This window comes from Streptomyces sp. NPDC017246 (assembly GCF_044331325.1).
Classification (GTDB): domain Bacteria; phylum Actinomycetota; class Actinomycetes; order Streptomycetales; family Streptomycetaceae; genus Streptomyces.
The window spans coordinates 1-112,543 of the sequence record NZ_JBIRMW010000009.1 but is presented as its reverse complement, the minus strand read 5'-3'; the positions used below and the strand labels follow the sequence as shown (position 1 = coordinate 112,543).

At 72.8% G+C, this 112,543-nt stretch carries 97 protein-coding genes, 1 rRNA gene and 1 pseudogene (1 of these 99 cut by a window edge); 34 read left to right on the top strand and 65 right to left on the bottom strand.

Going from position 1 to position 112,543, the window contains the following annotated elements; all coding sequences use genetic code 11:
* The 4 genes from ACH4MY_RS21960 to ACH4MY_RS21945 form a co-directional block, all read right to left on the bottom strand.
* Positions 1-3,418 carry the 5' portion of a ricin-type beta-trefoil lectin domain protein gene (locus tag ACH4MY_RS21960; protein ID WP_398005405.1) on the bottom strand. 1,493 nt of this gene lie to the left of the window's left edge, so only the first 3,418 of its 4,911 coding nucleotides appear in the window; it begins with the start codon at positions 3,416-3,418; its stop codon lies off the left edge, out of view.
* 441 nt (positions 3,419-3,859) lie between these two features.
* Entirely contained in the window at positions 3,860-5,164 is a 1,305-nt protein-coding gene (locus tag ACH4MY_RS21955) for a hypothetical protein (RefSeq protein WP_398005404.1), read from the bottom strand.
* Positions 5,161-5,991 (bottom strand): hypothetical protein, encoded by an 831-nt coding sequence (locus ACH4MY_RS21950; RefSeq protein WP_398005591.1) that lies wholly within the window; start codon positions 5,989-5,991, stop codon positions 5,161-5,163. The genes ACH4MY_RS21955 and ACH4MY_RS21950 overlap by 4 nt, the downstream gene beginning before the upstream one ends.
* Positions 5,992-6,281: 290 nt before the next feature.
* On the bottom strand, positions 6,282-8,480 hold the full coding sequence (locus tag ACH4MY_RS21945; protein ID WP_398005403.1) for a right-handed parallel beta-helix repeat-containing protein: 2,199 nt from the start codon (positions 8,478-8,480) through the stop codon (positions 6,282-6,284).
* Positions 8,481-8,632: 152 nt separating this feature from the next.
* Here ACH4MY_RS21945 and hmgA point away from each other — a divergent pair, with 152 nt between their 5' ends.
* From hmgA to ACH4MY_RS21930, 3 genes are all read left to right on the top strand, one after another.
* The gene (gene hmgA / locus ACH4MY_RS21940; protein ID WP_398005402.1) at positions 8,633-9,946 is read left to right on the top strand and encodes a homogentisate 1,2-dioxygenase; all 1,314 of its coding nucleotides are present in this window, start codon (positions 8,633-8,635) and stop codon (positions 9,944-9,946) included.
* A gap of 40 nt (positions 9,947-9,986) precedes the next feature.
* Positions 9,987-10,736, top strand: a complete 750-nt coding sequence (locus ACH4MY_RS21935) for a GntR family transcriptional regulator (RefSeq protein ID WP_398005401.1) — start codon at positions 9,987-9,989, stop codon at positions 10,734-10,736.
* Positions 10,737-10,854: 118 nt separating this feature from the next.
* A complete protein-coding gene (locus ACH4MY_RS21930) occupies positions 10,855-12,114 on the top strand; it encodes a type ISP restriction/modification enzyme (protein ID WP_398005400.1) in 1,260 nt (419 codons plus the stop codon).
* Here the strand turns inward: ACH4MY_RS21930 and ACH4MY_RS21925 are convergent.
* Complete coding sequence (locus tag ACH4MY_RS21925; RefSeq protein WP_398005399.1) at positions 12,101-12,838, bottom strand: TetR/AcrR family transcriptional regulator; 738 nt, start codon at positions 12,836-12,838, stop codon at positions 12,101-12,103. The two genes, ACH4MY_RS21930 and ACH4MY_RS21925, sit on opposite strands and share 14 nt — an antisense overlap.
* A gap of 63 nt (positions 12,839-12,901) precedes the next feature.
* Between ACH4MY_RS21925 and ACH4MY_RS21920 the strand changes: the two genes are divergently transcribed.
* The 3 genes from ACH4MY_RS21920 to ACH4MY_RS21910 all read left to right on the top strand — a co-directional run bounded on the left by ACH4MY_RS21920 (position 12,902) and on the right by ACH4MY_RS21910 (position 15,887).
* The gene (locus ACH4MY_RS21920) at positions 12,902-13,840 is read left to right on the top strand and encodes an ATP-binding cassette domain-containing protein (protein ID WP_398005398.1); all 939 of its coding nucleotides are present in this window, start codon (positions 12,902-12,904) and stop codon (positions 13,838-13,840) included.
* Positions 13,837-14,616, top strand: a complete 780-nt coding sequence (locus tag ACH4MY_RS21915; protein ID WP_398005397.1) for an ABC transporter permease — start codon at positions 13,837-13,839, stop codon at positions 14,614-14,616. Before ACH4MY_RS21920 ends, ACH4MY_RS21915 begins: the two co-directional genes overlap by 4 nt.
* A 74-nt stretch (positions 14,617-14,690) precedes the next feature.
* Positions 14,691-15,887, top strand: a complete 1,197-nt coding sequence (locus ACH4MY_RS21910) for a CaiB/BaiF CoA transferase family protein (protein ID WP_398005396.1) — start codon at positions 14,691-14,693, stop codon at positions 15,885-15,887.
* Positions 15,888-16,053: 166 nt separating this feature from the next.
* Here the strand turns inward: ACH4MY_RS21910 and ACH4MY_RS21905 are convergent, their stop codons facing one another.
* Positions 16,054-16,326 (bottom strand): hypothetical protein, encoded by a 273-nt coding sequence (locus ACH4MY_RS21905; protein WP_398005395.1) that lies wholly within the window; start codon positions 16,324-16,326, stop codon positions 16,054-16,056.
* A gap of 312 nt (positions 16,327-16,638) precedes the next feature.
* On the opposite strand from ACH4MY_RS21905, the gene ACH4MY_RS21900 reads away from it, so the two are divergent.
* Positions 16,639-17,685: a protein kinase gene (locus tag ACH4MY_RS21900; protein WP_398005394.1), complete on the top strand. Its 1,047-nt coding sequence runs from the start codon at positions 16,639-16,641 to the stop codon at positions 17,683-17,685.
* Here ACH4MY_RS21900 and ACH4MY_RS21895 read toward each other — a convergent pair.
* Positions 17,669-18,475: an SGNH/GDSL hydrolase family protein gene (locus tag ACH4MY_RS21895; protein WP_398005393.1), complete on the bottom strand. Its 807-nt coding sequence runs from the start codon at positions 18,473-18,475 to the stop codon at positions 17,669-17,671. The genes ACH4MY_RS21900 and ACH4MY_RS21895 overlap by 17 nt on opposite strands.
* A 637-nt stretch (positions 18,476-19,112) precedes the next feature.
* On the opposite strand from ACH4MY_RS21895, the gene ACH4MY_RS21890 reads away from it, so the two are divergent.
* The 4 genes from ACH4MY_RS21890 (at position 19,113) to ACH4MY_RS21875 (ending at position 22,990) form a co-directional block, all read left to right on the top strand.
* Complete coding sequence (locus ACH4MY_RS21890; RefSeq protein ID WP_398005392.1) at positions 19,113-19,943, top strand: glycosyltransferase family 2 protein; 831 nt, start codon at positions 19,113-19,115, stop codon at positions 19,941-19,943.
* Positions 19,940-20,995 (top strand): glycosyltransferase family 2 protein, encoded by a 1,056-nt coding sequence (locus ACH4MY_RS21885; protein WP_398005391.1) that lies wholly within the window; start codon positions 19,940-19,942, stop codon positions 20,993-20,995. Before ACH4MY_RS21890 ends, ACH4MY_RS21885 begins: the two co-directional genes overlap by 4 nt.
* Positions 20,992-21,786: a polysaccharide deacetylase family protein gene (locus ACH4MY_RS21880; protein WP_398005390.1), complete on the top strand. Its 795-nt coding sequence runs from the start codon at positions 20,992-20,994 to the stop codon at positions 21,784-21,786. The genes ACH4MY_RS21885 and ACH4MY_RS21880 overlap by 4 nt, the downstream gene beginning before the upstream one ends.
* Before the next feature lie 85 nt (positions 21,787-21,871).
* Complete coding sequence (locus ACH4MY_RS21875; protein WP_398005389.1) at positions 21,872-22,990, top strand: DUF5925 domain-containing protein; 1,119 nt, start codon at positions 21,872-21,874, stop codon at positions 22,988-22,990.
* Between the two features lie 17 nt (positions 22,991-23,007).
* Here the strand turns inward: ACH4MY_RS21875 and ACH4MY_RS21870 are convergent, their stop codons facing one another.
* The gene (locus ACH4MY_RS21870) at positions 23,008-23,382 is read right to left on the bottom strand and encodes a GntR family transcriptional regulator (RefSeq protein ID WP_189833367.1); all 375 of its coding nucleotides are present in this window, start codon (positions 23,380-23,382) and stop codon (positions 23,008-23,010) included.
* A 74-nt stretch (positions 23,383-23,456) separates the two neighbouring features.
* Here ACH4MY_RS21870 and ACH4MY_RS21865 point away from each other — a divergent pair, with 74 nt between their 5' ends.
* Positions 23,457-24,380 carry a GNAT family N-acetyltransferase gene (locus ACH4MY_RS21865; RefSeq protein ID WP_398005388.1) on the top strand — a complete coding sequence of 308 codons (924 nt, stop codon included), beginning with the start codon at positions 23,457-23,459 and terminating at the stop codon, positions 24,378-24,380.
* Positions 24,361-24,840 (top strand): DUF402 domain-containing protein, encoded by a 480-nt coding sequence (locus tag ACH4MY_RS21860; protein WP_398005387.1) that lies wholly within the window; start codon positions 24,361-24,363, stop codon positions 24,838-24,840. Before ACH4MY_RS21865 ends, ACH4MY_RS21860 begins: the two co-directional genes overlap by 20 nt.
* Here ACH4MY_RS21860 and ACH4MY_RS21855 read toward each other — a convergent pair.
* From ACH4MY_RS21855 to ACH4MY_RS21835, 5 genes are all read right to left on the bottom strand, one after another.
* Positions 24,837-25,250 carry a DUF6299 family protein gene (locus ACH4MY_RS21855; RefSeq protein WP_398005386.1) on the bottom strand — a complete coding sequence of 138 codons (414 nt, stop codon included), beginning with the start codon at positions 25,248-25,250 and terminating at the stop codon, positions 24,837-24,839. The two genes, ACH4MY_RS21860 and ACH4MY_RS21855, sit on opposite strands and share 4 nt — an antisense overlap.
* Positions 25,251-25,326: 76 nt before the next feature.
* On the bottom strand, positions 25,327-25,788 hold the full coding sequence (locus ACH4MY_RS21850; protein ID WP_398005385.1) for a GNAT family N-acetyltransferase: 462 nt from the start codon (positions 25,786-25,788) through the stop codon (positions 25,327-25,329).
* The gene (locus ACH4MY_RS21845; RefSeq protein ID WP_398005384.1) at positions 25,785-27,281 is read right to left on the bottom strand and encodes a tripartite tricarboxylate transporter permease; all 1,497 of its coding nucleotides are present in this window, start codon (positions 27,279-27,281) and stop codon (positions 25,785-25,787) included. The genes ACH4MY_RS21850 and ACH4MY_RS21845 overlap by 4 nt, the downstream gene beginning before the upstream one ends.
* A gap of 3 nt (positions 27,282-27,284) precedes the next feature.
* Entirely contained in the window at positions 27,285-27,815 is a 531-nt protein-coding gene (locus tag ACH4MY_RS21840) for a tripartite tricarboxylate transporter TctB family protein (RefSeq protein ID WP_398005383.1), read from the bottom strand.
* Complete coding sequence (locus ACH4MY_RS21835) at positions 27,812-28,795, bottom strand: Bug family tripartite tricarboxylate transporter substrate binding protein (RefSeq protein ID WP_398005382.1); 984 nt, start codon at positions 28,793-28,795, stop codon at positions 27,812-27,814. Before ACH4MY_RS21835 ends, ACH4MY_RS21840 begins: the two co-directional genes overlap by 4 nt.
* 135 nt (positions 28,796-28,930) lie before the next feature.
* Here ACH4MY_RS21835 and ACH4MY_RS21830 point away from each other — a divergent pair, with 135 nt between their 5' ends.
* Positions 28,931-29,599 carry a response regulator gene (locus ACH4MY_RS21830; RefSeq protein WP_398005381.1) on the top strand — a complete coding sequence of 223 codons (669 nt, stop codon included), beginning with the start codon at positions 28,931-28,933 and terminating at the stop codon, positions 29,597-29,599.
* Between the two features lie 146 nt (positions 29,600-29,745).
* The gene (locus ACH4MY_RS21825) at positions 29,746-30,762 is read left to right on the top strand and encodes a lytic polysaccharide monooxygenase (RefSeq protein WP_398005380.1); all 1,017 of its coding nucleotides are present in this window, start codon (positions 29,746-29,748) and stop codon (positions 30,760-30,762) included.
* Between the two features lie 46 nt (positions 30,763-30,808).
* Here the strand turns inward: ACH4MY_RS21825 and ACH4MY_RS21820 are convergent, their stop codons facing one another.
* From ACH4MY_RS21820 to ACH4MY_RS21810, 3 genes are all read right to left on the bottom strand, one after another.
* Positions 30,809-31,678 carry an esterase/lipase family protein gene (locus ACH4MY_RS21820; protein WP_398005379.1) on the bottom strand — a complete coding sequence of 290 codons (870 nt, stop codon included), beginning with the start codon at positions 31,676-31,678 and terminating at the stop codon, positions 30,809-30,811.
* A gap of 181 nt (positions 31,679-31,859) precedes the next feature.
* Positions 31,860-32,855: a DNA polymerase thumb domain-containing protein gene (locus tag ACH4MY_RS21815; RefSeq protein ID WP_398005378.1), complete on the bottom strand. Its 996-nt coding sequence runs from the start codon at positions 32,853-32,855 to the stop codon at positions 31,860-31,862.
* Complete coding sequence (locus ACH4MY_RS21810) at positions 32,852-36,409, bottom strand: DNA polymerase III subunit alpha (protein WP_398005377.1); 3,558 nt, start codon at positions 36,407-36,409, stop codon at positions 32,852-32,854. The genes ACH4MY_RS21815 and ACH4MY_RS21810 overlap by 4 nt, the downstream gene beginning before the upstream one ends.
* A 170-nt stretch (positions 36,410-36,579) precedes the next feature.
* Here ACH4MY_RS21810 and ACH4MY_RS21805 point away from each other — a divergent pair, with 170 nt between their 5' ends.
* Both ACH4MY_RS21805 and ACH4MY_RS21800 read left to right on the top strand, forming a co-directional pair.
* Positions 36,580-37,629 carry a DUF3533 domain-containing protein gene (locus ACH4MY_RS21805; RefSeq protein WP_398005376.1) on the top strand — a complete coding sequence of 350 codons (1,050 nt, stop codon included), beginning with the start codon at positions 36,580-36,582 and terminating at the stop codon, positions 37,627-37,629.
* 93 nt (positions 37,630-37,722) lie between these two features.
* Entirely contained in the window at positions 37,723-38,664 is a 942-nt protein-coding gene (locus ACH4MY_RS21800) for a GNAT family N-acetyltransferase (protein WP_398005375.1), read from the top strand.
* A gap of 154 nt (positions 38,665-38,818) precedes the next feature.
* Here ACH4MY_RS21800 and ACH4MY_RS21795 read toward each other — a convergent pair whose 3' ends face one another.
* The 9 genes from ACH4MY_RS21795 to ACH4MY_RS21755 all read right to left on the bottom strand — a co-directional run bounded on the left by ACH4MY_RS21795 (position 38,819) and on the right by ACH4MY_RS21755 (position 48,727).
* A complete protein-coding gene (locus tag ACH4MY_RS21795; protein WP_398005374.1) occupies positions 38,819-39,718 on the bottom strand; it encodes a S1 family peptidase in 900 nt (299 codons plus the stop codon).
* Between the two features lie 172 nt (positions 39,719-39,890).
* Complete coding sequence (locus ACH4MY_RS21790) at positions 39,891-40,715, bottom strand: DUF1684 domain-containing protein (RefSeq protein ID WP_398005373.1); 825 nt, start codon at positions 40,713-40,715, stop codon at positions 39,891-39,893.
* A 5-nt stretch (positions 40,716-40,720) separates the two neighbouring features.
* Positions 40,721-42,028, bottom strand: coding sequence for an NtaA/DmoA family FMN-dependent monooxygenase (locus ACH4MY_RS21785; RefSeq protein WP_398005372.1), 1,308 nt, complete (start codon positions 42,026-42,028; stop codon positions 40,721-40,723).
* A complete protein-coding gene (locus tag ACH4MY_RS21780; protein ID WP_398005371.1) occupies positions 42,025-43,095 on the bottom strand; it encodes an LLM class flavin-dependent oxidoreductase in 1,071 nt (356 codons plus the stop codon). The genes ACH4MY_RS21785 and ACH4MY_RS21780 overlap by 4 nt, the downstream gene beginning before the upstream one ends.
* 205 nt (positions 43,096-43,300) lie before the next feature.
* Positions 43,301-44,278, bottom strand: coding sequence for an ABC transporter substrate-binding protein (locus tag ACH4MY_RS21775; RefSeq protein WP_398005370.1), 978 nt, complete (start codon positions 44,276-44,278; stop codon positions 43,301-43,303).
* A gap of 30 nt (positions 44,279-44,308) precedes the next feature.
* Positions 44,309-45,118, bottom strand: a complete 810-nt coding sequence (locus tag ACH4MY_RS21770; protein WP_398005369.1) for an amino acid ABC transporter ATP-binding protein — start codon at positions 45,116-45,118, stop codon at positions 44,309-44,311.
* Positions 45,115-46,020: an amino acid ABC transporter permease gene (locus ACH4MY_RS21765; protein WP_398005368.1), complete on the bottom strand. Its 906-nt coding sequence runs from the start codon at positions 46,018-46,020 to the stop codon at positions 45,115-45,117. Before ACH4MY_RS21765 ends, ACH4MY_RS21770 begins: the two co-directional genes overlap by 4 nt.
* A 47-nt stretch (positions 46,021-46,067) precedes the next feature.
* Complete coding sequence (locus tag ACH4MY_RS21760; protein ID WP_398005367.1) at positions 46,068-47,873, bottom strand: FAD/NAD(P)-binding protein; 1,806 nt, start codon at positions 47,871-47,873, stop codon at positions 46,068-46,070.
* Positions 47,870-48,727: an amino acid ABC transporter permease gene (locus ACH4MY_RS21755; RefSeq protein WP_398005366.1), complete on the bottom strand. Its 858-nt coding sequence runs from the start codon at positions 48,725-48,727 to the stop codon at positions 47,870-47,872. Before ACH4MY_RS21755 ends, ACH4MY_RS21760 begins: the two co-directional genes overlap by 4 nt.
* A gap of 591 nt (positions 48,728-49,318) precedes the next feature.
* Here ACH4MY_RS21755 and ACH4MY_RS21750 point away from each other — a divergent pair.
* Positions 49,319-49,816, top strand: a complete 498-nt coding sequence (locus ACH4MY_RS21750; protein WP_398005365.1) for a GNAT family N-acetyltransferase — start codon at positions 49,319-49,321, stop codon at positions 49,814-49,816.
* Positions 49,813-50,790, top strand: a complete 978-nt coding sequence (locus ACH4MY_RS21745; RefSeq protein ID WP_398005364.1) for an ABC transporter substrate-binding protein — start codon at positions 49,813-49,815, stop codon at positions 50,788-50,790. Before ACH4MY_RS21750 ends, ACH4MY_RS21745 begins: the two co-directional genes overlap by 4 nt.
* Before the next feature lie 97 nt (positions 50,791-50,887).
* Here the strand turns inward: ACH4MY_RS21745 and ACH4MY_RS21740 are convergent, their stop codons facing one another.
* A complete protein-coding gene (locus tag ACH4MY_RS21740; protein WP_398005363.1) occupies positions 50,888-52,165 on the bottom strand; it encodes a DUF5685 family protein in 1,278 nt (425 codons plus the stop codon).
* Between the two features lie 323 nt (positions 52,166-52,488).
* On the opposite strand from ACH4MY_RS21740, the gene ACH4MY_RS21735 reads away from it, so the two are divergent.
* On the top strand, positions 52,489-52,923 hold the full coding sequence (locus ACH4MY_RS21735; RefSeq protein WP_398005362.1) for a cell division protein SepF: 435 nt from the start codon (positions 52,489-52,491) through the stop codon (positions 52,921-52,923).
* A 42-nt stretch (positions 52,924-52,965) separates the two neighbouring features.
* Here ACH4MY_RS21735 and ACH4MY_RS21730 read toward each other — a convergent pair whose 3' ends face one another.
* On the bottom strand, positions 52,966-54,750 hold the full coding sequence (locus ACH4MY_RS21730) for an MFS transporter (RefSeq protein ID WP_398005361.1): 1,785 nt from the start codon (positions 54,748-54,750) through the stop codon (positions 52,966-52,968).
* Positions 54,751-55,221: 471 nt separating this feature from the next.
* Here ACH4MY_RS21730 and ACH4MY_RS21725 point away from each other — a divergent pair, with 471 nt between their 5' ends.
* On the top strand, positions 55,222-56,037 hold the full coding sequence (locus ACH4MY_RS21725) for a phosphatase PAP2 family protein (protein WP_398005360.1): 816 nt from the start codon (positions 55,222-55,224) through the stop codon (positions 56,035-56,037).
* A gap of 141 nt (positions 56,038-56,178) precedes the next feature.
* On the opposite strand, the gene ACH4MY_RS21720 is transcribed toward ACH4MY_RS21725, so the two are convergent.
* Positions 56,179-56,394 carry an I78 family peptidase inhibitor gene (locus ACH4MY_RS21720; protein ID WP_398005359.1) on the bottom strand — a complete coding sequence of 72 codons (216 nt, stop codon included), beginning with the start codon at positions 56,392-56,394 and terminating at the stop codon, positions 56,179-56,181.
* 311 nt (positions 56,395-56,705) lie between these two features.
* On the opposite strand from ACH4MY_RS21720, the gene ctaD reads away from it, so the two are divergent.
* Complete coding sequence (ctaD, locus tag ACH4MY_RS21715) at positions 56,706-58,418, top strand: cytochrome c oxidase subunit I (protein WP_398005358.1); 1,713 nt, start codon at positions 56,706-56,708, stop codon at positions 58,416-58,418.
* On the opposite strand, the gene ACH4MY_RS21710 is transcribed toward ctaD, so the two are convergent.
* The 4 genes from ACH4MY_RS21710 to ACH4MY_RS21695 all read right to left on the bottom strand — a co-directional run bounded on the left by ACH4MY_RS21710 (position 58,357) and on the right by ACH4MY_RS21695 (position 62,588).
* On the bottom strand, positions 58,357-59,343 hold the full coding sequence (locus tag ACH4MY_RS21710; RefSeq protein WP_398005357.1) for a helix-turn-helix transcriptional regulator: 987 nt from the start codon (positions 59,341-59,343) through the stop codon (positions 58,357-58,359). The genes ctaD and ACH4MY_RS21710 overlap by 62 nt on opposite strands.
* Positions 59,344-59,424: 81 nt before the next feature.
* A complete protein-coding gene (locus ACH4MY_RS21705) occupies positions 59,425-60,699 on the bottom strand; it encodes a glycosyltransferase family 4 protein (protein WP_398005356.1) in 1,275 nt (424 codons plus the stop codon).
* Positions 60,700-60,790: 91 nt separating this feature from the next.
* On the bottom strand, positions 60,791-62,083 hold the full coding sequence (locus tag ACH4MY_RS21700; RefSeq protein ID WP_398005355.1) for an ABC transporter substrate-binding protein: 1,293 nt from the start codon (positions 62,081-62,083) through the stop codon (positions 60,791-60,793).
* The gene (locus ACH4MY_RS21695; RefSeq protein WP_398005590.1) at positions 62,061-62,588 is read right to left on the bottom strand and encodes a hypothetical protein; all 528 of its coding nucleotides are present in this window, start codon (positions 62,586-62,588) and stop codon (positions 62,061-62,063) included. The genes ACH4MY_RS21700 and ACH4MY_RS21695 overlap by 23 nt, the downstream gene beginning before the upstream one ends.
* A 130-nt stretch (positions 62,589-62,718) precedes the next feature.
* Here ACH4MY_RS21695 and ACH4MY_RS21690 point away from each other — a divergent pair, with 130 nt between their 5' ends.
* Genes ACH4MY_RS21690 through ACH4MY_RS21680 form a run of 3 tightly spaced genes read left to right on the top strand, consistent with a single transcriptional unit; the run spans position 62,719 to position 66,682 of the window.
* Complete coding sequence (locus ACH4MY_RS21690; RefSeq protein WP_398005354.1) at positions 62,719-63,135, top strand: hypothetical protein; 417 nt, start codon at positions 62,719-62,721, stop codon at positions 63,133-63,135.
* Positions 63,135-65,927 carry an ATP-binding cassette domain-containing protein gene (locus ACH4MY_RS21685; RefSeq protein WP_398005353.1) on the top strand — a complete coding sequence of 931 codons (2,793 nt, stop codon included), beginning with the start codon at positions 63,135-63,137 and terminating at the stop codon, positions 65,925-65,927. Before ACH4MY_RS21690 ends, ACH4MY_RS21685 begins: the two co-directional genes overlap by 1 nt.
* Positions 65,924-66,682 carry an ATP-binding cassette domain-containing protein gene (locus tag ACH4MY_RS21680; RefSeq protein ID WP_398005352.1) on the top strand — a complete coding sequence of 253 codons (759 nt, stop codon included), beginning with the start codon at positions 65,924-65,926 and terminating at the stop codon, positions 66,680-66,682. Before ACH4MY_RS21685 ends, ACH4MY_RS21680 begins: the two co-directional genes overlap by 4 nt.
* A gap of 21 nt (positions 66,683-66,703) precedes the next feature.
* Here the strand turns inward: ACH4MY_RS21680 and ACH4MY_RS21675 are convergent, their stop codons facing one another.
* Positions 66,704-67,306, bottom strand: a complete 603-nt coding sequence (locus tag ACH4MY_RS21675) for a transglycosylase family protein (RefSeq protein WP_398005351.1) — start codon at positions 67,304-67,306, stop codon at positions 66,704-66,706.
* A gap of 216 nt (positions 67,307-67,522) precedes the next feature.
* Here ACH4MY_RS21675 and ACH4MY_RS21670 point away from each other — a divergent pair, with 216 nt between their 5' ends.
* The gene (locus tag ACH4MY_RS21670) at positions 67,523-68,305 is read left to right on the top strand and encodes a hypothetical protein (protein WP_398005350.1); all 783 of its coding nucleotides are present in this window, start codon (positions 67,523-67,525) and stop codon (positions 68,303-68,305) included.
* 609 nt (positions 68,306-68,914) lie between these two features.
* On the opposite strand, the gene der is transcribed toward ACH4MY_RS21670, so the two are convergent.
* The 5 genes from der to aroH all read right to left on the bottom strand — a co-directional run bounded on the left by der (position 68,915) and on the right by aroH (position 73,392).
* Positions 68,915-70,363, bottom strand: coding sequence for a ribosome biogenesis GTPase Der (der, locus tag ACH4MY_RS21665; RefSeq protein ID WP_398005349.1), 1,449 nt, complete (start codon positions 70,361-70,363; stop codon positions 68,915-68,917).
* A gap of 70 nt (positions 70,364-70,433) precedes the next feature.
* On the bottom strand, positions 70,434-71,021 hold the full coding sequence (locus ACH4MY_RS21660) for a lysophospholipid acyltransferase family protein (protein WP_398005589.1): 588 nt from the start codon (positions 71,019-71,021) through the stop codon (positions 70,434-70,436).
* Positions 71,022-71,074: 53 nt separating this feature from the next.
* On the bottom strand, positions 71,075-71,740 hold the full coding sequence (cmk, locus tag ACH4MY_RS21655) for a (d)CMP kinase (RefSeq protein WP_398005588.1): 666 nt from the start codon (positions 71,738-71,740) through the stop codon (positions 71,075-71,077).
* A 204-nt stretch (positions 71,741-71,944) separates the two neighbouring features.
* Positions 71,945-73,033 carry a prephenate dehydrogenase gene (locus tag ACH4MY_RS21650; RefSeq protein WP_398005348.1) on the bottom strand — a complete coding sequence of 363 codons (1,089 nt, stop codon included), beginning with the start codon at positions 73,031-73,033 and terminating at the stop codon, positions 71,945-71,947.
* Positions 73,030-73,392 (bottom strand): chorismate mutase, encoded by a 363-nt coding sequence (gene aroH / locus ACH4MY_RS21645; RefSeq protein ID WP_398005347.1) that lies wholly within the window; start codon positions 73,390-73,392, stop codon positions 73,030-73,032. Before aroH ends, ACH4MY_RS21650 begins: the two co-directional genes overlap by 4 nt.
* A 347-nt stretch (positions 73,393-73,739) precedes the next feature.
* On the opposite strand from aroH, the gene ACH4MY_RS21640 reads away from it, so the two are divergent.
* The 3 genes from ACH4MY_RS21640 to ACH4MY_RS21630 are packed head-to-tail and all read left to right on the top strand — an operon-like array spanning position 73,740 to position 75,305.
* The gene (locus tag ACH4MY_RS21640; RefSeq protein WP_398005346.1) at positions 73,740-74,075 is read left to right on the top strand and encodes a DUF952 domain-containing protein; all 336 of its coding nucleotides are present in this window, start codon (positions 73,740-73,742) and stop codon (positions 74,073-74,075) included.
* Positions 74,076-74,119: 44 nt separating this feature from the next.
* Positions 74,120-74,605 carry a Rieske 2Fe-2S domain-containing protein gene (locus ACH4MY_RS21635; protein ID WP_398005345.1) on the top strand — a complete coding sequence of 162 codons (486 nt, stop codon included), beginning with the start codon at positions 74,120-74,122 and terminating at the stop codon, positions 74,603-74,605.
* Between the two features lie 10 nt (positions 74,606-74,615).
* Positions 74,616-75,305, top strand: a complete 690-nt coding sequence (locus ACH4MY_RS21630) for a DNA polymerase beta superfamily protein (RefSeq protein WP_398005344.1) — start codon at positions 74,616-74,618, stop codon at positions 75,303-75,305.
* Positions 75,306-75,382: 77 nt separating this feature from the next.
* Here the strand turns inward: ACH4MY_RS21630 and ACH4MY_RS21625 are convergent, their stop codons facing one another.
* The 14 genes from ACH4MY_RS21625 to ACH4MY_RS21560 all read right to left on the bottom strand — a co-directional run bounded on the left by ACH4MY_RS21625 (position 75,383) and on the right by ACH4MY_RS21560 (position 91,555).
* A complete protein-coding gene (locus ACH4MY_RS21625; RefSeq protein ID WP_398005343.1) occupies positions 75,383-76,171 on the bottom strand; it encodes a DNA polymerase beta superfamily protein in 789 nt (262 codons plus the stop codon).
* A 3-nt stretch (positions 76,172-76,174) separates the two neighbouring features.
* Positions 76,175-77,206 carry an ADP-ribosylglycohydrolase family protein gene (locus ACH4MY_RS21620; RefSeq protein ID WP_398005342.1) on the bottom strand — a complete coding sequence of 344 codons (1,032 nt, stop codon included), beginning with the start codon at positions 77,204-77,206 and terminating at the stop codon, positions 76,175-76,177.
* On the bottom strand, positions 77,203-77,940 hold the full coding sequence (locus tag ACH4MY_RS21615; RefSeq protein WP_398005341.1) for an NUDIX hydrolase: 738 nt from the start codon (positions 77,938-77,940) through the stop codon (positions 77,203-77,205). The genes ACH4MY_RS21620 and ACH4MY_RS21615 overlap by 4 nt, the downstream gene beginning before the upstream one ends.
* The gene (locus ACH4MY_RS21610; RefSeq protein WP_398005340.1) at positions 77,937-79,016 is read right to left on the bottom strand and encodes an AAA family ATPase; all 1,080 of its coding nucleotides are present in this window, start codon (positions 79,014-79,016) and stop codon (positions 77,937-77,939) included. Before ACH4MY_RS21610 ends, ACH4MY_RS21615 begins: the two co-directional genes overlap by 4 nt.
* Entirely contained in the window at positions 79,013-79,666 is a 654-nt protein-coding gene (pnuC, locus tag ACH4MY_RS21605) for a nicotinamide riboside transporter PnuC (RefSeq protein WP_398005339.1), read from the bottom strand. The genes ACH4MY_RS21610 and pnuC overlap by 4 nt, the downstream gene beginning before the upstream one ends.
* 151 nt (positions 79,667-79,817) lie before the next feature.
* Positions 79,818-81,176 carry a pseudouridine synthase gene (locus ACH4MY_RS21600; protein WP_398005338.1) on the bottom strand — a complete coding sequence of 453 codons (1,359 nt, stop codon included), beginning with the start codon at positions 81,174-81,176 and terminating at the stop codon, positions 79,818-79,820.
* Entirely contained in the window at positions 81,176-81,781 is a 606-nt protein-coding gene (scpB, locus tag ACH4MY_RS21595) for an SMC-Scp complex subunit ScpB (RefSeq protein WP_398005337.1), read from the bottom strand. Before scpB ends, ACH4MY_RS21600 begins: the two co-directional genes overlap by 1 nt.
* Entirely contained in the window at positions 81,778-83,079 is a 1,302-nt protein-coding gene (locus ACH4MY_RS21590) for a segregation/condensation protein A (RefSeq protein ID WP_398005336.1), read from the bottom strand. The genes scpB and ACH4MY_RS21590 overlap by 4 nt, the downstream gene beginning before the upstream one ends.
* 46 nt (positions 83,080-83,125) lie before the next feature.
* Positions 83,126-83,629 (bottom strand): hypothetical protein, encoded by a 504-nt coding sequence (locus ACH4MY_RS21585; protein ID WP_398005335.1) that lies wholly within the window; start codon positions 83,627-83,629, stop codon positions 83,126-83,128.
* Entirely contained in the window at positions 83,614-84,639 is a 1,026-nt protein-coding gene (locus tag ACH4MY_RS21580; RefSeq protein ID WP_037637819.1) for a ParA family protein, read from the bottom strand. Before ACH4MY_RS21580 ends, ACH4MY_RS21585 begins: the two co-directional genes overlap by 16 nt.
* Positions 84,640-85,088: 449 nt before the next feature.
* Complete coding sequence (gene ald / locus ACH4MY_RS21575) at positions 85,089-86,204, bottom strand: alanine dehydrogenase (protein ID WP_398005334.1); 1,116 nt, start codon at positions 86,202-86,204, stop codon at positions 85,089-85,091.
* Positions 86,205-86,351: 147 nt separating this feature from the next.
* The gene (locus ACH4MY_RS21570) at positions 86,352-88,337 is read right to left on the bottom strand and encodes a tetratricopeptide repeat protein (protein ID WP_398005333.1); all 1,986 of its coding nucleotides are present in this window, start codon (positions 88,335-88,337) and stop codon (positions 86,352-86,354) included.
* A gap of 815 nt (positions 88,338-89,152) precedes the next feature.
* Entirely contained in the window at positions 89,153-89,779 is a 627-nt protein-coding gene (locus ACH4MY_RS21565; RefSeq protein WP_398005332.1) for an NUDIX domain-containing protein, read from the bottom strand.
* Between the two features lie 117 nt (positions 89,780-89,896).
* On the bottom strand, positions 89,897-91,555 hold the full coding sequence (locus ACH4MY_RS21560; protein WP_398005331.1) for a CTP synthase: 1,659 nt from the start codon (positions 91,553-91,555) through the stop codon (positions 89,897-89,899).
* 632 nt (positions 91,556-92,187) lie between these two features.
* Between ACH4MY_RS21560 and ACH4MY_RS21555 the strand changes: the two genes are divergently transcribed.
* Together ACH4MY_RS21555 and ACH4MY_RS21550 are read left to right on the top strand one after the other, a co-directional pair.
* Entirely contained in the window at positions 92,188-93,990 is a 1,803-nt protein-coding gene (locus tag ACH4MY_RS21555) for a glycoside hydrolase family 15 protein (protein ID WP_398005330.1), read from the top strand.
* Between the two features lie 95 nt (positions 93,991-94,085).
* Positions 94,086-95,471, top strand: coding sequence for an FAD-binding oxidoreductase (locus tag ACH4MY_RS21550; RefSeq protein WP_398005329.1), 1,386 nt, complete (start codon positions 94,086-94,088; stop codon positions 95,469-95,471).
* Between the two features lie 85 nt (positions 95,472-95,556).
* Here the strand turns inward: ACH4MY_RS21550 and ACH4MY_RS21545 are convergent, their stop codons facing one another.
* Positions 95,557-97,209: a flavin monoamine oxidase family protein gene (locus ACH4MY_RS21545; RefSeq protein WP_398005328.1), complete on the bottom strand. Its 1,653-nt coding sequence runs from the start codon at positions 97,207-97,209 to the stop codon at positions 95,557-95,559.
* Positions 97,210-97,238: 29 nt separating this feature from the next.
* A complete protein-coding gene (locus ACH4MY_RS21540) occupies positions 97,239-98,750 on the bottom strand; it encodes an APC family permease (protein ID WP_398005327.1) in 1,512 nt (503 codons plus the stop codon).
* 161 nt (positions 98,751-98,911) lie between these two features.
* On the opposite strand from ACH4MY_RS21540, the gene ACH4MY_RS21535 reads away from it, so the two are divergent.
* Positions 98,912-100,540: a PucR family transcriptional regulator gene (locus ACH4MY_RS21535; RefSeq protein WP_398005326.1), complete on the top strand. Its 1,629-nt coding sequence runs from the start codon at positions 98,912-98,914 to the stop codon at positions 100,538-100,540.
* Between the two features lie 80 nt (positions 100,541-100,620).
* Here ACH4MY_RS21535 and ACH4MY_RS21530 read toward each other — a convergent pair whose 3' ends face one another.
* The 6 genes from ACH4MY_RS21530 to ACH4MY_RS21505 all read right to left on the bottom strand — a co-directional run bounded on the left by ACH4MY_RS21530 (position 100,621) and on the right by ACH4MY_RS21505 (position 106,442).
* Positions 100,621-101,715, bottom strand: a complete 1,095-nt coding sequence (locus ACH4MY_RS21530; RefSeq protein WP_398005325.1) for a glycosyltransferase family 4 protein — start codon at positions 101,713-101,715, stop codon at positions 100,621-100,623.
* A gap of 109 nt (positions 101,716-101,824) precedes the next feature.
* Positions 101,825-102,508: a hypothetical protein gene (locus ACH4MY_RS21525; protein WP_398005324.1), complete on the bottom strand. Its 684-nt coding sequence runs from the start codon at positions 102,506-102,508 to the stop codon at positions 101,825-101,827.
* Positions 102,509-102,540: 32 nt separating this feature from the next.
* Positions 102,541-104,283, bottom strand: a complete 1,743-nt coding sequence (gene recN / locus ACH4MY_RS21520) for a DNA repair protein RecN (protein ID WP_398005323.1) — start codon at positions 104,281-104,283, stop codon at positions 102,541-102,543.
* Positions 104,284-104,429: 146 nt separating this feature from the next.
* A complete protein-coding gene (locus ACH4MY_RS21515) occupies positions 104,430-105,353 on the bottom strand; it encodes an NAD kinase (RefSeq protein ID WP_398005322.1) in 924 nt (307 codons plus the stop codon).
* Positions 105,350-106,165: a TlyA family RNA methyltransferase gene (locus ACH4MY_RS21510; protein ID WP_398005321.1), complete on the bottom strand. Its 816-nt coding sequence runs from the start codon at positions 106,163-106,165 to the stop codon at positions 105,350-105,352. Before ACH4MY_RS21510 ends, ACH4MY_RS21515 begins: the two co-directional genes overlap by 4 nt.
* A gap of 7 nt (positions 106,166-106,172) precedes the next feature.
* Positions 106,173-106,442: a hypothetical protein gene (locus ACH4MY_RS21505; protein ID WP_398005320.1), complete on the bottom strand. Its 270-nt coding sequence runs from the start codon at positions 106,440-106,442 to the stop codon at positions 106,173-106,175.
* A gap of 43 nt (positions 106,443-106,485) precedes the next feature.
* On the opposite strand from ACH4MY_RS21505, the gene ACH4MY_RS21500 reads away from it, so the two are divergent.
* Positions 106,486-106,833, top strand: coding sequence for an SCP2 sterol-binding domain-containing protein (locus ACH4MY_RS21500; RefSeq protein ID WP_398005319.1), 348 nt, complete (start codon positions 106,486-106,488; stop codon positions 106,831-106,833).
* A 3-nt stretch (positions 106,834-106,836) separates the two neighbouring features.
* Here ACH4MY_RS21500 and ACH4MY_RS21495 read toward each other — a convergent pair whose 3' ends face one another.
* Both ACH4MY_RS21495 and ACH4MY_RS21490 read right to left on the bottom strand, forming a co-directional pair.
* On the bottom strand, positions 106,837-107,679 hold the full coding sequence (locus ACH4MY_RS21495; RefSeq protein ID WP_398005318.1) for an ABC transporter ATP-binding protein: 843 nt from the start codon (positions 107,677-107,679) through the stop codon (positions 106,837-106,839).
* Between the two features lie 53 nt (positions 107,680-107,732).
* Complete coding sequence (locus ACH4MY_RS21490; RefSeq protein WP_398005317.1) at positions 107,733-108,830, bottom strand: HAD hydrolase-like protein; 1,098 nt, start codon at positions 108,828-108,830, stop codon at positions 107,733-107,735.
* An 82-nt stretch (positions 108,831-108,912) separates the two neighbouring features.
* On the opposite strand from ACH4MY_RS21490, the gene ACH4MY_RS21485 reads away from it, so the two are divergent.
* Entirely contained in the window at positions 108,913-110,205 is a 1,293-nt protein-coding gene (locus ACH4MY_RS21485; protein WP_398005316.1) for a DUF1015 domain-containing protein, read from the top strand.
* Positions 110,206-110,284: 79 nt separating this feature from the next.
* On the opposite strand, the gene ACH4MY_RS21480 is transcribed toward ACH4MY_RS21485, so the two are convergent.
* The 3 genes and pseudogenes from ACH4MY_RS21480 to rrf form a co-directional block, all read right to left on the bottom strand.
* Complete coding sequence (locus ACH4MY_RS21480) at positions 110,285-111,064, bottom strand: hypothetical protein (protein ID WP_398005587.1); 780 nt, start codon at positions 111,062-111,064, stop codon at positions 110,285-110,287.
* Between the two features lie 165 nt (positions 111,065-111,229).
* Positions 111,230-112,312, bottom strand: a pseudogene (locus tag ACH4MY_RS21475) (hypothetical protein); the annotation flags it as partial.
* A gap of 138 nt (positions 112,313-112,450) precedes the next feature.
* Positions 112,451-112,543, bottom strand: a 5S ribosomal RNA gene (rrf, locus tag ACH4MY_RS21470); the annotation flags it as partial.

The window sequence follows — 112,543 nt, the reverse complement described above, 5'->3', positions numbered from 1 at the left end:
GGGCGGCGGACTCGGCCGCGTCCTGCGCCTCCTTGGCGTACCTCAGCGCGTCCTTGGCAGCTTCCTCCGCCACGGTCGCGGCGGCGGCGGCACGGTCGGCCGCCGCACGGGCGTCCTTGGCGGACTGCTCGGCCGCGGCCGCCGCGTCACGGGCGCCCTGGGCGTCCTGGGCGGCCTGGTCGGCGGAGTCGCGAGCGGCCTTGGCGTGCCCCTCGGCGCGCCCCGCGGCCTTGTCGGCCGCGGCGGCGTCCTCGCCGGCCTGACGGTCGTACTCGACCGTACGGGACAGGGACTCGGCCGCCTTGGCCGCGGCCCGGGCGGCGTCGGCCGCGTAACCGAGGGCCTCCTTGGCGTAGGTGCGCGCGTCGGCCGCGTACCCGGCGGCGTTGGCGGCGTGCACGTACGCCTGCTTGGCCTCGCCGGTGGCCGCGTCCGCGATGACCTTGGCGGCGGCCGCCTCGTCCTTCGCGTTCTTGGCGTGGGCGTCGGCGACGGCCTTCTGCTGTTCGGCGATGGTCTTCGACGCCTGGCCGGTCAGGACGACCAGGCCGGCGGCGGAGTCCCTCGTGACATAGGGGGAGCCGAGCTGGATCGCGTCGTTGGCGGGCCGGGCGACCTGCGAGGCGGAGTTCCCCGCGTCCACCGCGGCCTGGGCCGTGACATGGGCGAAGCCCGCGGCCTTGGCCGCGGCGGCCAGCGCCTTGGCGGCCTCCTTGTTCGCCTCGTCCGCGTGGGTCTTGGCCTCCTTGGCCCTGACCTCCGCCTCGTCGGCGAGCTCCACCGCGGTCTTCGCCGCGTCGGCGGCGCGCTTGGAGGCCACCAGGGCGTCGGCCACGGCGCTGGTCGCGGTCTTCACCGCGGCCTCGGCCTTGAGCTTGGCGGCCTGGGCGGCGTCCGAGTCGGCACGGGCCCGGCTCGCGGCGGCCTCGGCGCGGGTGGCGGCGGCGTCCGCCTCGGCGGCGGCCGCCGTCGCGGCGTCGGCCTCGCCCCGGGCCCGGCCCGCGGCGGCCTCGGCGTTGTCCGCGTGGGTGTCCGCGGCGTCCGCGGCCTCACGGGACTCCTTGGCACGGGCGTCGGACTCGTGGGCCTGGGCGAAGGCTTCCTTCGCGTCGGCCTTGGCGCGGGCGACGTCCGCCTTCTGCTCGGCCGCCCAGGCGTCGTCCCGCAGTTCGCGGGCCTTGTCCTTGGCCTTCACCGCGTCGTTCTTCTTCTGGACGGCGGTGCCCTCGGCGGACTCGGCGAGCTTTCTGGCGTCCTCCGCCTTCACCGCCTCGGCCTCGGCGTTCCGGCGGTGCTGTGCCGCCTCGCCCTGCTTGGCGGCGGCGGTCAGCTTCTCCTTCTCCGCCGTCTTCTCCTCGGCCTCCGCCGACAGCCTGCGGGCACGGGCCTCGGCGGCGGCGGCCTTGGCGTCCGCCTCCGCCTGCACGGCGACGGCGAGCTTGGCCTCGGCGTTCTCCTTCTCCTTCTTGGCGGTGTCGCGCTGGAACTTGGCACCCTCCGCAGCGGCCTTCGCCTGCCACTCGGCGGCGCGGGCCGCCTCCTTGCGGAACTCGGCCTTGGACAGGGCGGCCTGGGCGAGCGCGCGCTGCGTGATCGTCTCGCTGTCCGCGGCGGCCGCCCGGGTGGCGGCCTCGGCGGTCTCGCCGGCCTTCACCATCGCGTCGAGCGCGGCGGCGACACCCTTGGTGACCTGTGCCTTCTGAAGACCCACCAGGAGTCCGCGGCCACGCGGAGCGCCGTTCGCGTCGGCGATGGCGTAGGCGGCCTGCTCGGCGGCGTCGGAGGCGGCCACGGCCGTCCTGGCCGCGACGGCCTGCTGCTTGATGACGGCGAGCTGCGCCTTGGCGCCCGCGCGGGCGTCCGCGATGCCCTTGGCCGCCTGGTCGAAGTGGGCCTTGGGCTGCACCTCGCCGGTCTGGCCGGACGGCTTGACGGTGACCTGCTGGGAGCCGGTGACGGCGCAGGTGGCGAGCAGGGCGTCCCTGCCGAGGTCGTACGTCGGGAAGTTCAGGCACTTGCCTGAGCCGACGCCCTTGAGCTGCGTGGTGGCTCGGGGCGTGTACTCCCAGGTCTGCGCCGGGGAGCTGTTGCACGTGTAGAGCTGGATCTTCGAGCCGACGGCCGTGCCGTTGTTGGCGACGTCGAGGCACAGCATGGACTTGACGTTGCGCAGGTGCAGACCGTGGTCGTCACCTTCCATCCGCCACTGCTGACCGGCCGAGCCGTTGCAGGTGTAGACCTGCACGGGAGTGCCGTTGACGGTTCCGCCGCCCTGGGCGTCCAGGCACTTGCCCGCCGCGCCCTTCAGCTGGATCGTGGACGCGGCGTCGCCGATCCAGCCGACGCCGCCCGCGGACCAGAAGTCCTGCCAGCGGGTGAGACGGTCGGCGACCCATGAGTGGCCGAGCATCTGGCCGAGCGCTTTGGAGCCGGCCGCGAGCGCCTTGGTGGCGTCCTCGCTCGCGTCCACGACCCGGTTGCGCTGGGTGGTCTGGGAGGCGATCTCCTGCTGCCACTCGACGGCCGCGGTGTCGGCGACGGAGCCCATGACCTTGCTCGGGTCGATGGGGTCGCGCCAGGCGCAGGTGGAGAACCGCGTCTTCAGGTCCTCGACCGCGATGCGGTACTCCGGGCTGCCCGGGGCGGGGGCGGTGCGGGGGAAGCCGCCGTGGGCGAGGAAGAGGCGGGCGTTGTCCGCTCCGGTGGGCTCGAAGGTGGCTTCCTTCAGCCACTCGAAGCCCGCGTGCTCGGCGCCGTCGCGGTACCAGTCGGTGCTGGTCGCCGGGTCGGGGGCCTTGCCGTAGAGGGGGGTGCCCAGATCGGTGACGGCCTTGCGGGTCTGCTCGTCGGCCTTCGGGGTGGAGTCGACGTAGAAGTCGCCCTCGCTCTTCCAGTACTGGTCCGCGATCCACTTGGTCAGGCCGGTCTGGGTGTGGAAGTCCTCGCCGTCCCTGACGCCGGGGGGCCAGTGGAAGGTCGAGTCGTTGATGCCGGCCACGGTCCGCAGCCCGTAGACCGGCTTCTGCCAGCTCTCCCGGAGGGCGTAGATGTCCGCCAGCTCCTTGTCTGCGGCGGTCCGGTCCTTGTCGAACGCCGTGGCGAGCGGAGTGGTCTCCCAGTACTTGCGGTTGGCGGCCGTGTGCAGGCCCTCGGGCGGCTGGTCGAGCCCGCCCTGGGCGACGCCGGCCATGGCCGGCCCGCCCACCCGCAGTACCTCGGCCATGAGGCACTGGTCCTGCCGCAGCTGCTCCGCGGCGGTGTCCGTGTACCAGTCGTAGTCGTTGCCGACCGTGCCCATGCGCGGGGCGCCGTCCTGGCCGACGGGGCCGGGCTGGAGGGAGAGCCCACCGAGCAGGGAGAGGCCGACGACGGAGGTGGTGAGGGGGGTGAGGACCGCGGAGAACCGCGATCCGGACATGAACATCCTTGGTCTGGAACGCAAGAGTGCATCCTTCGTGCGATACGAGGACGGTGGGGGGTGTCCTTGAGGAGGAACTCCGGTGCGCGCGTTAAGCGGGCACGCCGGCCCGAAGGCGGAGCCGGCCCGCGAGGGCCTGGCTCGGGGCACGACGAAGCGACTGTCGCGGCATGGTGGTACGTCCCTCCCCGTGGCGGCACAGTTCCCCCGGCCGCCGGTGATGTGCGCGCCGCCCTGGAGGCTGGTCAGGCCTCGCTAGACGCGCGGGGATCACCATAGTCACAGGCCAACCCCCTTGTTCAAGAGGAATATTGGAAGGCTTCCGGCCGTGACGATCGGAGGGCGGGAGTCCGATTCGGCCGGGGCCGGCCGGGCGGATCGGCGGGCCGATGCCACCGGGGCGAGCGGGAGGACCGGCAGGCCGCTGCCGCCCGGGGCCGGTCAGGCGATCAGCAGGCCGATGCCGCCGAGGGTGTACGCGATCATCAGCGCGAACAGGGGAAGTTGGCCGGCGACGGCGCGGGCGGGCGGGAAGAGGCGCACGGACCGGTCGTGGGCCGCGACGACACCGAGGACGTGACCGGTGACGATCGCGGCGACCTGAAGCGTCGCGAGACCGGCGGGGCCCAGGAGGGGAGCGGGCGCGGAGGCGTTGTCAGTGCCCCCTGCCATGATGACTGTACGTGGTCCTTCGGTGACGAAGAGCGAGAAGTAGTGGGCGACGAGATAGCCGAGGGCGATGGGCAGGAGTGAGTGCGCGAAGGAGGTGAGCGGGGTGGTGAGCGAGCGGTTCATCAGGCGCAGGGCGCCCGCGCAGAGTCCGTAGCAGGCGGCGGCGAGGGCGACGGCGGCGAGGAGGCCGAGCGTGGCGGTGGGGGTGGGGCCGAGGGACGAGGTCTGGAGGATGGTGATCCAGCGGGGGTTGTCGGAGAGGCCGTCGTAGGCGGTGGAGCCGAGGAGGACGCAGACGGCGGCGACGAGTCCGGGGGTCTGCGGGGTGGCGTCGAGGCCGTGGAAGGGGGAGCGCAGGACGAGCCGGCCGTCGGCGCGACGGCCGAGCGGGGAGAGCCGGGCGAGCAGGGAGGAGTACACCTCGAAGGGGTCGGCGTGGGCGAACCACCGGTCGCCGTAGCGGGCGGCACCGATGAGCTGCACGCCGGAGTGGACGGCGAGGGCGATCAGGAGGGTGGCGGAGGAGGTGTTCTCGGGGGCGACGAGTTCGAGCCAGGTGAAGGCGAGGAGTCCGGCGGCGGCCGGCCGGATGCCGACCGCGGCGGGCAGGGGGCGGGGGTTCCGCGGTGGGCGCAGGGCGTGGAGGGCGCGCAGGGGGTTGAGGAGGCGCCAGACGGGGCCGAGGAGGAGGGAGGCGGGGACGAGTCCGACCCAGAGCAGGACGTAGAGGGCGCCGGGTGCGGGGTTGCGGTCCGGGTCGTCCGGGCCGAGCAGGAGGTGGAGAAGGACGACGAGGCCGGCGGCGGCACCGAGGAGACGGAGCGCGGTGCGGGTCGCCGGGGCGTCGGCCGCGCGCTGGAGGGCGGCGGGGAGCGGGCGTCCCGACCGGTCGCCGCGGAAACGGGAGGAGGACCAGAGCAGTCCGAGGGCGAGGAAGGAGATGAGGAGCGCGGCGAAGGCGCCCGCGTAGGCGTAGAAGGGCGAGAGGGGGAGGTCGTGCCGGGAGCCCACGCCGTGGGCGAGCGGAAGTCCGAGCTCGGCGGCGTGGGCGGCGGGGGCGTGGATGCCGTTCATCGGACGACGAGTTGGGTCAGCAGGAGTCCCGACTCATGGGTCTCGACCTCGAAGAGGCCGGTGCGGTCCGCGACGAGGGTGAGGGTCGCGGTCGTGCCGGGAGAGAGCGGCAGTTCGCGGTCGTAGCCGTGGACATGGAGGGTGTCGGCGCGGTCGCCGGTGACCCGGAGGGTGAGGCGTTCGCCCTTCTTCAACTCGATGCGGGAAGGGGGTGGCGAGACGGTCCTGCCGCTGATGGTGAGGGTGACGGTCCGGCCGGGGTCGGATGTCCGGGAGACGGTCGGCCGGGGGCTCGTGGGCGGCGAAGCGGGGGGCGCGGACGAGGCGGAGGCGGAGGCGGGCGGGGCGGAGGCGGTGGGGGTGGTGTCCAGGCGGACGGTGGTCTGGACGGGGGCTCCGGCGGTGGCCCAGACCGTGTGGTCGTCCGCGTGGAGCCGGACGGTCAGGGTGTGGGCGCCCGCCGGTACGTACCCCCAGGGGCCGTAGAGCCGGGCGGTCTCCCGCCCGTCGACCAGGAGCCGGGCGTGCCCCCGACCCGGGAGGGCCGCGCCGCCGGTGCTCTCGGGGGTGAACCGGAACCTCTCCACCGTGAGGTGGACGTTCCAGCCGCCCTCGCTGTCGGGGCGGGCCTCGGCCCTGACGGCGGGCGCCTCCGCCGCCGGGAGCTCCCGGAGCCGGTGCCCGCCCTCGTCACGGGCCGCGAGCAGGGTGCCGCTGCTCCCGGTGGCCTCCTGGTGGCTTGTGCCGGGTTTGTGATGGGTGGTGGCCCGGCCGCCGCAGCCCGCGAGGGCCAGCACGGCGGCCAGGACGAGCACCAGGGTCGCCATGGAGGCCCGGGGGGCCCGGGTCGCCACGGTCGTGGGGGGGGGGGGGGGGGGGGGGGGGGGGCGGCCGCGGCCCCCCCCCCCCCCCCCCCCCCCCCCCCCCCACCAGGGCCCCGGCGCCGCCGCTGATGCCCAGGATCCCCGCGCTACCCGGGACGCCCAGGGGGCCCGGGTCGCCCCGGACGCCGCTGGTGACCCGGTCTCCCCGGTCTCCCCGGTCTCCCGGGTCTGCCGGGTCTGCCGGGTCTGCCGGGTCTCCCGGGAAGACGGGAGGTGGGACTCGTGCGGGTGCGTCATGCCGTTCCCTCCCCGTGCGGTCCCGCCTCGGCCTGCCCGGAGTCGGGCTCCAGGCCCGACCTGGACCGCGGCACCGTGCCGGACGCCGTGCCGGACGCCGCGCCCGACGCCGCGCCCGGCTCGGGCTCCGGCTCCGGTTCGTGTCCGGACCCGGGCTCCGAGCCCGGTTCACGTTCCGCTCGCACGGCGTGCGGGTCGCGGGCTCCCGCCGCGACCACGGCCCACAGGACCCAGACGACGCCGAGCAGGAGGCGGAGCCAGGCGGGGCTCACGGGAATGCCGGGGACCATCAGGACGGCCTTGTCGAAGGCGTCGAGGAGGGTGAGGGCTCCGAGGGCCACCGTGGTCCAGGCGAGGACGGGGCGGGCAGGGCGCAGGGCGAGGCCGAGGAGGGTCCACCACAGGCCGGTGAGCAGCAGTGCGAGCGCCGGGACGGCGGTCGGGGTGAGGGCGAGGGTCGAGCCGGCCACGTCGAGGGCCAGGCCGGCGAAGCCGATGAGGGTGGCGGCGCCGGCGAGCCGGTTGCCGCGCAGTCGGCGCCACCAGAGGGCGAAGCCGGCCAGGGCGAGGACGAGTGAGCTGCCGAGGGCGAGTTGGGTCTCGACGCGCTGGAGGCCGCGGGCGCCGTACCAGTCGCAGCCGGCCGGGAGGCGGCGTGCCTGGACGTTGTAGTCGGCGCAGACGAGGAGTTGGGCGAGTTTGACGGGTTCGCCGACGAGCCGGTCGGTGTTCCCCGAGACGTCGCCGCGGCGTGCCCCGCAGCCGGGGAGGGCGCCGGGGCTGGCGGCGCCGGTGTCGGTCTGCCAGCAGTTGCCGCTGCCCTGGCCGTCCCACCAGACGTCGCTGCGGTTGGGGCGGGCGGTGCCGGCCCTGTCGACGCCGAGGTGGTTGCCGGCGTAGCGGTTGTGGTGGGAGGTGTCGGTCTGCTTGCCCCAGTCGGACTCGCCGCGGATGAAGGCGGGGACGGCGCTGAGGTAGAAGGCGGCGCGCTGGTGTCCGTAGATCCAGTTGTTCTCGTAGAGGTTCCAGTTGCCGCCGGCGGTGATGATGCCGGTGCCGGGGGGCATGGAGATCTGGGGGCAGACGACGCCCTGTTCGTAGCCGCGTTCGACGGGCGGTTTGGCGCAGGTGCCGTCGGCGACGTGCGGGTAGTAGTTCTGGTTGTTGTCGTGGATCAGGTTGCGTTCGAAGCGGGCGTGGTTCTGCGGCAGTCCGGGGTGGCCGGGGAAGGCGGAGTCCATGGAGGCTCCGCCCATGTTGTGGTCGAACTCGTTGTCGTGGACGAAGACGGAGTCGCCCGCGGTGCCGGAGTAGCCGACCATGTTGTGGTGGCTGCGGCAGCCGGTGATCTCGATGGAGTAGCGGGGGACGTCGTAGCCGCGGCCGTCGTTGATGTTCGAGGCCGAGCCGGGGTAGATGCCGGAGTCGCCGTTGCCGTAGGACTCGCAGTTCTTGTAGAGGCCGTGGTCGGAGGCGAAGGTGAGGAAGCCGTACTCGTCGTTCCAGCGGGTGAGGACGTCGTCGATGACGAAGCCGTCGGCGGCGAGCACGTACAGGGAGTTGAAGGTGGTGCGCTGGGCGGTGAAGTTGCGGAAGTAGACGCCGTCGGAGCCGTCGGCGCGCAGTGCGTTGAGTTTCTGGTACTTGGCGTCGACGACGACGTCGAGGCGGGAGGCGCCGGTGCCTTCGATCTGGAGGTTCTTCTTGCCGAGGATGGCGACGAGGTTCTGGTTGTGGGGGCACTGCCGCTGCTGTTCGTAGCTGAGGATCTGGTAGCCGAGCGCGGACCTGGGGGCCTTGAGCGTGGCGCAGGCTCCGGTGGGCGGGGGCAGTGAGGGCTCCTCCTCGTAGAGGCCGGGGAGGATCGCGATGGTGAGGCCGGGCCGGTCGACGGCGTCGACGGCCTGCTGGAGGTGGCGGTAGCCGTCGCGGGCGCAGCGCTCGTGGAGGGCGAGGTTCCGGGCCTTGAGGGTGGCCGGGAAGCCGGATATCCGGCGCTCGAAGTCGGTGCGGTCGGTCTTGCAGACGAGGAGGTCGGGTTCTCCGGTGCGGAGCTTCGGCACGCTGCCGGAGCCGTCCGGGAGGGTGATGGGCCGCTCCTCGTGGGCCTGGGCCCCGGGTGCGGTGAACAGGGCTGCGGCGAGCGCCGCGAGCACGACCGAGAGCGCGAGGAGGAACCTTCGGGTCCAGGACATGCGCGTGAGAGTAGAGCATTGTTCATCTTTTTTGACCCCCTCGCGCACCGACCGGTTCCGACGCCCGTCCCCGGTGCCCCGTTGACGGGAGGCGCGCGGAATCCTACGGTCATCCATAGGATTCCCATGTGGGCTCAGGACAGGAGCGGGCGATGACCACGGAGCAGGCCAGGAAGACGGCCGAGGCGCTCGACTACAGCACCGGTTTCGGCAACGAGCACAGCTCGGAGGCGATCCCCGGCGCACTGCCGCACGGCCGCAACTCACCGCAGCGCGCACCCCTCGGTCTCTACGCCGAGCAGCTCAGCGGCAGCGCCTTCACCGAGCCGCGGGCCCACAACCGCCGCTCCTGGCTCTACCGGATCCGCCCCTCGGCCGCGCACCCGCCGTTCACCCGGATCGACAACGGCGCGCTGCGCGGTGCACCCTTCACCGAGACCGTGCCCGACCCCAACCGGCTGCGCTGGAACCCGCTGCCCGACCCGGCCCCCGGCACCGACTGGCTGGCCGGTCTGTGGACCCTCGGCGGCAACGGCGACGCGACCCAGCGCACCGGTATGGCCGTGCACCTCTACCACGCCAACGCCTCCATGGAGCGGGTCTTCGGCGACGCCGACGGCGAGCTGCTGATCGTCCCGGAGCGCGGCGGCCTCCTCCTCCGCACCGAGCTGGGCCTGCTCGCCGCCCACCCCGGCGAGGTCGCCCTGATCCCGCGCGGGGTCCGCTTCCGCGTGGAGCTCCTGGACGAGACCGCCCGCGGCTACGTCTGCGAGAACTACGGGGCTCCGTTCCAGCTCCCCGACCTCGGCCCGATCGGCGCCAACGGTCTCGCCAACGCCCGTGACTTCCGGGCCCCGGTCGCCGCCTACGAGGACGTCGAGGGTCCGGTCGAGGTGGTCAACAAGTACTGCGGCAACCTCTGGTCGGCGACGTACGGCCACTCGCCGCTGGACGTCGTCGCCTGGCACGGCAACCACACCCCGTACGTCTACGACCTGCACCGTTTCAATGTCATCGGGACGATCTCGTACGACCACCCCGACCCGTCGATCTTCACGGTCCTCACCTCGCCCTCCGACACCCCGGGGCTGGCGAGCGTGGACTTCGTGGTCTTCGCCCCGCGCTGGCTGGTGGGCGAGGACACCTTCCGGCCGCCGTACTTCCACCGCAATGTGATGAGCGAGTACATGGGCCTCGTCGAGGGCGCGTACGACGCCAAGGCCGAGGGCTTCGTCCCGGGCGGCGGCTCGCTGCACAACATGATGTCCGCGCACGGCCCCGACCGGGATACCTTCGACCGGGCCAGCGCCGCCGAGCTCCGGCCGCAGAAGATCGACGACGGCCTCGCCTTCATGTTCGAGACCCGCTGGCCGGTGACGGCGACCCCGCAGGCCGCTGACGCCGACCACCTGCAGAAGGGGTACGACGACGTATGGCAGGGTCTTGAGCGCCACTTTCGGCCGTAGTGTCTCGGCCGTAAGCCCGTAGCCTTCGTACGGAGAACCTGTGACCGCCTTCGCTCCCGACTCGCTGGTCCTGAACCGCAAGCTGCCGCTCTGGTATCAGGTCTCGCAGTCGCTGCGCGCCTCGATACTGGGCCGCGCGCCCGACGCCTCGCTGCGGCTGCCCACCGAGGAGCAGCTCGCGGCGCACTACGGCGTCAGCGTGCTCACGATGCGCCAGGCCCTCAAGGAACTCGAGGAGGAGGGGCTGATCAGCCGGCACCGGCGGCGCGGCACCTTCATCGAGCCGGGCGCCCGGCGCTCCACCCCGCGCCGGCTGCTCGGCTCGATCGACGCGATCGTGGCCCAGCAGTCGGGCGAGCGGACGACGGTCCTCGGGCACGGCACCGCACCGGTGCCGGGCGAGCTCGCGGAGTACTTCCCGGACGTGACGGAGGTCGTGGCGTACCGGCGGCTGCGCCGCGACGGGGAGAGCGGTGAGCCGACCAACTGGGCGGAGAACGCGGTGCTTCCCGAGCTCGCCGCCACGATCGACCCGGCCGATCTGGAGCGCTGGCCGATGACGAAGGTGCTGCGGGACGTCGTCGGGGTGCGGATCAGCCGCATCACGGACACGGTCGAGGCCCGTCTCGCCGACCCGGAGACGGCGGCGCTGCTCCAGGTCCCGCTGCTGTCGCCGATCCTCCACTACACCGGCGTGACCTACGACCAGGGGGGAAGGGTCGTCGACGTGGCACGCATCCGCTACCGCGGCGACCGCTTCTCCTTCACCGTGACGGTGGAGGCCCAGTAGGGGCATCGGCCGGCCTCCTTTCACGGCGACGGCGGAGGCCCGGCCAAGGCCCCCGTACGCCCCTGCGCGAGGGCCCGGGCGCTCCGACGGTGGTAGCCCACGGACGGCGGTCGTTAGCATGCGGGGCGTGACGGAAGCCCCCGGAGCGAACGACGCCGACCCGCCCCTCCTCGACGACCTCATGCCGTGGTCCGTCGCGCCGCTGCGCTTCGGCCGCTCGTGGATCGTGGCGCCGGACGCGCGGACACTCCGGTCCCGCTGGGACCGTCTGGTGGCCGCCGAGGGTGCCGAGCGGGACGCCCTGTTCCGGCCCAGCCGGGCGCGGACCCCGGTGAGCGCGGTGCCCGCGCTGCCGGGTCAACGGACCGGGACCGCGCGCTGGGCCCGCGAGCCGGGCCCCTGCCCGGAGCCCGTACGGGTCGCGCGCGGGCCGTTCGACGAGCAGTGGCTGCTGCCCGACCACCGGCTGATCGACATCGCCCGCCCGGAGCTGTGGCGGGTCGCCGGGGAGCCTCAGCTCTTCGCCGTCGAGCAGGGGTACGTGCCGGGGGCGACGGGCCCCGCCCTTCTGGTGACGGCCGCGCTGCCCGAGGGCCGCTCCCCCGCGGGCCGGCCGGGGCGCATCCGGCCGTTGTTCCGGCGCCCCGGGGGCCACGAACCCAACCTCGCCCCCGGGCTCCTCGACTTCCTCGGGGAGCGGTACGGGCGCGAGGTCGACGCGCTGGAGTGGCTCGCGTGGACGGTGGCGGCGGCCCGGCCCTCCCCCGCCGGGTGCCGTGTCCCGCTCCCGGCGGACCCGGGGGTCTGGGAGGCGGGCGTGGCGCTCGGCCGGGAGCTGGTCGACGTGCAGGTACGCGGTGCGCTGAGCGGGACGAAGCCGCGGCTGCCGGGCGGGCGCCGGCCCTATGTGCGGGCCGCGGTCCCGGCGCGGCCGGGGGCGCTGACGTACGACGCGGGGGACGAGGCCCTGTGCCTCGGCGAGGGCCGCGTCTCGCCCGTACCGGTGGAGGCGTGGGAGTTCTGCGTCGGCGGGACGCGGGTCCTTGAGCAGTGGTTCGCGCATCGGACCGCTCCGGCGGAGCCGGGCTCGCTGGACGCGATCGGCCCCGCGGTCTGGCCGCAGGAGTGGACCTCGGAGCTGCTCGACCTGGTCACGGTGCTCGCGCTGCTCGGGGCGCGGGAGGCGGAGCGGACCGCCTTCGCCGCCGAAGCGGAGGCGAACGCGGAGGCGGGGGCGGAGGCGGAGGCGGAAGGCTCCACAGCTCTGGAGGAGCTACGGGCGGCGGGGGTCCTGCCCCCGCCGGCCCGGGCCCGCCGCCCGGCGTCCGTGCTGGACCATCAGGAGGAGGGACCCGAGGGCCAGTTCATGCTGCTGTGACGGGGCCTTCCGGCGGCGCGAAGGAGTCGAGGAGGCGGGCGATGGTCAGGGCGAAGATCTCGTCAGGGTCGACGGGGGCGGCGGGGGCCGCGGCGAGCAGCCCGGCCAGGTGCGGATACCGCCCGGTCGCCACCTGCCCCATGAGGTAGGCGCCGCGCACCGCCTGCTCCTCCGCCTCGGACCAGGGCAGTCCGCGGGCCCGCTCGGCGACGGCCTGCTCGTTGGCGACGGTCGCCATGACCGTGCCGTTGACCATGGCGATCAGCTGCATCTTCAGCCCCGGGGGCACGTCCAGGGGGACGAGGCAGCCCAGGCACCACTCCAGGAAGCGCAGGGCGTTGGGGCTGAATCCGTAGGCCGTGGTCATCACCCGGGCCAGCCAGGGGTGCCGGTACATGATCGCGCGGCCCTGGTGGGCGATCGCGGTCATGTCGGCCCGCCAGTCGCCGCTGGGCTCCTCGGGGAGCTCGTACTCGCCGCTGACCGCGTCGACCATCAGCTCGTACAGGTCCTCCTTGCGGGGGACGTAGTTGTAGAGCGACATGGTGCCGCAGCCGAGTTCGGCGGCGACGCGGCGCATGGAGACCGCGTCGATGCCGTCCGTGTCGGCGACGCGCACGGCGGCGTCGACGATGTCCCGCCGGTTGTACGCCGGTTTCGGGCCCCGCCCCGCACGCTCGGGGCGCGCCCAGATCACTTCCGGTTCGGCCGCTCGGCCCGCCATGGATCATCACCTCGCCTCCCATCGTAGTTACGTACACCGTACGCAGTGGGGTATGGTCACGTCATGACAACTACGTACGCTGTACTTAGTGAAGGTCTGCAGAAGCGATACGGCGAGGTCCACGCCCTCCGCGGACTCGACCTCGCCGTCACCGAGGGCTCCGTCTGCGGCATCCTCGGCCCCAACGGCGCCGGAAAGACCACCGCCGTCCGCGTTCTCACCACCCTCGTCGCGCCCGACGCGGGGAGCGCACGGGTCGCGGGGCACGACGTGGTGCGGGACCCCGCGGGAGTACGGAAGCGGATCGCGGTCACCGGGCAGTACGCCTCGGTCGACGGCGACCTCACCGGCGCCGAGAACCTGCGGCTCTTCGCCCGGCTGCTGCGCGCCCCGCGCGCCCGCGCCGACGAGCTCCTGGAGCAGTTCGGGCTCGCCGCGGCCGCCGGACGCGCCGCCCGCACGTACTCCGGCGGCATGCGGCGCCGGCTCGACCTGGCGGCGAGCCTGCTCGTACCGCCGCGGGTCCTCTTCCTCGACGAGCCGACGACCGGGCTCGACCCGCACAGCCGCAACGGGATCTGGGACGCCGTACGGGGGTTGGCGTCCGAGGGCACGACCGTGCTGCTGACCACGCAGTACCTGGAGGAGGCCGACCAGCTCGCCGACGACATCGTCCTGGTCGACGAGGGACGCGCCGCCGAGCGCGGCACCCCGGCCGAACTCAAGGCGCTCGTCGGCAGCTACGCCGAGGTCGTCGTCGCCGACCCCTCCTTCCTCGACGCGGCCGCCGCCGTCCTCGACCGGCTGACCGGTTCGGCCCCGGTCCTGGACGCCGAGCGCCGCACGGCCGGCGCGGTGACCACGGACACCACGCTCACCCTCCCCCGTATCGTCCGCGAGATCGACGCGGCCGGGGTCCTGATCGTCGACGCGTCGCTGCGTCCGCCCACCCTCGACGAGGTGTTCCTGCGCCTCACCGACCGGAAGGAGCTCGTCGCGTGAGCACCGCCCTCGTCCACGACGGAACGGCCGTCCTCGGCCGCCACCTCCAGCGCATCCGGCACGCGCCCGCGATCACCGTGATGACGCAGACGATGCCGATCGTGTTCCTGCTGTTCTTCGGATACGTCTTCGGCAGCGCGCTCGCCATGCCGGGCGCCGAGTACCGCTCCCAGCTGGTCCCCGGCCTGCTGGTGGCGACAGCGGCCGGTGGCCTCATGACCGGCATGTTCCAGGCCGCCCAGGACTCCCACCGCGGCGTCATGGACCGCTTCCGGACCATGCCCGTGAGCCGCTCCGCCGTGCCCCTCGGCCAGGCCCTCGCCGACCTGGTGGCCAGCGCCGTGGGCACGGTCCCGCTGATCCTGGTGGGGCTCGCCATGGGCTGGCGGATCGAGGGGACGGCGGCGGAGGCCCTGGGCGCCTTCGGCCTGCTGCTGCTCTTCCGCTTCGCGACGACCTGGGTGGGCATCCTGCTCGGTCTCGCCTCGAAGAGCGAGGAGGCCGCCGGTCAGCTCGGCAGCGCCACGTTCATGCTGCCGCTGCTGTCCAACGCGTACATCCCGACCGACAACATGCCGGACTGGCTGCGGACGGTCGCCGAGTGGAATCCCATCTCGGCGGTCACCACGGCGGTACGGGTCCTCTTCGGCAACGCGCCCGTACCGGCGGACGCGGCCTGGCCGGTGGCGCACCCGGTCGCCGGGACACTGCTCTGGTCGCTGGGCCTGATCGCCCTCTTCGCCCCGCTCGCGGTCCGCCGCTACGCCCGGGGCTGACGGCCCTCGTGCCGCACCGGGGGTGACGTACCCCCTGATGACAAGACCGGCCCCGCAGGGTAGGCAGGGCTTCCATGAGCACTCAGCCACTCCCCCTCGACGGAATCACGGTCGTCGCCGTCGAGCAGGCCGTCGCCGCCCCCTTCGCCACCCGGCAGCTCGCCGACCTCGGCGCCCGTGTCATCAAGATCGAGCGCCCCGACGGCGGGGACTTCGCCCGGGGGTACGACACCGCCGCCCGGGGCCTCGCCTCCCACTTCGTGTGGTGCAACCGCGGCAAGGAGTCCGTGGCGGTCGACCTCAAGGACCCCCGGGGCCTCGCCCTGGTCCGCAGGCTGGTGGCCGGTGCGGACGTGTTCGTGCAGAACCTGGCCCAGGGGGCGGCGGCCCGGCTCGGTCTCGACGCCGCCGGCCTGTGCGCCGCGCACCCGCGGCTGATCGCCGTGGACGTCTCGGGGTACGGGGCGGAGGGGCCGTACGCGCACAGGCGGGCGTACGACATGCTCGTCCAGTGCGAGGCCGGTCTGGTGTCGGTGACCGGCACCCCGGAACGGCCGGTCAAGTCCGGGATCCCGGCCGCGGACATCGCGGCCGGGATGTACGCCTTCTCGGGTGTCCTCGCCGCGCTCGTGCGGCGTGGCACGACCGGCCGGGGCGGACCGGTGGAGGTCTCCCTGTTCGATTCGCTGACGGAGTGGATGGGGCATCCGCTGCACCACGGGTTGCACGGGAGCACGGCCCCGGCGCGAACGGGGCTCGCGCACGCGGTGATCGCGCCGTACGACGCCTATCCGACGGCGGACGGGGGCCTGGTGCTGCTCTCCGTGCAGAACGACCGGGAGTGGCGACGGCTCGCCGAGCAGGTCGTCGGCCGCCCGGAGCTGGCCGGGGACCCGGCCTTCGCGACGAACACGGCGCGGGTGGCCGGGCGCACGGCGACGGACGCGGTGGTCGCGGAGGCACTGGCCCCGCTGACGACGGCGGAGGCGCTGGCCCGGCTGGACGCGGCGGGCATCGCGTGCGCCCGCCTCAACTCGGTCGCGGAGCTCGCGGACCATCCCCAGCTGACGGCCCGTGACCGCTGGCGGGAGGTGGAGTCCCCGGTCGGACCGCTGCGTTCGCCGCTGCCGCCGATCGTCTTCCCGGACGGTCCGGAACCGCGCATGGAACGGATCCCGGCCCTCGGGCAGGACACGGACGAGGTGCTCGCCGGGCTCGGGGTGCCCGAGGGCGAGGTGAGGGAGCTGCGGGAGGCGGGGGTGATCGCCTGAGATCACCGCGGCCTGAGATCACCGCAGGTCGCGGGCTTGCTCCGGGTACGACTGAGCGCCGGACGGGCGGGGACACGTCCGGCGGTGTCGCAGTCGGAGTCGTACGGGGCTACCGGGCGGAAGCGGGCGGGAACCTCGGGGTTGCGCGACCCGGCGCACCCGACTCCTAGCGGCGCGTTCCGAAGAGGGAGCGGCGCAGTCGGCGGAGCGGGGCGAAGAGCGAGACCCGCGCGCTGCGGCTGCGATGACCGTGCACCGGAGTCTCGGGCGTACGTGTCGTCAGCTCCCGCATCAGCAGCGTCGCCTCGGCCACCTCACGCTGGGGCACGGCGGGTCCGCCGAGCACCGCGAGATGACGGTCGAGCCGCGAACTCGTCGCGCTGCTCCCGCAGGTGATGGCAGGCACTCGCGGCCTGCTGCGCATTGCTATCTGTTCCATGTCACTCCCCACCCGTACAAGGGCACCCGACCCAGGGCAGGTTAACCCTATCGCCCCGCGGTGACACCCGTGTATCCCGGCGACGGGATTGACGGCACTCGTACGGGGGTTGACGGTCACCATCCGAATCCATCTGATTCCAGGGCGAGTTGGACAGGATTCGAACACCTGCCGAACCGTCACGAACCATCCTGCCCTCCGGACCTCCACACCCGCACATCCGGAGCGGTGTGATCTCCGCCACCAAGATCGTCCGAACCGTCCCGCCGACGGACCGGGGCGAGGAGGACACCCCTCGGCTACCGTGGATCCATGACGGTGATCGCGGGTCGGTACCGGCTTCTGGACGTCCTCGCCGAGGGGGCGACGGGCACCGTCTGGCGCGCCCTCGACGAGACGAACCGCCACGAGGTGGCCCTCAAGGAGTTCCGCGCCCCGGCCGGACTCCCGGCGGACGAGGTGCCCCTGCTGTACGCGCGCCGCGAGCGCGAGGCGCGGGCCGCCGCCCGGATCTCCCATCCCGCCGCCGTGCGGGTGCTCGGGGTGGCCACCGACGACGGCCGCCCCTGGGTCGTGACGGAGCTCGTCCGCGGCCTCACCCTCGCCGAGACGCTGGAGGCGGCCGGTCCGCTGCCGCCGCGCGAGGCCGCCCGTGTCGGCGCCGAGGTGCTCGGCTCGCTCCGGGCGGCGCGGGAGGCCGGTGCCCCGCACCGGGGCGTGGAGTCGCGGCACGTCCTGCTCGCCAACGACGGGCGGATCGTGGTGACCGGCTTCGGTACGGCGCCGGGGGACGACCCGGGGCCGGAGGCGGACCTCAGATCGGTGGGAGCGCTTCTCGACACGGCGGCGTCGGCGCCGCAGCCGTCCCTGTCTCCGGCGGACGCCTGGTCCGGAGCGCTCCGCGCCGTGGTCGACGGGCTGCTGCGCGAGGACCCGGACCACCCGGACCACCCCCTGACGGCGGACGGGGCCGAACGGGAGCTGCGGCGGGTGGCGACGGGCGGGACGCGGGCGGCGGCCGCCACGCGGGGGGAGCCGGCCGCGGCCGCGCGGAGTGGACCCGTCGCCCCGGCGGGAGGCGCATCCGAGCGAAGCGGAGAGGGCGGCGACGGTAACCACCGCACGACGAGCGGGAGTTCGGGCCCGGAGTCACGCGGTGCGAGGCCGCCCCGCCGGACCCATGTCCTGCTCGCCGGGGCGATCGGCGCGCTGCTGATCGCGGGAGCCCTGACGTATCACCTGGTCCGGGACGACGCACGAGGCGCCGGGCCCGGGCCGGGCGGTGTCACGAGCACCGCTCCGGCCGGCCCCGGCGCCACGGACGGCGCGGACGGCGGTCCGGTCAGACCGCGTTCCTGAAGCTGGGCAGGTATCCGCCGGACTGTCCGGCGGCCGTCGGGTGGTAGGACTCCCCGATGTTGAGCCAGTTGACGCTGTGCAGCCAGGAGGAGCTGGAGCAGATCTCGTGCCCGGTGAAGGCCGGGACGACGCTGGAGTAGGTGTAGCCGTGGTCGGCCGCCCGCTTGGCGACGGCCGCGTTGAGGTAGTCGGAGGCTCCGTTGATGGCCGTGCGCTCGTTCTCGCTGAGGCCGGCGATGCAGCTGCCGCCCAGCTGGTAGAAGCGCGGGTAGCCGAGGACGACCACGCGGGCGGCGGGCGCCTTGTTCCTGATCGCCGTGTAGACGGAGTCGAGCTTGCCGGGCAGCGTCGAGTCCACGTAGCTCTTGGCCTGATTCACGCGGCTGATGCACGTGGCCTCGGACTGCAGCACACAGGTGGTCATGACGTCGGCGAATCCGGCGTCATTTCCCCCGATCGTGATGGAGACCAGGTCGGTGGCGGCCGAGAGCGGTCCGAGCTGATTCGCGGTCACATCACCCGTTCGGGCGCCGGAGCAGGCGGTGAACGCGAAGGAGGAGGGGGCGTTCGCGTTCTTCCACAGCACCGGGTAGGCCTTCGTGGAGCGCTTGCAGTCGCCGCTGGCGCTGTCGTAACTCCCGGAGCCGACACCGGAGGAGTACGAGTCCCCCAGGGCCACGTAGTCGAGTGCGGCGGTCTCGGCGGCCTGGGCGGCGCCCGCCCCGGTGAGGGCGAGGACGGCGCCGAGCAGCAGCGAGGACGAAAGGGCGGTGAATCGGGACAGTCTCATGGAACCTCCCTGTAGCAGGATCTCTGCGCTACCAGGTAGTAGCATCGGATCCGCCCGACCGGAAGTGTTCATGTCAAAACTGGGGGTGAACGTCCCCTGATCCTCCGTCACTGACCATCGAAAACCAGCCACTCCAGGAAGCGGAGGTTCCGGTCCCGCCGCACGATCGAACGGGATCGCGACACATTCGCACAGCAATGCACAGGAGAGTGATCCCGTATCACTGTTCCCTGCGCGCAAACGGATTGAGCGAATCCGATCGGGACGGTTGCACATCTGACCGCCGAAGCTTCGCCAAACTACGGAAAAGCGGGCCACAGATCAGGGACTTGCCATACAGTCCCATTCATCAATACCGTCGTACATCTCACCCGCACCGGTCCATCACGCAAGCGGCTCAGGGGAGGGCTCTAGCGTCGCTGATGGTCCCGGAGCGGGGCGCGGTAGGGGGGTGCCGTGCTCGGTGTTCGAACGTGCGCCGAGTCGCGGGTACCGCGCGGCCAGACATGCCAACTCGCCGATCCCGCAAGGAGATCGTTTCTGTGCGGGCGGGGCGAGAACCCCCCTTTCGAACCGGACACACCATCGGACCGCCCAAGGGGTGGGCGGCCCACCGGACGAGAGGGAAACCAGACCCATGAGCTCGTTCCTGCGCCCATCCATCACGGGCCACGAAATAACCGAGCCGAGTCGAATAGCCGCCCAGTACCGGGCCATCACCTCACATCTGGCGATCACTCCGCCGGTGAGTGTTGTCATTCCCGCGATGAACGAAGCCGAAAATCTTCCGTATGTGTTCAAGACACTGCCGGAATGGATTCACGAAGTCGTCCTCGTCGACGGAAATTCCACCGACAACACGGTGGACGTCGCCCGTGAACTCTGGCCCGACGTCAAGGTCGTCAAGCAGGTCGGAAAGGGCAAGGGCGACGCGCTGATCAGCGGCTTCGCCGCCTGCACCGGCGACATCATCGTCATGGTCGACGCGGACGGCTCGGCCGACGGCCAGGAGATCGTCTCCTATGTCTCCGCCCTCGTCGGCGGCGCGGACTTCGCCAAGGGCTCCCGTTTCGCCAACGGCGGCGGCACCGACGACATGACGACCATTCGCAGACTGGGCAACTGGGCCCTCTGCTCGCTCGTCAACCGCAAGTTCGGCGCCCGGTACACCGACCTCTGCTACGGCTACAACGCCTTCTGGCGTCACTGCCTCGACAAGATCACCCTCGACTGCACCGGTTTCGAGATCGAGACCCTCATCAACATCCGGGTCGTCAAGGCCGGCCTCAAGGTGCAGGAGGTCCCGAGCCACGAGTACAACCGCATTCACGGCGTCAGCAACCTCAACGCCGTACGGGACGGCATCCGGGTCCTGAAGGTCATCCTCAAGGAGAAGTCCGTCAGCAGGGCGGCCCGCCGTCGGCCCGCCCCGTTCTCGGTCAACATCCCCCGGGGAGAGGTGTCTTGAACCACCGCACGTCCCCGCACGGCTTCTCGGTGGTGATCTGCGTCTACACGGAGGAGCGGTGGGAGGACATCCTCGCCGCCGTCGACTCCGTGCGGAAGCAGTCGCTGCCGCCGCTGGAGACGCTGCTCGTGGTCGACCACAACGAGCGGCTCCTCTCCCGGCTCACCGAGGAGTACGCGGAACAGCGGCTCCACGAGGAGGTGCGGGTGCTCGCCAACGCGGGCCCCCGCGGCCTCTCCGCCGGCCGCAACACCGGAATCGCCGCCGCCCGCGGCGAGTTCGTGGCCTTCCTCGACGACGACGCCGTCGCCGAGCGGGACTGGCTCCACCACTTCGCCGCCGCCTACGACGACCCGCGCGTCATGGCCGTCGGCGGCCGGACCCTGCCCGCCTGGGCCTCCGGCCGCCGCCCGGCCTGGTTCCCGGAGGAGTTCGACTGGGTCGTCGGGTGCACGTACCGGGGCCTGCCCCCGGGCCGCGTCCCGGTGCGCAACGTCCTCGGCGGCAACGCCTCCTTCCGTCGCACGGCCTTCGACGCGGCGGGCGGCTTCGCCACCGGCATCGGCCGGGACGGCGACCGGCGGCCCCTCGGCGGCGAGGAGACCGAGCTCTGCATCCGGCTCTCCAAGGCGCTCCCCGAGGCGATCCTGCTCATCGACGACCGGGCCGTCATCCACCACAAGGTGCCCGCCGTCCGGGAGCGCTTCGGCTACTTCCGCACCCGCGTCTACGCCGAGGGCCTCTCCAAGGCGCTCGTCGCCCGGAGCGTCGGCGCGCAGAAGGGCCTGGAGTCCGAGCGGCGCTACACCACCCGGGTGCTGCCCTCCGGTGTCCTGCGCGGGATGCGCGACGCGCTCCTCGGCCGCTCCGGCGGCGCGGGCCGGGCCGGGGCCATCGTGACCGGAGTGACGGTCGCGGCCGGCGGCTACGCACTGGGGTCGCTGCGGGCCCGCAGGAACGGGACGACGTTCTCCTGGGGGCCGATCGAGCCCGCCGGGACCGGTGAGACGCCCCGGCCCGACGCCGGGACTCCCGAGGGAGCGGCCTCATGACCGGGACCACCGCCGTACCCGTCCTCATGTACCACGCCGTCGACACGGATCCGGCCCCCGCGACCCTGGGGCTCTCCGTCACCCCCGAGGCGTTCGCCGCGCAGATGGACACGGTCGCCGAGCGGGGGTTCACCCCGCTGACCACCGCCGGGCTCGCCGCCGCCTGGCGCTCCGGCGGTCCGCTGCCCGCACGCCCGCTCCTCGTCACCTTCGACGACGGGTACGAGGGCGTGCACCGGTACGCGCTGCCGGTGCTCGCCAAGCACTCCTTCGCGAGCACCGTCTTCGTCACCACCGGCTGGCTCCGCGGGAAGCACGAGACGGGCGGAGCGCTCGACACGATGCTCGACTGGGCGCAGGTGCGGGAACTCGCCGAGGCGGGCACCGAGATCGGCGGACACAGCCACACCCATCCGCAGCTCGACCAGCTCGACGAGCGGCGGCTCCGGTTCGAGACGCTGCGCTGCCGGGAGATCGTCGGCGAGGAGCTCGGGACGGCGCCGGTCTCCTTCGCCTACCCGTACGGGTACTCCAGCCGGCGGGTCCGCCGCACGGTCCGGGAGGCCGGCTTCACACAGGCGCTCGCCGTCGGAAACGCGCTGGCCAGGCGCCGTCAGGGACCGTACGCCCTGGAGCGGGTGACCGTGCGCCGCTCCACCGACGCCGCGGAGTTCGCCCGGCTCGTGGAGGGCCGGGCGCTCGCACGGAACTTCGCGGCGGACCGGGCCATGACGAAGGGGTACGCGCTCGCGCGGCGCGCCCGGGGCGCGGTGCGGGGCCACTGGATCTGAGCGCCCTGGTCCGGGCCCGGAGGACGGCCGTACGCGGTGGCGTCCCGTTCAAAACCCGGTGCACGGAATGCCCGGTTGCCGGATCATGGACGCCATGGCTGACACCCCACCGGTACCGTCCGAGCCGCAGCGGTCGCTTCCGATCCGGCTCAACCTCGACGACAGCGACTCGCCCGCGGACGTCGTGGACGCGCTGTTCCTCGGCCGCTTCGCGACCGGGGAGCAGCCCCATTCGCACAGCACCACCCTGGACCGGGTCAAGCCCGAGGCGACGCTCCTCCCGGCGGGGGCCACGGTGCTGCGGGCCGCGAAGGACGACGACCGCAGCGCCGTGCTCGCCGAGGGCGAGGGCTGGACGCTGCTGATCTCCCGCTGGAACCGGGGCGCCGACGTCACCGTCACGGCCGCCGACGCGGACCTCGCCGAGCGGGTCCTGAAGGAGGCCACCGACGGGGCGAAGGACGAGCCGGAGCCGCAGCCGGAGAACGTGACGATGGGGTTCTGGTACGTCTCCCCCAGGCGCGGCCCGCACCGGACGACCCGGCAGATCAGCGCGGGGACGTGGGAGGAGGTCCGGCCCAACTACTCGGCGCCGGTGGCCGAGTCCATGGACCGGCTGATGAAGGTGACGCCCGAGTCGATCGCGGGCCGGCTCCTGCTGCTGCACGGCCCGCCGGGGACCGGCAAGACGTCCGCCCTGCGGACCCTCGCACGGTCCTGGCGGGAGTGGTGCCAGGTGGACTGCGTACTCGATCCGGAGCGGCTCTTCAACGACGTCGGCTATCTGATGGACATCGCCATCGGGGAGGACGAGGGCACGGCGAAGGGCCGCTGGCGGCTGCTGCTCCTGGAGGACTGCGACGAGCTGATCCGGGGCGAGGCCAAGCACACGGCGGGTCAGGCCCTGTCCCGGCTGCTCAACCTGACGGACGGTCTGCTCGGCCAGGGGCGCAACGTCCTGGTCGGCGTGACCACCAACGAGGACCTGGAGCGGCTCCACCCGGCCGTGGTCCGGCCGGGCCGCTGCCTGGCCCGGATCGAGGTCGGGCCGCTGAGCCGGGCCGAGTCGGTGGAGTGGCTCGGGCGCACGGAGGACGTGCCGCGCGAGGGCGCGACGCTGGCGGAGCTGTTCGCCCTGCGCCGCGGCACGCCCCCGGCGGAGCTCCCGGAACCCCGTACGGCGGGGGCGGGCCTGTATCTCTGAGGGGTACGCGGGTCGGGTCAGCTGTCGTAGGCCGCGCGCAGGGCCTCGTTCAGCGCCGCCTCCGCGGCCTCGCGGCTGAGGCCGAGACGGCGGGCCTCCTCGGCGTACTGGGCGGCGGCGGTGGCGGCCCGGCGAGTCGCCGCGTCCCCGGCGGCCGCGACGAAGGTGCCGTGACGTCCGCGCGTCTCGATCACCCCGTCCGCCTCCAGTGCCTTGTACGCCTTGGCGACCGTGTTCGCGGCCAGGCCCAGCTGCTCCGCGAGCCCTCGTACCGTCGGCAGCTTGTAGCCGACCGGCAGTCTGCCCGACCGGGCCCGCTCCGAGATCTGGGCACGCAGCTGTTCGTACGGAGCGGTGGTGGATTCGTGGTCCACGGCGATGGTGAGTGTCACCCCGCCGATTCTGCCCCCACCGCACCGGAAAATGGGAGGCGGCGGCGTACCTCCGGCCCGTAGCGTGCGGCCACATGACTGTGATCGTCCGTGATGTACAGGCGGAGGACGCCGAGGGTTTCGCCCGGGTGCGCCGGGCCGCGCTTCCCTTCATGCTCGCCACCGCCGAGCAGCTCGTCTTCGACTGGGCGCATGCCCATCCCGACAGCCACAACCGGCCGCTCGTCGCCGTGACGGAGGACGGGGTGATCATCGGGACCGCGCAGGTGGGGATCGCCCATGAGTCCCCGGAGCCCGGCATCGGGAACGTGAACGTGTACGTGGATCCCGCGCATCCGGGGCAGGGCGCCGGGACGCTGCTGCTGCGCGCCGCCGAGGAGCACCTCGCCGAGCACGGGGCGCGGACCCTGTACAGCTGGGTGCTGGACGCGCCGGAGAACCTCGCCTGGGCCGGGCGCCGTGGCTACACGTCCAGCCGTTCCGCCTACTTCCTCCGGCTCGACCTGGCCACGGGCGAGCTGCCTCCGCTCCAGGCGCCGCCGGCCGGTGTCGAGCTGCTGACGGCCGAGGACTTCGTGGCCGATCCCCGGCCGCTCTTCGCGCTGGACGCCCTGACGACGGCCGACGAGCCGGGCGACGTGGGGGCGGAGCTGGACGACTTCGCGCACTGGCGGGCCACCACCTGGGAGCACCCGCTCTTCGACCGGGCGCTGACGACGGTCGCGGTGGTGGACGGTGTGCCGGCCGCGTTCAGCGCGGCGCAGACGGACGGCCTGGGCCGTTACAACTCGGGGATGACGGGCACCGCGCCCGCGTTCCGGGGACGCGGGCTCGCCAAGCTCGCCAAGAACACCTCGCTGCACCGGGCCCGCGCGGCGGGCTGCACGGAGGCCTTCACCGGGAACGACACCGGGAACGGGCCGATGCTGGCGATCAACAAGTGGTTCGGTTACGAGGTCGGCGCACAGGAGGTACGGCATGTCCGGACGATCGGTTGAGGTCACCCTGACGAAGGCCGGCCGGACGAAGATCCGCTATCCGGCCGAGGTGCTCACGGAGGACGGCGCCCGGCTCTCGGTGCGCGCCCCGTGGGCGGCGGAGGGGGTACGGGACTTCGGCTTCGTACGGTTCGAGCCGGGCGATGTCTTCGTGGAGCACTTCTGGAGCGACCGCTGGTTCACGGTCAAGGAGGTGTGGTCCGCCGACGGCGCCCTCAAGGGCTGGTACTGCGACATCACCCGGCCGGCCGTGATCGACGGTTCCGCCGTGGTGGTCGAGGACCTGGATCTGGACCTGTGGGTGTCGGCGGACGGCAGCGAGGTGCTGCGGCTCGACGAGGACGAGTTCGCGGCGAGCGGGCTCGCCGCCTCCGATCCGGCGGCGGCGGCGAGTGCCGTGGTCGCCCTCGACGAGCTGGAGGTCCTGGGCCGTGAGGGCCTGATCGAGCTGCTGCGCTAGCGCAGTTCGACAGCCGACTCCTCGACGGCGAGGAAGTCGGGCGTCGGCAGGCCCTCCTCGCCGGCCGTGAGCTGCATGAGGGTGGCCTGCACCCTGGCCGTGCCCGGCCGGTAGGCGGGGTCCTTCACGACGGCGGTGTTGAACCACTCGTGGAGGTGCCCGTCGCAGACGGCGCGGGTGCCGCCGATGCCGGCGGAGTGGTCGCCCTGGACGAGGGTGGAGCTGACGAAGACGGCGCCTGCGCTGTCGTCGAGGCAGCGGTAGGTGCCGGAGAGGGTGACCGTGCTGTCGTCGGCGACGGTTCCGTAACCGTAGACGGAGAGGCCGTCGACCCCTTCCGCGTGGGCGAGGGGGGCGACGGCGGCGGAGGCGAGCAGGACGCCTGAGGCGAGGGCGAGTCGGACGCGCATGAGCGGGGTCCCTTCGGGGTGGGGGGATGGTGCTGCCCGCCAGGGATATCGGATCCGGCCGCCAAGTGGCCGAGACTCACCCTATTGGGGGCGAGTTGAGGACCTTCCGATAGTGAATACGGTCGTACGGTCCGTCCAGACGACGCTCGACGACCTCGTAGCCGTACCGCTCGTACAGCTTCTGGTTCTCCCACATCATCGCGTTGGTCAGCAGCCTGACCTCGGGAAGCCCCAGCTCGCGCGCCCGGGACTCCACGAAGCCGAGCAGCAGGCCGCCCAGCCCGGTGCCCTGGGCGTCGGGGTGGACGGCGATGCTGTCGAGATGGAGATGGTCGGCCTCGGTCCTGAGGACCACGAGGCCGACCACCGGATCACCGGCGACGAACACCCTCCCGGCGGCCACGTCCGCCGCGTGGTCCGCCTCCATCGGCACCGGCACGAGGCCGATGCGCGCGATGTAGTGGTGGTAGGCCGCGTCGGTCACGGCCTTCACCCCCGGGACGTCGAGGCCGGTCGCACGGCGGATCTCCGTTGTCATACCGACACGTTACGACGCCGGACGATCACCTTCCTCAGCAGCGGCCAGGCGAGCAGGACCACGACGACCGCGTACACGGTGACCGAGAACGGGGTGTTCACCAGGCCCGTCACCGAGCCGTCGCTGATCTGCAGGGCGCGGCGCAGCTGCTGCTCGGCGGCCGGGCCGAGGATGACCCCGATGACGGCCGGCAGGACCGGCAGTCCGTACCGCCGCATGCCCAGCCCGATCAGACCGATGACCAACAGGATGACCAGGTCCAGCGCCTCACCGCCCACCGCGTACGCGCCGACGGCGGCGAAGAAGAGGATGCCCGCGTAGAGGTACGGACGCGGGATGCGCAGCAGCTTCGCCCAGACGGGCGCGAGCGGCAGATTGAGCGCGAGCAGCAGCACCATGCCGACGAACAGCGAGGCGATGAGCCCCCACACCAGCTCCGGCTCCCGCTCGAACAGCAGCGGACCCGGCTGGATGCCGTACTGCTGGAACGCGGCCAGCATCACGGCGGCGACGGCCGTCGTCGGCAGCCCCAGGGTCAGCATGGCCACGAGCGTCCCGGCCGCCGAGGCCGAGGCCGCCGACTCGGGCCCCGCCACACCCTCGATGGCGCCCTTGCCGAACTGCTCCTTGTGCTTCGAGAGACGCTTCTCCGTCACGTACGAGAGGAAGGTCGGGATCTCCGCACCGCCGGCCGGGATCGCGCCGAACGGGAAGCCGATGAGGGGACCGCGCAGCCAGGACTTCCAGGTGCGCCTCACATCGTCCCTGCCCAGCCAGGGGCGCCCGACGGGAATGGCCTTCCCCGCCGTGCGGCGCAGATGCGCCGCGACCCACAGGGCCTCGCCGATGGCGAAGAGACCGACCGCGACGATGACGACGTCGACGCCGTCGGCGAGCTGGAGCGAACCGAAGGTGAGGCGCTGCTGCCCGGTCATCTGGTCCAGGCCGACCAGACCGATCGTGAGACCGATGAGCAGCGAGGCGAGCCCCCGGATGCGGGAGGAGCCGAGGACCGAGGTCACCGCGATGAAGGCGAGGACCATCAGGGCGAGATAGTCGGGGGCGCCGATGTCGACGGCGAGCGCGGCGACCGTCGGCGCCAGCACCACGAGCAGGATCGTGCCGATCATGCCGCCGGCGAAGTGACCGACGGCAGCGGCGGCGAGGGCCTGGGCACCACGGCCCGACTTGGCCATTGGATTGCCCTCGATGGCGGCGACGACGGCCGCGCTCTCCCCGGGGGTGTTGAGGAGGATCGAGGTGGTGGAGCCGCCGAACATGGCGCCGTAGTAGATACCGGCGAACATGATGAACGCGCCCGTCGGCTCCAGTCCGTAGGTCACCGGGAGCAGCAGGGCCACGGCCATGGCGGGGCCGATGCCGGGCAGGACACCGATCGCCGTGCCGAGAAGCACGCCGATGGCCGCCCACAGCAGATTCATCGGGGTGAGCGCGGTCCCGAAGCCGTCGATGAGGGAGTTCAGGGAATCCATGGGTCAGATCACTCCCATCAGCGGACCGCCGGGCAGCGGTACACCGAGCAGCGTGTCGAAGACGACGTAGGTGAGGAGCGAGAGGGCGGCCGCGATCAGCGGGTCACGGTGGAGGTGACGGCTGCCGAGGGCGTAGGCCGCGCCCCAGAAGAGAAGCGCTCCGGCGACGGGGAAGCCGACCGGGCCGATGAGGACGGCGAAGCCGAGGAAGACACCGGTGAGGAGCAGCACCGTGCGCCAGTCGGCGGGCTCGGTCAGATCGACGTCCTCGCCGGCCTCGGCCTCGCCGCGGCCGCCGCGCAGGACGTCGACGGAGAGGAGCACGGCGACGAGGAGCAGGCCGCAGCCGACGACGAGGGGGACGGTGGCGGGACCGACGGGGCCGCGGCCCGCGAGGTCGGCGTCGAGGGTGAGGGCGTCGGTGAGCACCAGCACGCCCAGGGCGAACAGCAGCACGCCGACGCCGAGTTCGGACCGCTCGCGCAGCCAGGAGGCGCGGTTCTCCTTCTTGGTGCTCGCGGATGTGGCGCTCACAGGCCGAGCTCCTTCAGTACGGAGCCGACGCGCCGGTCCTGCTCGGCGAGGAAGGAGCCGAACTCCTCACCGGGCAGGAAGGCGTCGGTCCAGCCGTGGGTCTTCAGCGACTCGCGCCACTGCGGGGAGTCGTGCAGTTCGGTCACCAGCGTGACGAGCTTCTGGCGCTCGGCGTCGGAGAGGCCGGGCGGGGCGACGACGCCGCGCCAGTTGGTGAACTCGGTGTCGAGGCCGGCCTCGCGGAGGGTCGGGGCGTCGAGCCCGGGCACCCGCTCGGGGCCGGTGACGGCGAGGAGGCGCAGCTCGCCCGCCTTGATCTGGTCGAGGTACTCGCCGACGCCGGAGACACCGAAGGCGACCTTGTTGCCGAGGATGGAGGCGAGGAGCTCGCCGCCGCCGTCGAAGGGGACGTAGTTGACGTCCTTGGGGGCGATCCCGGCGGCCTGGGCCATCAGCATCGGGGCGAGGTGGTCGGGACCGCCGGGCGAGGAGCCGCCGCCGACGGGCAGCTTGCCGGGATTCTTCTTCCAGGCGGCGAGCAGCTCCTCGATCGTCCTGTAGGGGGAGTCCTTGCCGACCACGACGATGTCCTGCTCCTCGGTGAGCCGGGCGATCGGGGTGGTGTCGGCGAGGGTCCTGGGGGTCTCGTTGGTGTGGACGGCGCCGACGACGCCGAGGCCCATGGACATGGCGAGACGGCCGTTGCCGCGTTCGCCGACGAGCCGGGTGAGGCCGACGGTGCCGCCGGCGCCGGGCAGGTTGAAGACCTCGATGTCGCCGGTGAGACCCGCCTCCTCGGCGTTCTTGGCGGCGGTGCGGGCGGTGATGTCGTATCCGCCGCCGGGAGTGTTGGGGACCATGAATCGCAGGCCGGGTATCTGCGTGCCGGTGTCGGAACCGCTGCCCGGACTGAGCAGCGGCGGACCCACCAGGACGAGCAGAGCGGCCCCGAGGAGGGCGAAGGGAGTGCGCAACCGCACGTGTGCCGCCTCTCAGGCAGAAGGGAAATGGGGGTGTGAGGTGGCCCACATGTTGCCCTCGCGTTAAGAAGCTGTCTCTCTTCCGCAACCAACGGACGTTGTGGTCGTTGTGGTCGGGACCTAGCGTGGGTCGGCGTGACGAACGTGCTGGTGGTGGACGACGACTTCATGGTCGCCAAGCTGCACTGCCGCTATGTGTCGGCGGTGGCGGGCTTCACGGTGTCCGGGGTCGCGCACAACGGCGCCGAGGCGCTGCGGGCGGCCGAACGGCTCAGACCGGACCTGGTGCTGCTCGACGTCTTCCTGCCGGACATGGACGGCATCCAGGTACTGCGGGAGCTGCGCGCGGCGGGCCTCGGCATGGACGCGCTCTTCATCACGGCGGCTCGGGACGTGGGCACGATCCGCGAGGCGCTGCGGGCGGGGGCGCTGCACTACCTGATCAAACCGTTCAGCCAGGCGGCACTGCACGAACAGCTCCGCCACGTGGCCTCGCTCCGCAGCCGCCTCGACGAACTCGACGAGGCCCGCCAGGAGGACGTCGACCAGATCTTCGGCACCCGCCCCCGCGGCTCCCGAGAACTCCCGAAGGGCCTCGCCGCCCACACGGCCGACCTGGTCGACTCCGTCCTCCGCGCCCACCCGGACGGCCTCTCGGCCACGGAATGCGCCGAAGCGGGCTCCCTGTCCCGGGTGAGCGCCCGCCGCTACCTGGAGTACTTCGCACAGACGGGCCGAGCGGAGATCACCCTGCGATACGGCGGAACGGGCCGCCCGGAACGACGCTACCGACGGCTGGGCTGAGCCCCTCTCTCAGCCGCTGCTTAGCGGTTCCTTAAAGGGGTCCTAAGGATCGCCGTCTCCCCCTCTCCACCGGCTTTTTCGCGGATTCGGGCGGCTAGTTTGCTGAGCAACCCCCCACACCACCCTCGTGAAGGAGCTGTCCCCCCATGACTTCTCGCCGTACCGCCGCCGTCACCGCCACCGCGGTTCTGGTCCTTTCCGGGATCTCATCGGCGCCCGCTTTCGCGCACGGGTCGATGACCGATCCCGTGAGCCGGGTCTCGGCCTGTTACGCGGAGGGGCCCGAGTCGCCCAGGTCGGCGGCGTGCAAGGCGGCCGTGGCGGCGAGTGGGACGCAGGCGTTCTACGACTGGAACGCGGTGAACATCGCCAACGCCGCCGGGAAGCACCGTGAGCTGATCCCGGACGGCAAGCTGTGCAGTGCGGGGAACGACAAGTACCGGGGGCTCGATCTGGCGCGGGCCGACTGGCCGGCGAGTCCGATGGCCTCCGGGGCGCACACCTTCCGTTACAAGGGGACCGCGCCGCACCGGGGCTCGTTCGCGCTGTACGTGACGAAGGACGGGTACGACCCGTCGAAGCCGCTGAAGTGGTCGGACCTGGAGGAGAAGCCGTTCGCGACGGTGACCGATCCGCGGATGGAGAGCGGTGACTACGTCTTCCGGGGCACGGTGCCGAAGAAGTCCGGCCGGCACCTGATCTACTCGGTCTGGCAGCGCTCCGACTCCCCCGAGGCCTTCTACACCTGCTCGGACGTGGTGTTCGGGAAGGACAGCGGCGGTACGGCCCCGGCGCCGACCGCTTCCGCGCCGAGCGACCAGCAGATCGAGGACGGTCAGGACGAGTCCTCGGTGGAGCACGGTGGGCACGGGGACGGCGACCACGCCACGGGAGCCGGGGCGACGGCCGCGGCCCCCGGGACGAGCGGGCAGCCGGCGCGGGAGACGTCGTCCGGCCCGTCGGCGGAGCCCGAGGCGGACGGCGCCTCCTCCGCCGCTCCCAACGCCCCGGCTCCCGCAGCCGGTTCGGGCTCCGGTGAGGTGCTCGCCGAGACCGGTGGCGACGCCACGACCCCGTATCTCGCGGTCGGTGGCGCCGCCGTGCTCGCGCTCGGTGCGGCCGTGCTCTTCGGGTCGGCCCGGCGTCGCCGTACCCAGGGCTAGGGAGAGTCGGGACCGCCCGGCCCCGGGGCCTGGCGGTCCCGGAGGGTCAGCCGATCACCGAGAGGCAGGTGGTCGGGGTCGCGTGGGCCGGGTCGAGGGCGTTGGCCACCTCGTGGAAGGTGACCCGGTCCACCGTGCCGATCGCCACGTGTTCGGACAGGTCGAGCGCGCACTTGTCCTGGATGAGGACGTTGGTGACGTTCGGGCCGCTCAGGAACTGCGTGCGGTACGGGGTCACCACCTCGTCGTACTGGCTCGCGATGACGTGGTAGCGGACCCCGGGCACGGTGTCGCCGCCCTCGTTGAGCTTGGTGATGAAGGGCGAGCCGGCGATCTGGTCGGCGAGGCCGGGGGTGTTGGCCTTGATCAGGTCCTCCGCGCCGGGGAAGTACGGCAGGAGTCCGGTGAGGCCGAGCAGGGTGGTGCCGTGGTTGTCAGGGGCGATCCCGACGAGCGTGTTCACCTTCTCGGCCCCGCCGAGGAACTTGAGGTACCAGCGGGGCATCATGCCGCCCTGGGAGTGTCCGACGATGTCCGCCTCGGGGGCTCCGGTGGCGGCGAGGACCCGGTCGACGTACGTGTCGAGCTGTCCGGCGGACGCGGCGATCGGCCCGAGTCCGTGGAAGAACGGCACGTTCGGCAGCTGGCCGTAGTCGAGCGAGAAGACGCAGTAACCGCGGTTGACCAGGTACGGCGCGAGGACGAGCCAGTTGTCGACGGAGTTCCCGAGGGTTCCGTGGACGAGGACGACGGGCCGCGGGTGTGCGGCGGAGGGCTTGCAGGAGTAGTCGTTCCAGCCCCGGCTCGCGGTGGCGGTCTCGGCCTGGGCCGAGGCGGCGGCGGTCGGGGCGAGTGTGGCGGCGGCGGTCAGCAGCAGGACGGACAGCGCTCTGACGGTGTGCTTCCAGGGCAGCATCGGGCGATCTCCTTGCGGCTCAAGGGGATGGTGGGGGTGCTGTGCCCTGCGGTCCGGACCACAAGTGGGGATGCGCGGTGGGGATGCGCTTCAGCCAAAGCTACGCACGGGTAGCCTTGGCTGGGAAGTTACGCGTCGGTAAAAAGTGATGTGTCGTCATGATCGTGCCGATGGCGGGCGATTACGCCGCCACCGAGCCGGGCCTTCCGTCCGTCGGCGACCCCGCCAGCGAGCCCGGCAGCACCGCCCGCGGACCGAATTTCGCCCGTGCCTTGTCGGCCACCGCCTCGATCCGCCGGGCCTTCTCGTCCGTCGGGTCCAGGGACAGCTGGTACGTCGCCCCCTCCGCGCCCGCCAGGCCCTCGGCGCGCAGGGCGATGCCCCGCACCCGGGCCCGCTGGAGGCCGAGGGAGTCGTGGACGGCGTACGCGAGGGTGGCGAGCGCCGCGGAGTGGGCGGTGGGTTCGGGCAGGGTGCGGCTCCGGGTGGTCGTGGTCCGGTCCGCGTACCGCACGGTGACGGCGAGCCCCCGGCACACCTGTCCCTCCGTCCGCAGCCGGGAACCCAGCTCCTCGGCGAGCGAGAGGAGGGCCCGGCGCTGTTCCGTCCGGTCGGTCTCGTCGCGCGGGAAGGCGCGTTCGGCCGCGACCGACCGGGAGGCGGCGTGCGGGACGACGGGGGTGCGGTCGATGCCCCGGGCCCGTTCCCACAGCTCGCGGCCGGCCTTCGCGCCGACGAGCCGCTGGAGCACGGCAAGCGGTGCGTCCGCGACGCGGCCGACGGAGTCGAGTCCGTAGCCGCAGAGGGTGCGGGCGGTGGCGCGGCCGACGCCGTCGAGGGCGACGACCGGCCGGTCGCGCAGGAAGGCCGCGGGGTCGTCGACGACCAGGGTGACGCCGGGCCGGGCCTCGCCGGCCGCCATCCGGGCCAGCATCGGGTTGGGCCCGGCGCCGATGACGCAGTCGACGCCGTACAGGGCCAGCGCCCTGACCCGGATCACCGAGGCGAGTTCGGCCGGGCTCCGGTCGAAGTAGCGCAGCGCGCCGCGCACGTCGGCGAGCGCCTCGCCGGGCGGGGCCGCCTCGACGACGGGGGTGAACTCGCCGAGCAGGTCGACCAGTTGGGGAAGCAGGGCTTCGTACATCGGCTCCAGCCGGAACCGTACACAGAGGATCATCCCGCGCTCCCCGGACTGCTGTGCCACAGCTTCCTTCCGCTCGGGACCCCTTCGCCGGCCGGCTTGAGGTCGGCCCAGGGGTTCATCTCGTAACCGGTGGACATCGTGATGCGACGGCCGGAGTCGCCGTCGGCCCTGGCGGGTGCGGGGTCGCCGTCGGCCCTGGCGCGCGCGGGGTCGCCGTCGCCGCCGGACGGGGCGGGTTCGGCGAGCCGCTCCCCCACCGCGTCCAGCCCTCCGGACGCCCGCAGTTCGACGAGTTCGGCAAGGTTCCAGGCGGCGGCGCCGACCACGCTGACGCTGCGGGGGCCGCGTCGCTGGACCACGCCCCGGACCAGGAGCAGCCAGGAGTGGAAGACGGTGTGGGCGCAGCGCTCGTGGGCGTCGTCGAAGAAGGCGAGGTCGACCAGGCCGGCGCCGTCGTCGAGGGTGGTGAAGATGACCCGCTTGCCGGAGCGGATCGGCGGGGTCTGGGTGGCGGCCTTGGCGCCCGCGACGAGGACGGTCCGGCCGTGCGGGGTCTCGCGGAGGCGCTGGGCGGAGACGACGCCGAGTTCGCGGAGGAAGGCGTGGTGGTCGCTCATGAGGTGGCGGGAGGCGTCCATGCCGAGGATGCCGAGTTCGGCGCTGAGGCGTTCCGTCTCGTCGAGGTCGGGCAGGCCGACGGGGGCGGTCTTCCCGCCCTGGGCGAGCGGGAGCTGGCCGCCGTGGGAGGCGGCTCCCCGCTGGACGCGCCGGAGTTCGGTGAGGTGGAGGAGGAGGTCGCGGCGGTTGGCACCGAAGGCGTCCAGCGCGCCGACCTGGGCGAGGCGTTCGGCGACGGGGGTGCGGGGGCGGGCCCGTTCCCAGAAGTCGAGGAGGGAGGCGTACGGCTGTCCGGCTTCGATGCGGGCGCTCTCGGCCTCGCCGATGCCGTGGACGTCGGTGAGGCCCAGCCGGAGTCCCCATCGCGCCGCGGGCTCCCCGGATTCAGACACCAGTTCGATACGGTGGGCGACCGCCGACCGGTTCACATCCAGCGGCAGCACCGGCACCCCGCGCCGCCGCGCGTCCGCGAGCAGCAGCCGCTTCGGGTACATGCCGGGGTCGTGGGTGAGCAGCCCGGCGTAGAAGGCCGCCGGGTGGTGCGCCTTGAGCCAGGCCGACTGGTACGTCGGCACGGCGAAGGCCACCGCGTGCGCCTTGCAGAAGCCGTACGAGCCGAAGGCCGCCACGATCTCCCAGGTACGGGCGACGACCTCGTCCTCGTAACCGCGCGCCGAGGCCCGCCGGGCGAACCAGAGCGCGATCCGGCCCTGCGACTCGGGGTCCGAGAGCCCGCGCCGCACCTGGTCGGCCTCGTCGCGGCCGCAGCCGGTCATGATCCGTACGATCTCGATGATCTGCTCGTGGAAGACGACCACGCCGTACGTCTCCTTCAGCGCCTCCTCCAGGTCGGGGTGCGGACAGCGGACGGGGGCGCGGCCGTGCCGGGCCTCGATGAAGGGGCGGACCATGTCGGCGGCGACCGGGCCGGGCCGGAAGAGCGAGATGTCGACGACCAGGTCGTGGAAGGTCGCGGGCTGGAGCCGGCCGACCAGGTCGCGCTGGCCCGGCGACTCGATCTGGAAGCAGCCGAGGGTCTCGGTGGAACGGATGAGCCGGTACGTCTCGGGGTCGCCCTCCGGGATCGCGTCGATGTCCGGGCGGGTGCCGGTGGCCCGTCCGATCTCGGCGACGGCATGGGCCATCGCGGACTGCATCCGCACCCCGAGGACGTCGAGCTTGAGCAGCCCGAGGTCCTCCACGTCCTCCTTGTCGAACTGGGACATGGGGAAGCCCTCCCCGCTGGTGGGCACCACGGGGGTGCGGGCGAGCAGCGAGGCGTCCGAGAGCAGGACCCCGCAGGGGTGCATGGCGGTGCCGCGCGGCAGCGCGTCGAGCGCCTCGACCAACTCCCAGAGCCGCCCGAACTTCTGCCGTTCGCCCGCGAGTTCGCGCAGTTCGGGCAGTTCGTCGAGGGCGGCGAGGGCGTCCCGGGCACGGATGTGCGGGAAGGCCTTGGCGATCCGGTCGATCTCGGCGGGGTCCATGGAGAGGGCCGCGCCCACGTCCCGTACCGCGTGGCGGACCCGGTAGGTCTCGGGCATGGAGACGGTGGCGACGCGCGCGGTGCCGAAGCGGCCGATGATCGCCCGGTAGACCTCCAGGCGGCGGGCGGACTCCACGTCGATGTCGATGTCGGGCAGGGCGGTGCGGCGCTTGGAGAGGAAGCGTTCCATCAGCAGGCCGTGCTCGACCGGGTCGGCGTGGGCGATGCCGAGGAGGTGGTTGACGAGGGAGCCGGCGCCGGAGCCCCGGGCCGCGACCCGGATCCCCATGCCCCGGACGTCGTCGACGACCTGGGCGACCGTCAGGAAGTAGGTGGCGAAGTGGTGGTGGGCGATGATGTCGAGCTCGCGGTGCATCCGGTCCCAGTAGGCGCCCCGCTTCTCGTATCCCTTCAGGATCATGCCGGCGGCGGCCCGGGAGGCGAGGACCCGCTGGGCGGTGCGGTGCCCGGCGCCGACGAGGTGCGGTTCGGGGAAGTGCGCGGAGCCGATGCCGAGGTCGTCCTCGGGGTCGACCAGGCAGGCGGCGGCGACCGCTCCGGTCTGTTCGAGGAGCCGGTGGGCGGTGTCCCGGCGGAAGCCCGCGGCCTCGACGATCCGCTCGGCGGCGGCGAGCATGTCGTCGGCGCCCTTGAGCCAGGCCTCGCCGCTGTCGAGCTCCTTGCGGGGGTCGACGGGGACCAGGCGGCGGGCGGAGTCGAGGACGTCGGCCACCGGGCCCTGGCCGGGGTCGGCGTAGCGGACGGCGTTGCCGATGACGGGCCGGACGCCCTGCTCGGCGGCGAAGCCGACGGTACGGGCGGCGAGCCGCAGGGAGCCGGGCCCGGTGCCGGTGCGGCCGTGGTCGACGGCCGTCAGACGCAGCGCGTCGCCGTACCGCTCGCGCCAGGGGGCGAGCAGCCGGACGGCCCGGTCGGGGCGGCCGGCGGCGAGGGCGTGGCCGACGTCGGACGCGGGGCCGAGGAGGACGAAGACGTCGTCGCGCAGGGCGGACCAGGGCAGCAGGGGGTGTTCCCCGCCTCCGGCGTGGGCGGCGGTGACCATCGCGCAGAGCGAGGCCCAGCCGGTACGGGAGCGGGCGAGGAAGAGGGCGCGGGGCGCGGACTCGTCGACGAAGGCGCCACCGCGGACGGGGACCCGCCGTACGTCCCGCACGCTCTCGGACCCCGGCCCTCGGCCGCGGCCCCGTCCCGGTCCACGCCCCCCGCCCGCTCCCGGCGCCTGTCCCGGACCCGGTCCCGGTGTCGTCGCCTCGTACGCGAGGTCCACGCCGAACAGGGGGCGGACGCCCTCCTTGGCGCACGCCTTGGCGAAGCGGATGGTGCCCGCGAGGGTGTCGCGGTCGGTCAGGGCGAGCGCGTCCATGCCGCGCTCGGCGGCGCGTGCGGCCAGTCGTTCGGGGTGGGTGGCGCCGTAGCGCAGGGAGTAGCCCGACGCGGTGTGCAGATGCGTGAATCCCGGCATGGCGCGCCTCCCGGCTCCCGCATCGAATTCGTGCGTACGTTCCCACCCCCTCGTTCCTCACCTTAACCCATTTCGAACGCCAGTACGATAAGCCGAACGGGTCGACCTCCTGTCCACCATTCGGGCGCTTCCCACCTGCGGAAACATCCCTCGCCCCGGAGCGTGAGGGCATGAGCCTCGTCGACGAACTGAAAAGCGCCGTCACCCCCCGAGCCGCCCTCCTTGTCGTCGGCGTCTTCGCCCTCCAGCTCCTCTTCATCACCTCGTACGTCGGGGCCCTGCACCACCCCCAGCCGAAGGACGTCCCTTTCGGCGTCGTCGCGCCCCCCAGGGTCTCCGCCCAGCTCGTCGAGCAGCTGGACCGGCTCCCCGGCGCCCCGCTCGACCCCCGTACGGTCGCCGACGAGGCCACGGCACGGGACCAGATCCTGAACCGGGACATCGACGGCGCCCTGATCGTCGACCCGACCGGCCGCACCGACACCCTGCTCGTCGCCTCCGGCGGCGGCACCGTGCTCTCCTCGGCCCTGGAGACGATCCTCACCCGGGTGGAGGCGACCCGGCAGCGCACCGTGCGGACGGTCGACGTGGCACCCGCGTCACCGGAGGACTTCGACGGGCTCTCCGCCTTCTACCTCGTCGTCGGCTGGTGCGTCGGCGGCTACATCTGCGCCGCGATCCTGGCGATCAGCGCGGGCTCCCGGCCCGCGAACCGCGAACGCGCGATCATCCGCCTCGGGGTCCTCGCGGTCTACTCGGTCCTCGGCGGCCTCGGCGGCGCGGTCATCGTCGGCCCGATCCTGGGCGCCCTGCCCGGCAGCGTCGTCGCGCTGTGGGGCCTGGGCACCCTGGTCGTCTTCGCCGTCGGCGCCGCCACCCTCGCCCTGCAGTCGGTCTTCGGGATCGTCGGCATCGGCCTGGCGATCCTGCTCATCGTGGTCGCCGGCAACCCCAGCGCGGGCGGCGCCTTCCCGCTGCCGATGCTGCCCCCGTTCTGGAAGGCGATCGGCCCCGCCCTGCCACCCGGCGCGGGCACCTGGTCGGCGCGCTCGATCGCGTACTTCAAGGGCAACGACATGACCGCCTCGATGCTGGTCCTCTCGGCCTGGGCGGTCGTCGGCACGGTGGTCACCCTGGTGATGTCCTCGCTGAAGCGCAAGCCCGAGGCGGAGCCGATCGCCGAGGAACTCGGCACCGCGGACGGCGCTCCCTCCCGCTGAGCAGCGGAGATCCAAAACCCCTGGCCCGCCCGCCCACGGACCGTTACATTCGCGGGGCATCACCGACCCGGCCCCGAAATGACAAGGCTCTCCGTGACATTCGTCCGCCCCGCCCGTCCCGACGAACTCCCCGCCCTGGTCGAGCACCCCTCCGACCCGGAGCGCAACGCCGCCACCCGCGCGTACCTCACCCAGCTCCTCGACAACCGGTGCACCCGGCCGGAGTGGTGCCTGGTCGCCGAGGACGGCGAAGGACGCCTCACCGGCAGCGTGGTGCTGTGGACGATGCCGGGCCACGAGGTCCCGCTGGCCGTCGTGCTGTTCGAGGCGCCGGAGGACTCGCCGGAGACGGCGGCGGCGCTGCTCGACGCGGCGGCCGCCAGGGCCGGGGAGCTGGGCGCGAAGGAGCTGGAGCACGTCGTCGACTCCCCCGCCCAGGCCCCGCAGTTCCAGCGGAACCCGGAGCGCAGGGGCGAGCTGCTGCGCCGGTCCGGGTACGAGGTGATCCGCGACGGCCGCCGGTTCGGTCTCCGCATGCCCGCCGCGCCGGACGGGCTGCCCGCCGACGACCCCCGTCTGACCTTCCGCTCGCTCGCCGAGCTCGGCCCCGAGCCCTTCGTCGCGGTCCTCGCCGAGCTGCTCGCGGACACCGCCGACGCCCGGCTCACGGCCGATGTACGGGAGCACGGCGCGCGGCGCGCGGCCGAGCTGCTCTTCGAGGAGACGGCCGAGCTGAAGCACGAGCCCGAGTGGTGGGAGCTCGGTTTCGACGCGGACGGCACGGTCGCCGTGATCAGTCTGCCCGCCGAGAACCCCAGTGTTCCGGTGATCGGTTTCGTCGGGGTCGCCCCCGCTCACCGCGGCAAGGGGTACGCCACCTCGGTCGTGATCCGGGGTACGCGCGTCCTGGCCGCCGCCGGGGCCGCGGAGATCCGCGGTGACTGCGACGCCGCGAACGTGGCGATGGCCAGGGCCTTCGAGCGGGCCGGGTACGAGAACTTCGCCGACCGGCTGGAGTTCGCCCGCACCGTCTGAGCCGTCTGAGCCGTCTGAGCCGTCTGTACGGCATACGGCACAGGACCGCCCCTGCCGCGCCCGGTCTCCTCGGAGAAGGGCCTGGAGGGAGGGGCCGGAAGTCCTCTTGTGAATTCATTCGCAAGAGGACTTCCGGCCCGTTTCCGGGGGTCGTCTAGTAGACGCTGACCCCGTACGCGCTCAGCGCCTCCGTCACGGGCTGGAAGAAGGTCGTCCCGCCCGAGGAGCAGTTGCCGCTGCCGCCCGAGGTGAGTCCGACGGCCCGGCTGCCCGAGTAGAGCGGGCCGCCGGAGTCGCCGGGCTCGGCGCAGACGTTCGTACGGATGAGACCCGAGACGATGTCACCGCCGCCGTAGTTCACGGTGGCGTTGAGTCCCGTCACGGAGCCGCTGTGGATGCCGGTGGTGGAGCCGCGGCGGGTGACGGACATGCCGACCGTGGCGTTGACGGCGCTCGTGATGTCCACGCTGCCGACCGTGCCGGACTTGGTGACGGAGGTGTTGGTGTAGCGCACCAGGCCGTAGTCGTTGCCCGGGAAGCTGGACCCCGCGGTGGTCCCGAGGACGGTGGTCCGGGCCGAGTTGGAGTACCAGCTTCCCGCGCCGTCGGTGCAGTGGCCGGCGGTCAGGAAGTAGTAGTTGCCCGCGCCGTCCCGGACGTTGAAGCCGAGCGAGCAGCGCCAGCTGTCGGCGTAGATCGCGTCGCCGCCGGAGATCAGCTTGTTGAACGTGCCGGGGGTGCGCTCGACCCGGATGGCGTCGGCGTTCGCCCCCGCCTGGCGCTTGATCTTCGCGATCTCGGCCGGGGTGACGGTGGAGTCGACGGTGACGACCAGCCTGCCGGTGGCGGTGTCGGCGTGCCAGGCGGTGCCGGCCACGTCGGCGGCGCGGACGGCGTCACTCGTCGCCGAGAGCGCGGCGGCGTCGAAGGTCTGTGCGGTCTGTGCGGTGCCGGCGCTCGCGGTGGGGACGGCGAGTGTCGCGGCGGCGGCGAGTCCCGCGGTGACGGCGAGCAGCCGGATCGATCTCGTGGGGGTGGTGCGCGTGGTCCTCACTTCTGTTCCTCCCGAGGGGAATCGGGGGCCCGCCGTGGGGTGCCGGGCCCGTGAGGCGCGGCCAGGGGCCGGCGCTGTGGGGGAGTCTCGGGCCGTACGACTTCACGCCGCAAGGGCGCCTTTCGGCCGTACAGCCCTCAACTTCCGCACCTGTCACACGGGTTGGGGAGTCTCAGACCTCGCTCAGCCGCCGCTCCCCCGCCGCCACGGCGGTGTCCAGCGTGTTCCCGGGCGGCGGGAAGGGGCAGATGAAGTGATCGGCGAAGGCGCACGGCGGCAGCAGCGCACGGTTGAGGTCCACCGTCACCGAGCCGTCCGCCGCCGGGGCCGCCGGGCGCAGGAAGCGGAAGCGGTAGCTGTCCCGGCCGCTGGTGGCGTCCGCGAAGACCGCCCACAGGGAGCCGTCCTCCTCGACGGCCACCTGCAGGGTGTGCTCGCCGCCGTGCAGGTCGAAGACCAGCTCCCCGGCGAGCCCGAGGCCGCGCTCCCTGCCGTCGGCGTTCTCCACCCGCACACTGCGGGCCTCCTCGTACGGGCGGAAGACACCGGGCACCACCCAGCGCTCGTCGTGCGGGGTGGCCTCGATGCCCCGGAAGGCGCTGCGGGCCTCGGAGCCGGGGTCGAAGTCCCGTACGGCCCAGAGCCCTTCGCGGCGCAGCACCACGAGCCGCCGGCCCGCCGACTCCACCCGGGACTCGTGGATCGGGCCGTGGTCGGCGGCGAGCCGGACCGTCCCCGCGAAGGGCTTGCCGTCGACGGTGACCCCGTCCTCGGCGGCGGCGCTGAGGAGAACCTCGTCGCCGTCCTCCCGCCACTCCCCCGGAACGGCCGGAATTCGCCCCTCCGGGAAGTCCGAGAGCCAATGGGTGCCCGTGAGGGACAGCGGGCCGTACGAGGAGGAGACCGCGGCCTCCCGCTGCTCGTGCCAGTGCCGCCACTCCCGCCGGGCGTCCGCCCCCGTGTCCGCGCCCGTGCCGTTGTCGTCGTCCGTGTTCATGGTGCTCAACCCTTCCACACGGGCTCGGAAAGCCCGAGGTGCGACCGGAGCGTCGTGCCGGAGTACTCCGTACGGAAGACCCCGCGCTCCTGGAGCAGCGGCACCACCCGGTCGACGAAGTCGTCGAGGCCGCCGGGGGTGAGGTGCGGGACGAGGATGAAGCCGTCGGCGGCGTCCGTGACGACGAACTCGTCCAGGGCAGCGGCCACCGTCTCCGGACTGCCGACGAAGGACTGCCGGCTGGAGGACTCGATGACCGTCTGACGGATCGACAGCCCCTTGGCCTCGGAGAGCGCCCGCCACTTCCTGGCCACCGCCACCGGGTCGGCGACCCGCACCCGGCCCTGGACCAGGGTCGAGTCGGGGTCGGGGTCGACGTCGGGGAGCGGCCCGTCAGGGTCGTAGCCGGACAGGTCACGGCCCCAGATCTGCTCCAGGGCGAGGATCGCGTTCTGCGGGGAGACCTGCTGTCGCCGGATCTCTGCGGCCCGCTCCTGGGCGTCGGCGTCGGTGTCCCCGAGGACGTAGGTGACCCCCGGCATGATCTTCAGGTCGCCGGGCTCCCGGCCGTACCGGGCGAGCTTCCCCTTCACGTCGGCGTAGAACTCCCGGCCCGCCTCCAGGGTGGAGTGCCGGGTGAAGATCACGTCGGCGGCCGAGGCCGCGAACTCCCGGCCCTCGGCGGAGTCCCCCGCCTGGATGACGACCGGGTGCCCCTGCGGGGAGCGCGGGACGGTGAACTCGCCCTCGATCCCGAACTGCGGCCCGCTGTGGGCGAAGGGCCGCCGCTCCCCCTCCGGGGTCCAGGAGTCCCACAGTTCCCGTGCCGTGGCGAGGAACTCGGCCGCCCGGGTGTACCGGTCGGCCCGGTCCAGATATCCGCCCCGCCGGAAGTTCTCGCCGGTGAAGGCGTCCGAGGAGGTGACCACGTTCCAGGCGGCCCGGCCCGCGCTGAGGTGGTCGAGCGAGGCGAGCCGCCGGGCCAGTTCGTACGGCTCGTTGAAGGTGGCGTTGACCGTGCCGGCCAGACCGAGCCGGTCGGTGACGGCGGCGAGCGCGTTCAGGACGGTGATCGACTCGGGCCGGCCGACGACGTCGAGGTCGTGGACGCGCCCGTTGTGCTCGCGCAGCCGCAGCCCCTCGGCGAGGAAGAAGAAGTCGAAGAGACCGCGCTCCGCCGTCCTGGCGAGATGCTCGAAGGAGGAGAAGTCGATCTGCGACCCGGAGCGCGGATCGGCCCAGACGGTGGTGGAGTTGACGCCGGGGAAGTGCGCGGCGAGATGGATCTGCTTCCGGCCCGGAGCCGTACTCATGCGCGTGCTCCTGTCGTCGCCCGTGCGTCGGTGGCGTACTGGCTGACGGGGCGGGTCAGCCCCAGGTGGTCGCGGAGGGTGGTGCCCTCGTAGGCGGTACGGAAGAGGCCGCGGTCCCTGAGCCGGGTCACGGTCCCGGTGGTGAACCGCTCGAGGTCCCGTTCGGGCACGGCCGGCACGAGGTGGAAGCCGTCGACCGCCCCGCCGCCGTGCCAGCCGGCGATCAGTTCGGCGAGCGCCCCGGGCCCGCCCTCGTAGGTGTCGAGGTCGACGGTCGCCGAGAGCAGGACGCGCAGCTGCCCGGGGTCCCGGCCGTGGGCGAGGGCTCCCTGGCGCAGTTCTGCGCGCAGGGCCGCGGCCTCCTCGGCGGAGGAGGCCCGGATCAGCGCCACGTCGGCATGGTGGGCGGCGGTGTCCCGGGCGGCGGGGCCGGTGGCGTCGACGACGGTCACCGGGTTGCCCTGCGGGGGCCGGGGGACGATCGAGGGGCCCTTGACGGAGAAGGTCGCGCCCTGGAAGTTCACGTGGTGCAGCTTGCGGCGGTCGATGAACCGCCCGGTCGCCACGTCACGTATCTCGGCGTCGTCCTCCCAGCTGTCCCACAGCTTGCGGGAGACCTCGGCGACCTCGCCCGCCTCCTGCCAGAGCTCGGCCACGGGCGGGACCGGCCGGCGGCCGAGGAGCCGGGCCTCGGCCGCGGTCGGGGAGACCGCGATCCGCCAGCCCGCCCGGCCCCGGCTGACCCAGTCGAGGGTGGCGACGGCCGCCTGGACGTGGAAGGGCTCGGTGTGGGTGGTGGTCACGGTCGGCACGAGGCCGACGGAGCGGGTGTCGGGGGCGACCCGGGCGAGGACGGCGAGCGCGTCGAGGCCGGGGCGGGCGAAGGAGTCGTCGTGGGTGAGGAAGTCGAGCGCGGCGGCCTCGGCGAGCCGGGCGAGCGCGACGGTGCGCGTGGCGGCGGTGCGGGCCTCGGTGGCGGTGGAGGAGGTGCTCGGGGGGCCGCCGTCCCCGCCGCCGGGGCCCGGGGCGAGCTCGGCGGCGAGATGGAGCGTTCGGGTGCTGGTCATGCGGTCTCTCTCGGTACGAAGCGTGGCGCGGCGCGGCTCTCGGGACGAAGCGCGGTGCGGTGCGGCTCTCTGGACGGATCTCGGCCCGGCTCCGGGGAACGGCTCCCCGGGGACGGATCTAGGCCCGGCTCCGGGGAACGGCTCCCCAGGGACGGATCTAGGCCCGGCTCCGGGGAAGGGCTCCCCGGAGCCGGAGCGGGGTGGGTCAGTTCTTGGTGCGGGGCAGCCCGGGCGGGTTGATCTCCGACTTCTTCACGGCCTCGCCGTCGAGACCCCAGCGCTTGAGGACCTGGGCGTAGGTGCCGTTCTCGACGAGGTGGTCGATCGCGGCGGCGTAGGCGGCGACGAGGCCGCTGTCCTTCTTCGTGGTGGCGGCGATCTTGCCCTGGAGGCCGGCGCCCGCACCGGAGAACCTGCCGACGATCTCGGTCTGTCCGGCGGAGAGCACGTGGTAGGCGGAGACGGGGTTCGGGCCGAGGTAGCCGTCGATCCGGCCGGACTGGAGCGCCAGGTAGTAGTCCGAGGTGTTCTGGTAGTACTTGATGTCGACCGGCTTGCGGCCGGCCTTCTCGTTCTGCGCGGACCAGTCGACGAGGATCTTCTCCTGGTTGGTGCCGCTGCCGACGGCGATCTTCTTCCCCGCCACGTCCTCGGGGCCCTTCACCGTCCAGCCGGAGCCCTTCTTCGCCTCGAAGGCGAGGTCGTCCAGGCGGTAGGTGGCGAAGTCGTACTTGTCCTTGCGCTCCTCGGTGACGGTCACGTTGGAGAAGACGGCGTCGTACTTGCCGCTGTCGAGGCCGACGAAGAGGTTCTCCCAGGAGACCGGGTTGAACTCGGGCTTCAGACCGAGGGCGTCGGCGACCAGGGTGGCGAGGTCGACCTCGACGCCGATCAGCGTCTTGTCGTCGGTGGCGTGGAAGGCGAGCGGCGGATTGCCGGTCGCGGAGACGCCGAGGATCAGGGTGCCTCTCTTGCGCACGGCCTCGGGCAGCTTCGCGGCCAGTGCGTCGACCTTGGGGGTGTGGACGCGGTTCTGCTCGGGGCTGAGGTTGATGCCGTCGGCGGCCTTCTTCGCCTCGGGCTTGCCCGCGTCGAGGGCGGCGTCACCCGAGCCGCAGGCGGTGAGGACCCCGAGGGCGGTGAGCGAGGCGAGGGCGGTGAGAACGGTGCGACGGGTCTTCACGGCAGTACTCCTGAAAGGGAAGGGCGGTGGTCAGAGGACCTTGGAAAGAAAGGCACGTGTGCGCTCGTGGCGCGGGCTGTCGAGCACCTCGGCCGGCGGACCCTGCTCGACGATCCGGCCCTCGTCCATGAACACCACCGTGTCGGCGACCTCGCGGGCGAAGCCGATCTCGTGGGTGACGACGATCATGGTGGTGCCGGAGGCGGCCAGGTCCTTGATGACGTCGAGGACCTCGCCGACCAGTTCGGGGTCGAGGGCGGAGGTCGGCTCGTCGAAGAGGAGCAGGCCGGGTTCGAGGGCGAGCGCGCGGGCGATGGCGACCCGCTGCTGCTGTCCGCCGGAGAGCTGCTTGGGGTACGCGTCCGCCTTGTCGGCGAGCCCGACGCGTTCGAGCAGCTTCCGGGCCGCGGCCCCGGCCTCCTTGCGGGGGCGCTTCAGGGCCGAGACGGGGGCCTCGACGATGTTCTCCAGGACGGTGAGGTGCGGGAAGAGGTGGAAGTTCTGGAAGACGAAGCCGATCCGGGTGCGCTGCTTGAGGATGTCCCGCTCGCGCAGCTCGTACAGCTTGTTCCCGGAGCGGCGGTAGCCGACGAGGGTGCCGTCGACGCTGACGGTGCCGCTGTCGACCTTCTCCAGGTGGTTGATGGTCCGCAGGAGGGTGGACTTGCCGGAGCCCGAGGGGCCGAGGACGACGGTGACCTCGCCGGCGTGGACGTCGAGGTCGATGCCGCGCAGGACGTGGAGCGGGCCGAAGTTCTTGTGGACGCCCCGGATCTCGACCTTGGCCGTGGTGGTGGCGGTGGGCCCGGCGGCCGGGGCGGCGGTGGTGACGGAGCTCATCGGGCGCTCCCCTTCGCGTAGTGGCGTTCGACGTAGTGCTGGACGACGGAGAGCACGGTGGTGAGCAGGACGTACCAGGCGGTGGCGACCATGAGGAGCGGGACGACCCGTCCGTTGCGGCCGTAGACGACCTGCACCTGGTAGAAGAGTTCGCCGATCGCCATGACGGAGACGATCGAGGTGCCCTTGAAGAGCGAGATGATCTCGTTGGCCGCGTTGGGCAGGATCGAGCGCATCGCCTGCGGCAGCACGATCCGCCGCACCTGCCGGAGCCTCGGGATGCCGAGGGAGGCGGCCGCCTCCAACTGGCCCTCGTCCACGGCGAGTACACCGCCCCGGACGATCTCCGCCGCGTAGGCCGCCTGGTGCAGGGCGAGGCCGAGGACGGCGGCGCTCATCTCGCCGACCAGGCCCATGGTGTCGAAGGAGAGGAAGCTCGGCCCGAAGGGGATGCCGATGCTCAGCTCCTTGTAGAGGTAGGCGAGGTTGAACCAGAAGAGCAGCTGGACGATGAGCGGGATGGAGCGGAAGGCCCAGATGTAGCCGAAGGCGACGGACCGCAGGAACGGGCTGGCCGACAGCCGCATGAAGGCGAGCACGATGCCGATGGCGAAGCCGAGCGCGGTGCCGTAGAAGGTGAGCTGGAGGGTGACCCAGACGGCCCGGAGGACCGTCTCGGTGGTGAAGAACGCGGCGAAGACGTCCCACTCCCAGCCGGGGTTGGTGACGAGCCCGTGGACGAACTGCGTGAGCAGGACGGCGGTGGCGGCGACGGCCGCCCAGCGCCAGGGATGGCGCACGGGGACGACCACGAGTTCGGCGGGCGCCGGCGGCGTGATGACGGCGGCGTCCGGTTGTTTCGCGAGGCTCGGTGCGGCGGGTGGATCGCTGGTGAGAGACATGGCGGTTCCTCGGAGACGGGTCGGGCAGCGGGAGGGGCGGCGCGGGATCAGGCGCTCAGCGGGGCCGGGAGCCGACACTCCCGGTCGCGCAGGACCGTCAGCGCGGCCCGTGCGGTGACGTCGTTCTGCCCGAAGGCGACCCCGCCCGTACGAGGCCGGGTGAAGGCGCTGTCGGTGCGGGCGGTGGTGTGCGGCCCGAGCGCGAAGCGGCGCGGGTGCGGGCGTCCGTCGTGTTCCAGGACCCGCCCGTCGACGGGGTCGACGACGAGGAGGCCGCTTGCGGTGGCCCGGGCCCCCTCCTCGTGCAGGGCGCGCAGCAGCGGGCTGCCGGTGAGTTCCAGGGTGGGGTCGGGCAGCCGGGCCTCGACCAGGGCCCGGGCCTCGGTCCACTCCCCCGGTACGGCGGCGGACGCGGCTCGGAAGACTCCGCGTTCCTCGTCGGTCTCGACGGTGATCCCGGGGCCGAGGAAGCGGACGACTCCGGCGTGGGAGAGGGCGAGGAGCTGGTGCAGCCGGGGTCCGGGCGGCCCGGAGGCGAGGTAGCTGAAGAAGCCGTGCCACCAGCCGCCGAGGTCGAGCCGCTTCCCGAGCCGCAGGAGCTGGCCGTAGACGGAGAGCAGGCCGGCGAAGACGGCGGCGTCGGGGCTGTGGGCGGGGTCGTGGCGGCGGGTCAGGTCGTCGGTGATGTAGTCGCGCAGACCGTGCTGGAGGGCTTCCCCCGAGGTGAAGCGGATGCCGTCCAGGGGGTGGTCGAGGGCGTCGAGGTCGAGCCGGTCCGCGGGGTCGGGGACGGCCGCGGCGACGACGGCGGCGAGTTCGGCCCCCAGCGGCGGGGCCTCCTCGTAGGCCCGCTCGAAGTCGGGCCAGGAGAGCGTGGTCCGCTCGGGGTGGGTGGAGAAGAGCCGGTGGTAGTGGGCCCAGCCGAGTTCCTTGTCGACGAGCGGCCACACATCGCGCCGGAAGTCGATCGGCCCGTTCCTCCGCAGCAGGGCGTCGGTCTGCTCGGTGCCGAAGAAGCGGGGCAGCGGAGGGCGTTCTCCGTCGAGGGCGTAGCCGAGCTTGGAGTGGTACGGGACTCCCCGCCGCGATCCGACGTGCAGCACCGGTTCCTTGCCGGAGGGGACGTAGACGAGCGTGTCGCCCTCGCCCTCGTACCGTCCGCCGCGGCCCTCGGTGAGCAGCACCATCAGGTCGACGAAGGCGAGTCCGAAGCCGCGGACGAGGACGGACTCGCCGGCGGGCAGGGCGCCGAGGTCGCTGTCGGCGGTGAAGTCGGGCGGCAGATGGACGAGGCCGTGGCGGGCGGCGAAGCCGGCCAGGGCCCGCTGCTCCGGGTCGGGTTCGGCGTCGAGGTGGCCGATGGTGAGGACGACGAGGTCGGCGAGGAGCGGTGCGTCGGCGTCCTCCAGCCAGACCCGCTGCCGTCCCTCGCGGGGGCCGGCGACCCGCAGGGCGGTGGTGCGGTGTTCGTGGACGGTGACGGAGGCGGGCAGCGCGGCGCGGGCCCGCTCGTAGACCCAGCGCAGATAGGCGCCCTGCTGGGTGCGGGTGGGGAAGGTGCGGCCGTCGATGCCGGCCCATTCGGCGACCGTGGGTCCTGGGCGGACGGGGCCCGCGAGCTCCACGGTCTCGTCGGTGAACATGGTGACGTCCTCGGCCTGGGAGTTCATCCAGAGCAGCGGGGACTGCGCGGTGCGCCAGATCCGGCCGGGGCCGGGCGGGTGCGGGTCGACGAGGTGGATGTCGAGGGGGCCGTCGCCGTACACCTCGGGCAGGTTGGCGGCGAGCCGTTCGAGGAAGCCGGTTCCCCGCGGCCCGGCGCCCACGATCACGATCGACGGGTGGGCGCTCATCGCGCACCGGCCGTGCCGCGGGCGTAGTGCCGCTCGACGTAGTACTGGCCGAGGCTGAGGACCGAGGTGACCACGACGTACCAGAGGGTGGCGACGAGCAGCAGCGGAATGACCTCGTAGGTGCGGTGGTAGATCAGCTGCGTCGAGTAGAGGAGGTCCTGGACGGCGATCACGGAGACGATCGAAGTGCCCTTGAGGGTGCCGATCAGCATGTTCCCGGCCGGCGGGACGATGGCGCGCATTGCCTGGGGCAGCACGATGCGGGAGAGCCGGCGCCACCGGCCGAGGCCGAGGGACTCGGCGGCCTCGATCTGGCCCCGGTCGACGGAGAGGATGCCGCCGCGCACGACCTCGGCGGCGTAGGCGGCCTCGTGCAGGGTGAGGCCGATGACGGCGACGGCGACGGGCCCGAGGAGGTTGACGGTGTCCACGCCGAGGATCTGCGGGTAGAGCATGCCGATGTTGAACCAGAAGAGCAGCTGGACCAGGATCGGGGTGGATCTGAAGAACCAGACGTACCCCCAGCTTACGGCCCGCAGCACGGGGTTGGCGGAGAGCCGGAGCACGGCGAGCAGGGTTCCGAGGACGAAGCCCAGGGCCATGACGACGGCGGTCAGCCACAGGGTGAGGACGAGTCCGCGCAGGACGGACGCCGAGGTGAAGTACTGGGCGACCACGTCCCACTGGAAGGCCTTGTTGCGGACGACGGAGACGAGGCCGAGCGCGAGCAGGACGAGGACGAGAGCCGCGGCGGTCCACTGTCCGGCGCGCCGGGTGGGCACGACGCGGAGGGGTGGTTCGGCCGGCGGCGGGGCCGCGTCCGTCTTGGAGAGGGTGGCGAGGGGTGTCGACATGTGAAGGGCTCCGTGGATGCCAGGGGGCGGATCGAACACGGGAGTGCACACGGGAACGCGTGGAGCGTTCGTCCGGGAGTGCGCCTTCACACGCACGGCGAGCCATGGAGCGCGGATCCGGGCCCCTCAGCCCGGTGTCCGCCCTGTGAGGCTACGGCCGTCGAGCGGAGGCTTGTCAAGTCCGTCCGGAATATGAGCCGTTCGTCTCATCGTGGTTGACGGGGCAACGGATGCCTGTTCCACTGGGGCCATGCATCCGCAGCAGCTGGTCACGCGCTCCCACATCGACTTCGGTCGCGTGTGGTCCTCTTCCTGTTGAGCCGACCCTCTGCGTCTTCGCCTGCTTTTCCTCTTTAGCGCACCCCTGCCCGGGGCGTCCTTCGTGACGTCCTCCGTGGCGCCTTCACCTGCGCGGCACTGAGCCTCAACTCCCCTCGCTTTCCCTTTTCTCCGCTCTCCTCATCCTTTTCGGCGTTCCCTCCGTCGGTCCCTTCGCAGGCCCTCCGGTGGTCCCTTCGCCGTTTCCTTCGTCGATCTCTTCGTCGATTCCTTCGTCGATCCCTCCTCGTTCTCTTCGCCCGAAAGAGACACATGCCTCTCACGCCCAGCCGTGAGTCCGCGCTGTCCGTGCGCCGGACCACGGCCGACGACCCGTTGGCGCGCCCGCTCCTCGACGAGCTGGCGCACGAGTACACGACCCGGTACGGCTCCGCGCACGACCTGAGCCGCTATCCCGCGGCGGAGTTCGCCCCTCCGCACGGCGCCTTCCTGCTCCTTCTGGAACAGGGCCGGCCCGTGGCGGGCGGCGCGTACCGCCGCTACGACGCCCACACCGCCGAGCTGAAGCGGATCTGGACCCACTCCGCGCACCGCAGACGCGGACTCGCCCGGCGCGTCCTGACCGTGCTCGAACGGGAGGCCGCCACCCGCGGCTACTCCCGCGTCTATCTCACGACCGGTCCGCGCCAGCCCGAGGCCAAGGGCCTCTACCTGGCCAGCGGCTACCGCCCGCTCTTCGACGTGTCCGCCGATCCCGAGTCGATCGGCCCGCTGCCGTTCGAGAAATTCCTGGAGAACCCGAAGCCATGACCACGCGCCCGCGCCCCGGCACCGCACGCACCACCGTCGTCTTCGCCCTCATCACCGGCGCCGCACTCGCCCTCACCGCCTGCTCCGGGGGCGAGCCCGCGACGGCCCCGGCCGGCGCCTCGGGCGCGCCGGGTGCCGCGAAGGGCGCGCTCCCGAGCGAGGACGTCGTGTCGGCGGTGAAGAAGAACGAGGCGGCGGCGAAGCTGCTCCCGGCCGACGTACGGCAGCGGGGCAGCTTCACGGTCGCCTCCTCCGTCGCCTCGCCGCCCAGCTCGACCTATCTGCCCGACGGCAAGACCGTCGTGGGCGTGGACGCCGACTTCTCCGCGGCCGTGGCGAAGGCCCTCGGTCTGGAGCTGAAGCGCGAGGTGGCCGGCTTCGAGGCGATCCTGCCGGCGCTCGGCAGCGGCAAGTACGACGTCGGCACCGGGAACTTCGGGGTGACCGAGGAGCGGCGCAAGACCATCGACTTCGTGACGTACATCAACGACGGTCAGGGGTTCGCGAGCCGGGCGGACAGCCCGCTGAAGGCGGTCACCGACCTCACCCAGCTGTGCGGTCTCAAGGTGGCCGTGAACGCGGGCACGACCTTCGAACAGTCCCTGGAGAAGAACAAGGGCCGGTGCGCCGAGGCGGGCAAGAGGCCGTACGAGGTGAGCGTCTTCAGCGAGGCCGCGACGATCTGGATGTCGCTCCAGCAGGGCCGCAGCGATGTCACGATGAGCACGATCAACGGTCTGCGGTACGCGGTGACGCAGCAGAAGGGCATGAAGTTCCTCAACGAGTACCGGCGGCTCGACGTGGGCTTCGCCTTCAAGAAGGGCACCCCGCTGGCACCGGCCTTCCAGGCCGCGGTGAACGGCCTGAAGGCGGACGGGACGTACGACCGGATCCTGAAGAAGTGGGGGGTGACGGGGTCGGGGATCGCGACGTCGCAGATCTCCCCGCCGGAGCTCCCGGCGCCGAAGAAGTAGCGACGAGGAAAGCCCCCCGCCTCCGGCCGGAGCACGGACCTCGCCCCCGAGCGGGGCGGCCTCGTCCCCGGCCCGGGGGCGGGTGCCGGACGGTGCGTCAGCAGTCGCAGGGGCAGCAGCAGTCGCAGCCGTTGCAGTCACAGTTGCCGCAGTCGCAGTCCCGGCAGCAGCCCTCGCGCTTCTTGCGGGACCAGGGGCCCTCGTACTCCTTGGCGCAGCAGATCTGGCAGGTGCAGAACAGCCAGGTGAACATGGCGCACCCGGCGAGGAAGCCGCGCGGCTTGGGCGCCTGCGGGGCGCCGCCGCCGAACTGCGGCGGCAGCCCACCGTGACCGCCGTGACCCCCATGGCCGCCATGACCGCCGTGACCGCCCGCCCCGCCACCGCCACCGCCGTGAGGGTTCCCTCCGTAGGGGTTCCCGCCGCCCGCGTAGGGGTTGTACGGGCCCGGGGCCCCGCCCCCGTACGGATTGCCCGGCACCGGGCCCTGGCCCGGACCCGGTGCGCCGTGGGCGCAGGTCGTCGTGCCGAAGGCGCGGTCGACCGAGGTGCGCAGCTCGTGGGCGAGCAGGACGTGGACGAGCTTGTCGTCGGTGAACCGGGCGTCCCGCAGCGCGAGGCGGATGCCGTGCAGGGCGTCGTCGGCGAGCCGGCGCGCCTCCACGAGGGACGTGCCGGTCGCGGTGAGCGGGTTCCAGGCGCCGCCCGCCGCGTCGGCGGCCCGGTCCTCGACGGCGTCCAGGAGGTGGGCGAGGCGGCCGAAGAGCCGGCCGGCCTCGGCGAGCGGCTCCGCGTTCTCCGGCCGTCCGGCGAGGACGGCGGTGTGCGCGAAGGCGGCCGCGGTGGCGGTCTCGGTCGGTTCGGTGACGGCGAGCAGGGAGGTGCCGGGTCCGGCGAGGGCCTCGATGCCGGTCTGGCGGTCGACGGCGTCGACGAGGACGGCCGTGTCGAAGCCGAGGGCCCGGCCGGTCCTGGCCCCGGCCTTGTCCCAGGAGCGGGCGACCCGGCGGGCCGCGGCGGCGACGGGCCGCCGGGCCAACAGGCCGTCCCGGTCGGCGACGTGGTCCCGTACCTTCGCCGAGGCGAGGACGAGGGAGACGGCGGCGGCGAGCCGGGCTCCCTCGCCGCGGGCCACGGGCGCGGTCCGCATCCCGCGCAGCGGGCAGGGTCCCGCGGTACGGCGTCCGCTTGCCACGGCGCCCGTCTGAGCCTCCGTCAGGACCGAGACGATGAGTCCGTCGTAGTTGGTGACGACCCGGGCGAACTGCCCGTGGTCGGCGCGAAGTGCCAGGCAGAGGCCGCAGAGGTGGGCCATCCACTCGGCCTTGAGCCCCTCGGTGAGCCGATGGGTGCAGGGTCTGACGATTCCGAACATGAACTCCCCCGTGAGTCGTGGATCTGGGCCGGGCCATGGACCGCCGGGCGGCCTCGCGGCATCGTAGCGAGCGGGCCCGTTCACCCGTACGCGCCCATCGTCACCCTTGTGACCCGACTTTCATATTTTCAGCTACATGGCCCTCCTTCAGGCCTCGCATACCGCAAGTTTCCTGACGAATCGCCAGGAAACGGTGCTCACGTTCTGCACCAGTACCGTCACGAATCCCCTGCGCGCCGACTATCCACTTGGCGCGCGATCCGCATCATGAAGGACGATAGGGATTGCGGAACCACAAGTGACCGCGCTGAAAGGAGGCGTCCATGGGATCGGTGCGCAAGGCGAGTGCCTGGCTGGGACTCGTCGAGGACAACGACGAGCGTTACTACGACGACGAGTACGCCGACGGTGCCGAGGGCGGCGACGCCTGGGTGACGGACCCCCGGGTCCGGGTGGCCACGGACACCGCCGAGGATCGGGGCCGTCGGATCGCCACCGTCTCCCCGGACGGCTTCCGGGACGCCCGGAACATCGGCGAGCTCTTCCGGGACGGTGTTCCGGTGATCGTGAACCTGACCGCGATGGAGCCGAACGACGCCAAGCGCGTGGTCGACTTCGCCGCCGGTCTCGCCTTCGGCCTGCGCGGTTCGATCGAGCGCGTGGCGACACGGGTCTTCCTGCTGACCCCCGCCGACACCCAGATCGTCACCGGTGAGACGAACCGGCGCCCGCAGGACGGTTTCTTCAACCAGAGCTGAGCGGGCCCGCCGGCCCGGCCGGGCACCACCCGAAGGGTCGGGTCAGTGCGCCGGACGCCCCGAGCCGGCGGGCTCGATCGCTTCCCGGGTCGCGGGCACCCGCGGCTCGGACGGTTCGGCGGGCGCGGAGAGCTCCGGCGCCGCCGCCTGCTTGGAAAGACCCACCGGCTCGCACCCCTCCCCCGGCTCGCGCGACTCGCGCGACGCGGGCCCGTGCGACGCATGCTCGTACTCGTGCGCCTCGCGCCCTTCGGCGGACACCTCCCCCGCCGTCTCCTCCGCGTCCACCGGGCACTCCATCACCCGGGGCAGCCGCCGGGCCATCGCCGCACCGAGCAGCAGCAGCCCCGCGCTCACGAAGAGCGTGATGTGCAGCCCGTCCACGAAGGCGTGCCGGGCGGCCCGGTGCAGGGCGCCGCCGGCCGCGCCGCCGAGCCGGTCGGCTACCTGGTAGGCCTCGCCGAGCGAGTTCGCGGCGGCCCGGCTCGCCTCCGCGGGCACCCCGGGGATCGCGGCGAGCCCGGGGGCGTACGCCGCGTTCATCACACTGCCGAGCAGGGCGGTGCCCATACCGGCGCCGAGCTGGTACGAGGTCTCGCCGATCGAGGCGGCGGCACCCGCGCTCCGCTGGGGTGCCTCGCTGAGCATCGACTCGTACGCCGAGAAGAGCGTGGTCTGCAGGCCGAAGCCGAGCAGCACGAAGCCCACCGTGAGCAGCATCGGCCGGTCGTGCTGCCCCATGAAGGTGAGCAGCAGCACGGCGGCGGCGGTGAGGACGAAGCCCCAGCCGACCATCCGGCGCGGTCCGATCCTGCGCAGGGTGTACGAGCCGGTGGCGCCGGCGGCCATGGCGGCGAAGGTGAGCGGCAGGAGCCGCAGCCCGGTCTCCAGGGGACTGAGACCGAGGACCAGCTGGAGGTACTGGACGGCGATGAGCTGCAGACCGACCAGGGCCAGCATGGCGAGCACGATGCAGCCGACCGAGGTGGTGAAGGCCGCCCGGGAGAAGAGCCGCATGTCGATCAGCGGGTGTGTGCGCCGCCGCTGCCGCCGTACGAAGAGGACGAGGAGCGTGGCACCGAGGAGCAGGGGACCCGCCGTCGGGAGCGCGAGGAGCGGATCGCCGGCCCCCGCGCGCTTGACCCCGAGGACACAGCCGAGGATTCCGGCGGCGGCCATCGACGCGCCGAGGACGTCCCAGGGCCCGTCGGCGGCCCCCCGTGACTCGGGGAGGAGACGGCGGCCGAGCGGCAGGATCACCGCCATCAGCGGAATGTTGATGAGGAAGACGGAGCCCCACCAGTAGTGCTCGACGAGGAAGCCGCCGAGGACGGGTCCGGTGGCGGCCCCGATCGCGGCGACCGCGGTCCAGACTCCGATGGCGGTGGCGCGCTCCCGCCGGTCGGGGAAGACCGCCCGGAGGATCGAGAGCGTGGCGGGCATGATCATGGCGCCGCCGACGCCGAGGAGCACCCGGGCCCCGATGAGGACCGAGGGTTCGGTGGCGAGCGCGGCGACCGCCGAGGCGATGCCGAAGAACGCGTAACCGAGGAGGAGGATCCTGCGCCGCCCGACCCGGTCGCCGAGAGTGCCGAAGAGGATCAGGAGCGAGGCGCAGACCAGGGGGTAGGCGTCGACGATCCAGAGCAGCGCGGTGGAGCTGGGGCGCAGGTCCTCGGTGAGCGAGGGGATCGCGACATGAAGGATGGTCGCGTCGAGGGCGACCACGAGAAGGCTGACGCAGAGGACGACGAGGACGACCCAGCGGTTGGCTCCCCCGCCGCCGACGGCGGGCGGTCGTGCTGGGGCCGTGTTCGTCCGCGACATGTACGCACCTCCCAGTGAAGCTCTCGCGCTCGGCGGGCCCCGACCAGGGCTTATGCCCCTGGGGCGGCCCGGCATCGACGGGCGAGTGAGCCGTCAGCGTACGCGAGTTCAAGCCCCGAGCGCGTGGTGCAGCTCTCACCCCGGCGGGCCTCGCGGTGTGGCGTACGCCACTCGGGCGGACCTGCGCGTCGCATGGAATTCCGTACGGACACCTGTTTGAAGTAATTCCCTTGCGTTCAAACACTCTTCCGGAATCCCACCCTCGACAATAGGGCGGAAGGTCATCCGATTTCCCGACCGACGCCGGTAATAGGTCGGCCGCTGAGACCTACTCCACATCACATCAACATCACGAAGGGACCGGATCGACCGGCTCGGCTTCTCACTCCCTGTAACGTCGATTGGGTGCGTACCGACATCTTTGCCCGGCTGGACCGGGAGCCGGAACCGCCGAAGATAGAGGTCCCGCGGATGACCCGCACGCGTCTCGCCCTCTTCGGCGGGACGTCGGCGTTCTATCTCGTCATGGTCGTCGCCGTGCTGCTCTCGACGTGGCTGGTGACCCTCGACTGGAAGATCATGCTCTTCCGGCCCTACCAGCAGTGGCCGGAGATCCACGGCTTCCTCGACTACTACGTCGTCCTCGGTCAGCGCGGCCCCACGGCCGTCATGGTGGCCGCGTGGCTGGGCTGGCGCTCCTGGCGCCAGCACACCCTGCGGCCCCTGCTCTGCCTCGGCGCCGCCCTTCTGCTGCTCAACGTCTCGGTCGGCGCGGTCAAGCTCGGACTCGGCCGCCTCGGTCCCCACTACGCGACCCAGGTCGGCTCCGCCGAGCTCTTCGCGGGCGGCGACATATTCCCCTCGGGTCACACCGCGAACGCGGTCGTGACCTGGGGCATCCTCGCCTATCTGGCGACCACTCCGAGGGCCAGGCGCTATCTGTCGGCGCTCTCCGCCGTGGTCGCGCTCGGTGTCGGACTCACCACCGTCTACCTGGGCACCCACTGGCTGAGCGATGTGCTGCTGGGCTGGGCCGCCGGGCTCCTCGTGCTCCTGGCGCTGCCCTGGTGCGAGCCGGTCCTCGCCGTGGCGGAGTCGTGGATCCTCGCCGCACGCGACCGGGTCCGGGAGCGTCTGCGGGACCGTCGCCGTCTGGTGCCCTCGCTGCCCGTGGCCTCCGGCGGTCCGCGCCCGGGGTTCTTCCCGCCGCGTCCGGCCGGCTCCGAGGAGCCGGTGCGGGAGACCGTGGGAGTGGCCGGCGGCCGCGCCCCGGCGACCCGCAGCTGACCACGACGACACCCCTCCGCGCGTACGGAAAGGGCCCCGGCCGAGACGGCCGGGGCCCTTTCCGCGTCCTCGGGAACGACACGCGCCGGACTCGGCGCCGCGTGCTCCGGGCCGGGGTGCGGCGGGATCGAGTACGGCTCCTCAGCCGGTCCAGCAGCGGGTGACCGTGCCGTCCTCGACCTCGAAGTTGATGCGTCCGTGCAGGTACTCCATCGTGATGATCGAGCCCGGCGGCAGGGACCTGACGGTGCTCCAGCCCCGTGCCCTCGCGAGCTGTGCGGCGCCTTCCGCGTCCAGGCCCACATAGGACTCGGGGGTGTCGCGGGGCGGTTCGGGAGTGCGCGATGTGGGTGCCATGACCCTCACGTTAGTACCTTGGCGGTCACGCTTGTGTCACAAGTTCTCGACATATGTTTGCCATGCCCCCGGTCACCCGAAGGGCCGGTTTCCGGCCGTTTCTCCAGTAATTCCGGAGTACATCCAGCAGTTCACACGAAGAGACCGGAACTGCCGATAAGGCAGAGGCAATTCCCTCTTGCCGCACCGCCCGCCCCGAATTGTCTCGGCGACGCGCGCGCGAGCCGCTCACTCTTCCCTTACACAATGCTTACGCTGTCCGGACGCCCGGAGACGCGGAGCCGGGACGACGGCGAGGCGGAGGAACCGGGATGGGCAACGGGACAGCGACCGCGACCGTCGAAACGGCCCAGCAGCGGCACGGCCGGGTGCTGATCGACTGGCTCACCACGACCGACCACAAGAAGATCGGCCACCTCTATCTGGTGACCTCGTTCGTCTTCTTCCTGGTGGCCGGGCTCATGGCGATGCTGATGCGGGCCGAGCTGGCCCGCCCCGGACTCCAGCTGATCACGAACCAGGAGTTCAACGAGGCCTTCACCCTGCACGGCACGATCATGCTGCTGCTCTTCGCCACGCCCACCTTCGCCGGCTTCGCCAACGAGCTGGTGCCGCTCCAGATCGGCTCGCCCGACGTCGCCTTCCCCCGGCTGAACATGTTCTCGTACTGGCTGTTCCTCTTCGGTGGCCTGATGGTGATCGGCGCGCTGCTCACCCCGACCGGCCCGGCCGCCTTCGGCTGGACCGCCTACGCCCCGCTCAACAGCCTGGAGCGCTCCCCCGGCATCGGCGTCGACCTGTGGATCATGGGGCTCGCGCTCTCCGGCTTCGGCACCATCCTGACCTCGGTGAACTTCCTCGCGACCATCATCGGGATGCGGGCGCCGGGCATGACCATGTTCCGGATGCCGATCTTCACCTGGAACGTGCTCTTCACGACGATCCTGGTGCTCGTCGCCTTCCCCGTGCTCGCGGCGGCGCTGCTCGTCCTGGAGGCGGACCGGCGCCTCGGCTCCGTGGTCTTCCAGCCCGAGAACGGCGGGGCGCTGCTCTGGCAGCACCTCTTCTGGTTCTTCGGGCACCCCGAGGTCTACATCATCGCGCTGCCGTTCTTCGGGATCGTCAGCGAGATCATCCCCGTCTTCGCCCGCAAGCCGATCTTCGGGTACACGACCCTGATCGCCGCCACCATGGCCATCACCGGCCTGTCGGTGGTCGTCTGGGCCCACCACATGTTCGCGACGGGGGCGGTGCTGCTGCCGTTCTTCTCACTGCTGTCGTTCCTCATCGCCGTGCCCACCGGGGTGAAGTTCTTCAACTGGACCGGGACGATGCTGCGGGGCTCGCTCTCCTTCGAGACCCCGATGCTCTGGTCCGTCGGCTTCCTCGTGTCCTTTCTCTTCGGCGGCCTCACCGGGGTGATCCTCGCCTCGCCACCGATGGACTTCGCCGTCACCGACTCGTACTTCGTGGTCGCCCACTTCCACTACACGGTGTTCGGCACGGTCGTCTTCGCGACCTTCGCCGGCTTCTACTTCTGGTGGCCGAAGTTCACCGGCCGCATGCTCGACGAGCGGCTCGGAAAGATTCACTTCTGGGCGCTCTTCGTCGGCTTCCACCTGACCTTCCTGGTGCAGCACTGGCTCGGCGCCGAGGGCATGCCACGGCGGTACGCCGACTACCTGGAGGCGGACGGCTTCACCGCCCTCAACACCGTGTCGACCATCGGCGCCTTCCTGCTCGGCGCGTCCACCCTGCCGTTCCTCTACAACGTGTGGCGGACCGCCCTGTACGCGCCCGAGGTCGACGTGGACGACCCCTGGGGCTTCGGGCGCTCACTGGAGTGGGCGACCTCCTGCCCGCCGCCCCGGCACAACTTCGCCGCCGTGCCCCGGATCCGCTCCGAGTCGCCGGCCTTCGACCTGCACCACCCGGAGTTCGCCTCCTACGAGCGGACGCGGATCACGAGCCCTCCGCCGGAGCGCCGGCCGAGCGGTCGAGAGCCCGGGACAACAGATCTCTGAGCGCCCGCACCCGGTCGACCAGCTCCGGCGGGTCGAGCACCTCGAACTCGAAGCCGATCAGCGACACATGGATCACCATCACGTCGAGGCTGTGGGCGCCGGTGCGCAGCAGGCAGGTGTGCTCCCCCTCCGCCGTCAGGACGCCGTCGGCGGCGCCGACGGCCGCGGCGGCCTCGGCGAGCGGCACGTGCAGCCGGATCGTCGCCTCGGTGGCGTACGCGGCGGTGGACACCCCCTTCGACACATAGGCGGCCAGGTCCTCGGCGGGCGGCTGCCGCGGTGTGAAGCGGGGGCCGTGCGGGGGCGTCGGCACGATCCGGTCGGCCCGGAAGGTGCGCCAGTCGGCCCGGTCCACGTCCCAGGCGACCAGATACCAGCGGCGCTCGCTGCACACCAGGCGGTGCGGCTCCACGGTCCTGCGGGTGGTCGCCCCGCCGTGGTCGCGGTACTCGAAGCGCAGCCGCTCGGTGTCCCGGCAGGCGTTGGCGAGTTCGGTGAGCACGGCCGGGTCGATCCGCTCGCGCGGCGTGCGCAGCATCGGCACGGTGAAGGCGTTCAGGGCGCTCACCCGGCGCCGCAGCCGTCCGGGGAGCACCTGTTCCAGCTTGGCCAGGGCGCGTACGGAGCTCTCGCCGATGCCCTCGACGCCCTGCCCGGCGGCGGCGCGCAGGCCGACCGCGACGGCGACGGCCTCCTCGTCGTCGAGGAGCAGCGGCGGCAGTTCGGCGCCGGCGCCGAGCTGGTAGCCGCCGCCGGTCCCGGGGCTCGCGTTGACCGGGTATCCGAGTTCCCGGAGGCGGTCGACGTCCCGCCGGACGGTCCGGGACGTGACCCCGAGCCGTTCGGCGAGGTCGGCACCGGACCACTCACGGTGGGCCTGGAGCAGTGAGAGCAGGCGCAAGAGCCGTGCGGAGGTCTCCAACATGGCCCCGAGTCTGTCAGCCCTCGCGGACGACTTCTGTCCTCGATGCGAGGGCGGAAGGGACGAGTGATGTGCTCCGCCGTGTCAGCGGAGGCGGCGGACCAGCCGGCCCGCCTTCGCCTTCAGGGTGTAGACCGCGTCGACGGCCCGGCCGACCCCCCGGTGCAGGGTCACCCGGCCCCGGGGGTGGCCGCGCAGGCTCGCGCCCCGCTCGACGAGCTCCGTCCAGAGCGCCTCGTGCCGGGCGGCGATCCGGGCCGGGTCGAAGCGTTCGGAGGCGTCGAGCGCCGCCCGGGCCGTCTTGGCGCGCAGCTCGTCGTCCTCGACGAGCCGGCGGAGCGTCCGCGCGTACGCGGCGACGTCGTCGACCGGCACCAGGAACCCGTCGACCCCGTCCGCGATGATCTCGCGCGGCCCGTGCGGGCAGTCGGTGGAGACGACCGGGAGCCCGCAGCGCATCGCCTCGACGATGGTCATGCCGAAGGACTCGCTCCGCGAGGTCACGGCGGCGATCGAGCCCTTGGCCAGCTCCGGTTCCAGCGGGGTCACCGAACCCATGAGGAAGACCTGCTCGCCGAGCCCCCGCTCCTTGATCTGCCGGATCAGCGGTGCCTTCACGTCCTGGACCGCGTCGCCGGTGCCGTAGATCCGCAGTCTCCAGTCCGGGTGGTCGGCCGCCACCTCGGCGAAGGCGTCGATCAGCAGGTCGTACCGCTTGACCCGGGTCAGCCGGCCGGCCGCGACGACGGTCTTCGCCGCGGGGTCGGCGGGCGGCACCGAGGGCGCGGGCACGCTGTTGGGCACGGAATGGACGCGTACGCCGGGCAGCCCGAGCCTCCGATAGGCGCGGGCGTCCGCCTCGGTGACCGTCGTGACGGCGTCGAGGAGCGCGTACTCGTGGCCGATGTCCCGGCGCAGCCGGAAGGTGTGGCCGTCCAGTATCAGGTGCTCCTGGCCGACGAGGACCGGCCCGCGCCGGGCCTGCCGGGTGAGGTGCACATTGAGCCCGGGGCGGGTGCCGACGAGGACGTCGGCCTCCACGCCGCGCAGATGCTCCCCGATCCGGGTGTCGGTGAGCGCGCTGTACTGCTTCCATCGTCCGTCGCCGCGTGGGAAGACCTCGGCGGGGCGGTGGAAGTCGGGGTGGTCGCCGTCGTATCCGGGGCTGTCCTCGCGCAGGTCGACGAGGTGGCGCAGGGTCACCCCGGAGGGCAGGCCGAGGAGTGGGCGGTCGCGGTGGCGGAACACCGAGACGATCTCGACCTCGTGACGTTCCGCCAGTTCCTCGGCGAGGGTGAACGTCGTCCGGATCGTGCCGCCGTAGTGGTAGCCGTTGTGGAGCAGAAAGGAGATACGCATCGCGCTGCCGGTTCCCCCCGGTCAGTTGATCGGTCGCTCGACTGTACTGCCGAGCCCGGGCCGTCGCTCACGGGCGGTAGCCGGGCGGGGATCACGGGCGGTATCCGAGCTGGGGCACGGTCGCGCAGTTCTCCGTCATCTCGCCCTGGCTCACCCAGCCCCGGCCGTCCTGCCAACGGGCCACGGAGAGGCAGGCGTTACGGGTCGCGGGCGGTCGCGGCAGCCGTTCGTAGCGGACGGGGAGCAGCAGCCCCCGTGCGGTGTACGGCTCCGGACGGTTCATGAACCGCTCCACGCACGCGCGGGTCGGCCCGCCCTCGCCGAGGCAGGAGCGGGCGGCGTCGGTGAACCACATGGCCGCCGCCCACCCCTCCAGCTGCCACTGCGTCAGCGGCCGGTCGCCCATCGCCGTGCGGAACTCGCGGACCGCCGGATGCCCGGTGTCCTGGTGGTTGCGGGAGGAGCCGGTCACCCAGAGGGTGTCCCGGCAGCCGGGTGCGCGGGCGTAGTCGCGGGCGACGGACGAGGACCAGTTCTGCACATGGGTGACCTTGGCGTCGACGCGGACCCCGAGGGTCTCCATCGCCTCGCACAGGCGCACGTTGCCGTGGGTGTCCATGGCGTCGAAGAGGACGTCGACGTGCTGGGCCCGCAGATCGGCCGCGACCGCGCGGAAGTTGGGGAGCGCGAAGTCGACCTGCTCCTCGACGACCCGGTAGCCCTCGGCGCGCAGCCCCCGGACGACCAGCCGGGCGTACGCGGCGGACGCGGCCTGGTTGTAGGAGACGACGGCGGCGGTCCTCGCGCTCCGCTCGCGCGCGAACCACCGGTAGACCTCGGTGCCGCCGTACAGGACCCCGTCCCAGCCGGGTTCCTTCCCGGTGCGCGGGGCGGAGCTGCCGTAGATCCCGTAGAGGTGGGGGTAGGTGTCGTAGGCGGGGGTGAGGGGCTGGCCGCCGATGTCGGGGACGCCGGCGCGGGCGACGAGGGGTGCGCCGGCGTAGGTGAGGGCGGTGGTGGCGACGAGGGCGAAGACCCGGCGCTCGTCGATCAGCCGGTGCACGCACGCGTTGTTGCCGACGCCGCTGCCGCCGTCGTCGCAGGTCTCGACCTCGATCCGGCGCCCGTCGAGGCCGCCGCGCGCGTTGAGCGCGTCGAAGTAGGCGCGGGCTCCGTCGCGCGGTCCGGTGAAGGCCTGTCCGCCGACCGGGCTGGTGGCGCTGGTGATGATCCCGACGCGGAGCGGCTCACCGCCGGAGGGGTGGGCGGTGGGCCGCGTCTCGAAGGCGTGCTCCGGGAGCCGGCTGCCGCAGGCCGTGAGGAGAAGCAGCAGCAGGGCCAGGAGCAGCGCCGCTCCCGCCTCAGCAGCCCGGGACGGTGACACCGCTCAGCTCGACCAGGCCGCACAGGGTCTTCACGGAGACCTTCCAGGTGCCGTCCTGGAGGACGGAGGTGCCCTGGGCGTCGGGCAGGGCCGGGGCTCCGCCGACCAGCAGGTCGTACGTCACGTTCGCCCCGGTGGCGGAGGTGAACTCGACGCCGGTGACCTTCGCCGAGGTCGCCGCCGCGTTCTTGTCGCCGCCGAAGGCGCCGAGGACCGCCTGCATCCGCTCACCGTTCTCCAGCAGCTTCACCCGCTCGGCCGTGGGGGTCTTCGGGTCGAAGAACGCCGTCCAGTTCTCGGTGATCTCCGCCTGTGCCGCGGCCGGGTCGTCGGGCTCGTCGGCGGCCGGGGGCGCGGTCGCCGTGGCGGCCGGGGCCGATGTCTCGATGTCGGCCGAGCGGCCCTCGCCGTCGTCGGAGCAGGCGACGGCCGGCGCGAGCAGGAGGACGGCGGCGGCCGCGAGGGCGGCGAGCCGGGGGCGTCGGCCGAGTCGGGCGAAAGGCATCTGGTTCACCACCGGGTGTTCCTCCGGGCCGTGCGGTCCGATGCTTCCAGGGTGGGACGTATCGGTACATAGTGCAAGATCGAGACATAGGCCAGATGAACCGGCGGGAAAGTCGACGAGGGAGGCCGCTGTGCCGACATCCCGGATCCTGCTGTGGAGCGGCCTCTCCGCGGCCGCCGGAGGCGCGGTGCTCTGCGTGCTCGGCTGGTACGGGATCTCCGGCGAGCGGTTCGCCGAGCGGCAGCTGCCCTACCTGGCCTCGTGCACGGTTCCGGGGGCGGCGCTGATCGTGGCGGGCGCGGTGCTCGTCATGGCGGCGTACACGGTTCCCGTACGCCCCCCGGAGCCGCGGGCGGGCGGCCCGGAGGCCTCCGGCGCGACGGAGGAGACTCCCCCGCCCTCCTCCGACGGCCCCCCGCTCCGGGTCCCGGGCGGAACACTCGCGCACCGGCCGGACTGCCCGCTGGTCGCGGGCAAACCGGAGGCGGTGGAGGCGGGAGAGGCCGCCCTGGCCCCCTGCCCGGTCTGTGAGCCCTGGCCCCCCTGATGTCCTCCCTGACCTACGAACTGACGCTCGCCGGCCTCGCGGTCGGCAGCGCCGCCGCGCTCACCGGGATCGGCCTGGTCGTCACCTACCGGGCGACCGGCGTGCTGAATCTGGCGCACGGCGCCGTCGCCATGATCTGCGCGTACGTGCTGCGCCAGCTGGTGGTCGTCCGGGGGTGGCCGCTGCCGCTCGGGGCCCTCGTCACCCTCCTGGTGGTCGCCCCCGGCATCGGGCTCGTCCTGGACCGCGCGGTGTTCCGGCCCCTCGCGCGCCGGGGGGCGAACCCCGCACAGGCCCTGGTCGCCTCCATCGGCGTCTTCGTCCTGCTGGTGGGCACGGCGGTGCTCCTGTGGGGCCCGGGGGCGCGGGACGACGCCCCGGTGCTCCTCGGCGACGACCCCTGGGCGCAGCTCGGGGCGGTGGTGGCGCTCGCCTGCCTGGTGGGGGCGGTGACCCGGTGGACCCGGTTCGGGCGGGAGCTGCGGGCCGTGATCGACAACAGGCCGCTCGCGGTGCTCGCCGGGATCGACGCGGACCGGGTCGCGGCGGCCGGCTGGGCGTTCGGCTCGTTCACGGCCGGGCTCACCGGCGTGCTGCTCGCCCCCTACGTACGGCTCGACCCGTACGGGATGCCGCTGCTCGTCGTCGAGGTCGTCGCGGTCGCCGTCATCGCCCGGATGCGGTCCCTGCCGGTCGCCGTGGCGGCCGCGCTCGCGATCGGCGTCGCCCAGGCCCAGCTGACCCGGCTGCACCCCGGGGGCTGGGCCGCCCCGCTGCTCCAGGCCGTCGGGGCGAACCTGTTCGTGGTGGCGCTCCTGGTCGCGGCGCTCGTCCTGCCGGGGATCGGCGGCAAGGGCCGGGACGCGCTGCCGCCGCCGGTGCGCTCCGAGCCGCTGCCCGGGGGCGTGTGGCTCGTCGTGGGCATCCTGTTCCTCCTCCCGCTCGGCTTCGCGGGCTCCGACCTGCACACGGCGATCCAGGTCCCGGCCCTGTCGGTGATCCTGCTGTCCCTGGTCGTGGTGGCCGGCCGGGGCGGCCAGATCGCGCTGGGCCAGGCGGCGTACGCGGGCCTGGGCGCCCTGTTCACGGCGCTGCTCGCGGCGGGCGGGGTACCGGCCCTCCCGGCCCTCGGCCTCGCCGTGCCGCTGGTCGGCGCGGTGGGCCTGCTGACGGGCTGGCCGGCGATCCGCCGGCACGGTCTGGCGCTGGCGCTCGTGACGCTGGCGACCGGCGTCGCGGTGAGCCGCTTCGTCCTCACCCAGCCCTACGCGACGGCCGGCCTGTCCCTCGGCCGGCCGGCCGGCTTCACCGACGACCGCGCCTTCTACGCCCTCGAACTGCTCCTCCTCGCGGGCTGCCTGGCCCTGGTGGCGGCCCTCCGCCGGGGCCGCACGGGCCGGGCGCTCGCCGCGCTGCGGGACCACGAACCGGGGGCGGAGGCGGCGGGCGTCGCCGTCCCCCGCCTGAAGCTCCTCGCCTTCGTCCTGGGCGCGGCCCTGGCGGCCCTCGGCGGCGGCCTCCTCGGCATGGGGCTGCGGGCCTTCGACCCGGAGGCGTACGACCCGGTCCGCGGCCTGCTCTGGTTCGCGGCGGTCCTGGTCCTGGGCGCCGACAGCCTCCTCACCCCCCTGGCCGCGGCCGCGCTGCTGACCACTCTGGACGCGGGCCCCCACGCGGGCACGGCAGCCGCCGCCCTGGGCCTCCTGGCCGCCCTGACGGCACGCGTCCCCCCACTCACGACCTTGCTCCCCCGGACGAGGCCCCGGAGCCGGGGAGTCCGAAGCCGGCACCGACCACCCGCCCGGGAGGACACCGGCCGGACGGTCGACACGGGCCGGACGGTCGACACGGGGCCGTCGGTCGACGGCTCAGGCCGGACGATCGACACCGGCCCGCCGATCGACAGCACAGGCCGGGCGGGCGGCGCAGGCCCGCCGGAGGACACCGGTCCGTCGGCCGGGCCGGCTCCCGGCCTCCCCCCGTCGCCCGCCGACGGCGCCGCGCCCTCCACGGGGGAGCCCGCGCGTTCCCCTCTCGGCCGCACGGGTGGTGCGGCCGGCCGTCCCCGGCCGGCCGGTGACCGGACGGGTCCCCGCGCCGCCGCGCCCGGCGGTGCACCCGCACCGCCCACGGCGACCCCCGTCCCCCGCCTCCGCGCCCACGACCTCACCCTCACCTACCCCGGAGGGGTCACCGCCCTCGCCGGCATCACCCTCGACCTCTCCCCCTCCCGCGTCACCGCTCTCGTCGGGCCCAACGGCGCCGGCAAGTCCACCCTCTTCGACTGTCTCGCCGGAACCCTCCGCCCCCGCCGGGGCAGGATCACGCTCGACGGCACCGACATCACCGGCCGTTCCGCCCACGCCCGGACCCGGCTCGGCATCGCCCGGACCTTCCAGCGGCTCGCCGTCTTCCCCTCCCTCACCGTCGAGGAGAACGTCCGCCTCGGCGAGGAGCAGGGGCACGTCCGGAGCGACCCCGCCGCCGTGGAGCGGAGCCTGCGGCTGCTGGGCCTCGCCGGACCCGTACGGCACGAGACGGCGGCCGGCCTGCCGACCGGAACCCTGCGCCGGGTCGAACTGGCCCGGGCGCTCGCCGGACAGCCGCACACCCTGCTCCTGGACGAGCCCTCCGCCGGTCTCGACGCCGCCGAGACGGCCGCGCTCGCGCGGATCCTCGCCGCGCTGGCCGCCGACGGCCTGACCGTCCTCGTCGTGGAGCACGATCCGGATCTCGTCGCCGGGATCGCCCACACGGTGCACACCATGGAAGGCGGCCGGATCGTGTCATGAGCGTCGAGATCGCCCTGCGCGCCGCACGGGTCCGTTACGGCCCCCTGGAGGCCCTGCACGGCCTGGACCTGCCCGTCCCGGCCGGTACGGTCACCGTTCTGCTCGGCCGCAACGGCTCGGGGCGTACGACGGCCCTGCGCGCCCTGGCCGGCACCGTACGGCTCTCGGCGGGCCGGGTCCTGTGGCGGGGCTCGGACGCGACCCGGCTGTCGGCCCACGAACGGGCACGCCGGGGGCTGTGCTTCGTACCGGTCCTGGAGGCGGTGTACGCGACCCTCACCGTCGCCGAGAACCTGGCCCTCGCCGCCACTGGAGGCCCGGCCCGGCGATCCGCCCCCGGAGGCCCGGCACGGCGATCCGCCGCCCCCGACGGCGCGGCCCGGCGACTCCACGTCCCCGGAGCCGCGACGCCCGACACCGCGACCCCGCCGCCGTACCCCGAACTCGTCCCTCTCCTGGACAGGCCCGCCGGAACCCTCTCCGGTGGGGAGCGCCGCATGCTGGCCCTCTCCCGGGCCTTTCTCGCGGCACGCGCGCGCGTGGTGCTGGTCGACGAGCCCTCGCTCGGTCTGGCCCCGCCGGTCGCGGCCCGTACGTACCGGTGGCTCACGGCGCTCGCCGTGGAGGGCGGCGCGGCCGTGGTCCTGGCGGAGCAGCGCGTCCCGGACGGCCTGCCCCGGGGGTCGCTGGTGCACGAGCTGCGGCGCGGCTCCCTCGTGTTCAGCGGGGAGCCGGCCGAGCTGGCCCGCCGATGACCGGGACCGGGTCCGGAAGGGTCAGAGCGGCGCGATCCGCAGCATCGTCCCCACGACGACCCGGTTCGGGTCCGCCCCGATCAGGCTCCGGTTCGCCGCGTACAGCGCCCGCCAGCCGCCCTTGATCCCGAAGCGATGGGCGATGGAGCTGAGGGTGTCGCCGCGCTGGACGGTGTGGACGCGCCCGCTCAGGCCGTACCGCTTGGAGCAGACGGGCCAGGCCCCCCACCCCTGGGTGCGGAGCACCTCCTCCGCGACGGTGATCTGCTGCGGCCGGGTCGCCAGGTCGGCGCGCGGGGCGTACTTCAGTCCGCCGTGCTCGACCCAGGTGGGGTGCCAGAACTGGAGTCCGCCGTAGAAGCCGTTGCCGGTGTTGACGTGCCAGCGGCCGCTGCTCTCGCACTCGGCGACGCAGCCCCACGGCCACTGGTCCTCGGCACAGGCGTACGAGGGCACGGCGGCGGCCGCGCGGAGCCTGTCGGACACGTTCCGGAGCACGGTGGCCGTGTCCCGGGAGCCGCCGGGGACGTCCCGGGCCTGGGCGGGTGCCGGGACCAGGGTCAGCAGCGCGGCCGCGGACGCCACCACGAGGGAACCGGTCGTCCAAAATCGGATCTTCGACATCGGGGCAGGCTAGGCAGCGTCCCGACACCCCCGGCCCGTGCCGCGCGGAACACTGTTCACACCCCACCCGGTCGGAGTCACCCGCCCCTCCGCACGAGCCGGTGGCAACTTGCCTCGCTTCCGCGCGTGACCCCGGCCGAGCCTGACCCGTTGAACTCGGCATGGACGACCGGGAACGGCCCGGCGTTCCCCCGTACCGAGTCCAGGGAGCCCCCCGTGCCGCGCATGCTCGACGTCAGCGAGGACGTACGCGCCGAGATCGGCGACGAAGAAGCGGACCGGCTGCTCGCCGGCGACAACGCCCCGGGCAGCTACGACTGCACCTCCTGCCGCACGCCGGGGGACTCCGAGCAGGAGCGCACCAGCACGGTGCTGTTCGTCGGCGACGAGACCGCGGTCCTCGCGTTCGCCCACGCCAGCTGCATTCCGTCGCAGGTCGTCCGGGTCGCCGAGGAGCAGCTCCAGGGCGCCGTCGCCTCCATCACGGCCTCGGACACCGCCGACGCGCTGTCCGCCGCCCACCCCGAGCAGGCCGTGCTCGGGGTCACCAGCGGTCTCGTCCTGATCGAGGGCGAGCTGCACCCGGCGCTGGTCGTGGAGCCGACCGCCCCGGTGGCCCGTCCGGGTTCGGACGGCCTCACCGACGAGTTCCTGCCGCTCCTGGCCGACCAGGGCTTCCAGCAGGTCATGGACCTCGACGAGCGGCCCGCGGTGCTGCCGGGCTGGTCGGTCCTGGTCGCCATGGGCCAGCTGCACTCCGTGCTCCAGCCGGGTCCCGGCGGCGCCGGGCAGGCCGCCTGGTGGCAGGCCCACCAGCCGCTCCAGGTCACCGAGGGCTGGCGCGCGGCGGCCAACAAGTCGCACACGGTGCTGGTCTTCGCCGCCCCGGTGGGCTCGATCGGCCAGCAGCCGCGCGAGGACCTGCTGCGGGACGCGCTGGAGAAGGCCGCGGCGAACGGGCGTCTGGTCGCCGCCGCGATGCCGCTGGCCGGTACCTGATGGACGACGTCCGGCCGGGCATAGGGTGGGCGCGGGTCTCCGGCGTACCGAAGGGGCCGACGGGCTCCGCGGGTCCGGGGGTCCCGGCCGTTCCGCGTCCCCGGCGGGCGCCCCATTCGGAGAGCCGCCCGCATCCGACGGGCGGCGGGGTCGTTGGCACCTACGTGCACGCATACGACCCCTTCCCCCAGCCGTATCCGAGTCAGATCCCTTCGATGCGCCCGGCGCAGGACGTCGCGGCGGGGCCTTCGCCCACGCCGATCTACGACGCCCTGTACTCGGAGTACCGCAGGTCGTTCCGCACGCTGCCGGGTGACCGCAGCGGCGAGGAGGGGCTGAGCTTCCGGGCCTTCGGTACGGCGGTGAGCACGGGCGTGTACGGACATGGGCAGGGACACCGTCACACGTCGGCGTATCCGACGGCGTGGTCGGCGCAGCACTCATCCCCCACGCATACGCAGGCGGCGCTGCCACCGGGCCCCCGCAGGGGCTTCTGACGGCATCACCGGGGGAACGGCGGAGGGCCGGGGCGCGATCGCCCCGGCCCTCCGCCGTTCCCGTCCCGGGGTGTCGCCCCGAGGTCCTGCCCGAGGTCTCACCCCATGGGGGTTACTTCTTGCGGCTGCGCTTCTCGCGCACACGCACCGAGATGTGGATCGGGGTGCCCTCGAAGCCGAACTCCTCACGAAGGCGGCGCTCGATGAAGCGGCGGTAGCCGGCCTCCAGGAAGCCCGAGGCGAAGAGCACGAACCGGGGCGGCTTGGTGCCCGCCTGCGTACCGAAGAGGATGCGGGGCTGCTTGCCGCCGCGGATCGGGTGCGGGTGGGCCGCGACGATCTCACCGAGGAAGGCGTTGAGCCGGCCGGTGGGGACGCGGGTCTCCCAGCCGGCGAGGGCGGTCTCGATCGCCGGGACCAGCTTCTCCATGTGGCGGCCGGTCTTGGCCGAGACGTTGACCCGGGGCGCCCAGGCGACCTGCTGCATCTCGGTCTCGATCTCGCGCTCGAGGTAGTAGCGGCGCTCCTCGTCGAGCTCGTCCCACTTGTTGTAGGCGATGACGATGGCACGGCCCGACTCGACCGCCGTCGTGATGATGCGCTGGTCCTGGACCGAGATGTTGTCGGTGGTGTCGATGAGGATGACGGCCACCTCCGCCTTCTCGATGGCGGCCGCGGTCCGCAGGGAGGCGTAGTAGTCCGCGCCCTCCTGGAGGTGGACCTTCTTGCGGATGCCCGCGGTGTCGACGAACTTCCACGTCACACCGCCGAGCTCGATGAGCTCGTCGACCGGGTCGCGGGTGGTGCCGGCCAGCTCGTTGACGACCACCCGGTCCTCGCCCGCCACCTTGTTGAGCAGGGAGGACTTGCCGACGTTCGGACGGCCGATGAGGGCGATGCGGCGCGGGCCGCCGACCGCGTTGCCGAAGCGCTGCTCGGGGGCCTCGGGCAGCGCCTTCAGGACCTCGTCGAGGAGGTCACCGGTGCCGCGGCCGTGCAGCGAGGAGACGGGGAACGGCTCGCCGAGGCCCAGGGACCAGAGCGTGGTGGCGTCGGCCTCGCCGGACTGTCCGTCGACCTTGTTCGCGGCGAGGACGACCGGCTTCCCGGAGCGGCGGAGCAGCTTGACGACGGCCTCGTCGGTGTCGGTGGCGCCGACGGTGGCGTCCACGACGAAGAGACAGGCGTCGGCGGCGTCGATGGCGTACTCGGCCTGGGCGGCGACGGAGGCGTCGATGCCGAGGACGTCCTGCTCCCAGCCGCCGGTGTCGACGACCTTGAAGCGGCGCCCGGCCCATTCGGCCTCGTAGGTGACGCGGTCGCGGGTGACACCCGGCTTGTCCTCGACGACGGCCTCGCGGCGGCCGATGATGCGGTTCACCAGGGTCGACTTGCCGACGTTCGGACGGCCGACGACGGCGAGGACGGGAAGCGGGCCGTGGCCGGCCTCCTCGATCGCGCCCTCGACCTCTTCGACGTCGAAGCCCTCTTCGGAGGCGAGCTCCATGAACTCCGCGTACTCGGCGTCGCCAAGTGCCCCGTGGTCGTGCTGGTCGTTCATGAAGTCCGTTCCTTGATCATTCGTGGTCGGTGGGTCCCCGGGCCGCGGGGCCCACTACTGAGAGTCTCGCTCAGCGCCCGGTGAGGCGCCTGGCGTTTTCCAGGTGGTCGGTGAGCTTCCCCTGGATTCGTACGGTGGCCTCGTCCAGTGCCTTGCGGGTGCGACGGCCGGAGCCGTCCCCCGCGTCGAAGGCGTCACCGAAGACGACGTCGACACGGCCGCGCAGCGGAGGCAGTGCCTTCACCAACCGTCCGCGGCGCTCGGTGCTTCCCAGGACGGCGACCGGGACGATCGGCGCGCCGCTGCGGAGGGCGAAGTACGCCAGGCCCGCGCGGAGCGAGGCGAAGTCGCCGTCGCCCCGGGTGCCCTCGGGGAAGATTCCGAGGACGCCGCCCTGGTCCAGGACGCCCAGGGCGTCGCCTATGGCCTTGCGGTCGGTGCCGTGGCGGTCCACCTTGACCTGCCCGATGCCCTCCAGGAAGCTGCCGAGCGGTCCGACGAACGCCTCCTTCTTGATCAGGAAGTGCACGGGACGCGGGGCGGTGCCCATGAGCATGGGGCCGTCGATGTTGTGCGCGTGGTTGACGGCGAGGATGACGGGGCCGGAGGCCGGCATCCGCCAGGCTCCGAGGACGCGCGGCTTCCAGAAGCCGTACATCAGCCCGATGCCGATGCGTCTGCCGACGGCGGCGCCCCTCCCTGAGGGCAGGGTCACTTCGCGGCCGTCCTCTTCTCGTCCACCAGGGTGACGACGCACTCGATGACCTGGTCGAGGGTGAGCTCGGTCGTGTCGACCTCGACGGCGTCGTCGGCCTTGGCCAGCGGGGAGGTCTTGCGGCTGGAGTCGGCCGCGTCCCGCTTGATCAGGGCTTCCTTCGTCGCGTGCACGTCGACGCCCTTGAGCTCGCCGGAGCGGCGGGCGGCGCGGGCCTCGGGCGAGGCGGTGAGGAAGATCTTCAGGTCGGCGTCGGGGAGGACGGTGGTGCCGATGTCCCGGCCCTCGACGACGATGCCGTACTCGGCGCCCTTGGCGATGCTCCGCTGGAGCTCGGTGATGAGCGCCCGCACCTCGGGGACGGCGCTGACGGCGCTGACCTTGGAGGTGACCTCTTCGGTACGGATGGGGCCGGCGGCGTCGGCGCCGTCGACGGTGATGGTGGGCCGGGCCGGGTCGGTGCCGGAGACGATGACCGGCTTGGCGGCGGCGTTGGCGACGGCCTCGGCGTCGTGGACGTCCACCCCGTTGCTGATCATCCACCAGGTGATCGCCCGGTACTGGGCGCCGGTGTCGAGGTAGCTCAGCCCCAGCTTGGCGGCGACCGCCTTCGAGGTGCTGGACTTGCCCGTGCCGGAGGGCCCGTCGATGGCGACGATCACGGATTCCACGGTGGGAACACCTTCCTGGGTGAGTGGCGGGACCCGGCGGAGATGCAGGGGGCCTCCCCAAGGTTACCGAGTCCCACGCACCCGTTCGGCCCAGCCCGTGCCGGGGCCGCTCCCGGAGGGCCGGGAGCGGACCTCGCCGACCACTCGGGCCCCGTCCGCGGCACGGGTCCCGCCCGCCACGGGGCCCGTCCGCCGTCAGCTCGTACGCAGCGCCCAGCCCCGCTCCTGGAGGGCGGCGCCGAGGACCTGGGCCGCCGAGGGCTCCACCATGAGCTGGACCAGACCCGCCTGCTGGCCGGTCGCGTGCTCGATGCGGACGTCCTCGACGTTGACCCCCGCGCGGCCCGCGTCGGCGAAGATGCGGGCGAGCTCACCCGGCCGGTCGCTGATGAGGACGGCGACGGTCTCATAGGCGGTGGGCGCGGCGCCGTGCTTGCCGGGGACGCGGGAGCGGCCGGCGTTGCCGCGGCGCAGGACGTCCTCGACGCCCGAGGCGCCGTCGCGGCGCTCGTCCTCGTCGGCGGACTGCAGGGAGCGCAGGGCGCGGACGGTCTCGTCGAGGTCGGCGGCGACGCCCGCGAGGACGTCGGCGACGGGGCCCGGGTTGGCGGAGAGGATCTCCACCCACATGCGCGGGTCGGAGGCGGCGATCCGGGTGACGTCCCGGATGCCCTGTCCGCAGAGCCGTACGGCCGACTCGTCGGCCTCCTCCAGGCGTGCGGCGACCATCGACGAGACGAGCTGCGGGGTGTGGGAGACCAGGGCGACCGCCCGGTCGTGGGCGTCGGCGTCCATGACCACGGGGACGGCCCTGCAGAGTGCGACGAGCTCCAGGGCGAGGTTCAGGACCTCGGTGTCGGTGTCGCGGGTCGGGGTGAGGACCCAGGGCCGTCCCTCGAAGAGGTCGGCGGTCGCCGCGAGCGGGCCCGAACGTTCCTTGCCGGACATGGGGTGCGAGCCGATGTACGCGGTGAGGTCGAGGCCCCGCGCCTCGAGCTCCCGCTTCGGCCCGCCCTTGACGCTGGCCACGTCCAGGTAGCCGCGGCCGAGTCCGGCGGTCATGGCCTCGTCGAGGGTGGCTGCCACGTGCGCGGGGGGTACGGCGACGACGACGAGGTCCACCGGCCCTTCGGGCGCCTCGTCGGTGCCCGCGCCGAGCGCGGCGGCCGTGCGGGCGCGCTCCGGGTCGTGGTCCCGGAGGTGGACGGTGACGCCCCGGCCCGCGAGGGCGATCGCGGCGGAGGTGCCGATCAGTCCGGTGCCGATGACGAGGGCTGTTCTCACTGGGCGATGTCCTTGCGCAGGGCGGCCGCGGCGCCGAGGTAGACGTGCGCGATCCGGGACTTGGGCAGTTCGGTCTCGACGTGGGCGAGCAGCCGGACGACCCTCGGCATGGCGCCCTCGATGTCGAGCTCCTGTGCGCAGATCAGGGGTACGTCGACGATCCCGATGTGCCGGGCCGCGGCGGCGGGGAAGTCGCTGTGCAGATCGGGCGTGGCCGTGAACCAGATGCTGATGAGGTCGTCGGCGGTGAGCCCGTTGCGCTCCAGGACCGCGGTGAGGAGCTCCTCGACCTGCTCGCGCATGTGTCCGGCCTCGTCCCGCTCCAGCTGGACGGCGCCTCGGACCGCTCGTACCGCCACGTCGTGCTCCTTCGCCTGCGTCAGTGCTCCGTTCAGCCTAGTCAGCGGTGGGGCCGGGGCGTCGCGGCGCCCGCCCTCCGAGACGGAGGAGCGTCGCGGCCCCTGCCTGGACGGCCCCGGGGCCGTCAGAGCCGCTGTCGGCGGATGACGTCCTCCGGGGAGCCCTGGGGCACCGATCCGGTGGGGGTCGGCCTGTCGACGGCCCGCGGCAGCGAGCCGAGGTCGTTTCCCGCCGTGGTCCTGCCTTTCGTCCGGTTCGGAACAGGCCCAATGTCACCCGGACCGGGACACTCCGCCACTCGGGGTACCCGCCCGGTCCGCCGCCCCCGCGGGGTAGAACTGTCGGCATGTTGCTGCACGTCGTACCGCTGGCCGACTGGTCGGCCGCTCCGGACGCCCCCTACGCCCCGCCGTCCCTCGCCGCCGAGGGCTTCGTCCACTGCTCGCCGGACGAGGCCGCGGCCCTCGTGATCGCCGACGCCCGCTACCGGGACGTGGCCGGCCCGCTCCTCGTACTCGTGATCGACGAGGACCGGCTGGGCGGGGAGGTCCGCTGGGAGGGTTCGGGGGAGACGCTCTTCCCCCATGTGTACGGGCCGGTCGAGCGGGAGGCGGTGACCTCGGTCCTGGAGGTACGGCGGGACGCGGACGGCCGTGCGAGGGAGCTGACCGCCCGGGCGTAGGCGTGTTGCGGGACCCGGCGGGGGCTCGGCGCCAAGCTGGCGGCATGACTTCACGCGCCACGACTCGCCGTACCGTCCTGCTCGCCTCCACCGCGGCCCTGACGACGGGCTGCGGCTCGGACGACGGGGGCGACGGGGGTACGGCCACCAGCGCCCCGGCCGCCCCGAGCACCCCCGGCACGAGTGCTCCGGCGGCCACGGTCACCACGAGTGCGGCTCCGAGCCCCACTCCGTCCCCCACCGGGACGGCCCTGGCCAAGACCTCCGACATCCCGGTCGGCGGCGGCACGGTCTTCGACAAGGAGAAGGTGGTCGTCACCCAGCCCACGGCCGGTGAGTTCAAGGCGTTCTCGGCCGTCTGCACCCATCAGGGCTGTCTGGTGAACAAGGTCGCGGACGGCACCATCGACTGCCCCTGTCACGGCTCCAAGTACCGCATCACCGACGCCGCCGTGGTCGCGGGACCGGCTCCCCGCCCCCTCCCTGCGGAGCGGATCACCGTCTCGGGGGACTCGATCATCCTCACGTAGCCTGACCCGCATGACTCCGGACGAGCTGGTGCGCGCACACACGATCTACTCCTGTGTCATGGGCTCGCGCGCCTTCGGACTCGCGACCGAGGGCAGCGACACGGACGTCCGGGGCGTGTACCTCGCCCCGACGCCGTTGTTCTGGCACTTCGACAAGCCCCCCGCGCATGTGGAGGGGCCGGGCGAGGAGCAGTTCAGCTGGGAGCTGGAACGGTTCTGCGAGCTGGCCCTGCGCAACAACCCGAACGTCCTGGAGTGTCTCCACTCCCCCGTCGTCGAGCACATCGACGACCTCGGCCGCGAACTGCTCTCGCTGCGCGACGCCTTCCTCTCCCGGCAGGCCCACCAGACCTTCGTCCGGTACGCGGGCGGCCAGCGCCGCAAGCTCGACGCGGACGTCCGCCAGTACGGCCACCCCCGTTGGAAGCACGCCATGCACCTGCTGCGGCTCCTGACCAGCTGCCGCGACCTGCTGCGCTCGGGCGAGCTCCGGATCGACGTCGGCGAGGACCGCGAGCGGCTGCTCGCGGTCAAGCGCGGCGAGGTGTCCTGGACCGAGGTGGAGTCCTGGATGAACCGGCTCCAGGAGGAGGCCGACCGCGCCCTCGACACGACCCCGCTCCCGGCCGCCCCGGACCACGCGCGCGTGCAGGACTTCCTGATCCGCGCGCGGCGCACCTCGGCGCTCGACGTCCTCTAGGCGTCCTGTCCGACGCTCGTCGCACTCCGGGGCCCACCCGGCGCTCGGGTGGCTCCCAAGCACCCGTCCGGCAGCGCCTAGGGAGCGCTCAGCCGCGCCCGTACGACCAGATCGTGCAGCAGGTCGTGGGCGCGTGCCGTCGACTCCCCGAGACCGGACGCGGCCTGGGCCTCGTCGAGCACCCCGTGCAGGGCCTCGACCTCGGCCCGTACGTCCTCGACGGGCACCTCCGCGAGACCGTGCTCGGCCGCGGCCTTCGCCGCGACGAGGTCCGGCAGCCGGGCGGGTGCCTCGGCCACCTCCTCGACCAGTGTCGGCAGATGGGCCTGCACCTCGCCCGCGCGCATGAGGTGGACGCCGGTGAGCAGCGCCCGGTAGGCGTAGAGCAGCGGCTTCAGCTCGCCGCTGCTCTCGAAGAGCCGCCACTGCGTCCCGGCGAAGCCCCGGTAGTGGTGGGCGTGGTGATGGGTGAGCACCTCGGGCACGAGCGAGACCAGTTCCGCGTGGGTCTCCGTGGTGTGCGCGACGAGCGGGGAGGTGAGCTGCTCCAGGACATAGCCGTTGCGGCGCAGCATCAGCCGGACGAACTTCCGCAGGTCGTGCGTGACGAGGTCCATCTCGACGCCGTCCCGGTCCCACATCCGGCTGCGGGTCTCCTCCGGCTCGCGCAGCCCGATCAGCGCGTCCACGGGCAGCAGGTGCGCCCCGCGCAGGTCCACGTCCGAGTCGCGGGACGGGAATCCGTACAGGTGCGCGCCGGAGACCGTCGCGAAGAGCAGGGGGTCGGGCTGTTCGGACACGACGGCGCCGAGGTCGGCGTCGAGGGCGGAACCGGCGGTCCCGGCGGAGTCGAGGGAGAGCGTCATGGATCAAGCGTCCCAGAGCGCTCCGAGGGTCAGCAGGTCGCTCCGGTACTCGATGTTCTCCTCCCACTCCTTCGGCCAGGCGTCGGCGCCGAGGTGCGCCCCGGCGAAGGCGCCCGCGAGGGCGGCGATCGAGTCGGAGTCGCCGCGGGTGCAGGCGGCCCGGCGGAGGGCGGTGAGGGGTTCGTCGGGGAAGAGGAGGAAGGAGAGGAGCCCGGTCGCGAGGGCCTCCTCGGCGATCCAGCCGTCACCGGTGTACGTGCAGGGGTCGAGCTCCGGGTCCGCGGTGCGCTGGACGGCGTCCAGGCGCTCCAGGACGGCCAGGCACTCGTCCCAGCCGCGGCGGATGAAGGAGAGGGCGGAGGGGTCCTGCGAGCGGGTCCAGAGGTCGCCGAGCCAGTGCTCGTGGTAGCGGTCGCGGTTCTCGTAGGCGTACGAGCGGAGCTGTCCGACCAGGCCGGCCGGGTCGACGCCCTGGGCGAGGAGGTACACGGCACGGCCGGTGAGGTCGGAGGCGGCGAGCGCGGTGGGGTGACCGTGGGTCAGCCCGGACTGGAGCTGCGCGGCGCCCGCCCGCTGCTCGTCGCTCAGTCCGGGGACGAGGCCGATGGGGGTGACCCGCATGTTGGCGCCGCAGCCCTTGGAGTGGATCTGGCTGGCGTCCTGCCAGGGGCGGTCGCCGTCGAGGAGCAGGCAGGCGCGGAGGCAGGTGTTGCCGGGGGCGCGGTTGTTCTCCGGCGAGTGGTACCAGTCGACGAACTCGTCCCGGACGGGCCGGGCGAGCCGCGGCGGGGCGAGCACTCCGCGGTCCATGGCGGTGCGGATGCCCCGGGCGAAGGCGAGGGTCATCTGGGTGTCGTCGGTGACGTACGCCGTCCCGCCGCGGAGGGGCAGTGGCATCTCCCGCCAGGGCCCGAACGAGGCCAGGATCGACGGCACGTCCTTGAACTCGGTCGGGAAGCCCAGCGCGTCGCCGAGTGCCAGCCCGATCAGGGAGCCGGTCGCGGCCTGCTTGGTCGCGGTGCGTGCGAGGTTCACGTGGATCGTCCTTCCGGTCGCAGGAGGGGCGGGTGGAGGGTGGTGGCCTCGCCCGCCCGGTAGAGGGCGGCCGGTTTCCCCCGTCCGCCGGTGAGGCGCGGAGGTCCTTCGACGGCCCGGACGAAGCCGGGCGTGGTGAGGACCTTGCGCCGGAAGTTGGGGCGGTCGAGTTCGACGCCCCAGACCGTCTCGTAGACCTGCCGCAGCTCGCCGAGGGTGAACTCCGGCGGGCAGAAGGCGGTCGCGAGGCAGGTGTACTCCAGCTTGGCGCCGACCCGTTCGTGGGCGTCGGCGAGGATGCGGTCGTGGTCGAAGGCGAGCCGTCCGTGGGTCCCGTACGGAATCCACCGGGCCTGGGCCGCGTCGCCGCCGCCGCGCGGTTCGGGCGCGTCCGGTACGAGGGCGGCGAAGGCGACGGAGACGACCCGCATCCTCGGGTCGCGGTCCGGCTCGCTGTAGGTGCGGAGCTGTTCGAGGTGGAGTCCGGCGACGGTGCCGTCGGAGAGCCCGGTCTCCTCGGCGAGTTCCCGGCGGGCGGCCCCCTCGGCGGACTCGCGGGGCAGCACGAATCCGCCGGGGAGCGCCCAGGATCCGGCGTAGGGCTCCTGGCCCCGTTCGACGAGCAGCACGTGGAGGCGGTCCTCGCGGAGGGTGAGGACGGCGAGATCGACGGTGACGGCGAACGGTTCGAAGGCGTGCGGGTCGTAGCCCTCGGGCACGCGGTGACCGGTCATCGGCGCTCCGGAAGGGGGTCGGTGAGGTGCCAGCCCTCGGCGAGGAGACCGTCCACGGCGGCGACCGCCGCCGCGAGCCGCTCCTCGTGGGGGCCGCTGAGGACGGCCGTACGGCGGCCGCTGTGCGCGAGCTGGGTGAGGAAGCGCGCGGTCATCCAGGGCCGCAGGTGCTCCCCGTCGCGCAGCCCGTCGTCCTCGAAGTCGACGCCCCGGTGGTCGGTGAGCAGCCAGAGGTGCTGCCGGCCGTGGGCGGCGATCTCGCCGGTGGCGGGGCTGGTGGTGCCCATGTACCGCTCGTGCCAGATGGTGGTGGCGAAGGCGTCGGTGTCGCAGAAGAGCACGGGTGAGCCGTCGCGCGCCGCCTCCTCCTCCAGTTCGGCCTGGCGCTGGGCGATGACGGGGAAGTCGGCGGAGTGGAAGGCGACGTCGGACCAGGTGGCGTCGGGGTGTTCGGCGCGGAGTTCGGCGAGCTTGAGTTCGCTGTACTCGCGCCCGTACTCCGGTACGTACCGGGTGCGCGCCCAGACTCCGCCGCGCCGCCGGTAGTGGTCGGCGAGGGCGAGGGCCATGGTGGTGGTGCCGGTGGACTCGGCGCCGAGGACGACGACGCGCCGGGTGAGCGCGGAGCGTACCGGCGGCTCCAGGAAGTCCCAGCAGCCGACGGGGTCCGCGCGGACGGCGGTGCCGGAGACGGGGAAGCGGGTGCGTCCGGGGTCGACGCAGACGGACTCGGCGCCGAACCGGCGGGCGAGCTCCTCCCCGTACGGCTCCGAGGTGAAGACGGCGTCGACGTGCTCGGGCACGGCGGCCCGGAAGACGGCCATGTGGGCGTCCCACACGTCGGGGTCGTGGAGGTCGACGGGGATGTCGTCGACGGCTCCGACGACGAGGGCGTCGGGGTGGATCTCGCGCATCCAGGCGACCCGCTCGTCGAGCGGGACGGACTCCACCGAGGAGGCGCAGACGAGGACGGTGAGGCGCTCGCAGCGGTCGAGTGCGGCGTTGACGAGGTGGTGGTGGCCGGCGTGCGGCGGGTAGAACTTGCCGAGGACCAGGCCGTGTCCGTAGCGCTTCACGCGGCGGCCTCCACCGCGAGGGCGCGGCGCCCGGCGAGGTCCTTGGTCCAGCCGCGCAGGCCGAGGACGCAGAGCGTCATGAAGCCGACGTAGAGCAGGGAGGTCAGGTACAGCTCCTTGTACGCGTACAGGGGTACGTAGACCACGTCGGCGGCGATCCACAGCCACCAGGACTCCAGGCGCTTGCGGCACTGGCCGTAGGTCGCCATGAGGGAGAGCGCGGTCGTCAGGGCGTCCCAGAAGGGGACGGTCGAGTCGGTGACGCGGTCGAGCAGCAGGGTGAGTGCGAGGGTCCCCACCACCCCCGCCGTGATCAGCCACGTCCATTCGGTGCGCGTGGTGCGGCGCACCGGGAGGACGTCGGAGCCTGGTCCACCCCCGTGGGTCCAGGTCCACCAGCCGTACACGGCGAGGGTGATGAAGACGATCTGGAGGCCGGCGTCGGCGTAGAGCCCCGCCTGCGTGAAGAGCAGGACGAAGAACAGGTTGTTGGCGATGCCGATGGGCCAGTTCGCGAGGTGCTGACGGGCGACGAGCCAGACGCAGAGCGCCCCGCTGCCGAATCCCATTACCTCGGTCCAGCTGACCGGGGTGTCCAGGACGGTGAAGAGCGGCTGCTGCAGGGGTTCGAGAATGCTTGCGAGGCTCACGCCCGCCTCCTTAAGAGTCATGTTGACTATAAAGGGGGACGGGCTCCTGCCACAAGACGAAAGGCGCGGAGCACGACGATCGGGGCTCCGAACACGGAGAAGCCCGTGACCGCCGGGCGGTCACGGGCTTCTCCACAGGGGGCACGAGGCCTTACATGCCGACTTCCTTCATCAGCATGCCGACCTCCGTGTTGGTCAGACGGCGCAGCCAGCCCGACTTCTGGTCGCCCAGACCGATCGGGCCGAAGGCCGTACGGACCAGCTTCTCGACCGGGAAGCCCGCCTCGGCCAGCATGCGGCGCACGATGTGCTTGCGGCCCTCGTGCAGCGTGACCTCGACCAGGTAGTTCTTGCCGGTCTGCTCGACCACGCGGAAGTGGTCGGCCTTGGCGTAGCCGTCCTCCAGCTGGATGCCGTCCTTGAGCCGCTTGCCGACCTCGCGGGGCAGCGGGCCGGTGATGGCGGCCAGGTAGGTCTTCTTCACGCCGTACTTCGGGTGCGTGAGGCGGTGGGCCAGCTCACCGTGGTTGGTGAGCAGGATGATGCCCTCGGTCTCCGTGTCGAGACGGCCGACGTGGAAGAGACGCGTCTCACGGTTGTTGACGTAGTCGCCGAGGCACTGACGACCGTCCGGGTCCTCCATGGTGGAGACGACACCGGCGGGCTTGTTCAGCGCGAAGAACAGGTGCGACTGGGTGGCGACCGTCAGGCCGTCCACCTTGATCTCGTCCTTCTCCGGGTCGACGCGCTTGCCCTGCTCCAGGACGATCTCGCCGTTGACCTCGACGCGGGCCTGCTCGATGAGCTCCTCACAGGCGCGACGCGAACCCATGCCGGCCCGGGCGAGGACCTTCTGCAGCCGCTCGCCCTCCTGCTCGGCGCCGGGGAAGGTCTTCGGGGTCTTGATCTCCGGCCGGTTCTCGTACCGCTCCCGGTTGCGCTGCTCGATCTTGGCCTCGAGCTCACGCGAGCGGGCCGGGGCCTGCCGCTGCCCGTGCGGGCCACGACGGGGCGGGGTGCCGCCCTGAGGGGCCTTGGGGCCGCCCTTGGCGCCGCCGCGGGCCGCGGAGCCGCGACCCTTCTTCGGGGCCTCGGCGGGCGGGCTCACGTCGTAGGAGCGCTCCTCGGGGCGAGGCCGACGCGGGTTGCCGGGGCGCTTCTGGTCGTCACGGCCGCCACCACCCTGGTAGCCACCGCCGCTGCCGCCCTGGTAGCCGCCACCGCCGCCACCCTGGTAACCGCCGCCACCGCCGCCACCGCGGTGGCCACCGCCACCGCCGCTGCCACCGGAGCCGCCGGAGCTGCCGCCGCGGTAGCCACCGCCACCGCCGCTGCCGCCACGGCCGCCACCGGCGCCGCTGCCACTGCCGCCACCGGAGCCCCGGTAGCCGCCACCGCCGGCGCCGCTGCCACCACGGCCGCCACCGCTGCTGCCGCCGCGGCCGCCGCTGTTGCCACCACGGCTCCCGCCGTTGTTTCCGCTGCTGTTCCTGCCGCTGCTGCTTCGCATCAAACTTCCGTCTTGTCGTCGTCGTCCTCACGATCCGGTGCATCCGGATCGAACGACGGCACCCCTTCCAGCGAGTCCGGCTCGACCGCCTCCGCCTCGGGGAGGAAGGGCGCCAGCTCGGGGAGCTCGTCCAGGCCGCGAAGGCCCATCCGCTCCAGGAAGTAGTTCGTCGTCCTGTACAGGATCGCACCTGTTTCGGGTTCCGCGCCCGTCTCCTCCACCAGACCCCGCTGGAGGAGGGTCCGCATGACCCCGTCGCAGTTGACCCCGCGGACCGCGGAGACCCGGGAACGGCTGACCGGCTGGCGGTACGCGACGACCGCGAGGGTCTCCAGGGCCGCCTGGGTGAGCCGGGCCTGCTGGCCCTCCAGGACGAAGGCCTCGACGGCCCCGGCGTGCTCGGCGCGGGTGTAGTAGCGCCAGCCGCCGGCCACCCGCCGCAGCTCGAAGCCGCGGCCCTGGACGGTGTACTCGTCGGCCAGCTCGCGCAGGGCGTCGGCCACCTCGCGGGGGGTGCGTTCCAGGACCTTGGCGAGATGCGCCTCGGTGGCGGGCTCGTCCACGACCATGAGAACGGCTTCGAGGGCGGGCTTGAGGTCGCTCATGCGGTTGCCTCCTGGTCGAATTCGTCGGTCACGCCCCCGGACCCGTCCGCCTCCCCGCCGGTCCAGGAGACCGTGAGGTCCCCCAGGGCGGTCTCCTGGTCGAGGGCGACGGCCTTCTCCCGGTAGAGCTCCAGAAGGGCGAGGAAACGGGCGACCACGGTGAGGGTGTCGTCGCCGACGTCCTCGATCAGCTCCCGGAAGAGCGCCGTCCCGCGCTCCCGCAGCAGCGCGACGACGACACCGGCCTGCTCACGGACGCTGACGAGCGGAGCGTGGATGTGGTCGACGTACACCTGCGGCTCGGCCCGGGGCTGCATGGCCTTGACGGCCAGCTTGGCGAAACCCTCCGCGCCGATGGAGATGACCACCTCGGGAAGCAGCTCGGCGTGGTGCGGTTCGAGTCCGACGGTACGGGGGTGGCGGCGGCCCTCGGCCTCCCAGCGCTCCTCGAAGATCGCCGCGATGCGTTTGTACGCCCGGTACTGGAGGAGCCGGGCGAACAGCAGGTCACGGGCCTCCAGGAGGGCGAGGTCGGCCTCGTCCTCCACCTCGGCGGCGGGCAGCAGCCGGGCGGCCTTGAGGTCGAGCAGGGTGGCTGCGACCACGAGGAACTCGGTGGTCTGGTCGAGGTCCCCGTCGGGCCCCAGGGCGCGCAGATGCGCCATGAACTCGTCGGTGACCCGCGAGAGGGCGACCTCGGTGACGTCGAGCTTGTGCTTGGTGATCAGCTGGAGAAGCAGATCGAAGGGCCCTTCGAAGTTCGCGAGCCGCACGGTGAACCGCCCGTCACCGGGCTCACCCCCCTCGGCACCACCACCACGGGACCGCACACCACGCCCGGCCCCGCTCTCCGCCTCGACCCGGCCTCCGGGCCCGACCACGGGCTCGGACTGGGCCCCGGGGTCAGGCTCGGCCTGGGCTTCGGGCTCGGCGCCGGGCTCGACCGGCTGGGCCTGGGCCTCAGGCTCGGCATCGGGGCGGGCGGCGCCGCGCTCGGCGCCGACCTCAAGCTCGGGATCGACCTCGGCTTCCGCCTCGGGGTCGACAGGGGCACCCGCATCCGCGTCCGCATCGGCCTCGGCATCGCCGCCGGTGTCGGCCTCGGCGTCACCGGCCGCATCGGCGCCGGCCTCGGGCCGAAGGCCACCGCCCGTCTCGGGCCGTGCGGCGTCGTGGTCACTCGCCCCCGGGCCGTCCTCCCCCGCCCTCTCCGCCGGAGGCGCCCCCGCCCCGCCCGGGCCGCGCCCCAGGACGCGGCGGCGCGGTGGACGGGACGTTTCGTCAGAGGCGTGGTGCATGGAGGTCCAGGGAGAACGGGAGAGCGTGGCAGCCCGCAGGCTACCGTCAGCGGCCGCGCAGACGGCGGACGAGGATGCTCGCGTCGCCGCGGGACTCCAGGTCCGCCAGGACGACCGCGACGGCCTCCCGGACGATCCGGCCCCGGTCGACGGCGAGTCCGTGCTCGCCCCGCAGCACGAGCCGGGCGTGCTCCAGGTCCATCAGCTCCTCGGCGGAGACGTAGACCGTGATCTTCTCGTCGTGACGCTCGCGGCCGCTGGGCCGCCGGTTCGGGGCCCGGCCGCCGCGCCGCCGTGCCCCCGCCGGGGCGGGCACTCCGGCGGAGGGCGCGGCCTTCGGAGCGGCGCTCTCGGGCTCCGCCGTCCGGGCGCGCGGTTCCGCCGTCTCGGAGTCCGCCGCCGTGTGCTCCGCGGAGCCCTCGGCGGCCGTCGGGTCGCTCTCACCCGCGGGTGCGGGGACGGCCCGGCGGGGTGCGGACGACTGGAGCGCCGTCCCCCCGGTCGTACGGAAGAGTTCGTCGGCGCCGGGCAGACTCACTCGGCGTGACACCGGGCGAGCACCTCCCTGGCGAGCTGACGGTAGGCGGCGGCGCCCACGGAGTTGGAGGCGTACGTGGTGATGGGCTCGCCGGCGACCGTGGTCTCCGGGAAGCGCACGGTCCGCCCGATGACCGTGTGGTACACGTGGTCGTCGAAGGCCTCGACGACGCGCGCGAGGACCTCACGGCTGTGCACGGTCCGGGAGTCGTACATCGTGGCGAGGATGCCGTCGAGCTCCAGCTCGGGGTTGAGCCGCTCCTGGACCTTCTCGATGGTCTCGGTCAGCAGGGCCACTCCGCGCAGCGCGAAGAACTCGCATTCCAGCGGCACGATGACCTTGTGAGCCGCCGTCAGGGCGTTCACGGTCAGCAGGCCGAGCGAGGGCTGACAGTCGATCACGATGTAGTCGTAGTCGTTCATCAGCGGCTTCAGGGCGCGCTGGAGCGTCGACTCGCGCGCGACCTCGCTGACGAGCTGGACTTCGGCGGCCGAGAGGTCGATGTTGCTCGGCAGCAGGTCCATGTTGGGTACGGCGGTCTTGAGGAGGACCTCGTCCGCCGACATGCCCCGCTCCATGAGCAGGTTGTAGACGGTGAGGTCGAGCTCCATCGGGTTCACGCCGAGGCCGACCGACAGGGCTCCCTGCGGGTCGAAGTCGACGAGCAGCACCCGCCGTCCGTACTCCGCGAGTGCGGCGCCCAGGTTGATGGTCGACGTGGTCTTGCCGACGCCGCCCTTCTGGTTGCACATCGCGATGATCTTCGCGGGTCCGTGGTCGGTCAGTGGACCCGGGATCGGGAAGTACGGCAGCGGCCGTCCGGTGGGGCCGATCCGCTCGCGGCGCTGGCGGGCAGCGTCGGGTGCGAGGGTGGCCGCGTACTCCGGGTCGGGCTCGTACTCGGCGTCGGGGTCGTAGAAGTGCCCCTCGGGCACCTCGTCAAAGGCGGCGAAGTGGGTGGACTCTCGGCCCATCTCGTTGCCGGCCGTGGCGTTCACGTGTAGGCCGTCCATCGTCTTCATCGTGTGGGCTGTCGTCATGGGCTGGTGCGTCGCGAAGGTCCGCACCGCGACGGAGCCGATCGGAGCACCTGGCGCACCGCTCCCGGGAGTAATTGTCGACTCATTCACAAGTCGTCTTACCTCCTTGGATGTCACCAGGAACATTTATCGATAGGTCAGCGTGGCACCATGCCGACGGTTGGCGACTCTATGGCGTGTCACCGCTCCGCAGCAACACAATCCGCCGGACCCGGCCCGATGTGTCGGCAACCGAACACCTCTCTGTCAAGGGTGCGCAGGCATGCATCCACACGTTTCAGGGGTGTGCGAAACGGTTAAAGGGTTACGTTCGAGGCGAGTTGACCGAACGTTCCGCCGGGTCCGGACACACATCCGGCCGGACCTTGTCGAACAAGGTCCGGCCGGGCGTGTGGCATTGACGGCACGCGTTGACGGCGGTGCCGCGAGGGTCAGCCCAGGAGGGCGCTCAGCTCGACGTGCTCGAGACCGTGCGCCTCGGCGACCTCCTTGTAAACCACCTTGCCGTCATGGGTGTTGAGGCCCAGACCGAGCGCGGCGTCGCGGCGCAGCGCCTCGACCCAGCCGTTGTTCGCCAGCGACACGATGTAGGGCAGCGTGGCGTTGGTGAGGGCGTAGGTGGAGGTGTTCGGGACCGCGCCGGGCATGTTGGCGACGCAGTAGAAGACCGAGTTGTGGACCTGGAAGGTCGGCTCGGCGTGGGTGGTCGCGTGCGAGTCCTCGAAGCAGCCGCCCTGGTCGATCGCAATGTCGACAAGGACACTTCCGGGCTTCATCTTGGCGACGAGCTCGTTGGTGACCAGCTTCGGGGCCTTGGCACCCGGGATGAGGACGGCACCGATGACGAGGTCGGCCTCGACGACGGCCTTCTCCAGCTCGTAGGCGTTGGAGACGATCGTCTTCACCTTGGTGCCGAAGATCTTGTCGGCCTCGCGGAGCTTGTTGATGTCACGGTCGAGCAGGGTCACGTGGAAGCCCATGCCGACGGCGATCTGGGTGGCGTTCCAGCCGGAGACGCCGCCGCCGATGACGACGCACTCGCCGGCGTGGGTGCCGGGGACGCCGCCGGGGAGCACGCCGCGGCCGCCGACCGAGCGCATGAGGTGGTAGGCGCCGACCTGCGGGGCCAGGCGGCCCGCGACCTCGGACATCGGGGCGAGCAGCGGGAGGGCGCGGTTCGCGGTCTCCACGGTCTCGTACGCGATGGCGGTGGTGCCGGACTCCAGGAGCGCGTCCGTGCACTCGCGGGAGGCGGCGAGGTGCAGGTAGGTGAAGAGCGTCTGGTCCTTGCGGAGACGGTGGTACTCCTCCGCGATGGGCTCCTTGACCTTGAGCAGCAGGTCGGCGATGGCCCAGACCTCGTCGGCCGTGGGGAGGATCTCGGCGCCTGCGGCGACGTACTCCTCGTCCGTGATCGAGGAGCCGACACCGGCGTTCTGCTCGACGAAGACCTGGTGGCCGTGGCGGACGAGCTCGTGGACACCGGCGGGGGTGATGGCCACGCGGAACTCGTTGTTCTTGACCTCGCGGGGGATGCCGACCTTCATCGTCGATCACGGTCCTTGAATCAGGGGGGATACATGGGGCACTGCGATACATACCCGGATGCACTGCGGCGCACCGGGGCAGACCACGTTCGAACGCGGCGCACCCAGTCTAATGAAGGAGTTCCCGGTGTCTAGCCTTTCAAAGTACTAATCTTCGACGGACCCACTGCGGATTTCGTAGGCTGATCGTTCCGTTTCCAGCAGTCTCTCGGCCGCAGCCCGGTGCAGCCGGGCCGCGGCGGGGTCGCCGAGCCGGTCGAGGGTGTCCGCGAGCCGCAGCTGGAGCGCCGCCTGGAGCCGGGTGTCCTGGGCACGCCGGGCCCATTCCACCGCCTCCTCGCAGGTCCGCAGGGACTCCTCGGGCCGCCCGGCGTACTCCTGGACCCGGGCGGCCTCGCTCAACGCCCGCGCGTGGCCGGGGAGATCGTCGAGCCGTCGGTAGCCGGCCGCGGCGGCGCGCCAGTTCCGCAACGCCTCGCCGTACCGGCCCGCATAGGTCTGCACGGCGCCGAGACGGGCGTAGAGCCGGGCCTGGTCGGCCCGCTCGTCCCGGGCGAGGCGCTGGGCGAGCGCACGCCCGTACCAGTCGCCGGCCCGATGCCAGTCCCCCAGCTCCTGATAGGAACCACCTACGGATTCCATCGCTCGACCGGTCGCGTACGGGTCATTTGCTGCGCGTCCGGCATCCAATGCCGACCGATATCGCAGCAGAGCCTCCTTCGTCCGGCCCGTACGGGCGTCGAGATCGGCCAGATTCAGGAGGGCGGCGGCCCGCTCCCGGTGCAGCCCGCGCCGCTCGGCCACGTCCAGGACCAGCTGATGGAGGCCGTACAGCTCGGGCGCCGCCGCCTCGGCCCCCCGGTGCGCGGCCAGCGCCCTGACCAGGGAGGCGACAAGGCGGCGGGCGAGGGTGTCGAGCTCCCCGTCGGCGACGGCGAGCCGGGCGGAGGCGAGGAGGAAGGACTGCCGGGACCGCAGCCAGACGGCCCCGGCGGCAGCGTTCGGGAAGCGCAGGGCGCGCGGCAGACCGGCCAGTTTCCGCCGGGCGGGCGAGCCCTCGGGTTCGGTGACCGCACGGCAGGACTGGAGGAGCCGTACGGTCCGCTCCAGCATCCGGGCCCGCGCGAGCTGCACCTCGGCGGGCCGGTCCTGCTCCTCCAGCTGGGCGCGAAGGAGGGGGACGAGATGGCCGGGCACCACGTACTGCCCGTCCTCGGCCGCTTCGAGGAGCCCCAGGGCCGCGAAGTCGGCCAGGGTGGTCGCGGCGGCCGAGACCGAGCAGCCGGCCAGGGCGGAGGCGGTGTGGGCGTCGGCCCGGCCCAGCGGAGCCAGGGAGAGGTAGCGCAGTATCCGGGCGGCGGGCCCCGCGAGCGCCTCGTGGGCGAGCAGGAAGGCCCGGGTGAGCGGGTCGCCGCTGAGCGCGCGGAGCCGCTTGGCCAGATCGGCGACGGAGGCCTTGGGCTGAGTGGAGAGCCAGCCGCCGGCCAGGACGACCGCGGCGGGCAGCCCGCCGCACTCCTCGACGAGGCTCTCCGCGGCCTGCGGGTCGACGGTGATGCGTACGGAGCCGGTGAAGGCGGTGAGCAGCTCGATGGCCGACTTGGGGTCGAGACCGCCGAGGGTGCACGGCCGTACGTCGGGGATGCCGGTCAGCGGCCCGCGGGCGACGCCGACCACCAGGGAGTCGGGGTTGTCGGGGATGAGGGGGTCGGCCTGCTCCGCGTCGACGGCGTCGTCGAGCACCAGGACGACCCGGCGCTCGCCGAGGGCACCGCGGACCAGTTCGGTCAGCTCGTCCTCGGCGGCTCCGGGAGGTTCCGGTACCCCGAGGGCGGCGAGGAGTTCCTGGGCGACGCGGGCGGTGGGAACGGGGTCGCCGCCGGGCTCCGTGAGCCGGGCCCGGAAGATCCCGTCGGGGTACTGGTCGGCGAGTCCGGCGGCCAGTTCCTCGGCGAGCGCGGTACGTCCGGAACCCGGCTTGCCCGCGATGAGCAGAACGCGCGCGCGGGGGGCCTTGCGGCCGGTGAGGGTGTCCAGGCCGGTCCGCTCGATGTCGGCGCGCAGAGCCTTCAACTCCCGCTGCCGGCCGAAGAACTGCCGGTTGCCGGCCGCCGCCACCGCCTGATCCGTCACGGGCCACGCTCCCGTCCACCTGCGCACGAGCCGATCCCGCGGGGGGCTCCGCACGGGCGATTCCGAGCGTAGTTCAGGGCGTGTACCGGACCTGGCGGAGCAGGGCGGTCACGTCCCCCGATCGGATCAGCAGATCGTCACACCGCACCCTCTCAACGCCTCTCCCCCAGGGGCGCAACGGAAGCTCGCGCCACCCCGTCGCGAACCTTCACCCCACCGAGCCGAAACGTCCGGCACAACGGGCGCCGCCCCGCCCCACCCCACTGCGGGCAACTGTTCCTCCGGGCCGGAACAGGCAGACACGCCGGGCATCGCCCCGCCCCACCTCGTTGTGGGCAGTTGTTCCTCCCCCAGACTCCGTCCGGGGGGACCCCCAGAGCGGAACGGGTGGGCACAACGGAACGCCGCCCCTTGCCGGGCCCAGGCTTCCGCGCCCTGACCCGCACCCCTGGAGCGACGCACTGTTGGTGCGGGTCGAGGCACAAGGGGCGGACGCGCCGCCAAGCGCGCGTCCCGTGTGCCCACCCGTCCCGCCCCAGCGGGACGAATGCCCACACGGGGGTGGGCAGGGGCAGCGGGCCCGTGCCCACGCGGCGGTGGGCCGGGGCGCGAGCCCACACAGGCAGTGGCCCGGGGCACGGGCCTATGGGCGCTGCCCACACGGCAGTGGGCCGGGTGGCCAGCGCCCGACGGAAGCGCGAGCCCGCGACAGGTGGGCGGCGCCCGGCGGCCCGCGCGGGAGGCGGCGCCCAGTGGGAGCGCCCCGTTACGGGCCCCCCGTACGGCCCGACCCGTGCGGGCCCGTCCCGTAAGGGCTACGCCTCGAAGGGCCGGGCCGGCCACGGCGCGTCCGCCGCCCGCAGCGCGTCGACGCCCTCCCCCGCCCGCGCCGCGGCGAGGGACAGGACGCCCACGACGAGGCAGTTGTTGTGCAGCTCGCCCGCGAGGACCCCCAGTACGAGCTCCCCGAGCGGCACCCGCGCGAGCTCCATGTCGGCCTCCTCCTCGGCGACCTCGAAGCGCTCCCCCTCCGCCTCCGCGAGACCGCGGGCGAGGAAGATCCGTACGGCCTCGTCGCAGCCGCCGGGCGTCGTGTAGACGTCGGTGAGGACCCGCCAGTCCTCGGCCTTGACGTGCGCCTCCTCGTACAGTTCGCGCTGGGCGGCGTGCAGCGGGTTCTCACCGGGCACGTCGAGGAGTCCCGCGGGGATCTCCCAGAGCTTCTGCCGCACCGGGTGCCGGTACTGCTTGAGGAGCAGGACCCGGTCCTGCTCGTCGAGGGCGAGGACGGCCACCGAGCCGGGGTGCACCTGGTAGTCGCGGCGCGCGACCGTGCCGTCCGGCATGACCACGTCGTCCGTGCGGACACTCGTCTTGTTTCCCTGGAACGGGGTCGTCGTCGCGACGACCTGCCACTCCTCCGGGGTGTCCTGCAACTCCATCTGAGTCCTCCCGTACAAACCACGAACACGAACCACGAACCACATACGAAAACCGGGGTACCGGCCCCGAAGGGGCCCGTACCCCGGCAACGTTAACGCCAGGAACCGACAGGTCGGCTACTTCGCCGGCTTGCCCGTCTTGCGCTCGACGGCGGCCTTCACCAGGCCCGCGAAGAGCGGGTGCGGACGCGTCGGACGCGAGCGCAGCTCCGGGTGCGCCTGCGTGGCGACCAGGTAGGGGTGGACCTCGCGCGGGTACTCGACGTACTCGACGAGCTTGTTGTCCGGGGAGGTGCCGGAGAAGACCAGACCGGCCTTCTTCTCCAGCTCCGCGCGGTAGGCGTTGTTGACCTCGTAGCGGTGACGGTGACGCTCGTCCACGTACGGCTGGTCGTCGTAGACCTCACGGACGATCGAGCCCTCGGCGAGCTTCGCCGGGTACAGGCCCAGGCGCATCGTTCCGCCCAGGTCGCCGGCGCCCTCGACGAACGCCAGCTGCTCCTCCATCGTCGAGACGACGGGGTGCGCGGTGGCCGGGTCGAACTCGGTGGAGTTGGCCTCGGGGATGTCGGCCAGGTTCCGGGCCGCCTCGATGACGATGCACTGCAGGCCGAGGCAGATGCCGAGCAGCGGCACCTTGTTCTCGCGGGCGTACTGGATCGCGCCGACCTTGCCGCTCACACCGCGGTCGCCGAAGCCGCCGGGGATGAGGACCGCGTCGACGTCGCCGAGCTGCTTCTTGGCCCCGGCCGGGGTCTTGCAGTCGTCGGAGGTGACCCACTTGACCTTGACGCGGGCCTTGTTGGCGAAGCCGCCGGCCCGCATGGCCTCGGTGACCGAGAGGTACGCGTCGGGCAGGTCGATGTACTTGCCGACGAGCGCGACGGTGACCTCGTGGTCGGGGTTGTGGACGCGGTCGAGCAGGTCGTCCCAGGTCGACCAGTCCACGTCGCGGAAGGGCAGGTCGAGCTTGCGGACGACGTAGGCGTCCAGGCCCTCGGTGTGGAGCACCTTCGGGATGTCGTAGATCGACTTGGCGTCGATCGCGGCGACGACGGCCGCCTCGTCGACGTCGCACATCAGCGAGATCTTGCGCTTGATGGAGGTCGGGACCTCGCGGTCGGCGCGCAGCACGATCGCGTCCGGCTGGATGCCGATGTTCCGCAGGGCGGCGACGGAGTGCTGGGTCGGCTTGGTCTTCAGCTCGCCGGAGGGGCCGATGTAGGGCAGCAGCGAGATGTGCACGACGAAGACGTTGTCGCGACCGACCTCGTGGCGGACCTGGCGGACGGTCTCCAGGAACGGCAGGGACTCGATGTCGCCGACCGTGCCGCCGACCTCGGTGATGACGACGTCGACGTCGTCGGTCGCCATGCGGCGGATCCGGGACTTGATCTCGTTGGTGATGTGCGGGATGACCTGCACGGTGTCACCGAGGTACTCGCCGCGCCGCTCCTTGGCGATGACCTGCGAGTAGACCTGGCCGGTGGTGACGTTGGCCGAGCCGTCGAGGTCGACGTCGAGGAAGCGCTCGTAGTGACCGATGTCCAGGTCGGTCTCGGCGCCGTCGTTGGTGACGAACACCTCACCGTGCTGGAAAGGGTTCATCGTGCCCGGGTCGACGTTCAGGTAGGGGTCGAGCTTCTGCATCGTGACCCGCAGGCCCCGGGCCTTGAGGAGCGCACCCAGGCTGGAGGCGGTCAGGCCCTTGCCGAGGGAGGAGGCGACACCCCCGGTGACGAAGATGTGCTTGGTCGTCGTGGTTTTGGGCGGCATCGCCAAGAGGGGGCTCCCGTGGTCGCGTTCTGGAGGTGCGTACCGGCGTCCCCTCCGGAAGAATCGGGGGGTGCCGTCGCTGCGGTTTCGGGGTTCTCGGCTGTCGCCGTTTCCCACCGGTCCACGGGGTACCAGGGTATCAGCGACATCGGGAGACCGCTTCCGGCCACACGCGGCAGTCGGGTGCACACGGACGGCGACGCGAGGGCGGGAGGGGGCTCTCCCGCAGGTGGGGGGACCGGCCTCCCATCGGGCGGGGCGGACCCTTCCGCCGGGCGGGGCGGACGCTCCCACCGGGCGGAGGGACGGACCGGCCACCGGGCGAAGGGAGGATTTCCCATCTGGGACGGGGGCACAATGGACGGACCCTGCGGCGGAACGAAAACCCGTTCACCTGATCGGAGCAACGCCGTTACCGGCGTGATCACCGGGTCACTAGGGTGCGACGTATCCTGCTCGGACATTGCCCGCCGAGCCGGCCGGCCAGCGGCATCACCCCGCCCGTCACCCGGACCAAGAGCTCGTCGAAGATCCCTTGACCGCTGACACACGCAGTCCCGGCTGAACCCAGCCGGCGCATCTGAGCAAGCGCCCCGCGGGGCGGACGTGGCCGTTCGACTGGAGTGAAGCACGTGGCCGGGCGCATCGAGGATTACGCACTCATCGGAGACATGCAGACCGCCGCCCTGGTCTGCCGGGACGGCAGCGTCGACTGGCTGTGTCTCCCCCGATTCGACTCGCACGCGATCTTCGCCGGACTGCTCGGCACCGAGGAACACGGATTCTGGCGGGTGGGCCCCGCCGGGCCCGCCGACGCCGAGCCGCCCCCGGCCGACCGGCGTCGATACGTGGGCGACTCGCTCATCCTGGAATCCGAGTGGGACACACCGCGCGGGACGGTCCGGGTGACCGACTTCATGCCGCCGCGCGACGGCGCCCCGCAGCTCATCCGGATCGTGGAGGGCGTCTCCGGCCGGGTGCGGATGCGGTCCGCGCTGCGGATGCGTTTCAGCTACGGCCGGATCGTGCCGTGGGTCCACAAGGTCGGCGATCGGACGGTCGCCGTCGCGGGACCCGACTCCGTGTGGCTGGACACCGAGGCAGAGACCCATGGCAAGGACCTCACGACGTACTCCGACTTCACCGTGAACCCCGGTGACCGGATCGCCTTCACGCTCTCCTGGCAGCCCTCCCACAAGGAGCCGCCGGCGCTTCCGGAGCCCGAGGGCTCCCTGGAGGCGACCGCCGACTTCTGGCGCGACTGGGTCGAGCACTGCACGTACCACGGCCCCTACCGGGAGGCCGTGATCCGCTCTCTGATCACCCTGAAGGCGCTCACGTACGCGCCGACGGGCGGGATCGTGGCCGCGCCGACCACCTCGCTGCCCGAGGAGATCGGCGGCGTCCGCAACTGGGACTACCGCTACACCTGGCTGCGGGACGCGGCGATCACCCTCTCGTCGATGCTGCGCACCGGCTACCGCGAGGAGGCCCGCGCCTGGCGGGACTGGCTGCTCCGGGCGGTCGCCGGCGACCCGGAGAACCTCCAGATCATGTACGGCATCGCGGGCGAGCGAGAGCTCGGCGAGGCGGAGCTCGACTGGCTTCCGGGATACGAGAACTCCGGCCCGGTCCGGGTCGGCAACGGCGCGGCCAACCAGCTCCAGCTGGACGTCTACGGCGAGGTCACCGAGGCCCTCCACCTCGCGCACATGACGGGCCTCTCCCGCAACGACTACGCCTCGCTCCTCCAGATCAAGCTGATCAACTACCTGGAGAAGCACTGGGACCAGCCCGACGAGGGCATCTGGGAGGTCCGGGGCCCGCGCCGGCACTTCGTCCACTCCAAGGTGATGGCCTGGGTGGCCGTCGACCGCACGATCAAGCTCATCGAGTCCGGGGACGCCGACGGCCCGCTGGAGCGCTGGCGCGAGCTGCGCGACGACATCCACCGGGACGTCTGCGAGAGGGGCTACGACGCGGAGCGGAACACCTTCACGCAGTCGTACGGCTCCAAGGAGCTCGACGCCTCGCTGCTGCTGATCCCGCAGATGGGTTTCCTGCCGCCGGACGACAAGCGGGTCATCGGCACGATCGAGGCGATCCAGCGGGAGCTGTCCACGGAGGACGGTTTCGTGCTGCGCTACCCGACGTCGGGCGAGGAGGCCGGGGTCGACGGTCTGGAGGGCGACGAGGGCGCGTTCCTCGCTTGCTCCTTCTGGCTGGCCGACGACCTGGCGATGATCGGGCGGGTGGACGAGGCGCGCACGCTCTTCGAGAAGCTGCTCGGGCTCCGCAACGACCTGGGGCTGCTCGCCGAGGAGTGGGACCCGAGGCTCCAGCGGCAGGTGGGCAACTTCCCGCAGGCCTTCAGCCATGTCCCGCTGATCGACACGGCCCTGCGTCTGACGGCGAGCGGCGCGTACGGCGGCTGAGGGCGGGCCCGAGGGTACGGCGGCTGAAGGGCGGCGCGAGGGCGGCCGGAATACGATGGGAAGGTCCTGTCGCCCCTCGCGAAAGGGGGGCTCCCATGGGTCCCCACGTCTCCGAAAGCTCCCTGTCCGGTCTGGTCGAGGACCTGGCCGGTGAGGTGATCGTCCCCGGTGATCCGGGGTACGACGAGGCCCGTGCCCTCCACAACGGCATGATCGACCACCGTCCCTCGGTGATCGCCCAGTGCGCGACCCAGGCGGACGTGTCCAACGCGATCCTCTTCGGCCGCGCGTGCGAGCTCCCCGTCGCCGTGCGCGGCGGCGGCCACAGCGTCGCCGGGACCTCCGTGATCGACGGCGCGCTCGTCGTCGACCTGCGCCGGATGCACACGGTCGTCGTCGACCCGGAGGACATGACCGTACGGGTCGGGGGCGGGACGACGATGGGCCAGATGGACCACGCCTGTCAGCCCTTCCATGTGGCGACCACCGGCGGGCGGGTGTCCACCACCGGGGTCGGCGGTTTCACGCTGGGCGGCGGGTCGGGCTGGCTGGAGCGGAAGTTCGGCCTGGCCAGCGACAATCTGCTGGCCGCCGATCTGATCACGGCCGAGGGCAAGCACGTCCACACGGACGCGGAGGAGAACCCGGAGCTGTTCTGGGCGCTGCACGGCGGCGGCGGCAACTTCGGGGTGGCGACCTCGCTGACGCTGCGGCTGCACGAGCTGCCGCGGATGAGCGTCGTGATGCTGTTCTTCCTGCCCGACGACGCGCCCGAGGTGGTACGCACCTTCCGGGACATCGGCGCCGACGCCGCGGACGAGGTGGGCGGCGGGGCGATCTACCTGCCCGCGCCGCCCGAGCCGTTCGTCCCCGACGACCTGGTCGGCAAGCTGGTCTGCGGGACGGTGCTGACGTACACCGGGCCGGTCGAGGAGCTGCGGGAGCTCGCCGCGCCGCTGTTCGCCCTGAAGCCCGTGATCGAGATCGTCACGGACATCCCGTACACGGAGCTGCAGTCCATGCTCGACGACCCGCCCGGGCTGCGGAACTACTGGTCGGCCGAGTATCTGAACTCCTTCCCGGACGAGGCCGTGGACGTGTTCTGCGACCGCGGCGCCGCGATACCGATGCCCACGGCGATCCAGCACGTGCTGTTCATGATGGGCGGCGCGGTGGCGGCCGGGGCCGGTCCGTTCCCGCAGCCGTGGCGGACCGCGGCCTGGGCGGTGCACCCGTTCGCGACCTGGGAGGACCCGGCGATGGACGAGCGCGCGATCCAGTGGGTGCGGGACGTGCGGGCCGACGCCCGGCCGTGGTCGATCGACGCCGTGTACCTGAACTTCGTCGGCGCGGAGGGCGAGCAGCGGGTCGTCTCCTCCTTCGGCGAGGAGAACTACCGCCGGCTGGCCGCCGTCAAGGCCGCGTACGACCCCGACAACGTCTTCCGCTACAACCACAACATCCCGCCGGCCGCCGTCTGACCCCCGGCCGTCCGAGCGCCCGCCCGACCACCGGCCGCCGCGCCGGGGCCCCACCCCCGACGCGGCGGTCGCTCCGGCCCGCCGGTCACCTCAGTGCGTCGATCACCTCCCGCGCGGCGCGCTCGCCCTCCGTGGCGCCGCCCTCCATGAAGCCCTGGAAGTCGTAGCTGCAGTGCTCGCCGCCGATGTGGACGTTGCCCTGGGCGGTGCCCTCGTATCCGGCGTACCGGTGGAGGTAGCCGACGGGCCAGCAGGAGTACGCGCCCAGCGAGTACGGGTTCCGGTGCCAGGCGGACAGCTGGGCGCGGCCCGTCCACGCCCGCGAGGTGCCGGGGAAGAAGGCGTCGATGCCGGCCAGCTGACGGGTGACGAGGCTCCGGACGTACGGGTCCGACTCGGTGGAGAAGGGCCCGGCGGGCGTCAGCGACCGGGCGAGGCTGCCTCCTCCGTACTGGAGGAGGATGCCGCCGGTCCCGCCCTGGATCTTGGTGGTGTCCCAGGTCTGCTGGACCTCGGTGTCGGTGAAGCAGTCACCGGCCGAGACACCCGGCCAGGCGCCGGTGCCGCGCCACGGGCGGGTGCCGAACTGCATGTTGAGCTTGGTGCAGTGGCCCATCCGCGCGTCCCGCAGCAGGTTCCTCATGAGCGGGTCGAAGGCGGCCCGGGAGAGGTCGAGCTGCTGGAGGATCGGCAGCGGGAGGCAGAGGATCGTGTGGTCGGCGGTGACGGTCCGGGTGGCGCCGGCCTCGGTGAAGGTCAGCGTCTGGGTGCCGTCGGCCTCGGCCCGTACGGCGGTCAGGGACCAGCCGGGGCGCAGGGTGCCGGGGGCGAGCGCCCCGGCGACGGCGTTCGGGAGCCGGTCGTTGCCGCCGACGACGTGGTACCGCTCGTTGGACAGGCCCCAGATGTTGAAGTTGCCGGGATTGGTCTGGTAGCCCATGAGCAGGACCAGGGCGAGCGAGGACTGCTCGGTGGTGTCGGCGCCGTACTCGACGTTGTAGGCGACGTCGATGAAGCGGCCGAGCGGCGAGGAGTGACCGCCGGGGACCCGGGTCTCGATCCACTCGTATATCGACAGGTTGTCGAGTGCGGTGCCGGTGGGGGTGGTCCGGTTCCAGAAGACCTCCCCCGCCTCGGAGAGGTCCCGGCGCAGCTGCTGGTAGACCGCCTTGAAGTCCTCGTCGGCCCGGGCACGGGGGTAGTACGCGCCGTTGAACCAGAGGACCTCCTCCGCTCCGTTGGGCCCGCCGCCGAGGAAGTCCTCCACGGGGAGGCCGAAGCGGCGGCAGAGCTCCAGGATCTTCTTGTGGCCGGTGTCGATCAGCTCGCCGCCGATCTCGGAGGTCTGCCCGTACGCCCAGTGGGCGCGCTGGGTCCACATGCGGCCGCCGACCCGGGAGGGGTTCGCCTCGTAGAGCACCGGGCCGAGGCCGGCGTCCTGGAGGGTGAGGGCGGCGGTGAGGCCGGAGATCCCGGCGCCGACGACGGCGACCCGGGCGGTGCTCCTGACCGGCGGGTCCGGGGTGGCGGCGCGGGCGGGCACGGCCCCGCCCAGACCGGCGGCCCCGCCCGCGCCGACGGCGACACCGGCAGCGGCGGCGTACTTGAGGAGGGAGCGGCGGCCGAGGGCGTCGGTTCTCATGCCTCTGAGTTCGTCGACGGGGAGGTTCAGCCGTCGGGCGTCGGCGTGCTCGGCGGCCAGTTTCTTCAGGAGGTGCATCGGGTTGGTGCGTGCCATGGGGCGCTCCTGGAGGTGGAAGGGGGAAGTCAGCTCTGCGGTACGCGAAGGGCGGCGGCCTCTTCGGCGGGGCGCTCGGCGGCGTCCTCCAGGACGATCCGGCCGATGATCTCGTAGCGTTCGGGCCGCTTGGCCCTGAGGTGGAGGCCGAGGCCGAGGCCACCGAGGAAGACGGCGCCGACGATCCAGGGGATCGCCTTGAAGAAGAGCGAGTCGGCGGCGAGCCCGGCCGCGGTCTCCATGTTGATGACCAGCAGGACGACGACGGCGATCATGCCGATGCCGCCGAGGAGTGGCGCGGTGAGCGTCCTGAACCAGTGCCGGTCCTCGGGATGGTTCTTGCGGAAGTAGCCGATGACGGCGAAGGAGCAGAGGGTCTGGACGATGAGGATCGCCATCGTGCCGAGGATCGCGAGCAGCGTGTAGAGGTGGATGTACGGGTCCTGGCCGGTGAGCCAGAAGGCGCCCACGAGGGCGACGGCGATCGCGCTCTGGACGTACGAGGCGATGTACGGCGAGCCGTGCCTGGCGTGCGTGCGGCCGAGCGCCGGGTGGAGGAAGCCCTCCCGGCCGATGGCGTACAGATAGCGCGAGGCGCACTGGTGGAAGGCCATCCCGCAGGCGAAGGAGCCCGTGAGGAGCAGCCACTGGAAGGCGTCGACGGCCCAGGCGCCGATGAAGCTCTCGGTGGGCGAGAAGAACAGGTCGAGGGGCGAGGCCGAGGCGGACAGCTTCACCGAGCCGGCCAGGCCGTTCCCGGCGATCGTCATCCACGACACGTAGATGTAGAAGAGGCCGACGCCGATGACGGAGATCAGGGTGGCGCGCGGGATCACCCGCTTGGGGTCGCGGGACTCCTCGCCGTACATCGCGGTCGACTCGAAGCCGACCCAGGACCAGAAGGCGAAGAAGAGTCCGAGGCCGGCGGAGCTGCCGGTGAAGGCGTTCCTGGGGTCGATCGGCTCGAAGGGGATGCCGTCGGGGCCGCCGCCGGCGATCAGGACGGCGGTGGCGACCGCGAAGAGGACCGCGATCTCGGCGATGAGCATCACCCCGAGCGCCTTGGCGGTGAGGTTGATGTCGAAGTGCGAGAGGACGGCGGTGACGGCCAGCATCACGGCCGCGTACAGGATCCACGGCAGGTCCACGCCGAGCTGGTCGGCGACGGTCGTCCTGGCGAAGTACGCGAAGACGCCGACGATCGAGGCCTCGAAGACGATGTAGGCGAGGACGGCGAGCATGCCGGAGGCCATGCCCGCGATCCGGCCCAGGCCGTGCGAGATGTAGCCGTAGAACGCGCCGGCGGCCGTGATCCGCTTGGCCATGGCCACATAGCCGACGGAGAAGACGGTCAGGACGAGGGTCGCGAAGAGGTATCCGGCGGGTGCGCCGGTGCCGTTGCCGAATCCGACGGCGATGGGGAGGTTTCCCGTCATCGCGGTGATCGGGGCCGCGGTGGCGACGGCCATGAAGACGACGCCGACGAGCCCGACCGAGTTCGCCTTGAGACGGTGGACCTCTGGGATGGGGTTCTCTGCCATGGCGCGAGAGCATCCTCGCGAGTGACGTAGGCCACAATCGACATGCGGTAGCGCAATTCCCTTCCGGGGTCGACGAGTTGTCGTCCCCGTGTGCGAACTGTCGGGCCCCGTGACCGTGGGGTGATGTCGCCGGAACACGGACGCGGGTAGCGTCCGGCCCCATGGACAATCAGGGCGGGATCACCGTGCAGCGGGCGCTCGAACTCCCGGGCCTGCGCGGCGGGCTCCCGGAGGTCGTCGCCGGCGCGGACCGGCTGCACCGCACGGTGCGCTGGGTGCACGCGGGCGAGGTGCCGAACATCGCGTCGCTGCTCAAGGGCGGCGAGCTGCTGCTGACCACGGGCCTCGGGCTCGGTACCAGGCCGGCCGAGCAGCGGGCCTTCGTACGCCGCCTCGCCGACCGGGGGATCGCCGCGCTCGTGGTCGAGCTGGGGCCGCGCTTCGCCCGCCTGCCGGCGACGATAGTGGAGACCGCGAGGGCCGCCGGTCTGCCCCTGGTGCAGCTGCACCGCGAGGTCCCCTTCGTGGCCGTGACCGAGGAGATCCACACCGAGATCGTCAACGGCCACTACGCGCTGCTCCGGCAGGCCGAGGAGGTCCACCGGCAGTGCACGGAGGCCCTGCTCGGCGGCGGCGGGGTCCCGCAGGTCCTGCGCATCCTGTCGGACTTCGCCGCCAACCCCGTCTTCCTGGAGACGGCCGACGGTCAGCTGCTGTACGCGGCGGGCACCGAGTCCGCGCCCGCCGACCCGCTCCAGGTGTGGGACGGGCTGCGCGGCCAGCGGGCGGCCCGCGAGTCCGGCCCGCCGACCGGCACGGTCCTGGTCGACGTGCCCGGCGGCGGCCCCGGCACGGCCTCGGTACGGGCCCGCCTCGTCCTGCTCTCGGTCTCCGGCGCCCTCTCCCCCGTGCACCGGATGGCGGCCGAGCGCGCGGCCGGGCTCCTCGCGGTCGTCCTGATGCAGGCGCGGCAGGAGGAGGAGCTGGCCGCGCGCGGCCGGGGCGACTTCCTGACGGACCTGGCGGAGGGCCGCATCACGGCCGAGGACGCCCCGGCGCAGGCCCGGGTCCTGGGCTTCAAGCCGGGTGACGGCCCGCTCCTGCCGGTGGTCATGCGCATGGCCTCGGAGCTCTCCCCGTCCGGCAACTGGGCCCTGCTGGCCCGCGCCGTCCTGGAGGAGCTGGCCTCCGTCGGAGTGCCGGTCCTCCTGGGCGTCCGCCCGGTCGAGGGCCGGGTGCCGCTGCTGCTCGGCCTGCGCTCCGAGTCGGAGCGCACGGCGGTCGCGGACCGGGTCGCGGCGGCGCTCCGCGCGGGCGTGGAGCGGGCCGGTCTCGAACGCTCCGGGGCGCACCCGCCGGTGGTCGTGGTGGGCGTGGCGGGCAGCTGGGCGGCGGCATCGGCGGGATTGCGGCACGCGGCGGAGACGGCGACGGCCGCGCAGGGGCTCTCGGACCTCCCCTGGTACGACGCCCGGCGGCTCGACATCGACCTGCTGCTGTGGCGGCTGCACTTCCACGGGGACACGGTCCTCGCGGCGTTCGTGGACCGTGCGATCGGCCCCCTGCGGGACCACGACGGGACGTCCCGCCCGCCGCTCCTCCCGACTCTGGAGACGTATCTGGCGCACGCGGGCCGCAAGGCGGAGACGGCCCGGGAGCTCCACCTCAACCGCCAGACGCTCTACAACCGTCTGGCCCGCATCTCGGAGCTCCTGGGCACGGACCTGGACGACCCCCAGACAGTCCTGGCCCTCTCCCTGGCTCTGAGGGCCCGCCGCCACACGCCGTAGCCCCCCGGGCCCCGGCCTCACCGCCCTGTCACGGGCGGGCGTCCGCCCCGCGGAACGCCTGCCCGCACCAGGTGAGCGGCCTAGCGCCCCACCAACTCGTCGTAGACGCTCAGCACATGCGCCACCGTCTCGTCCTCCGTGGGCCAGGACCGTGCCTGCACCCGCCCGGCGGCCGCGAGATCCATCCGCCGCTCCACGTCATCGAGCAGCCCCCGGACCGCCCCGGCGAGCGCCGCCGAATCCCCGTACGGCACCAACTCCGCCGCGTCACCGACGAGTTCCGGCACTCCACCCACCGCGGTGGCGACGAGCGGCACGCCGAGCCGGAGTGCCTCCTGGGCGAGCAGGGACCGTGCCTCCCACCGGGAGGGCAGCACCGCCACATCCGCCGCCGCGAGCAGCTCGGCGACATCCTCCCGCCGCCCGATCAGCCGCACCGGCAGCCCCTCGGCCGCGATCCGCCGCTGGAGAGCGGCCCGTTCGCGCCCCTCTCCCGCGATCACGAGCAGCGGCTGCGGGTCGAGCTCCCGCCACGACCGTGCCGCGTCGAGCAGCGTCCGGTAGCCCCGCCCCCGTTCGAGCGCGCCGACCGCCATCAGCAACGGCCGTTCGACGGCGCCGAGTTCGGCCCGCGCCTTGCCGTCGTGGAGGCATACGGGTCCGCGCGCGGCCGGCACGGTGACGGGCGCGAGCCGGGCGTCCCTGGCCCCGCGCCGCCGGGCCCGGTCGACGAGCTCGGACGAGGTGCCGAGGACGACGGTCGCGGCCCGCACGGTCCTTCGTTCGAGGAGCCGCAGGACCCCGGCCCGGGCCCCGTCCACAGGGATCCGGCTGTCCCAGGTCGTCACGAGCGGTGCGCGGCCGCCGCCTCCGCCCGGACCGCCGGACAGCGCGAGCGCGGCCCGTACGGACGCCGGCAGGCCGTGGGCGTGGACCACGTCCGCGCCGATGCAGGCGTTGCGGAGCGCGGTGACCGTGGCGGGGTCGCCGAGGCGCGGCAGCGGCACGAAGTGCGCGCCGGCGCCCAGATAGTCGTAGACGCGGTCGAGTTCGGCCGGGGCGCACACGGTCACCCGCACGCCCCTCGCCACCAGCCCCGAGGCAAGTGATCGGACGTGAGCGCTGCTGCCCGCGCTGCCGCCGCCCAGCACTTGGACCGTACGGAGCTGTGTCACGCGCCCAAGGATGCCAGTCCTCGCCCCTGACCGTACGCACGTTCCGGCACCGAAGTGGCGTCGTTCCCCCGCACGGAAGGCGGGCGGCTCCGGGACTCACCCCACGGGTTCACTCACTCGGGTGAGCGCGCGAGGAGACCTCGCACTCCCCCCAGACCGCGGCGGCGATCAGCCCCGCCGCGTGCACGGCGAGTCCGAACCGCCCGTTGCCGGCGGCGATCGCGCTGCCGACGGCGGCGCCGAGCGCGTGCGCGCCCGTGTCGCCGAGCATGGTGCGCTCACCGAGGTCGTCCCCGAGGACCGCGGTGACGGCCCCCATGGGGGCGGCGGCGACCGAGCCGCGCAGCAGCCCGGGTGCGCCGAGCGCGAGGACCGCGAGGCCCGCCTGCCCGGGCCGTACGTCCACCAGGTTCACCAGATGCGCGCTCCCGGCGATGACGACACCGGCGAGCACCTTGTCCACGGGCCGTTCCTTGAGCAGCGCCCCCGCCACGAGCGAGGCGGCGCCGATACCGAGGAGCTTCACGGCCCCACTGGTCACCTCGCCGTCCCGCAGCGCCGCCAGATGGGCCCGGAAGCCCCGCCGATGGTCACCCCTGGCGTCGTCGTACGCCCCGCAGACCCCGGCGGCCAGCACGGCGAACGCCGCGGGCCCGCTCCCGGCGCCGGCCGCGGCGCCCAGGGCCGCGGCGGGCCCGGCGTACAGATCGACGCTCCGCCCCGCGCGGTTGATCCGGAGCCACCGCTCCTCGGGCGCGCGCCGGCGCAGCCCCTCGTACACCGCCCGGCTCATACCCGCGGCGATCCCGAAGGAGGCGAGGCGCCTCACCCGTCCGCCCGGGCCGTCGCGAGCAGCTCCTCCGCGTGCGCCCTGGCCGTCTCGGAGTCCTCCTGGCCGGCGAGCATCCGGGACAGCTCCCGCACCCGTTCCTCGCCCTCCAGGACGGTCACTCCGGACCGGGTCACCGAGCCGTCGTTGGTCTTCTCGACGAGCAGCTGCCGGTCGGCGAAGGCCGCGACCTGCGGGAGGTGGGTGACGACCACGACCTGCGCGGTCCTGGCGAGCTTGGCGAGCCGGCGGCCGATCTCGACGGCCGCCTTGCCGCCGACACCCGCGTCGACCTCGTCGAAGAGGTACGTCGGCACCGGGTCGACCCCGGCGAACACGACCTCCACCGCGAGCATCACCCGGGACAGCTCACCGCCGGACGCGCCCTTGGCGATCGGCCGCGGCGGAGCGCCGGGGTGCGGGGCGAGCAGCAGCTCGACCTCGTCGGCCCCCGAAGGGCCGTACGCGACCCGGCGGCCGCCGACCTCGACGCCTTCGGGGTCCTCGGTCTGCCGGATGTCGAAGGACACCCGCGCGTGGGGCATGGCGAGCGAGGCCAGCTCGGCGGTGACGGCGCCGGCGAACAGGTCGGCCGCCCCGGTACGGGCGTCGGTGAGCCGCTGGGCGAGCACCGACAGGTCGTCACGCAGCCGGTCCCGCTCGGCGGTGAGTTCCTCGATGCGGTCGTCGTCGCCGTCCAGCTCGCCGAGCCGGCCCGCGCTCTCCTCGGCCCAGGCGAGAACTCCCGCGATGTCCTCGCCGTACTTCCGGGTGAGCTGGGTGAGCGCGGCGCGCCGCTCCTCGACGGCGGAGAGCCGCAGCGGATCGGCGTCCAGGTCGTCGGCGTATCCGGCGAGCTCGGTGGCGACATCACCGAGCAGGATGGAGATCTCCCCCATCCGGTCGGCGAGCGCGGCGAGCGCCGGGTCGTGCGACCGCACGGCCTCCAGGGCCCGCCCGGCGCCCGCGACGAGAGTCGTGGCGTCGACGGACTCGGGGTCCTCGGGGACGCCCGCGAGGGCGGCGTGCGCGAGGGCGGCGGCGGAGGCCAGGGCCTCGGCGTGACCGAGCCGCTCCGCCTCGGCGGCGAGTTCGGTGTCCTCCCCGGCGAGCGGGGCGACGGCCTCGATCTCGCCGAGCCCGAAGCGCAGCAGATCGGCCTCCTGCGCCCGCTCACGGGCCCGGGTGGTGATCTCGTCCAGTTCCCCGGTGACGGCGCGCAGCCGCCGGTACGCCTCGGCGTAGGCGGCGAGCGGTACGGAGACGGCCTCGCCCGCGTACCGGTCGAGCGCCCCGCGCTGCCGGGCGGGCTTGAGCAGGCCCTGCTGGTCGGTCTGGCCGTGGACGGCGACGAGTTCGTCGGCGAGCTCGGCGAGCAGCCCGACGGGCACGGAGCGCCCGCCGAGGTGGGCCCGTGAGCGTCCCTCGGCCGAGATGGTGCGGCTGACGAGCAGCACACCGTCGTCGAGCTCCGCCCCTGCCTCCTCGGCGCGTACGGCGGCGGACGCGCCCGCGGGCACGCTGATCCGCCCCTCGACGACGGCCGAGGCCGCGCCGATCCGTACGAGGGCCGGGTCGGCCCGTCCACCGAGCAGCAGGCCCAGGCTGGTCACCACCATGGTCTTGCCCGCACCGGTCTCACCGGTCACCGCGGTGAAGCCGGGCGACAGCTCGACCACCGCGTCGTCGATGACCCCGAGCGACCGTATCCGCATCTCCTCCAGCACGCCCCAGACCATACGAGGTTTCCCCGGTGCGATGCGACATCACCCCCGGGCGTAACCCTCCGGCGCGCCGATCGTTCCGTGCCCCGGAAGCCGGAGGCGGGCGCTCCGGGCGCCGGGAGCGGGCGTACACCCGCCCGGCTCCCCCCTGCGGAGGGACGTCAGCGCGCCCCGCCCCGCCACCCCGACACCGGAAGGGCGAACTTGGCGACCAGCCGGTCCGTGAAGGAGGCGTGGTGGAGCCGGGCGAGCCTGACCGGCACGGCACCCCGCCGCACCTCGACCCGTGCGCCGGCCGGGAGTTCCACCGTCCGCCGCCCGTCGCACCACAGCACGCCGTGCGGGGTGTGCGGTTCGACCTCGACGGCGAGCACCGACTCGGGGGTGGTGATCAGCGGCTTGGCGAAGAGGGCGTGCGCCCCGATCGGGACCATGAGCAGCGCCTCGACCTCGGGCCAGACGACCGGGCCGCCCGCCGAGAAGGCGTACGCGGTGGAGCCGGTCGGTGTCGCGCAGATCACCCCGTCGCAGCCGAAGCCGGTCACCGGGCGGCCGTCGATCGCGAGGACGACCTCCAGCATCCGTTCCGGGGACACCTTCTGCACGGCCGCCTCGTTGAGCGCCCAGTCGCGGTGCAGGACGTCGCCGTTCTCGTACACGACGACGTCGAGCGTCATCCGCTCCTCGACCTCGTACGCCTTCGTCACGACCCGGTCGACGACCTTGTCGAGGTCGTCGCGCTCGGCCTCGGCGAGGAAGCCGACACGGCCGAGGTTGACGCCGAGCATCGGGACGCCGGAGGCGCGGGAGAACTCGGCGCCGCGCAGCAGGGTGCCGTCGCCGCCGAGGACGACGAGGAGTTCACAGCCGTCGAGCGCGTCGGAGCATGCTTCCGGCACCTTCTCGACGGAGGGCGGCAGCGGCAGGTCCGCGGCCTCGGCCTCCAGGACACGGACGCCGATGCCGCAGCGCAGCAGTCCGAGGACGACCAGTTCGGCGCTGCGCACGGCGGCGGGCCTGCCCGTGTGCGCGAGGAGGAAGACGGTACGTGGTGTGGTGTGTGGTGGTGCTGCCGTTGAGCTCAACGAGGTCCTTCCGCCACGGCGCGGTCGACATCCGCCGGATCCAGCGCGGGCGCCCCTGCCCGCAGCCACAGAAAGTACTCGACGTTGCCGGAGGGGCCGGGCAGCGGGCTCGCCGTGACGCCCAGGACGCCGAGCCCCAGCTCGGCCGCCCGCCGGGCCACGTTCTTCACGGCGTCGGCGCGGAGTTCGGTGCTCCGGACGACTCCGCCGGTGCCGAGCCGCTCCTTGCCCACCTCGAACTGCGGCTTCACCATGAGGACGAGGTCGGCGCCGGGCGCCGTGCAGGCCGCCAGGGCGGGCAGGACGAGGCCGAGCGGGATGAAGGAGAGGTCGCCGACGACCAGGTCGACGGGAACGCCGTCGATCGCGTCGACCGTCAACTCGCGTACGTTCGTACGGTCCTTCACGGTGACCCGCTCGTCGCTCTGCAGCGACCAGGCGAGCTGTCCGTAGCCGACGTCGACGGCGACGACATGCGCGGCGCCCGCGCGCAGCAGCACATCGGTGAAGCCACCGGTGGAGGCACCGGCGTCCAGGGCTCGCCGGCCCTCGACCTTCAGCCCGAGCGGGACGAAGGCCTCGAAGGCCCCGGCGAGCTTGTGCCCGCCGCGCGAGACGTAGTCGGGGTCGGAGTCGTCCTGCACGACGACGATGGCCGCGGCGGTCTCGACCTGGGTGGCGGGCTTGGTGGCGACGGTCTTGCCGACGGTCACCCGGCCCGCGGCGATCAGCTGGCTGGCGTGCTCGCGCGAGCGCGCGAGCTTGCGCCGGACCAGCTCGGCGTCGAGACGGCGGCGTGCCACTCCTGCCACGTTGGGTTCAGCTCCTGTTTTCGTACGGACGAGGGGCGGGGTGCGCGTCGAGCGAGGTCAGCTCGGCACGCAGTCCACGGTGTACATCCTCGTACACCTCCAGGTGTCCGTCCGCCGGGAGGTGGTCCACCTCTTCGAGACGCGCCAGGTGGACGTCGACACCGGGGTGCCCGGTGAGCGCCCGCTCGACCCCGAGCGGCGCGGCCGCCGCGGGCTCGTGGACATCCTGCGGGGCCGTCGCGTCCGCGGGCTCCGGTTCGGGCATCGCGTCGTTCATGGTCCCGACGCTACCGCGAACCCCTGGGGTACGGTCGACGGCGATGGCGACGATCACGGAGTGCCGCGGCGCACTCGACAGACTCTCGGACAGCTTCGCGCGGGCGGACGGCGACGTGCGCGGCGCGGCCGCGCTCGAACGCACCCTGAGCTGCCACATCACCGATCTGGACACCACGTTCACGGGCCGTCTCGCGGACGGCAGGATCCTGGTCGAGGACACGGTCGCGGGCCCGCCGCCGGACAAGGCGCAGATCCGGCTCGCGATGACCGGCGACGACCTGCTGGCGATGGTCGCCGGCGAACTGAACTTCGCCAAGGCCTGGGCCTCGGGCCGGGTCAGGCTGGAGGCGGGCTTCCGCGACCTGCTGCGGCTCCGCTCGCTCCTCTAGGGATCACGGGCGGAGGGCGGGCTCCGGGGACGCGGCGGGCCTGGGAAGCCGGGCCTTGCGCCCGGCCGGTACGACGAGCGGCGTCCCGGTCTCGGGGTCGTCGATGATCTGGCAGCGCAGCCCGAAGACCCGCTCGACCAGCTCGGCGGTCACGACCTCGGACGGCGGGCCCTCGGCGACCACCTCGCCGTCGCGGACTGCGATGAGGTGGGTCGCGTACCGGGCCGCGTGGTTGAGGTCGTGCAGGACGGCGACGAGCGTGCGGCCCTGGGTCTCGTGGAGCTCGGCGCACAGGTCGAGGACGTCGATCTGGTGCTGGATGTCGAGGTACGTCGTCGGCTCGTCGAGCAGCAGCAGCGGGGTCTGCTGGGCGAGCGCCATGGCGATCCAGACGCGCTGGCGCTGACCGCCGGAGAGCTCGTCGACGTACCGCTCGGCCAGCTCGGCCACCCCGGTCGCCTCCATGGCGTCGCGGGTGATCCGCTCGTCCTCCGGGGACCACTGGCGCAGCAGCCCCTGGTGCGGGTAGCGGCCCCGGGCGACGAGGTCGGCCACGGTGATGCCGTCGGGCGCCACGGAGGTCTGGGGCAGCAGACCGAGGGTCTTGGCCACCTTCTTGGCGGGCATGGAGTGGATCGACTGCCCGTCGAGGAGGACGCGCCCCTGGCTGGGCTTCAGCATCCGGGAGAGGGCACGGAGCAGGGTGGACTTGCCGCAGGCGTTCGGCCCGACGATGACGGTGAACGAGTTGTCGGGGATCTCGACGGACAGATCGCGGGCGATGACCCGCTGCTCGTACGCCAGGGTGACCGATTCCGCGCTCAGCCGCTGCTGTCGACCGTCCATGTCCGTGCTCCCGTGCCCGCGACCCAAAGAAAGTTAGGTTAGCCTACCCAATTTCACAGCCCGAGCCGCGCCAGCGCCTTCCCCGCGTCCGGCACTCCCCCGCCCACGGCGTCCGCGGCCGACCAGGCGGCCCCGCACAAGGCCCGTACGCCGTCCATCACATCCGCCCCACCGGCAGCCGGACCCTCCGCCGCGCCTTCGCGCCCTTCGAGCACCAGCGCACCCTCACGGACCGAGGCCCGCCAGTCCCCGCACACGAACCCGCCGTCCGCGTCGGCGACGACCTCCGGCTGCCCCACCAGCAGCCCCCGCAGATCGGCGTCCACATACGTCGGCCGGTGCTCCGGCACCGCCCTCAGCAGCTGGGCCACATCCGTCACCCCGGTCAGGACGAGCAGCGAGTCCACCCCGCCGTTGAACGCGCCCTCGATGTCCGTGTCCAGCCGGTCCCCGACCACCAGAGGCCGCCGCGCACCCGTCCGCAGCACCGTCTCCCGGTGCATCGGCGGCAGCGGCTTCCCGGCGACCTTGGGCTCCACGCGGCCACCCGTGGCGATCCGTACGACCTCCACGGCCGCCCCGTTCCCCGGCCCGATCCCCCGCGCCCCGGGAATCGTCAGGTCCGTGTTCGAGGCGTACCAGGGAAGCCCCCGCGCCACCGCGTAACTCGCCTCCGCGAACCGCCCCCACGGCATCTCCGACCCCCCGTACCCCTGGACGACCGCCACCGGCTCGTCCTCGGCGGAGTCCACCGGCACCAGGCCCCGCTCGCGCAGCGCCACCCGCAGCCCCTCACCGCCGATGACCAGCACCCGGGAGCCGGCCGGCACGTCGTCGGCGATCAGCCGGGCCACCGCCTGCGCCGAGGTGATCACGTCCGCGGCCCCGGTCGGCACCCCGAGCTCGGTGAGGTGCTCGGCCACCGCGTCGGGCGTCCGCAGCGCGTTGTTGGTGACATACGCCAGGCGCATCCCGCCGGCCCGCGCGACCCCGAGCGCCTCGACGGCGTGCGGCACGGCCTCCCCTCCGGCGTACACGACCCCGTCCAGGTCCAGGAGCGCCGTGTCGTACGCCTCGCTCAGCGGCTCCGCGCTGCCACCCGGCCGGTTCCCGCCGACACCCTGCTGCCCCTGGCCGTTCCGCACCGTCACCGCACACTCCTCATGTCGTCGGGTGAATTCCGCCCGCTCCCCCGATCATCGCTCATGGCCACCGCCCACATACGATGACGAGATGAACACCTCAGGTCACGCGGCCGATGACGTCCGCGACGACGCGGCAGGGCTGCGCCTGGCGCCGTTCCGCGGACTCCGTTACGTCCCCGAACGGGTCGGCAGCCTGGCAGCCGTGACGTCTCCTCCCTACGACGTCGTCGTACGACCTGACGGACTACTCCATCTGGAGTCGGCCGACCCGCACAACATCGTCCGGCTGATCCTGCCGCAGGCGATCACCGCCGGCACCCGTCACCGCAAGGCCGCCGTCACCCTCGACCGTTGGCTCGCGGACGGCGTCCTCGCCCCGGACCCGGAGCCCGCGCTCTACGTGTACGAGCAGCACGGCGACGGCATCCTGCAGCGCGGCATCATCGGGGCCCTGGAGCTCTCCACCCCCGCCGAGGGGGTCGTCCTCCCCCACGAGGACGTCATGCCGCACGTGGTCGAGGACCGGGCCGCCCTGATGCGGACCACGGCCGCCAATCTGGAGCCCCTGCTCCTCACCTACGTCGGCGACGGAGACGGCGCGGGCGCGGTCGTCGAACGCACCGTCCAGGGCCCCCCGCTGCTGGCCACCACCACGGAGGACGGTTTCCGGCACCGCCTGTGGGCGGTGACCGACCCGGCCGAGCAGGCCGCGGTGGCCGCCGAGCTCAGCCACCACCAGGCCCTCATCGCCGACGGCCACCACCGCTGGGCGACCTACCTCCGCCTGCGCGAGGAACACCCCTCGCCCGGCCCCTGGAACTACGGCCTGGTCCTCCTCATCGACACCGCCCGCTACCCCCTGCGGGTCCGGGCGATCCACCGCCTCCTCAACCGCCTGCCGGTCGCCGACGCCCTCGCGGCCCTCGACGGCTCCTTCCGGGTGCGCCGGATCGAGAGCCCCCTGCCGGCGGCCCTGGAGGCCCTCGCGGAGGCCACGGCCGAGGGCAACGCCTTCCTCCTGGCGGGGGACGGCGGTTTCCACCTCGTCGACCGCCCGGACCCGGATCTCCTCGACCGCACGATCCGCACGGACCGCCCGGACGCCTGGCGCACCCTGGACGCGACGGTCCTGCACTCCACCCTCCTGGAGCACGTCTGGCGCATCCCGGACGCCCCCGAGGACATCAGCTACATCCACGACACGGAGGCCGCGGTCGACCAGGCCGAGCGTCGCGGCGGTACGGCCGTCCTCATGCACCCGGTCCGGGAGGAGGTCGTACGGGACCTCGCCCGCCAGGGCGTCACCATGCCCCGAAAGTCGACCTCCTTCGGCCCGAAGCCCGCGACGGGCCTGGTCCTGAGAAGCCTGGCGCTGGACTGAGACCCCTCGACGACGAGGACCGGAAAACGAAGAAGGGCGGCACCCCGGAGGGTGCCGCCCTTCTCATGCGTCAACCGTGTCAGCTCTTGTCGCCGACGCTGTCGTCACTGTCGTCCTCGTCGTCCTCGTCGAGGTCGCCGTCCTCGTCGTCGACATCGAGGACGTCGTCCTCGACATCCTCCACGTCGCCGAGGGAGACGACGACGTCCGACTCCTCCTCCGACTCGTCGAACGCGTCGACGAACTCGACACCGTCGATCTCGGCGAGCCGGTCCGAGGCGTCCGTGGCCCCGTCCTTGTCGGCCTCCAGAGCCTTGGCGAACCACTCCCGCGCCTCGGTCTCACGACCGGCGGCGAGCAGCGCGTCGGCGTACGCGTACCGCAGGCGCGCGGTCCACGGGTGCACGGCGCTGGAAGCGAGCTCGGGGCTCTGCAGCGTCACGATGGCCGCGTCGAGCTGATCCAGGTCCCGGCGGGCGCCGGCGGCCACGAGCCGCATCTCGACCTGACCGGCCTTGTCCAGCTTCTGCACCTCGGGCTCACCGGCCATGGCGAGCGCACGCTCGGGCCGGCCGAGACCGCGCTCGCAGTCGGCCATGACGGGCCACAGCTCGACGCCACCGCTCATCCGGCGGGCGGCGCGGAACTCGGCCAGGGCCTCGGAGTACTTCTGCGTCGCGTACGCGGCGAAGCCGGCGGCCTCGCGCACGGCGGCGACACGGGAGGCGAGCCGCAGCGCGACCCTGGAGTAGCCGTACGCCTCCTCCGGGTCCTCGTCGATCAGCCGAGCGACCATGACGAGGTTGCGCGAGACGTCCTCGGCGAGCCCCTTGGGCAGGCTCATGAGCTCCTGGCGCACATCCGGGTCGATCTCCTCACCGGTGACCTCCGGCGGGATCGGCAGCCGCTTGATGGGCGCGCGGTCGCTCCGCTCCCGGTCGTCACGCCCGCGGAAACCACCGCGGTCGCCGCCCCGGTCGTCGCGGCCACGGTATCCGCCACGGTCGCCGCCGCGGTCGTCACGGCGGTCGTCACGACGGAAGCCACCGCCGGCACCGCGGCTGTCGCCACCACGGTCGTCGCGACGGAAGCCACCGCCGCCACCACGGTTGTCACCGCCACGGTTGTCGTCCCGACGGAACGACGACGGGCGCTCATCACGCCGGTCGTCACGACGGAAGCCACCGCCGCCGCCGCGGTTGTCGCCACCGCGGTCGTCACGCGGGAACGAAGGACGGTCGTCCCGACGGAACGACGAGGGACGCTCATCACGCCGGTCATCACGACGGAAGCCACCGCCGCCGCCGCGGTTGTCGCCACCGCGGTCGTCACGCGGGAACGAAGGACGGTCATCGCGACGGAACGACGACGGGCGCTCATCACGCCGGTCATCGCGACGGAAGCCACCGCCGGCACCGCGGTTGTCACCACCACGGTCGTCACGGCGGAAACCGCCGCCACCACCACGGTTGTCGCCACCACGGTTGTCGTCACGGCGGAAGCCGCCACCGCCGCCACGGTTGTCGCCACCGCGGTCGTCACGCGGGAACGAAGGACGGTCGTCCCGACGGAACGACGAGGGACGCTCATCACGCCGGTCATCACGACGGAAGCCACCGCCGGCACCGCGGCTGTCGCCACCACGGTCGTCACGGCGGAAGCCACCGCCACCGCCACGGTTGTCACCACCGCGATCATCACGACGGAAGCCACCGCCACCGCCGCGGCTGTCGCCACCACGGTCGTCACGGCGGAAACCGCCACCACCACCACGGTTGTCACCGCCACGGTTGTCACCACCGCGATCGTCACGACGGAAACCGCCGCCACCACCACGGTTGTCGCCGCCACGGTCGTCGCGACGGAAACCGCCGCCACCACCACGGTTGTCGCCGCCACGGTCGTCACGACGGAAACCGCCGCCACCACCACCGCGGTTGTCGCCGCCACGGTTGTCATCGCGACGGAAGCCACCGCCGCCACCACGGTTGTCACCACCGCGGTTGTCGTCCCGGCGCGGCCCACGGAAGCCGCCCCGGTCGCCACCGGCATCGTCCCTGCGACGCGGTTCGCGCTCCGGACGGTCGTCGGGAGAGTTGGTGGACATCGGTGTGACTCCTGTCTTTGGGTACTGCAGTCATTCTCGCGCAGCCGGCACTCGGCCGCGCATCGGAAAAAGTCAAGCAAAAAACAAAAGGACCCCTGGTCCCAGCGTGAACGCTGGGACCAGGGGTCCTGAAGATTTGTTCGGCGGCGTCCTACTCTCCCACAGGGTCCCCCCTGCAGTACCATCGGCGCTGAAAGGCTTAGCTTCCGGGTTCGGAATGTAACCGGGCGT

What these genes read in the sequence shown, in the direction of transcription:
- ACH4MY_RS21815 (WP_398005378.1), bottom strand. Translation starts at nt 32,855, where the DNA reads ATGATCCTCTGTGTACGGTTCCGGCTGGAGCCGATGTACGAAGCCCTG.
- ACH4MY_RS21535 (WP_398005326.1), top strand. Translation starts at nt 98,912, where the DNA reads ATGGACAATCAGGGCGGGATCACCGTGCAGCGGGCGCTCGAACTCCCG.
- ACH4MY_RS21500 (WP_398005319.1), top strand. Translation starts at nt 106,486, where the DNA reads ATGGCGACGATCACGGAGTGCCGCGGCGCACTCGACAGACTCTCGGAC.
- ACH4MY_RS21545 (WP_398005328.1), bottom strand. Translation starts at nt 97,209, where the DNA reads ATGGCACGCACCAACCCGATGCACCTCCTGAAGAAACTGGCCGCCGAG.
- ACH4MY_RS21505 (WP_398005320.1), bottom strand. Translation starts at nt 106,442, where the DNA reads ATGAACGACGCGATGCCCGAACCGGAGCCCGCGGACGCGACGGCCCCG.
- ACH4MY_RS21705 (WP_398005356.1), bottom strand. Translation starts at nt 60,699, where the DNA reads ATGCGTATCTCCTTTCTGCTCCACAACGGCTACCACTACGGCGGCACG.
- ACH4MY_RS21810 (WP_398005377.1), bottom strand. Translation starts at nt 36,409, where the DNA reads ATGCCGGGATTCACGCATCTGCACACCGCGTCGGGCTACTCCCTGCGC.
- ACH4MY_RS21485 (WP_398005316.1), top strand. Translation starts at nt 108,913, where the DNA reads ATGAACACCTCAGGTCACGCGGCCGATGACGTCCGCGACGACGCGGCA.
- ACH4MY_RS21845 (WP_398005384.1), bottom strand. Translation starts at nt 27,281, where the DNA reads ATGGATTCCCTGAACTCCCTCATCGACGGCTTCGGGACCGCGCTCACC.
- ACH4MY_RS21710 (WP_398005357.1), bottom strand. Translation starts at nt 59,343, where the DNA reads ATGTTGGAGACCTCCGCACGGCTCTTGCGCCTGCTCTCACTGCTCCAG.
- ACH4MY_RS21855 (WP_398005386.1), bottom strand. Translation starts at nt 25,250, where the DNA reads ATGCGCGTCCGACTCGCCCTCGCCTCAGGCGTCCTGCTCGCCTCCGCC.
- ACH4MY_RS21865 (WP_398005388.1), top strand. Translation starts at nt 23,457, where the DNA reads ATGACTGTGATCGTCCGTGATGTACAGGCGGAGGACGCCGAGGGTTTC.
- ACH4MY_RS21550 (WP_398005329.1), top strand. Translation starts at nt 94,086, where the DNA reads ATGGGTCCCCACGTCTCCGAAAGCTCCCTGTCCGGTCTGGTCGAGGAC.
- ACH4MY_RS21680 (WP_398005352.1), top strand. Translation starts at nt 65,924, where the DNA reads ATGAGCGTCGAGATCGCCCTGCGCGCCGCACGGGTCCGTTACGGCCCC.
- ACH4MY_RS21955 (WP_398005404.1), bottom strand. Translation starts at nt 5,164, where the DNA reads ATGAACGGCATCCACGCCCCCGCCGCCCACGCCGCCGAGCTCGGACTT.
- ACH4MY_RS21790 (WP_398005373.1), bottom strand. Translation starts at nt 40,715, where the DNA reads ATGAACACGGACGACGACAACGGCACGGGCGCGGACACGGGGGCGGAC.
- ACH4MY_RS21590 (WP_398005336.1), bottom strand. Translation starts at nt 83,079, where the DNA reads ATGCACCACGCCTCTGACGAAACGTCCCGTCCACCGCGCCGCCGCGTC.
- ACH4MY_RS21950 (WP_398005591.1), bottom strand. Translation starts at nt 5,991, where the DNA reads ATGGCGACCCTGGTGCTCGTCCTGGCCGCCGTGCTGGCCCTCGCGGGC.
- ACH4MY_RS21900 (WP_398005394.1), top strand. Translation starts at nt 16,639, where the DNA reads ATGACGGTGATCGCGGGTCGGTACCGGCTTCTGGACGTCCTCGCCGAG.
- ACH4MY_RS21825 (WP_398005380.1), top strand. Translation starts at nt 29,746, where the DNA reads ATGACTTCTCGCCGTACCGCCGCCGTCACCGCCACCGCGGTTCTGGTC.
- ACH4MY_RS21765 (WP_398005368.1), bottom strand. Translation starts at nt 46,020, where the DNA reads ATGTCTCTCACCAGCGATCCACCCGCCGCACCGAGCCTCGCGAAACAA.
- ACH4MY_RS21630 (WP_398005344.1), top strand. Translation starts at nt 74,616, where the DNA reads ATGACTCCGGACGAGCTGGTGCGCGCACACACGATCTACTCCTGTGTC.
- ACH4MY_RS21860 (WP_398005387.1), top strand. Translation starts at nt 24,361, where the DNA reads ATGTCCGGACGATCGGTTGAGGTCACCCTGACGAAGGCCGGCCGGACG.
- ACH4MY_RS21760 (WP_398005367.1), bottom strand. Translation starts at nt 47,873, where the DNA reads ATGAGCGCCCACCCGTCGATCGTGATCGTGGGCGCCGGGCCGCGGGGA.
- ACH4MY_RS21850 (WP_398005385.1), bottom strand. Translation starts at nt 25,788, where the DNA reads ATGACAACGGAGATCCGCCGTGCGACCGGCCTCGACGTCCCGGGGGTG.
- ACH4MY_RS21880 (WP_398005390.1), top strand. Translation starts at nt 20,992, where the DNA reads ATGACCGGGACCACCGCCGTACCCGTCCTCATGTACCACGCCGTCGAC.
- ACH4MY_RS21660 (WP_398005589.1), bottom strand. Translation starts at nt 71,021, where the DNA reads ATGTACGGCTTCTGGAAGCCGCGCGTCCTCGGAGCCTGGCGGATGCCG.
- ACH4MY_RS21525 (WP_398005324.1), bottom strand. Translation starts at nt 102,508, where the DNA reads ATGAGCCGGGCGGTGTACGAGGGGCTGCGCCGGCGCGCGCCCGAGGAG.
- scpB (WP_398005337.1), bottom strand. Translation starts at nt 81,781, where the DNA reads ATGAGCGACCTCAAGCCCGCCCTCGAAGCCGTTCTCATGGTCGTGGAC.
- ACH4MY_RS21770 (WP_398005369.1), bottom strand. Translation starts at nt 45,118, where the DNA reads ATGAGCTCCGTCACCACCGCCGCCCCGGCCGCCGGGCCCACCGCCACC.
- ACH4MY_RS21565 (WP_398005332.1), bottom strand. Translation starts at nt 89,779, where the DNA reads ATGGAGTTGCAGGACACCCCGGAGGAGTGGCAGGTCGTCGCGACGACG.
- ACH4MY_RS21820 (WP_398005379.1), bottom strand. Translation starts at nt 31,678, where the DNA reads ATGCTGCCCTGGAAGCACACCGTCAGAGCGCTGTCCGTCCTGCTGCTG.
- ACH4MY_RS21685 (WP_398005353.1), top strand. Translation starts at nt 63,135, where the DNA reads ATGTCCTCCCTGACCTACGAACTGACGCTCGCCGGCCTCGCGGTCGGC.
- ACH4MY_RS21945 (WP_398005403.1), bottom strand. Translation starts at nt 8,480, where the DNA reads ATGTCCTGGACCCGAAGGTTCCTCCTCGCGCTCTCGGTCGTGCTCGCG.
- ACH4MY_RS21730 (WP_398005361.1), bottom strand. Translation starts at nt 54,750, where the DNA reads ATGTCGCGGACGAACACGGCCCCAGCACGACCGCCCGCCGTCGGCGGC.
- ACH4MY_RS21755 (WP_398005366.1), bottom strand. Translation starts at nt 48,727, where the DNA reads ATGTCGACACCCCTCGCCACCCTCTCCAAGACGGACGCGGCCCCGCCG.
- der (WP_398005349.1), bottom strand. Translation starts at nt 70,363, where the DNA reads ATGAACGACCAGCACGACCACGGGGCACTTGGCGACGCCGAGTACGCG.
- ACH4MY_RS21740 (WP_398005363.1), bottom strand. Translation starts at nt 52,165, where the DNA reads ATGTTCGGAATCGTCAGACCCTGCACCCATCGGCTCACCGAGGGGCTC.
- ACH4MY_RS21625 (WP_398005343.1), bottom strand. Translation starts at nt 76,171, where the DNA reads ATGACGCTCTCCCTCGACTCCGCCGGGACCGCCGGTTCCGCCCTCGAC.
- recN (WP_398005323.1), bottom strand. Translation starts at nt 104,283, where the DNA reads ATGGTCTGGGGCGTGCTGGAGGAGATGCGGATACGGTCGCTCGGGGTC.
- ctaD (WP_398005358.1), top strand. Translation starts at nt 56,706, where the DNA reads ATGGGCAACGGGACAGCGACCGCGACCGTCGAAACGGCCCAGCAGCGG.
- ACH4MY_RS21495 (WP_398005318.1), bottom strand. Translation starts at nt 107,679, where the DNA reads ATGGACGGTCGACAGCAGCGGCTGAGCGCGGAATCGGTCACCCTGGCG.
- ACH4MY_RS21895 (WP_398005393.1), bottom strand. Translation starts at nt 18,475, where the DNA reads ATGAGACTGTCCCGATTCACCGCCCTTTCGTCCTCGCTGCTGCTCGGC.
- ACH4MY_RS21725 (WP_398005360.1), top strand. Translation starts at nt 55,222, where the DNA reads ATGACCCGCACGCGTCTCGCCCTCTTCGGCGGGACGTCGGCGTTCTAT.
- ACH4MY_RS21780 (WP_398005371.1), bottom strand. Translation starts at nt 43,095, where the DNA reads ATGACCAGCACCCGAACGCTCCATCTCGCCGCCGAGCTCGCCCCGGGC.
- ACH4MY_RS21540 (WP_398005327.1), bottom strand. Translation starts at nt 98,750, where the DNA reads ATGGCAGAGAACCCCATCCCAGAGGTCCACCGTCTCAAGGCGAACTCG.
- ACH4MY_RS21580 (WP_037637819.1), bottom strand. Translation starts at nt 84,639, where the DNA reads ATGAAGACGATGGACGGCCTACACGTGAACGCCACGGCCGGCAACGAG.
- ACH4MY_RS21560 (WP_398005331.1), bottom strand. Translation starts at nt 91,555, where the DNA reads ATGCCGCCCAAAACCACGACGACCAAGCACATCTTCGTCACCGGGGGT.
- ald (WP_398005334.1), bottom strand. Translation starts at nt 86,204, where the DNA reads ATGAAGGTCGGCATCCCCCGCGAGGTCAAGAACAACGAGTTCCGCGTG.
- ACH4MY_RS21635 (WP_398005345.1), top strand. Translation starts at nt 74,120, where the DNA reads ATGACTTCACGCGCCACGACTCGCCGTACCGTCCTGCTCGCCTCCACC.
- ACH4MY_RS21675 (WP_398005351.1), bottom strand. Translation starts at nt 67,306, where the DNA reads ATGTCGAAGATCCGATTTTGGACGACCGGTTCCCTCGTGGTGGCGTCC.
- ACH4MY_RS21805 (WP_398005376.1), top strand. Translation starts at nt 36,580, where the DNA reads ATGAGCCTCGTCGACGAACTGAAAAGCGCCGTCACCCCCCGAGCCGCC.
- ACH4MY_RS21910 (WP_398005396.1), top strand. Translation starts at nt 14,691, where the DNA reads ATGAGCACTCAGCCACTCCCCCTCGACGGAATCACGGTCGTCGCCGTC.
- ACH4MY_RS21695 (WP_398005590.1), bottom strand. Translation starts at nt 62,588, where the DNA reads ATGCCTTTCGCCCGACTCGGCCGACGCCCCCGGCTCGCCGCCCTCGCG.
- hmgA (WP_398005402.1), top strand. Translation starts at nt 8,633, where the DNA reads ATGACCACGGAGCAGGCCAGGAAGACGGCCGAGGCGCTCGACTACAGC.
- ACH4MY_RS21785 (WP_398005372.1), bottom strand. Translation starts at nt 42,028, where the DNA reads ATGAGTACGGCTCCGGGCCGGAAGCAGATCCATCTCGCCGCGCACTTC.
- ACH4MY_RS21905 (WP_398005395.1), bottom strand. Translation starts at nt 16,326, where the DNA reads ATGGAACAGATAGCAATGCGCAGCAGGCCGCGAGTGCCTGCCATCACC.
- ACH4MY_RS21745 (WP_398005364.1), top strand. Translation starts at nt 49,813, where the DNA reads ATGACCACGCGCCCGCGCCCCGGCACCGCACGCACCACCGTCGTCTTC.
- ACH4MY_RS21930 (WP_398005400.1), top strand. Translation starts at nt 10,855, where the DNA reads ATGCGGGGCGTGACGGAAGCCCCCGGAGCGAACGACGCCGACCCGCCC.
- ACH4MY_RS21640 (WP_398005346.1), top strand. Translation starts at nt 73,740, where the DNA reads ATGTTGCTGCACGTCGTACCGCTGGCCGACTGGTCGGCCGCTCCGGAC.
- ACH4MY_RS21875 (WP_398005389.1), top strand. Translation starts at nt 21,872, where the DNA reads ATGGACGCCATGGCTGACACCCCACCGGTACCGTCCGAGCCGCAGCGG.
- ACH4MY_RS21615 (WP_398005341.1), bottom strand. Translation starts at nt 77,940, where the DNA reads ATGACCGGTCACCGCGTGCCCGAGGGCTACGACCCGCACGCCTTCGAA.
- ACH4MY_RS21750 (WP_398005365.1), top strand. Translation starts at nt 49,319, where the DNA reads ATGCCTCTCACGCCCAGCCGTGAGTCCGCGCTGTCCGTGCGCCGGACC.
- ACH4MY_RS21890 (WP_398005392.1), top strand. Translation starts at nt 19,113, where the DNA reads ATGAGCTCGTTCCTGCGCCCATCCATCACGGGCCACGAAATAACCGAG.
- ACH4MY_RS21720 (WP_398005359.1), bottom strand. Translation starts at nt 56,394, where the DNA reads ATGGCACCCACATCGCGCACTCCCGAACCGCCCCGCGACACCCCCGAG.
- ACH4MY_RS21925 (WP_398005399.1), bottom strand. Translation starts at nt 12,838, where the DNA reads ATGGCGGGCCGAGCGGCCGAACCGGAAGTGATCTGGGCGCGCCCCGAG.
- ACH4MY_RS21920 (WP_398005398.1), top strand. Translation starts at nt 12,902, where the DNA reads ATGACAACTACGTACGCTGTACTTAGTGAAGGTCTGCAGAAGCGATAC.
- ACH4MY_RS21600 (WP_398005338.1), bottom strand. Translation starts at nt 81,176, where the DNA reads ATGCGAAGCAGCAGCGGCAGGAACAGCAGCGGAAACAACGGCGGGAGC.
- ACH4MY_RS21735 (WP_398005362.1), top strand. Translation starts at nt 52,489, where the DNA reads ATGGGATCGGTGCGCAAGGCGAGTGCCTGGCTGGGACTCGTCGAGGAC.